At 64.8% G+C, this 114223-nt stretch carries 99 protein-coding genes and 1 pseudogene; 55 read left to right on the forward strand and 45 right to left on the reverse strand.

The features are described 5' to 3' along the window. Positions 1-3: 3 nt before the first annotated feature. From U5A52_RS04520 to U5A52_RS04535, 4 genes are all read right to left on the reverse strand, one after another. The gene (locus U5A52_RS04520; RefSeq protein WP_321934051.1) at positions 4-681 is read right to left on the reverse strand and encodes a GntR family transcriptional regulator; all 678 of its coding nucleotides are present in this window, start codon (positions 679-681) and stop codon (positions 4-6) included. Further along, on the reverse strand, positions 678-2051 hold the full coding sequence (locus tag U5A52_RS04525; RefSeq protein ID WP_321934052.1) for an aspartate aminotransferase family protein: 1374 nt from the start codon (positions 2049-2051) through the stop codon (positions 678-680). Before U5A52_RS04525 ends, U5A52_RS04520 begins: the two co-directional genes overlap by 4 nt. A 135-nt stretch (positions 2052-2186) precedes the next feature. Further along, positions 2187-2600, reverse strand: a complete 414-nt coding sequence (locus U5A52_RS04530; protein WP_233884136.1) for a DoxX family protein — start codon at positions 2598-2600, stop codon at positions 2187-2189. A gap of 138 nt (positions 2601-2738) precedes the next feature. Beyond that, positions 2739-3464 carry a pirin family protein gene (locus tag U5A52_RS04535; RefSeq protein ID WP_321911587.1) on the reverse strand — a complete coding sequence of 242 codons (726 nt, stop codon included), beginning with the start codon at positions 3462-3464 and terminating at the stop codon, positions 2739-2741. A gap of 126 nt (positions 3465-3590) precedes the next feature. On the opposite strand from U5A52_RS04535, the gene U5A52_RS04540 reads away from it, so the two are divergent. From U5A52_RS04540 to ahpF, 3 genes are all read left to right on the forward strand, one after another. After that, the gene (locus U5A52_RS04540) at positions 3591-4499 is read left to right on the forward strand and encodes a LysR family transcriptional regulator (RefSeq protein ID WP_321911585.1); all 909 of its coding nucleotides are present in this window, start codon (positions 3591-3593) and stop codon (positions 4497-4499) included. Positions 4500-4822: 323 nt separating this feature from the next. Then, positions 4823-5386, forward strand: a complete 564-nt coding sequence (gene ahpC, locus U5A52_RS04545; protein ID WP_321911584.1) for an alkyl hydroperoxide reductase subunit C — start codon at positions 4823-4825, stop codon at positions 5384-5386. Between the two features lie 189 nt (positions 5387-5575). Then, a complete protein-coding gene (gene ahpF / locus U5A52_RS04550) occupies positions 5576-7177 on the forward strand; it encodes an alkyl hydroperoxide reductase subunit F (RefSeq protein ID WP_321934053.1) in 1602 nt (533 codons plus the stop codon). Positions 7178-7266: 89 nt separating this feature from the next. On the opposite strand, the gene oxlT (U5A52_RS04555) is transcribed toward ahpF, so the two are convergent. Continuing rightward, the gene (oxlT, locus tag U5A52_RS04555) at positions 7267-8601 is read right to left on the reverse strand and encodes an oxalate/formate MFS antiporter (RefSeq protein WP_321911581.1); all 1335 of its coding nucleotides are present in this window, start codon (positions 8599-8601) and stop codon (positions 7267-7269) included. 479 nt (positions 8602-9080) lie between these two features. On the opposite strand from oxlT (U5A52_RS04555), the gene U5A52_RS04560 reads away from it, so the two are divergent. Further along, a complete protein-coding gene (locus tag U5A52_RS04560; RefSeq protein WP_321911579.1) occupies positions 9081-9344 on the forward strand; it encodes a cupin domain-containing protein in 264 nt (87 codons plus the stop codon). A 15-nt stretch (positions 9345-9359) separates the two neighbouring features. On the opposite strand, the gene U5A52_RS04565 is transcribed toward U5A52_RS04560, so the two are convergent. Together U5A52_RS04565 and mprF are read right to left on the reverse strand one after the other, a co-directional pair. Then, complete coding sequence (locus U5A52_RS04565) at positions 9360-10661, reverse strand: virulence factor family protein (protein ID WP_321911778.1); 1302 nt, start codon at positions 10659-10661, stop codon at positions 9360-9362. 92 nt (positions 10662-10753) lie between these two features. Continuing rightward, positions 10754-13363 carry a bifunctional lysylphosphatidylglycerol flippase/synthetase MprF gene (mprF, locus tag U5A52_RS04570; protein WP_321934054.1) on the reverse strand — a complete coding sequence of 870 codons (2610 nt, stop codon included), beginning with the start codon at positions 13361-13363 and terminating at the stop codon, positions 10754-10756. A gap of 628 nt (positions 13364-13991) precedes the next feature. On the opposite strand from mprF, the gene U5A52_RS04575 reads away from it, so the two are divergent. After that, positions 13992-15155 (forward strand): porin, encoded by a 1164-nt coding sequence (locus tag U5A52_RS04575; protein ID WP_321911576.1) that lies wholly within the window; start codon positions 13992-13994, stop codon positions 15153-15155. 106 nt (positions 15156-15261) lie between these two features. Here U5A52_RS04575 and U5A52_RS04580 read toward each other — a convergent pair whose 3' ends face one another. Then, on the reverse strand, positions 15262-15723 hold the full coding sequence (locus tag U5A52_RS04580; RefSeq protein ID WP_321934055.1) for a DUF2917 domain-containing protein: 462 nt from the start codon (positions 15721-15723) through the stop codon (positions 15262-15264). A 558-nt stretch (positions 15724-16281) separates the two neighbouring features. On the opposite strand from U5A52_RS04580, the gene U5A52_RS04585 reads away from it, so the two are divergent. The 5 genes from U5A52_RS04585 (at position 16282) to U5A52_RS04605 (ending at position 20785) form a co-directional block, all read left to right on the forward strand. Then, a complete protein-coding gene (locus U5A52_RS04585; RefSeq protein WP_321911574.1) occupies positions 16282-16518 on the forward strand; it encodes a hypothetical protein in 237 nt (78 codons plus the stop codon). Beyond that, on the forward strand, positions 16499-17227 hold the full coding sequence (locus U5A52_RS04590) for a GntR family transcriptional regulator (RefSeq protein ID WP_321911573.1): 729 nt from the start codon (positions 16499-16501) through the stop codon (positions 17225-17227). The genes U5A52_RS04585 and U5A52_RS04590 overlap by 20 nt, the downstream gene beginning before the upstream one ends. 456 nt (positions 17228-17683) lie before the next feature. After that, positions 17684-18931 carry a formyl-CoA transferase gene (gene frc, locus U5A52_RS04595; protein WP_321911572.1) on the forward strand — a complete coding sequence of 416 codons (1248 nt, stop codon included), beginning with the start codon at positions 17684-17686 and terminating at the stop codon, positions 18929-18931. Positions 18932-18948: 17 nt separating this feature from the next. Beyond that, complete coding sequence (locus U5A52_RS04600; RefSeq protein WP_321934056.1) at positions 18949-19761, forward strand: fumarylacetoacetate hydrolase family protein; 813 nt, start codon at positions 18949-18951, stop codon at positions 19759-19761. A 49-nt stretch (positions 19762-19810) separates the two neighbouring features. Then, positions 19811-20785 carry a hypothetical protein gene (locus U5A52_RS04605; protein WP_321934057.1) on the forward strand — a complete coding sequence of 325 codons (975 nt, stop codon included), beginning with the start codon at positions 19811-19813 and terminating at the stop codon, positions 20783-20785. 117 nt (positions 20786-20902) lie between these two features. Here the strand turns inward: U5A52_RS04605 and U5A52_RS04610 are convergent, their stop codons facing one another. Then, entirely contained in the window at positions 20903-21847 is a 945-nt protein-coding gene (locus tag U5A52_RS04610) for a LysR family transcriptional regulator (protein WP_321911566.1), read from the reverse strand. A 369-nt stretch (positions 21848-22216) separates the two neighbouring features. On the opposite strand from U5A52_RS04610, the gene oxlT (U5A52_RS04615) reads away from it, so the two are divergent. After that, complete coding sequence (oxlT, locus tag U5A52_RS04615) at positions 22217-23575, forward strand: oxalate/formate MFS antiporter (protein WP_321911564.1); 1359 nt, start codon at positions 22217-22219, stop codon at positions 23573-23575. A gap of 22 nt (positions 23576-23597) precedes the next feature. After that, positions 23598-24719, forward strand: coding sequence for a LysR family transcriptional regulator (locus tag U5A52_RS04620; protein WP_321911563.1), 1122 nt, complete (start codon positions 23598-23600; stop codon positions 24717-24719). A 118-nt stretch (positions 24720-24837) separates the two neighbouring features. Here U5A52_RS04620 and U5A52_RS04625 read toward each other — a convergent pair whose 3' ends face one another. The 3 genes from U5A52_RS04625 to gltS form a co-directional block, all read right to left on the reverse strand. Further along, a complete protein-coding gene (locus tag U5A52_RS04625) occupies positions 24838-25815 on the reverse strand; it encodes a 2-dehydropantoate 2-reductase (protein WP_321911562.1) in 978 nt (325 codons plus the stop codon). Between the two features lie 192 nt (positions 25816-26007). Beyond that, positions 26008-26628: a LysE family translocator gene (locus tag U5A52_RS04630; protein WP_321911561.1), complete on the reverse strand. Its 621-nt coding sequence runs from the start codon at positions 26626-26628 to the stop codon at positions 26008-26010. Between the two features lie 83 nt (positions 26629-26711). Beyond that, positions 26712-27926, reverse strand: coding sequence for a sodium/glutamate symporter (gene gltS / locus U5A52_RS04635; RefSeq protein ID WP_321911560.1), 1215 nt, complete (start codon positions 27924-27926; stop codon positions 26712-26714). A 292-nt stretch (positions 27927-28218) separates the two neighbouring features. On the opposite strand from gltS, the gene U5A52_RS04640 reads away from it, so the two are divergent. From U5A52_RS04640 to U5A52_RS04695, 12 genes are all read left to right on the forward strand, one after another. After that, positions 28219-29628, forward strand: coding sequence for a DUF2252 domain-containing protein (locus U5A52_RS04640; RefSeq protein ID WP_321934058.1), 1410 nt, complete (start codon positions 28219-28221; stop codon positions 29626-29628). 109 nt (positions 29629-29737) lie between these two features. Further along, the gene (locus U5A52_RS04645; protein WP_321934059.1) at positions 29738-30631 is read left to right on the forward strand and encodes a LysR family transcriptional regulator; all 894 of its coding nucleotides are present in this window, start codon (positions 29738-29740) and stop codon (positions 30629-30631) included. Between the two features lie 187 nt (positions 30632-30818). After that, positions 30819-31760 carry a transporter substrate-binding domain-containing protein gene (locus tag U5A52_RS04650; RefSeq protein ID WP_321934180.1) on the forward strand — a complete coding sequence of 314 codons (942 nt, stop codon included), beginning with the start codon at positions 30819-30821 and terminating at the stop codon, positions 31758-31760. Between the two features lie 27 nt (positions 31761-31787). Then, positions 31788-32552: an SDR family oxidoreductase gene (locus tag U5A52_RS04655; protein ID WP_321934060.1), complete on the forward strand. Its 765-nt coding sequence runs from the start codon at positions 31788-31790 to the stop codon at positions 32550-32552. Between the two features lie 108 nt (positions 32553-32660). Continuing rightward, positions 32661-32906, forward strand: coding sequence for an oxidoreductase-like domain-containing protein (locus U5A52_RS04660; protein WP_321934061.1), 246 nt, complete (start codon positions 32661-32663; stop codon positions 32904-32906). Between the two features lie 21 nt (positions 32907-32927). Next, positions 32928-33794 carry an NAD-dependent protein deacetylase gene (locus U5A52_RS04665; protein ID WP_321934062.1) on the forward strand — a complete coding sequence of 289 codons (867 nt, stop codon included), beginning with the start codon at positions 32928-32930 and terminating at the stop codon, positions 33792-33794. A 28-nt stretch (positions 33795-33822) separates the two neighbouring features. Continuing rightward, the gene (locus U5A52_RS04670; protein WP_321934063.1) at positions 33823-34440 is read left to right on the forward strand and encodes a pyridoxamine 5'-phosphate oxidase family protein; all 618 of its coding nucleotides are present in this window, start codon (positions 33823-33825) and stop codon (positions 34438-34440) included. Positions 34441-34499: 59 nt separating this feature from the next. Beyond that, the gene (locus tag U5A52_RS04675) at positions 34500-35114 is read left to right on the forward strand and encodes a DUF938 domain-containing protein (RefSeq protein WP_321934064.1); all 615 of its coding nucleotides are present in this window, start codon (positions 34500-34502) and stop codon (positions 35112-35114) included. A gap of 119 nt (positions 35115-35233) precedes the next feature. Further along, entirely contained in the window at positions 35234-36643 is a 1410-nt protein-coding gene (gndA, locus tag U5A52_RS04680) for an NADP-dependent phosphogluconate dehydrogenase (RefSeq protein WP_321911550.1), read from the forward strand. A 212-nt stretch (positions 36644-36855) separates the two neighbouring features. Beyond that, positions 36856-37182, forward strand: a complete 327-nt coding sequence (locus U5A52_RS04685) for a DUF4148 domain-containing protein (protein WP_158760898.1) — start codon at positions 36856-36858, stop codon at positions 37180-37182. Between the two features lie 527 nt (positions 37183-37709). Next, on the forward strand, positions 37710-39437 hold the full coding sequence (locus tag U5A52_RS04690) for an IlvD/Edd family dehydratase (protein ID WP_321934065.1): 1728 nt from the start codon (positions 37710-37712) through the stop codon (positions 39435-39437). A 17-nt stretch (positions 39438-39454) separates the two neighbouring features. After that, complete coding sequence (locus U5A52_RS04695) at positions 39455-40378, forward strand: dihydrodipicolinate synthase family protein (RefSeq protein WP_321934066.1); 924 nt, start codon at positions 39455-39457, stop codon at positions 40376-40378. On the opposite strand, the gene U5A52_RS04700 is transcribed toward U5A52_RS04695, so the two are convergent. Together U5A52_RS04700 and U5A52_RS04705 are read right to left on the reverse strand one after the other, a co-directional pair. Next, positions 40379-40951, reverse strand: coding sequence for a DUF2968 domain-containing protein (locus tag U5A52_RS04700; RefSeq protein WP_321934067.1), 573 nt, complete (start codon positions 40949-40951; stop codon positions 40379-40381). A 367-nt stretch (positions 40952-41318) separates the two neighbouring features. Continuing rightward, positions 41319-41639 (reverse strand): hypothetical protein, encoded by a 321-nt coding sequence (locus U5A52_RS04705; protein WP_254316654.1) that lies wholly within the window; start codon positions 41637-41639, stop codon positions 41319-41321. A gap of 291 nt (positions 41640-41930) precedes the next feature. On the opposite strand from U5A52_RS04705, the gene U5A52_RS04710 reads away from it, so the two are divergent. Both U5A52_RS04710 and ltaE read left to right on the forward strand, forming a co-directional pair. Further along, positions 41931-42659 (forward strand): peptidoglycan DD-metalloendopeptidase family protein, encoded by a 729-nt coding sequence (locus tag U5A52_RS04710; protein ID WP_321934068.1) that lies wholly within the window; start codon positions 41931-41933, stop codon positions 42657-42659. Between the two features lie 141 nt (positions 42660-42800). Next, on the forward strand, positions 42801-43805 hold the full coding sequence (ltaE, locus tag U5A52_RS04715) for a low-specificity L-threonine aldolase (protein ID WP_321934181.1): 1005 nt from the start codon (positions 42801-42803) through the stop codon (positions 43803-43805). Positions 43806-43900: 95 nt separating this feature from the next. On the opposite strand, the gene U5A52_RS04720 is transcribed toward ltaE, so the two are convergent. Further along, positions 43901-45253, reverse strand: a complete 1353-nt coding sequence (locus U5A52_RS04720) for an MFS transporter (protein WP_415773540.1) — start codon at positions 45251-45253, stop codon at positions 43901-43903. Between the two features lie 565 nt (positions 45254-45818). On the opposite strand from U5A52_RS04720, the gene U5A52_RS04725 reads away from it, so the two are divergent. Then, the gene (locus U5A52_RS04725) at positions 45819-48272 is read left to right on the forward strand and encodes a glycogen/starch/alpha-glucan phosphorylase (protein WP_321911535.1); all 2454 of its coding nucleotides are present in this window, start codon (positions 45819-45821) and stop codon (positions 48270-48272) included. 29 nt (positions 48273-48301) lie between these two features. On the opposite strand, the gene U5A52_RS04730 is transcribed toward U5A52_RS04725, so the two are convergent. Further along, a complete protein-coding gene (locus tag U5A52_RS04730; protein ID WP_321934070.1) occupies positions 48302-48718 on the reverse strand; it encodes a DUF6232 family protein in 417 nt (138 codons plus the stop codon). A 149-nt stretch (positions 48719-48867) separates the two neighbouring features. On the opposite strand from U5A52_RS04730, the gene U5A52_RS04735 reads away from it, so the two are divergent. Then, the gene (locus tag U5A52_RS04735; RefSeq protein WP_321934071.1) at positions 48868-49209 is read left to right on the forward strand and encodes a zinc ribbon domain-containing protein YjdM; all 342 of its coding nucleotides are present in this window, start codon (positions 48868-48870) and stop codon (positions 49207-49209) included. A 174-nt stretch (positions 49210-49383) separates the two neighbouring features. Here U5A52_RS04735 and U5A52_RS04740 read toward each other — a convergent pair whose 3' ends face one another. From U5A52_RS04740 to phnG, 10 genes are all read right to left on the reverse strand, one after another. Further along, positions 49384-50553, reverse strand: coding sequence for a porin (locus U5A52_RS04740; protein ID WP_321911528.1), 1170 nt, complete (start codon positions 50551-50553; stop codon positions 49384-49386). Positions 50554-51054: 501 nt separating this feature from the next. Then, positions 51055-52173, reverse strand: a complete 1119-nt coding sequence (locus U5A52_RS04745; protein WP_321911526.1) for a succinylglutamate desuccinylase/aspartoacylase family protein — start codon at positions 52171-52173, stop codon at positions 51055-51057. A 252-nt stretch (positions 52174-52425) separates the two neighbouring features. After that, positions 52426-53193, reverse strand: a complete 768-nt coding sequence (locus U5A52_RS04750; protein WP_321911524.1) for an ABC transporter substrate-binding protein — start codon at positions 53191-53193, stop codon at positions 52426-52428. Positions 53194-53670: 477 nt separating this feature from the next. Beyond that, positions 53671-54804 (reverse strand): alpha-D-ribose 1-methylphosphonate 5-triphosphate diphosphatase, encoded by a 1134-nt coding sequence (locus tag U5A52_RS04755; protein WP_321934072.1) that lies wholly within the window; start codon positions 54802-54804, stop codon positions 53671-53673. A gap of 46 nt (positions 54805-54850) precedes the next feature. Continuing rightward, positions 54851-55660 carry a phosphonate C-P lyase system protein PhnL gene (gene phnL, locus U5A52_RS04760; protein ID WP_321934073.1) on the reverse strand — a complete coding sequence of 270 codons (810 nt, stop codon included), beginning with the start codon at positions 55658-55660 and terminating at the stop codon, positions 54851-54853. A gap of 10 nt (positions 55661-55670) precedes the next feature. Then, positions 55671-56441 (reverse strand): phosphonate C-P lyase system protein PhnK, encoded by a 771-nt coding sequence (gene phnK / locus U5A52_RS04765; RefSeq protein ID WP_321934074.1) that lies wholly within the window; start codon positions 56439-56441, stop codon positions 55671-55673. After that, positions 56438-57367, reverse strand: coding sequence for an alpha-D-ribose 1-methylphosphonate 5-phosphate C-P-lyase PhnJ (locus U5A52_RS04770; RefSeq protein WP_321911518.1), 930 nt, complete (start codon positions 57365-57367; stop codon positions 56438-56440). The genes phnK and U5A52_RS04770 overlap by 4 nt, the downstream gene beginning before the upstream one ends. Then, the gene (locus U5A52_RS04775; protein WP_321911516.1) at positions 57364-58488 is read right to left on the reverse strand and encodes a carbon-phosphorus lyase complex subunit PhnI; all 1125 of its coding nucleotides are present in this window, start codon (positions 58486-58488) and stop codon (positions 57364-57366) included. Before U5A52_RS04775 ends, U5A52_RS04770 begins: the two co-directional genes overlap by 4 nt. Continuing rightward, positions 58488-59129 (reverse strand): phosphonate C-P lyase system protein PhnH, encoded by a 642-nt coding sequence (phnH, locus tag U5A52_RS04780; RefSeq protein WP_321934075.1) that lies wholly within the window; start codon positions 59127-59129, stop codon positions 58488-58490. The genes U5A52_RS04775 and phnH overlap by 1 nt, the downstream gene beginning before the upstream one ends. Further along, the gene (phnG, locus tag U5A52_RS04785) at positions 59126-59644 is read right to left on the reverse strand and encodes a phosphonate C-P lyase system protein PhnG (protein WP_321911514.1); all 519 of its coding nucleotides are present in this window, start codon (positions 59642-59644) and stop codon (positions 59126-59128) included. The genes phnH and phnG overlap by 4 nt, the downstream gene beginning before the upstream one ends. Before the next feature lie 221 nt (positions 59645-59865). Between phnG and phnF the strand changes: the two genes are divergently transcribed. The 4 genes from phnF (at position 59866) to U5A52_RS04805 (ending at position 62927) form a co-directional block, all read left to right on the forward strand. Beyond that, positions 59866-60621: a phosphonate metabolism transcriptional regulator PhnF gene (gene phnF, locus U5A52_RS04790; RefSeq protein ID WP_321911513.1), complete on the forward strand. Its 756-nt coding sequence runs from the start codon at positions 59866-59868 to the stop codon at positions 60619-60621. Further along, entirely contained in the window at positions 60618-61346 is a 729-nt protein-coding gene (locus U5A52_RS04795; RefSeq protein ID WP_321934076.1) for a DUF1045 domain-containing protein, read from the forward strand. The genes phnF and U5A52_RS04795 overlap by 4 nt, the downstream gene beginning before the upstream one ends. Further along, entirely contained in the window at positions 61343-61894 is a 552-nt protein-coding gene (gene phnN, locus U5A52_RS04800; RefSeq protein WP_321934077.1) for a phosphonate metabolism protein/1,5-bisphosphokinase (PRPP-forming) PhnN, read from the forward strand. Before U5A52_RS04795 ends, phnN begins: the two co-directional genes overlap by 4 nt. 112 nt (positions 61895-62006) lie before the next feature. Beyond that, entirely contained in the window at positions 62007-62927 is a 921-nt protein-coding gene (locus U5A52_RS04805) for a LysR family transcriptional regulator (RefSeq protein ID WP_321911508.1), read from the forward strand. A gap of 69 nt (positions 62928-62996) precedes the next feature. Here the strand turns inward: U5A52_RS04805 and U5A52_RS04810 are convergent, their stop codons facing one another. After that, complete coding sequence (locus U5A52_RS04810) at positions 62997-63821, reverse strand: IclR family transcriptional regulator (RefSeq protein WP_321911506.1); 825 nt, start codon at positions 63819-63821, stop codon at positions 62997-62999. A 646-nt stretch (positions 63822-64467) separates the two neighbouring features. Here U5A52_RS04810 and cyoA point away from each other — a divergent pair. From cyoA to pcaF, 5 genes are all read left to right on the forward strand, one after another. Then, a complete protein-coding gene (cyoA, locus tag U5A52_RS04815) occupies positions 64468-65361 on the forward strand; it encodes a ubiquinol oxidase subunit II (RefSeq protein ID WP_321911505.1) in 894 nt (297 codons plus the stop codon). Between the two features lie 5 nt (positions 65362-65366). Further along, the gene (gene cyoB, locus U5A52_RS04820; RefSeq protein ID WP_321911503.1) at positions 65367-67376 is read left to right on the forward strand and encodes a cytochrome o ubiquinol oxidase subunit I; all 2010 of its coding nucleotides are present in this window, start codon (positions 65367-65369) and stop codon (positions 67374-67376) included. Further along, positions 67376-67987, forward strand: a complete 612-nt coding sequence (cyoC, locus tag U5A52_RS04825; protein WP_321911501.1) for a cytochrome o ubiquinol oxidase subunit III — start codon at positions 67376-67378, stop codon at positions 67985-67987. The genes cyoB and cyoC overlap by 1 nt, the downstream gene beginning before the upstream one ends. After that, a complete protein-coding gene (gene cyoD / locus U5A52_RS04830) occupies positions 67988-68314 on the forward strand; it encodes a cytochrome o ubiquinol oxidase subunit IV (RefSeq protein WP_321934078.1) in 327 nt (108 codons plus the stop codon). A 296-nt stretch (positions 68315-68610) separates the two neighbouring features. Beyond that, positions 68611-69813: a 3-oxoadipyl-CoA thiolase gene (gene pcaF / locus U5A52_RS04835; protein WP_321911496.1), complete on the forward strand. Its 1203-nt coding sequence runs from the start codon at positions 68611-68613 to the stop codon at positions 69811-69813. A 97-nt stretch (positions 69814-69910) separates the two neighbouring features. Here pcaF and U5A52_RS04840 read toward each other — a convergent pair whose 3' ends face one another. Next, positions 69911-70354 (reverse strand): hypothetical protein, encoded by a 444-nt coding sequence (locus U5A52_RS04840; protein WP_321911495.1) that lies wholly within the window; start codon positions 70352-70354, stop codon positions 69911-69913. Positions 70355-71104: 750 nt separating this feature from the next. Between U5A52_RS04840 and U5A52_RS04845 the strand changes: the two genes are divergently transcribed. Beyond that, positions 71105-71722 carry a hypothetical protein gene (locus U5A52_RS04845; RefSeq protein ID WP_321934079.1) on the forward strand — a complete coding sequence of 206 codons (618 nt, stop codon included), beginning with the start codon at positions 71105-71107 and terminating at the stop codon, positions 71720-71722. An 82-nt stretch (positions 71723-71804) separates the two neighbouring features. Here U5A52_RS04845 and gabD read toward each other — a convergent pair whose 3' ends face one another. Beyond that, positions 71805-73256 (reverse strand): NADP-dependent succinate-semialdehyde dehydrogenase, encoded by a 1452-nt coding sequence (gene gabD, locus U5A52_RS04850; protein ID WP_321911492.1) that lies wholly within the window; start codon positions 73254-73256, stop codon positions 71805-71807. 132 nt (positions 73257-73388) lie between these two features. Next, complete coding sequence (gabT, locus tag U5A52_RS04855) at positions 73389-74681, reverse strand: 4-aminobutyrate--2-oxoglutarate transaminase (RefSeq protein WP_321911491.1); 1293 nt, start codon at positions 74679-74681, stop codon at positions 73389-73391. 127 nt (positions 74682-74808) lie between these two features. Here gabT and U5A52_RS04860 point away from each other — a divergent pair, with 127 nt between their 5' ends. Further along, positions 74809-76452 carry a PLP-dependent aminotransferase family protein gene (locus tag U5A52_RS04860; RefSeq protein WP_321934080.1) on the forward strand — a complete coding sequence of 548 codons (1644 nt, stop codon included), beginning with the start codon at positions 74809-74811 and terminating at the stop codon, positions 76450-76452. 15 nt (positions 76453-76467) lie between these two features. On the opposite strand, the gene U5A52_RS04865 is transcribed toward U5A52_RS04860, so the two are convergent. From U5A52_RS04865 to phnC, 4 genes are all read right to left on the reverse strand, one after another. Continuing rightward, positions 76468-77304 carry an EamA family transporter gene (locus tag U5A52_RS04865; RefSeq protein ID WP_321934081.1) on the reverse strand — a complete coding sequence of 279 codons (837 nt, stop codon included), beginning with the start codon at positions 77302-77304 and terminating at the stop codon, positions 76468-76470. A gap of 180 nt (positions 77305-77484) precedes the next feature. Next, complete coding sequence (gene phnE, locus U5A52_RS04870; protein WP_321934082.1) at positions 77485-78384, reverse strand: phosphonate ABC transporter, permease protein PhnE; 900 nt, start codon at positions 78382-78384, stop codon at positions 77485-77487. An 8-nt stretch (positions 78385-78392) separates the two neighbouring features. Then, positions 78393-79370: a phosphonate ABC transporter substrate-binding protein gene (phnD, locus tag U5A52_RS04875; RefSeq protein WP_321911483.1), complete on the reverse strand. Its 978-nt coding sequence runs from the start codon at positions 79368-79370 to the stop codon at positions 78393-78395. A 53-nt stretch (positions 79371-79423) separates the two neighbouring features. After that, complete coding sequence (gene phnC / locus U5A52_RS04880; RefSeq protein ID WP_321911482.1) at positions 79424-80251, reverse strand: phosphonate ABC transporter ATP-binding protein; 828 nt, start codon at positions 80249-80251, stop codon at positions 79424-79426. 346 nt (positions 80252-80597) lie between these two features. Between phnC and U5A52_RS04885 the strand changes: the two genes are divergently transcribed. From U5A52_RS04885 to U5A52_RS04905, 5 genes and pseudogenes are all read left to right on the forward strand, one after another. Then, entirely contained in the window at positions 80598-81632 is a 1035-nt protein-coding gene (locus U5A52_RS04885) for a M14 family zinc carboxypeptidase (protein WP_321911481.1), read from the forward strand. After that, a complete protein-coding gene (locus tag U5A52_RS04890; RefSeq protein ID WP_321934083.1) occupies positions 81629-82411 on the forward strand; it encodes an alpha/beta hydrolase in 783 nt (260 codons plus the stop codon). Before U5A52_RS04885 ends, U5A52_RS04890 begins: the two co-directional genes overlap by 4 nt. A 99-nt stretch (positions 82412-82510) precedes the next feature. Next, positions 82511-83578 (forward strand): selenide, water dikinase SelD, encoded by a 1068-nt coding sequence (gene selD / locus U5A52_RS04895; RefSeq protein WP_321934084.1) that lies wholly within the window; start codon positions 82511-82513, stop codon positions 83576-83578. Positions 83579-83585: 7 nt separating this feature from the next. After that, on the forward strand, positions 83586-84491 hold the full coding sequence (locus tag U5A52_RS04900; protein WP_321934085.1) for a cation diffusion facilitator family transporter: 906 nt from the start codon (positions 83586-83588) through the stop codon (positions 84489-84491). Positions 84492-84730: 239 nt separating this feature from the next. Next, positions 84731-86848: pseudogene (locus U5A52_RS04905) on the forward strand (ESPR-type extended signal peptide-containing protein); the annotation flags it as partial. A gap of 244 nt (positions 86849-87092) precedes the next feature. Here the strand turns inward: U5A52_RS04905 and U5A52_RS04910 are convergent. Both U5A52_RS04910 and U5A52_RS04915 read right to left on the reverse strand, forming a co-directional pair. Next, positions 87093-87365 carry a DUF4148 domain-containing protein gene (locus U5A52_RS04910; RefSeq protein ID WP_321911476.1) on the reverse strand — a complete coding sequence of 91 codons (273 nt, stop codon included), beginning with the start codon at positions 87363-87365 and terminating at the stop codon, positions 87093-87095. 184 nt (positions 87366-87549) lie between these two features. After that, the gene (locus U5A52_RS04915) at positions 87550-88554 is read right to left on the reverse strand and encodes a LysR family transcriptional regulator (protein ID WP_321911475.1); all 1005 of its coding nucleotides are present in this window, start codon (positions 88552-88554) and stop codon (positions 87550-87552) included. Between the two features lie 188 nt (positions 88555-88742). Here U5A52_RS04915 and U5A52_RS04920 point away from each other — a divergent pair, with 188 nt between their 5' ends. The 9 genes from U5A52_RS04920 to U5A52_RS04960 all read left to right on the forward strand — a co-directional run bounded on the left by U5A52_RS04920 (position 88743) and on the right by U5A52_RS04960 (position 101302). Then, a complete protein-coding gene (locus tag U5A52_RS04920) occupies positions 88743-89636 on the forward strand; it encodes an alpha/beta hydrolase (RefSeq protein ID WP_321934087.1) in 894 nt (297 codons plus the stop codon). A 68-nt stretch (positions 89637-89704) separates the two neighbouring features. Next, positions 89705-90922, forward strand: coding sequence for an efflux RND transporter periplasmic adaptor subunit (locus tag U5A52_RS04925; protein ID WP_321934088.1), 1218 nt, complete (start codon positions 89705-89707; stop codon positions 90920-90922). Positions 90923-91027: 105 nt separating this feature from the next. Beyond that, positions 91028-94213 carry an efflux RND transporter permease subunit gene (locus tag U5A52_RS04930; RefSeq protein WP_321934089.1) on the forward strand — a complete coding sequence of 1062 codons (3186 nt, stop codon included), beginning with the start codon at positions 91028-91030 and terminating at the stop codon, positions 94211-94213. Positions 94214-94236: 23 nt separating this feature from the next. Next, positions 94237-95799, forward strand: coding sequence for an efflux transporter outer membrane subunit (locus U5A52_RS04935; protein WP_321934090.1), 1563 nt, complete (start codon positions 94237-94239; stop codon positions 95797-95799). A gap of 204 nt (positions 95800-96003) precedes the next feature. Beyond that, the gene (locus U5A52_RS04940) at positions 96004-96852 is read left to right on the forward strand and encodes a MetQ/NlpA family ABC transporter substrate-binding protein (RefSeq protein ID WP_321934091.1); all 849 of its coding nucleotides are present in this window, start codon (positions 96004-96006) and stop codon (positions 96850-96852) included. Positions 96853-96883: 31 nt separating this feature from the next. Next, positions 96884-97999 carry a methionine ABC transporter ATP-binding protein gene (locus U5A52_RS04945; protein WP_321934092.1) on the forward strand — a complete coding sequence of 372 codons (1116 nt, stop codon included), beginning with the start codon at positions 96884-96886 and terminating at the stop codon, positions 97997-97999. Then, on the forward strand, positions 97992-98648 hold the full coding sequence (locus tag U5A52_RS04950; protein WP_321934093.1) for a methionine ABC transporter permease: 657 nt from the start codon (positions 97992-97994) through the stop codon (positions 98646-98648). Before U5A52_RS04945 ends, U5A52_RS04950 begins: the two co-directional genes overlap by 8 nt. 85 nt (positions 98649-98733) lie before the next feature. Further along, positions 98734-99924 carry an acyl-CoA dehydrogenase family protein gene (locus tag U5A52_RS04955; protein ID WP_321934094.1) on the forward strand — a complete coding sequence of 397 codons (1191 nt, stop codon included), beginning with the start codon at positions 98734-98736 and terminating at the stop codon, positions 99922-99924. Positions 99925-99976: 52 nt separating this feature from the next. Continuing rightward, complete coding sequence (locus U5A52_RS04960) at positions 99977-101302, forward strand: Nramp family divalent metal transporter (protein WP_321934095.1); 1326 nt, start codon at positions 99977-99979, stop codon at positions 101300-101302. A 180-nt stretch (positions 101303-101482) separates the two neighbouring features. On the opposite strand, the gene flhC is transcribed toward U5A52_RS04960, so the two are convergent. Further along, the gene (flhC, locus tag U5A52_RS04965) at positions 101483-102085 is read right to left on the reverse strand and encodes a flagellar transcriptional regulator FlhC (protein ID WP_158759205.1); all 603 of its coding nucleotides are present in this window, start codon (positions 102083-102085) and stop codon (positions 101483-101485) included. A gap of 10 nt (positions 102086-102095) precedes the next feature. Next, positions 102096-102416, reverse strand: coding sequence for a flagellar transcriptional regulator FlhD (gene flhD, locus U5A52_RS04970; RefSeq protein ID WP_042266670.1), 321 nt, complete (start codon positions 102414-102416; stop codon positions 102096-102098). Between the two features lie 732 nt (positions 102417-103148). Between flhD and U5A52_RS04975 the strand changes: the two genes are divergently transcribed. Continuing rightward, positions 103149-103610, forward strand: coding sequence for a universal stress protein (locus U5A52_RS04975; protein WP_321934096.1), 462 nt, complete (start codon positions 103149-103151; stop codon positions 103608-103610). Positions 103611-103645: 35 nt separating this feature from the next. Here U5A52_RS04975 and U5A52_RS04980 read toward each other — a convergent pair whose 3' ends face one another. The 7 genes from U5A52_RS04980 to U5A52_RS05010 all read right to left on the reverse strand — a co-directional run bounded on the left by U5A52_RS04980 (position 103646) and on the right by U5A52_RS05010 (position 113813). Continuing rightward, positions 103646-104932 carry a nitrate/nitrite transporter gene (locus U5A52_RS04980; RefSeq protein ID WP_321934097.1) on the reverse strand — a complete coding sequence of 429 codons (1287 nt, stop codon included), beginning with the start codon at positions 104930-104932 and terminating at the stop codon, positions 103646-103648. A gap of 33 nt (positions 104933-104965) precedes the next feature. Next, positions 104966-105754 (reverse strand): peptidylprolyl isomerase, encoded by a 789-nt coding sequence (locus tag U5A52_RS04985; RefSeq protein WP_321934182.1) that lies wholly within the window; start codon positions 105752-105754, stop codon positions 104966-104968. Between the two features lie 31 nt (positions 105755-105785). Further along, positions 105786-106469 (reverse strand): respiratory nitrate reductase subunit gamma, encoded by a 684-nt coding sequence (narI, locus tag U5A52_RS04990; RefSeq protein ID WP_321934098.1) that lies wholly within the window; start codon positions 106467-106469, stop codon positions 105786-105788. Between the two features lie 57 nt (positions 106470-106526). Next, positions 106527-107222: a nitrate reductase molybdenum cofactor assembly chaperone gene (narJ, locus tag U5A52_RS04995; protein ID WP_321934099.1), complete on the reverse strand. Its 696-nt coding sequence runs from the start codon at positions 107220-107222 to the stop codon at positions 106527-106529. 2 nt (positions 107223-107224) lie between these two features. After that, complete coding sequence (gene narH, locus U5A52_RS05000; protein ID WP_321934100.1) at positions 107225-108748, reverse strand: nitrate reductase subunit beta; 1524 nt, start codon at positions 108746-108748, stop codon at positions 107225-107227. Beyond that, entirely contained in the window at positions 108745-112536 is a 3792-nt protein-coding gene (locus U5A52_RS05005; RefSeq protein WP_321934101.1) for a nitrate reductase subunit alpha, read from the reverse strand. The genes narH and U5A52_RS05005 overlap by 4 nt, the downstream gene beginning before the upstream one ends. A 446-nt stretch (positions 112537-112982) precedes the next feature. Beyond that, the gene (locus tag U5A52_RS05010) at positions 112983-113813 is read right to left on the reverse strand and encodes a helix-turn-helix transcriptional regulator (protein WP_321911451.1); all 831 of its coding nucleotides are present in this window, start codon (positions 113811-113813) and stop codon (positions 112983-112985) included. A gap of 198 nt (positions 113814-114011) precedes the next feature. On the opposite strand from U5A52_RS05010, the gene U5A52_RS05015 reads away from it, so the two are divergent. Then, positions 114012-114173, forward strand: a complete 162-nt coding sequence (locus U5A52_RS05015; RefSeq protein ID WP_321934102.1) for a hypothetical protein — start codon at positions 114012-114014, stop codon at positions 114171-114173. Positions 114174-114223: the final 50 nt, after the last annotated feature.

Genomic DNA, 114223 nt, shown 5'->3' on the forward strand with positions numbered 1-114223 from the left:
ATATCAAGCCGTGTCTGTCGTGTGCGGATCGTCGGGCAGGCAATGCAGGCGCAGCGGCTTCGCCGCGTGGCGCAGGTCGCGCTCGACGGCGCGCCGCGCGCCTGGTGCGTCGCGGCGTTTGAGCCGCCGCATCAGGCCTTCGTGTGCTGCGTTGAGCGTGCGCGCAAAGCCGGGCTCGTCGAACAGCAGGTTCGAGATCGGCCCCACCTGGAGCCACACCGTTTCGATCAGATCCACGAGCAGCGGCGAGCCGCTCGCGCGATAGAGCATGAGGTGGAAGTCTTCGTTGGCGTCGAGATAGTGCGCGCGCTTGTTCTGCTTCAGCGCCTCGGCCATCTGTGCGCATAGGGCGTCGAGCTGCGCGATTTCGCTGGCGGTGAGGCGCGTGGCGGCGAGAAACGCCGCTTCGCCTTCGAGCATCACGCGCACGTTGAGCACGTCGTCGAACTGCGCGCGCGTGAGTTGCGGCACGACTACACCGCGGTTAGGCAGGTTCACGAGCGCAGACTCGCCTGCCAGACGCACGAGCGCCGCGCGCACCGGCATCTCGCCCACGCCCAGTTGCTCAGCGAGCGCGTGAATGCGCAAACGCTCGCCCGGCACGAAGCGCCCGAGGCTCAGCCAGCGGCGCAGCGTGGCGTAGGTCTCGTCCTGCAGCGATTGATGCGCGCGTGTTTTCATCGTCCGGTCAGTGCGCTTAGTTCGCTCAAGCAGGCTTCGAATGCGGCGAGCAGGCGGTCGACGTCGGCCTCGGTCGTTTCCGGGCACACGAGCATCATGTTGTGGAACGGCGTGATGAGCACGCCGCGATTGAGTAGATACAGATGCAGCAGGTGCTCGAGTTCGTCGTCCATGGCGGCGCGCGCCTCGCTGCCGTTGCGCGGCGGCACGGCGCAGAACTGGAACTCGGTGCGTGCGCCCACCCGCGTCACGCACCACGGCAGCGCATGGCGCGCGATCGTCGCTGCGAGCCCGTTGGCGAGCCGCTCGGCCAGCGCGAACATGTGCGTGTAGGCGGCGTCGGTCATGACTTCGCTGAGCGTTGCGCGCATTGCGCTCATCGAAAGCGCGTTCGCCGTGAGCGTCGTGCCGATGCCTGAATGGCCCGGCGGCGCATCGAATTTCGCCTGCTGTGCACGCGCGGCGAACTCGGCGGAAAAGCCGTAGACCGCGCACGGCACGCCGCCGCCTACCGGCTTGCCGAGCACGAAGAGGTCGGGCTCGATGCCATGCTCGCGCGCGTAGCCGCGCGGCCCGCTGCTGATCGTATGCGTTTCGTCGATCAACAGCAGCGTGCCGTGCCGCTTCATGAGCGCCTGCGCCTCGCGCCAGAAGCCGGGCTCGGGCAGCACCATGCCCACGTTCGTCATGGCGGGCTCGGCGAGCACGCAGGCGACGTCGTTGCCGGCGAGTGCGCGCGCGAGCGCTTCGAGATCGTTGAACTCGACTACGCGCGTAGTTGGCAGCAGGTCGTGAACCTGCCCGAGCAGGCTCGCGCGCTGCGTGGGCTGGCCATCGACGAGATCGACGAACACATCGTCGACGGTGCCGTGATAGCAGCCGTTGAACACGAGTATCGTGCGTCGCCCTGTGGCCGCGCGCGCCCAGCGGACGGCGAAGCGGTTGGCGTCGCTTGCGGTCATGGCGAACTGCCAGAAGGGCAGGCCGAAACGCTGCGCGAGCGCTTCGCCCACGGCCACGGCGTCTTCGCCCGGCAACATCGTCGTGAAGCCGCGCTGTGCCTGAGCCGCGAGCGCGCGCGCCACGGGCTGCGGCGCATGGCCGAACATCGCGCCCGTGTCGCCGAGGCAGAAGTCGGTGTAGCGGTGGCCGTCCACGTCGGTGAAGGCTGCGCCGCGCGCGGCATCCACGTACAGCGAGAAGGGCGTGGACCAATCGTTCATCCAGTGCAGCGGCACCCCGAACAGCAGATGGTGTGCGGCTTGCGCGGACAATGCCTGCGACTTCGGGCGCGCGGTGGCGAAGGCTTCGCGTTCCCGGGCGAGGACGTGCTGCGCACGGTCCCAGTTCACGCCTTGACGGGTTTGCATGCGTGTCTCCTTGTGATTTGATCAAATCTTCGCATGAGCAAACGGGGAAGTAAATTTGATCAAATTGCTGGCGACGCAAAAAAAGCGCGATGCCTTGCAGCATCGCGCCTTTCTACAGCCCGAGAAAACGGTGCGTTACTTCCTGTCGATCGAGATCCGCCCCGGACCCGTTACCGCGAGTGCGAGCAAGCCGCCGGCGATGCTGATGTTCTTGTAGAAGTTGATCATGTTCATCATCTGGTCTGCACCGGTCATGGTCCAGAAGTGATGGCCGATGAACGCCGTCGCGACCGTATAGATCGCGAGCAGCACGGCGAGTGGCCGCGTATAGAACCCCACGAGCAGCAAAATGCCAACCGCGAACTCCATGATCACGGCGATGACGGCCGAGAGCATCGGCACGGGCGCGCCCACGTGCGCCATGTAGTCGACGGTGCCCGAAAAGCCGGTGATCTTGGACCAACCGAACAGGATGAACAGGGAAGTCAGCAGAACGCGCGAGACCAGAAGCACGACGTCGTTGCCCGGCCCGAACAGGTTGTATCGCATGGTTTTCTCCGAAGAAGTTTTAAGCAGTTCACTACGTATCAGTTCGCGCTTCGCCGGACGGCGGCCCGCTTTCGCTTTCTGTAAGCGGGCCGCCGCGTGCCGGTGTGCGCCAGCATAACCTCAGACGCCGCGCCGAAGTTAAGACCAGAGCTCCGACACTTCGATATTACGCAGATCGAACACCAGGACCTCTGCATCGTGTCCGTCGCTGAAGGCAAGCTCGCGCTCGGAGCGGATGCGCGCGCCGTCGCCTTCGCCAAGTTCCACGCCGTTCAGCTTCACGCTGCCGCGCGCCACATGAACGTAGGCGTAGCGGTCGGCGCCGACTTCGACCTTCGCCGTTTCCGCGCCGTCGAGGCGTCCGGCATACACGCGTGCGTCCTGGCGCAGCAACAGCGAGTCTTCGGCGCCGTCCGGCGAGAGGATCAGGCGAAACTTGCCGCGCTTTTGCTCATCGGCGATGTTCTTCTGCTGGTAGCGCGGCTGCGCGCCCTTCACGTTCGGTGCAATCCAGATCTGCAGGAAGTGCACCCCTTCGTCGGCCGAGTGGTTGAACTCGCTGTGCGCGACGCCCGTACCGGCGCTCATCAGTTGCACGTCGCCGGGGACGATCACCGAGCCCGTGCCCATCGAGTCCTTGTGCTCGAGCGCGCCTTCCAGCACGTACGAGAAGATTTCCATGTCGCGGTGCGGGTGCTTGCCGAAGCCGCGCGCCGGGGCTACGCGGTCGTCGTTGATCACAAGCAGGTCCGAAAAGCCGACTTGCTTCGGATCGTAGTAATTGGCAAACGAAAACGTGTGACGCGAGCTGAGCCAGCCATGTTCACCGCGGCCGCGTTGGTCTGCCTTGCGAACTTCGATCATTTTCGTCTCTCCGTGTGAATCGTTTCGATTCAGTGTTGGTTGCGATGGAAAGAATTTTAGGTCAATTAAATCGACTGGAATCGCCGTAAAATACGACTCACTGTCACATTGAAGTGGACAATCGACATGCAACTCGACGACATGCGGATCTTCGTGAACACCGTGGATGCCGGCAATTTCACGGCGGCGGCGCACCGGCTGCGGCTTTCCAAGCAGTTCGTGAGCCGGCGCGTGGCGGCGCTGGAGGCCGATCTGGGCGCGCGCCTGCTCGTGCGCAACACGCGCAAGCTGGCGGTCACGGACCTCGGCCAGGACTTCTACGAGCGCGCCAAGCGCATCCTTGCGGACGTGTCCGAGGCCGAGCAGGCCATGTCGGACCGCCGCAGCGAACCACGCGGCCTCCTGAAAGTGAGCGCGCCGATGTCGTTCGGCATGGCGCACCTTTCGCCGCTCGTTGCCGAATTTCTGCGCGAGCACCCGGACGTCCGCTTCGACATGGACTTAAGCGACCGCAATGTCGATGTGATCGGCGAGGGTTTCGATATGGCGTTGCGCATTGGCCGGCTGGCGGATTCCACGCTGGTCGTGCAAAAGCTCATCGACGTGCGCATGATCGCCTGCTGCAGCCCCGGCTACCGACGCCGCCGCCGCGCGCCGCAAACGCCTGCCGATCTCGCGCAGCACGCCTGCCTGCCGTATGGGCAGCAGGGCCGCGCGCCGTGGGAGTTCATCGTCGATGGCGTGCGCACGCCTTTCGACGTGCACGGGCCGCTGCGCGCGAACAACGGCGAAGTGATCCGCGATGCAGCCATTGCCGGGCTCGGCATCTGCTATCTGCCGGACTTCATCGTGGCGGGATCGGTGGATGCGGGGCTGCTGGTCGAGGTGCTCGAGCCGTTCATGCCGCCGCCCAACGCGCTGCACGCGCTGTACCCGCAGCATCGTGAAGCTTCCGTGACGATCCGCGCGTTCACGCAATATTTGCGCGAGCGGCTGGCGGCGCGTGCAGCAACCGCGCGCGGCGGGGCGCTCTGACGCAGCATGCACGCAGCAAGCGCGCAGCCCTTGCAGAAAGGCCGTTGCGCCTGCATCTAAGGGGTAGCGCCTCGCAGATGCACCACGAAAGGGCGGGCATGTGAGGCGCATTGTCGCAGTTGTGTTGTATGCTCACCGCCCGGAAGGTTGCCCCGGCCGCGCGATGCGGGCGCGGAACCCCATGCAGACGGGCTTTGACGGCCGCTATGGGGTCCGATAGGCAGGGTTAATACCCGCGATCAAAGCAACCAATTTTTCAAACGGGCGCGGTTCCCGTAACCTTCGTCCATACCTTTTCCCAACCCAGAGCGAGGAAACAACGCATGTCTCTCATCAACACGCAAGTCAAGCCGTTCAACGCAACCGCATACCACAACGGTAAGTTCGTTCCGGTCTCTGAAGAAAACCTGAAGGGCAAGTGGTCGGTTGTCGTGTTCTACCCGGCCGACTTCACTTTCGTGTGCCCGACGGAACTCGGCGACCTGGCTGACCAGTACGCAGAATTCCAGAAGCTGGGCGTTGAAATCTACGGTGTGTCGACCGACACGCACTTCACGCACAAGGCATGGCACGACACGTCGGACACGATCGCCAAGATCAAGTACCCGCTGGTCGGCGACCCGACGGGCGCAATCACGCGCAACTTCGACGTCATGATCGAAGAAGAAGGCCTGGCACTGCGCGGCACGTTCGTGATCAACCCGGAAGGCGAGATCAAGCTGTGCGAAATCCACGACAACGGCATCGGCCGTGACGCCAAGGAACTGCTGCGCAAGGTGCAAGCTGCCCAGTACGTGGCATCGCACCCGGGTGAAGTTTGCCCCGCCAAGTGGACGCCGGGCGCTGAAACGCTCAAACCGTCGCTCGACCTCGTCGGCAAGATCTAAGCGTCGCTGTTCACATGCGATCGCCCTGATCGCATGACGCCCAAGTCTCATTAGCTGTATCCCCGGGCCGCGCCCACGCGGCTGCGGCCCGGGAACCCTGCTCGCCTCGTCACGCCATAAGCGGAACGGCGAAATTGCCAGGCATTACTTAGAATTCCCCCGCTTCTTCTCTAGCCGGAAAAATACGCTATGCTCGACGCCAACATCAAAGATCAACTCAAAAGCTACCTCGAAAAAGTCACGCAGTCGATCGAGATCGTTGCGTACCTGGACGACGGCGAGAAGTCGCAAGAACTGCAGCAACTGCTGCAGGATGTCGCATCGCTCTCGAATCGCATCTCCTACGAAGAACGCCGTGGCGCCGCTGCTGGCGACGCGCGTACCCCTTCGTTCGACATCAAGCGCGCGAACTCCGACGTGAAAGTCACGTTCGCGGGCATTCCGATGGGCCACGAATTCACGTCGCTCGTGCTTGCACTGCTCCAGGTGGGCGGCCACCCGGTCAAGCTCGAGAACGACACGATCGAACAGGTGAAGGCGCTCGACGGCGTGTTCTCGTTCGAAGTCTATATGTCGCTGTCGTGCCAGAACTGCCCGGAAGTCGTGCAGTCGATCAACGCGATGGCCACGCTCAACCCCAACGTGCAGATCGTCACCATCGACGGCGCGCTGTATCAGGACGAAGTCGAGAAGCGCCAGATCATGGCCGTGCCGACCATCTACCTGAACGGCGAAGTGTTCGGCCAGGGCCGCATGGGCGTGGAAGAGATTCTCGCGAAGCTCGACACCGGCGCATCGTCGCGCGCCGCCGAGAAGCTGAACCAGAAGGATATTTTCGACATGCTGATCGTCGGCGGCGGTCCCGCTGGCGCGGCGGCTGCGATCTACGCGGCGCGCAAGGGCATTCGCACCGGCGTGCTCGCCGAGCGCTTCGGCGGCCAGGTGCTCGACACGATGTCGATCGAGAACTTCGTCTCGGTCACGGAAACGGAAGGGCCGAAGTTCGCCACGGCGCTGGAGCAGCACGTGCGCGCCTACGAGGTCGACATCATGAATCTGCAGCGCGCCGAAGCGCTCGTGCCCACCGGCAACGGCTTCGAAGTGCGCACGCAAAGCGGCGCAACGCTGCGCGCGAAGAGCGTGGTGCTCGCAACCGGTGCGCGCTGGCGCAACGTGGATGTGCCGGGCGAGCAGCAGTACAAGAACAAGGGTGTGGCCTACTGCCCGCACTGCGACGGCCCGCTCTTCAAGGGCAAGCGCGTGGCGGTGATCGGCGGCGGCAACTCGGGTGTGGAAGCGGCGATCGACCTGGCCGGTATCGTGAGTCATGTCACGCTGCTCGAATTCGGCACGCAACTGCGCGCGGACGAAGTGTTGCAACGCAAACTGCGCAGCCTGCCGAACGTCACGGTGCACGTGAACGCGCAAACCACCGAGATTTCCGGCGACGGCCAGAAGGTCACGGGTCTCGCGTATCTCGAGCGCACGTCGGGCGAAAAGCGTCATGTCGAACTCGAAGGCGTGTTCGTGCAGATCGGCCTCGTGCCGAACACCGAGTTTCTCAAGGGCACGGTGGCGCTGTCGAAACACGGCGAGATCGAAGTGGACGCGAAGGGCCAAACGTCGGTGCCGGGCGTGTTCGCCGCGGGCGACGTGACGACCGTGCCGTTCAAGCAGATCGTGATTGCCGTGGGCGAAGGCGCGAAGGCATCGCTTGGCGCGTTCGATTACCTGATCCGCTCGTCGGTCGAGCAGGAAGAAGACGCGAAGGCGGCGCCCGTAGTGGCCTAAGTCGTCGCCTGATCGAAGATTGAAAGCAGTCTCTCTTTACGCCGGCTTACGCCGGCGTTTTTTTATGCCTTCGCGGGATCAGAGAGGGCTCAGTCCTGCACGAGCGGGCTGCCATACGCGAAGCTGGCCGCCGGTTCGGCATGCTTTTGGCGATGCGCGTTGCGCAATGGCTTGAGCACGAATACGGCGAGCAACGCGGAGACCGCCGCCATGCCCGCGGCGAGCATGAACACCGCGTGCCAGCTGCCGGTTGCCGCGGTGATCACGCTCGTGAACGGCACCAGCAGTGCGGCAGTGCCCTTCGCGGTGTAAAGCAGGCCCGCGTTGGTCGCGGCGAACTTCGGTCCGTAGGTGTCGCCGCAGGTGGCGGGAAAAAGGCTGTAGATCTCGCCCCACGCGAAGAACACGATGCCGGTAAGCACGACGAACGCCGTCGGCGTGTGGCCGTATTGCGAGAGCAGCACGATGCCGACCGCCTCGATGCCGAACGCGACGAACATCGTGTTCTCGCGGCCAATGCGGTCCGACACCCAGCCGAAGAAGGGCCGCGTGAGACCGTTGAGCACGCGGTCGATGGTCAGCGCGAACGTGAGCGCGGGCAACGTGAGGCCGAGCAGCGAAACGGGCGAGTCGTGCAGGCCGAAGTCCTTCGCGATCGGGCCGAGCTGCGCGGTTGCCATCAGGCCGCCGGCGGCCATCATCACGAACATGGCGTACATCACCCAGAAGATGGGCGACGCAATCACCTCGCGCGGACTCGCGTTATAGACGGCGCTCGCACTTTGCGCAACTTGCTTCGCCGCTTGTCCGATGGCGCGTTTCGCTGCGGCGACGCCGTGCGAGGCGGGCGCGCTAAGCGCGAAACCGAGCACGAGCACGACGATCCCTTGCCCCAGACCGAACCAGAGGAACGTGGACTCATATCCGCTGCTCTTGATCATGTTGGCGATAGGCACGACGGTCGCCGCCGAACCCGCACCGAAACCCGCCGCGGTAATGCCCGCCGCGAGCCCGCGCCGGGTCGGAAACCACTTGAGCGCGTTGCCGACGCAGGTGCCATAAACGGCGCCCGCACCGAGCCCGCCGATCGCCGCCGCGATATAGAGCACCGGCAGCGACGCGGCCACCGAGTTGAGCACCCAGGCAACGGCGCACAACAGCCCGCCGCCCACGACCACGGGACGCGGCCCGTACTTGTCGACGAGCCAGCCTTCCACGGGTACAAGCCAGGTTTCGGTGACGACGAAGATCGTGAACGCGACCTGAATCGCGGCGCGCCCCCAGTGGTACTTTTCGTTGATGGGATTGACGAACAGCGTCCAGCCGTACTGCATGTTGGCGATCATCGCCATGCAGATGACGCCGAGCACGAGTTGCGTCCACGGCGACGCGAATCGCGACGCCCCTCCTTGCCGATGCTCCATGTGTGTCTCCGGTTTCTTCGAATGAACGGCCTTGCGCGAAGAGCGCTTTCTGCCCGAATCGCGGTCAGCGAATCCTGTCGTTTGCCTGACAGTCGTTTACACAATATGTAATATATCAACGAAGTCAAGCGGAAGACATCTCAGGGCTTCCACTACCTCTGCGCATTGATGAGTATGGTTTTTGAAAGCTTCCGACCGATGCCGCGTACGCCGAAAAAAAGCCCGCCGGCTAGGCCAGGCGGGCTGAGGCATGTGCGAGATAGCGGAAATCGCGACATGTGATGTCGTTATAGGCGAAAGCTTTTAGTAATGTAAGGGGGAATTTTTCGAAAGCCTTTCACGTCGATTTGAGTGAAAGGTTGGCCGGGATGCCTGCAGGGGAGTGGGCGGTCCGGCGGGAGGCCAAGTCGTGCAGCGCGTTGGCGTGCGTGCCAAACTGGCCGATGGCGCGTCGACACCGTCGAGCGAGGAGACGAATCATGCAGCGCGAAACATTCATCCGCAGCCTGGCCGATGAAGGCTTTCCCGAACCCGTTGTCGTGACGCGCGAAGCCGGCGTCATGGAGGTCCATTCGCATCCGTTCGAAGCGAAGGCGCTCGTCATCGAAGGCGATCTGCACATTCGCGTGGGCGACGAAGAGCGGCACTACAAGGCCGGCGACGTGTTCCATCTCGCCGCCAACCTGCCGCACGCCGAGCGCTACGGGCCGCAGGGCGTGCAGTATCTCGTCGCGAGAAAGTAAGCGTGGGGCGCGACTTCACCCCCGCGCCGCAATTTCCTTCTTCCATCCCGCGATGATCTTCGCGGCAAGCGCGTTGTAGTCGCCGTCGAAGTGATGGTCGCCGCTCGTCTTGACGACGTCGATGCCGGTATTCACGAGCGCCGGGCACAGCGTGTCTTTCTCGCCCGCGCCATACACGCATTGCACGATCGAAGGCGGCACCTTCGCGAGTTCCGGGCGCACCTGCAGCGCCTTGTCGCTGGCGGGCATGCCGAGCCAGCCCGTCACGCGGATCTGGAAGTCGGCGTCCGGCGCGAAGCCGAGCAGCGACATGTACGACACCTTCGCGCGCAGCGCGTCGGGCAGACGGTTGTAGGCGAACGGCATGACGTCCGCGCCAAACGAGTAGCCCACGAGCGCAATGTGCTGCGCATGCCAGCGCGAGCCGTAAGTCTTCAGCACGCGTGCGAGATCGTGGCTCGTTTGTGCCGGCGTCTTTTCGCTCCAGAAGTAACGCAGCGCGTCCCAGCCGATCACCGAAATGCCCTGCTTTTGCAGCGCTTCCGCAATCGTCTTGTCGAGATCGCGCCAGCCGCCGTCACCCGAGATCACCACCGCGAGCATGTCGGTCGCGTGCGCCGCGGGCAGTTCGACGAGCGGCAGATCCGACACGTCCTCTTCGCTTTCCGTCGAGACGCGCAGATGGTTCGAGGTGAGCGCAACGATCTTGTCGGCGTCGGCTACACCGGGGGCAAAGGTGCGCGGCGCGCCAGCATTCGTTGCGTGCGCATCTTTCGTCGTCACGCCCTGCTCGAAGAAGCCGGGCAGGCCGGTGCCGCGCGAAAGCGTGGGGTCGGCCGGGCACGGTGAGAAGCGCGCGTCGAGCTGCGCGGCGGGATCGAGCGACACGGCGCCTGCCATCGTGTTCGCGGGCGCCTGCGAGAGCATGCGCTGAGCGATGAGCGCGCCTTCGCCGCTGCCGATGGCGATCGGCGCGTAGTACTCACTCGCGCCCAGCTGGCGTTCGAGCTGATGGCTCAGCGCTTCGGCGTCGCCGTAGAGCTTGTGGCAGGTTTCGTTCTTTACGGCCGCGAGGTTCTGCGCGTAGCGCTCCGTATCCACACCCACGACGAGCGCGCCATGCTGCGCGAGCGCGTCGGCGCGTTGCTGGTCGGCGGCGCTCCAGTGCTTGTCCGCGGAAAACAGCACGGTGAAGCCGCGGATCGTGCCGGTCGGTTTCGTCACTGCGACATCGCCGTAACGGCCGCCGGAAACGCGCATCGTCGCGGCGGAAGCCGGCGCCGAGGCGGACGGTGAAGCGGAAGTCGAAGCGGGCATCGAAGCCGCGTTTGCGTGAGCGGTGAAAAACGCGAGCACAACGGCGCCCGCTGCCGTGCCTGCGAGGCGCGGCAGCCTGGTGATACGGAATGTCATGAGCGCCAGCCTCCTGCCAGCAGCGATAGATCGGCGAGGGTGATGAACACGCTGATCGAGCCCGAAGCGGCCAGATAGCGCGGTTCCCAGCGCGGCGCGAACTTGTTCTTGAAGCCGCGCAGCCCCCGGAAGTTATAGAAGCGGCCGCCGAAGCGCCAGATGAAGCCCGCGAGCCGGTGCCACGACGAAGCAAGCGGCGTGGGACCCATGCCCGAGAGCGGCGCCATGCCGAGCGAGAGCGACTGGTAGCCGGCGGCCTTCAGATGCAGTGCGAGCTGCGTGAACAGATACTCCATCGCGTAGGGCGAGGCGCCGGGCAAATGGCGCATGACGCCCACCGTCGCGTCGGTATTCAGATCGGTCGTCATGAAGGTGACGAACGCGAGCGGCTCGCCGTTCTGGCGGATCAGCAGCACGGACTGCGCGGCGAGATAGTCGTCGTCGAACGCGGCCACCGAGAAGCTCTTTTCGCGCGCTTCGCGGTCCTGCAGCCAGGCGTCGGAGATCGCGCGCAGCACCGGCAGGCTCGCGCCCATCTGCGTGGGCTCGATGTGTTCGATCGAAAAGCCGTCGCGTTCGCCGCGCTTGAGCGCGTAGCGCAAATGCGCGCGCTGTGGACCCTTCAGGTCGAATTCCTGCAGCATCACGCGCGCTTCCTCGCCGAGCTTCATCAGCGTGAGGCCGGCGTCGAGATAGAGCGGCAGCGCGTCGGCGCGCACCTGGTAGAACGCCGCGCGGCCGTTGTGCGCGTGCGCGAGTGTGACGAATTCGCGGATCAGCGCCGGCCATTCTTCGCGCGGGCCGACCGGGTCGTGCAGCGCCGCCCACGTGCGGCCGCGCTTCGCGTACATCAGGAATGCCTTGCGCGAGGCGGAGAAGAGGAAGCTCTTGTCGCCCATCAGCGCGAGGCCCGCGTCGCTGCGCTCCTGCGCACGCACGATGCGCGCGGCCTCTTCGAGGTCTTCGCTCGGCGGCATCACGAAGCGGCCCGCGGCGGGGCGCAACAGTTGCCACAGCGCGAGCGCGGCGGCGAACACGCCTGCGCCGAGCGTGGCGCGCAGTGCGCGCGGGGCGCGGCTGTGGAAGGCGAATTGCCACCAGAGACTCTGCGAGTACTGCACGTCGCGGAACGCGAACAGCAGCACCCATACGGCAAGCGCGATCACGCAGCCGACCGAGGCGAGCCAGGCCGGCGTGAAGCGCTCGGAGAACATCGACGAATGGCGGTTAAAGCGCTTGCGCGTAGCGAGGAGCAGCACGATCAGCACGCACAGCACGCCCGCTTCGACGAAGGCGAGGCCCTTGGCAAGCGAGAGCGCGAGGTTGGCCACGGCGATCACGAGCGCGAGCCACCAGGCGGCGTCGAGGCGCCGCAGCAGGCCGCGCGCGACGAAGAGGAGCAGCACGCCGAAGAGGCTGCCCATCAATTGCGAGCTTTCGAGCACCCACAGCGGCACGATGGTTTGCAGCAGCGCGATGCGCTTGGAGAACGCGGGCGTGGCGCCCGAGATCACGAGCATGCTGCCGGTCACGAACGTGACGATGGCGAGAAAGAGCGGCGCGAGCTGCGAGACGCCGTCGGCGCCGCGCTTCGCAAAGCGGGCGCTGAGCGGAGTTTTGAGCGCGCGGCCTTCGAATACCGCGAGCACGCCCGCCGCGAGCGCGAGCGGCGCGCCGAAATAGATCGCGCGATAGGCGAGCAGCGCGGCTAGCACCTTGGAGGTCGGCACGCTCGGGCCGAGCGCGTAGACCATGGCGGCTTCGAACACGCCGATGCCGCCGGGCGTGTGGCCGATCAGGCCGAGCAGCATGGCGGCGCAATAGACGGTGAGGAAGTCGGTGAAGCCGAGGAGTGCGTGCGGCATGACCGACCAGAGCGCGAGCCCGGCGCCGACCACGTCGAGCGCGGCCAGCAGCAATTGCGCAACGAGGTCGCGCCGCGCCGGCACGGAAAAGCGCAGCCATGCGCGGCCAAACGGCTCGATCTCTTGTGCGTGGGCCGGGCAGAGGATCACGAGCACCGCGCCGCAGCCGAGCACCACGCCGCCGATCAGGCGCAATTCGTCGGGCGAGAGATGCAGCAGGCCGGAGAGCGTGCCGGCAGCGCCCACCATGCCGAGCGCGGTCATGAGCACGAGTGCGAGGGCGAGCGTGACGCTCGTGAACACCGTCATGCGGCCGATCTGCGCGGGCGTGACGCCGGCGCCACCATACACGCGGCAGCGCACGGCGCCGCCTGTGAGCGCGCCGAAGCCGGTGACGTTGCCAAGCGCCGAGCCGGCGATCGCGCCGGCCCACAGCGCGCCGCGCGAGACGCGCGCGCCGAGGTAGCGCAGGCCCACGGCGTCGCGTCCGACCAGCGCGACGAAGCTCACGGCCGTGGCGGCGAGCGCGCCGGCCCATTGCGCTGGCGTGAGCGTCCAGAGCTGGCGGATCACCGAGTGGTAGTCGACCGTGCGCGAGAGGTGCTGGAACACGACCAGCAGCAGCGCGCAGATGCCGAGCGCGAACACCGGCGCGACAAAGCGCTGCAGGCGCAGGGCTCCGGCACGGCGGCGCAGCGCCTCGAGGGCGCGCGCCGCGCGTGAAGAATGCGATTGAGACATGGATCGGTCTGGTGGCTCTCTGCGGTGTCGCCGTATCGACTGTTACAGCTTCCCCGGCGGTGACATCGCGTTTATTCGCGTTCTGCGTTTACGTTCTTGCGAGGCCGGTTCTCGCGCACCTCGCGCCGCGAACCGGAAATTCGAGTCGAATCGTAATCGTTCGGAAAGGACTAGTTAAGCTCAGCAAACGCATAGGACTACCCGCCGGTTGACGCCCCGGCACAAGGAACCGCTTTTGGGTACGGATCGATCGGACGCCATGCCGCATCCTAACTAGCGGATTTAATTGGGGAATTATCTCGTGTCGATTAATGTTTGCAAAGCCTAATTAACAGATAAGTTGAAGCGATAAGGTAATCGTTAAGTTATGAGTAATGCGGGCTTGTATATCACATATTGAAACGCTCGCCGGTTTGGTCGGTTCTCCGAAAGCCTTGACTGGCGGGCGTTGCAGGAGGGTGCTCAGTGCATTGTTTCGCAGCGGGAGATAATGTTTCGGCAGTTATCCAGGCGCTTCCTGAAACCGCTGTCACTAATTCGAGACAGCTTGTTTAATCCTTTTACATTGCTCGACGGGCGAGTTAGTCTGCTTTGGTCAAGAGTTGTTTTACTGCGCCGGGAGAAAGACGTGAACAGACTAGCCTTGACTTCCCTTTCGCTTGCCGCGCTCGGGGTTGCCGGCATGGCTCAGGCACAGACCAGCGTGACGCTGTACGGGACCATCGACACCTCGATCACGTACGTCAACCACGCCGAAGGCAGCAACAACCTCTGGGCGCTCGGCAACAGCAGCAATGGCAATCTCTCCGGCTCGCGATGGGGTTTGAAGGGCGCCGAAGATCTCGGCGGCGGCCTCAAGGCAATCTTTCAGTTGGAAAACGGCTTCAACCCGTCGACAGGCTCGCTCGCGCAAGGCGGCAGGCTGTTCGGGCGGCAGGCGTACGTGGGCTTGACGGCTGAGCAGTACGGTTCGCTAACGCTGGGGCGGCAGTACGACCCGCTCATCGATCTCGTGCAGGGGATCACGGCCGACAACTATTTCGGCTCCGTGTTCGCAACGGCGGGCGACGTCGACAACTACGACAACAGCTTCCGCGTGAACAATGCCGTCAAGTACACGACGCCCGTGTGGAGCGGCCTGCAGGTCGCGGCGATGTACTCGTTTGGCGGCGTGGCGGGCTCGACCGGCGCCGAGCAGTCGTACTCGGCGGCGGTCAACTACACCAACGGCCCGCTCGCGCTCGCCGGCGGTTACTTCTACGCGACGAACAGCCAGGCGGTGAACGGCATTCGCACCGACGGCTGGACGAGCACCTCGGACGGCACCTTCGACGGCCCGATCAACTCCGGCTACGCCACGGCGCACTCGCTCACCATTGCGCGCGCGGCGGCGCAGTACCAGCTCGGCCAGTTCACCTTCGGCCTCGGCTACAGCAATGCGCGCTACTCGCCGGACGGCAGCTCGGTGTTCCTCAACACCCAGAAGTACAACACCGGCCAGGGCTTCCTGAACTATCAGCTGACCCCCGCGCTGCTCCTGGGTCTTGGCTACAGCTATACGCATGCCAATGGCGATACGACGGCGAGCTACAACCAGGTCTCGCTCGGCGCGGACTACAGCCTCTCGAAGCGCACCGACCTGTACATGACGGCGGCGTGGCAGCACGCGAGCGGCGATACGGGCAACGGCTCGGGCGGCTCGATGCCGGCCGAGGCTTCGATCGGTTCGTATGGCTACGCGGGCACGTCGAACCAAACCATCGTGAACCTCGGGCTGCGGCACAAGTTCTGAGTCAGCGCCCGTCTTACGACGCCGGATGCGCCCATTGGGCGGCGCATCCGGCGTTTTGGCGTGTGCGGCCCTGGCTTCGGCTCAAAGCGCATCCGGCGCGCGGGCTTCACGCCTCGGGCGAGCGCCGTAGCGTGAGCAGCGCAAGCCAGGCGGCAAGGCGTTCCCTACAGCGCTGCACGCCCGCAAACGGCGGCTGCCATGCGCTCGTGATGCTCACGCGCGCCGGCAAAACAGCCTCGGTGCTGAGCCAGATGCGCTCGCCGCGTTCGAGGCGCAGCGTCTCGCCCGGCTGCAGCCAGTGGTCGTAGGGCGAGCGGGCGCGCGTGACCCACACCTGGGCTGATTGAACCCGCAGCGTGGCTGACGCATTCACGCGCCACGTGAGCGTGCGCATGGGCGGCACGGCGAAGTGGACCGACTGCGAGGGCAACGGGTCGTCGAAGCGGTCGGTTGCGTCTGCAACGGTCAGCGGAGCGGGTTGCGCGGTGGGCTGTGAAGTGGACTGTAAAGCGGCTTGTGAAGCGGGCTGTGAAGCGGGCTGTGAAGCTGCCTGAAATGCGTCATCCATCGTGTTCTCCATTTTTTGGAGCCGACGAACGGAGCGCTGCCACCCAGAAAAACAAAAAGCCCCGTCGATGCCGGCGGGGCTTGTGATTTGCGTGACGACAGACTGCTAGTACGCACACCATCCCCGTGGACGACCCATATGGGTTTTCCACGGATGATTCATCGTGTTTGCGATGACGAGGCGGGTGACGGAAGTGTGCATGGGTCGAGTGTGCGGGGTGGCTCGCCGCGCTGTCAACCTGAAATGCTTAAATAGCTTTGGCGGCCGTAGTGTGTGTTGCGCGCGAGTCTCGTTCACACGTTTGCCTGACGCGATCGTGCCCTTCGATGCCGTATCCTCTTGCGGGCCGTACCGGTTTCTCACTAGCATGGGTTGTTTTTCATAGATATACGGTCGACTGTACCCATAATGTGGGAGCGCACCCCCTGCTGAGCCCGGAAGCATCGAAGTGTTGTGCGGAAACGACTGCATCTGATATATCACATACAGAATATTGCTTTCTGCCGCAACGCAGCATATGATTGAGTTATTCGATTACTCAATCATGCGGAGCTTCAAATGGATTTCGTTTCTCTCGCACTTTTCGGTGCTGCGGTTGTGGGTCTGGGTGCGGCTGCTACGGTCATGATCGCCAGGTGGCTGCCGCAGTCTGCTATTGAGCAAGCTGCACAGCATGGCCGGTACGTCGGTTTGGGCGAAGCGCCGCGCGCGAAGGCGGTGCGTCGTGCACAATTCGGTCCGCGAATCCGTCCGCAGGTCGGAAAAGAGGTAATCAATGTCGTCAGAACAAACTGAAGTAGTAGCAAGCCGGGAAGCGGCGCCGCTCAAGCTGGCGCTGCAGCCCATCAACGCAACACTGAGCCTGCGCGATCAGGCTTACGCCATGCTGCGCCAGGCCATTGCCGACGCCGACATCTACCAGACACGCGAAGAAATCCGGCTCGACGAGCGCGTGCTGAGTGAGTCGCTCGGCGTGAGCCGCACGCCGGTGCGCGAGGCCATGACGCTGCTCGAGCAGGAAGGCTTCCTGCGCATGGTGCCCCGCCGCGGCATCTATATTGTGCGCAAGAGCAAGCGCGAGATCGTGGAGATGATCCAGATGTGGGCGGCGCTCGAAAGCATGGCCGCACGCCTCGCCACGGTTCACGCCACCGACGAGGAAATCGCGCGGCTGCGCCACATGTTCGACGACTTCCGCGACAGCACGCCGGCCGAGCATATCGCCGAGTACTCGGACGCCAACATCGCGTTCCACCAGGCGATTGTCGAGCTTTCCAAGTCGCAGATCATTCTCGACACCATCAAGAACATCTTCGTGCACGTGCGCGCCATTCGCCGCATGACGATCTCGCAGAGCGACCGGGCCTCGCGCTCGATCGTCGACCATCTGCGCATTATCGAGGCGCTCGAGAAGCGCGACACCGAGCTGGCGGAAAAGCTCGTGCGCCAGCATTCGCTCGATCTCGCGGTTTACGTCGAGAAGAACTGCGATTTCCTTGACTGAAGTGCGCAACTAGCGCCGCAGTTAGTGCAAAACGGGAGACCTTCGGGTCTCCCGTTTTGCATGCAGTTACGTCCCAGCGCGTCCCGGTGGCTCAAAGGCCTCCACCGGCCGACTTTATGCGCATCAACCCCTGGCATCCCTGACCAAATCGCGGGCCCTTACAGCCATCCTTCACACGGAATCTGGCATATCAGGCGCGATAGATTCTCGGGGTTTTCCCTCGTGTGCACCGCGTCAACGACGTCGAACTTGCGCGAAAGCCAGGCTGGGCAAGGCTTTGACGCGATTCTAATGGCATTCCCGATGAGCAATTCCCCTCTTGCCTCGTTCTGATATATCACATACCGTATTGCTCAAGGACGCAGATGTCGCGCCATGGCGCGAAACGCCTCTGCCCACGCAACCCCACCGATTTTCGAAAACTCGCCCGGCCACGATTAGATAAGGAGATATGACATGGGCAAGGCATTGAACGGCGTGCGCATCCTCGATTTCACGCATGTGCAGTCGGGACCCACCTGCACGCAACTGCTCGCCTGGTTCGGCGCGGACGTGATCAAGGTAGAGCGTGCAGGCGCTGGCGACATCACGCGGGAACAGCTGCGCGACCTGCCGGACGCAGACAGCCTCTACTTCACGATGCTCAACGGCAACAAGCGTTCGCTCACGCTCGACACGAAGAACCCGCAAGGCAAGCGGGTGCTCGAGCGGCTCATCCGCGACTGCGACGTGCTGGTCGAGAACTTCGCGCCGGGTGCGCTCGAGCGCATGGGCTTCAGCTGGGAACATATCCAGACGCTGAACCCGCGCATGATTGTCGCCTCGGTGAAGGGCTTCGGTCCTGGGCCCTATGAGGACTGCAAGGTCTACGAGAACGTTGCGCAGTGCGTGGGCGGTGCGGCTTCGACGACCGGCTTCGACGACGGTCCGCCGGTCGTTTCGGGCGCGCAGATCGGCGACAGCGGCACTGGCCTGCATCTCGCGCTCGGCATCGTCACGGCGCTCTATCAGCGCACGCATACGGGGCGCGGCCAAAAGGTGCTCGCAGCCATGCAGGACGGCGTGCTCAACCTGTGCCGCGTGAAGCTGCGCGACCAGCAGCGGCTCGAACGCACCGGCGTCATGAAGGAGTACCCGCAGTACCCCAACGACAGTTTCGGTGAAGCGGTGCCGCGCGCCGGCAATGCGTCGGGTGGCGGGCAGCCGGGCTGGATTCTCAAGTGCAAGGGGTGGGAGACCGACCCGAACGCTTATATCTACTTCATCGCGCAGGCACCGGTGTGGGACCGGATCTGCAAGCTGATCGGACGCGAGGAGTGGATCGACGACCCGGACTACGCCACGCCGAATGCGCGTCTGCCGCGCTTGAAGGCGATCTTCGACGAAATCGAGCACTGGACCATGCACCGCACGAAGTTCGACGCGATGGCCTTGCTCAACCGCTACGACATTCCATGCGGCCCGATTCTTTCGATGAAGGAGATCGCGGGCGACGAATCGCTGCGCGCGAGCGGAACGATCGTCGAGGTGGATCACCCGGTGCGGGGCAAGTACCTCACGGTGGGCAACCCGATCAAGCTCTCGGACAGCCCGACCGAAGTCACGCGTTCTCCGCTGCTCGGCGAACACACCGACGAGGTGCTCGCTGAATTCGGCTACACGAAGGACGAGATTCACTCGCTGCGCGTGTCTGGCGCCGTTTGAAACCAGGGAGCGAAAACATGGAAACGTGGATGCGTTTGATGGCGAGCGACGGGAGCATTGTGTTCGGCCGCGTCGAGAACGGTTACCTGCACGAATACGAAGGGCTCGATCAGCCGGTGCCCACCGGCGCAGTGCTGTCGCTGCGCGCGCTCACGCCGCTTGCGCCTTGCGCGCCCGGCAAGGTGGTCGCGCTCTGGAACAATTTTCACGCGCTCGCCGCGAAGCTGGAAAAGCCGGTGCCTTCGCACCCGCTTTTCCTCATCAAGCCGGCGGCTTCGGTGATCGGCTCTGCGGAATTGATTCGGCGTCCTGCCCACTATGCGGGAAAAATCGTGTTCGAAGGCGAACTCGGCATCGTGATCGGCAAGCGCTGCCGCGACGCGAGCGTCGAGGAAGCCGAGTCGGCGATCTTCGGCTACACGATCGTCAACGACGTTACGGCTGCGGGCCTCATTACCGAGAATCCGCACTTCCCGCAATGGTGCCGAGCCAAAGGTTTCGATACGTTCTGTTGTCTGGGCCCGGCGATCGTTTCCGGGTTCGACTGGCAGCGCGCACGCGTTGTCACGAAACTCGATGGTGTGGAGCGCCAGAATTATCCGCTCGACGACATGGTGTTTTCGCCGGCGCAGCAGGTGGGCCTCATTTCGCAGGATCTGACGCTCGAACCGGGTGACGTGATTGCGTGCGGGACTTCACTCGGCGTAGGCTCGATCGTTGATGGCGCAACTGTCGAGGTCACCATCGAAGGGATTGGCACGTTGAGCAATATGTTGGGCACCGCATGCGCGCAGAGCGAGTCGCTTGCTGCCGTAGAGAGCGGGGCCTGATGGCGTAAAACCAAAGACGCGCGGCAGACATGCCGCGCGAGGAGGAGAGATGCCGGAGCAACTGGCTGGCGACCTGGCGTGGCTGGGCGTGGGTGCGCTATTCGCATGGCTCGTCTGTGCATTTGCACAATTAGCGGCGCTCGCGCCGGTCCGTGCATGGTCTTCGTCACGTTCCCGTGCCGCGCTGCGCTGTGCAAAGCGTGCTGCTGCGCCGCACAAGCATCGGCTTGCCTTCGCCATTTCGTTCGCATTGCTGTTGACCGTGCCGCCCGGCTTGATCGCCGCGGGCTGGATGCAGTCGCCCGTTGCGACGGTCGCTGTCGAAGCGGGTGTGCTGGGCGGTCTGTGCCTCGCGGGCCGGCGCGACCTCACGCGACGTGCGCGGACGGCCGCGCTGCTCGGCGGTGTTTCGGGCGCGAGTGTGTTGATCGGCGCTTTCATTGGCTACGTGTTGCAGCCTGAGCGTAGTCCGATCGCGCGCGTGGCGCTGTTCGTCGCGGTGGCGACCGGCGCGTTGCTGGTCGGCGGCGCGCTGAGTCTGTTCAGCCGTGGCGCACGAGCGAGTGGCGCGGCTCGAAGGCGCGTGCCGTTCGGCCGTGGCGACCGCGTCGTTCATGTCATGGCGCTGCTGCTTGCAGCGGCGCTCGGCTATGGGTTCCTGAGCGTGCGTGCTTGCCCCGACGTCGAAATCTCCATACTGGTAGCGGCGAGCGTGCTGTGTGCGGCACTGGGCGCGCGGCTCATGAGCGGCGCGAGGCGGCCGCGGCTCGCGCGTACGGGCGCGGTCGAGGCGTCACTGTCAAGCGAGCCCTTCAGTGCAATATTCAACGCGAGCTTCGCGGGTGTGCCGGACGAACTGCTGGTCGCGGCCTGCGGCGGCGGCGCCTTCGAACCGGCGTGGCTGGCCGCGAACGACGCGCCGCATGGCGGCCCGGGGCGCGCGGGTCATCACGCGTCACAGGACTTGCCACGGCGGCGGCGCAGCCGGGGCGGCGCGTTGCGGCAGCGGCAAGGGCCGCACTGAGGCAGCCCGCCAAAGGCATCACAAGATCATCTACGGGAGCAGGGGAACACGACAGAACGCGCAACACGACGCGAATGATTAGCCATGCGTGATAGTTTTCGGCGTAGGTATAAAACCTTACTTATGCAAACTTGCTTCTGACACTTTTGTAATGTTCTCGATAAGCGCGGCGCCTTCCTCCATGAGGAAGCGCTTGAACGCGAGCGCGACGGGCGGCAGGCGCTTGTTTTTCCGGTGCACGACGTACCAGTTGAGCATGACCGGGAAGCCTTCGACGTCGAGCACCGTGAGGTGGCCGACCTGCAATTCGAGGCTGATGGTGTGCGCCGAGAGAAACGCGATGCCCATGCCCGCGATCACGGCCTGCTTGATCGTTTCGGTGCTTTGAATCTCCATGGCGATCTTGAGGTTCGTGATCTTCCCGGCGAAGCCTTCTTCCATCGAATTCCATGTGTCCGAGCCGCGCTCGCGCACGATGAACGCCTCGTTGGCGAGCGTGCTGAGCTTGATGGCGCGCTTGTGCGCAAGCGGATGCGAGGGCGCCGCGACGATCACGTACGGGTGCGGCGCAAACGGCTCGTTGATGGCGTCGGTTGCGTGGGGCGGCCGCACCATCACGGCGAGATCGGTCTGGTTGGTGGCGAGCTGCTGGAGCAGCTGCTCGCGGTTGTGCACGGAGAGATTGAGCGCGACGCCCTTGTAGCGGCGCGTGAACTCAGCCAGCAGGCGCGGAAAGAAGTAATCGCCCGCGCTAATGACGGCCACGTTGAGCTTGCCGCCCGAGACGCCCTTTAGCTGGCTCATCGCCTCGTCGACTTCGTGGAACTGCTGCATGATCGCGCGGCTGTAGTGGAGCATCTCCGTGCCCGCGGGCGTGAGATAGATCTTCTTGCCGAGCTGCTCGAAGAGCGGCAGGCCTGCGTGATCTTCGAGCTGCCGAACCTGCGTAGAAACGGCCGGCTGGGTGAGATGCAGCTCTTCCGCAGCACGCGAAAAACTGAGGTGGCGCGCCACGGTCTCGAAGACCTTGAGCTGGCGCAGCGTGGCGTTTCGCATCGTCATGGCCGAACCATAAAGGATACTGAATCCACATAATAACAAACTTTAATTGTGAGTAATTCAGCAATCACCCTAGCATAGTTGAAAGGCATCCGAATGCCGTGCGACGTGCTCGAATCTATGTTCGGGTTAACGCTCGGAAATACGATTTCATAAGGGACAACACGTAGAAAAGCCCTTGTTTAACGATGTTTTAAGGGGTTTGCTGTACGGTCAGGGTGAATGAGGATTGACGAATTTTAATTCGAATATCTGATTCATCTGGCCAATAAAAAACAGCATCTGGAAGTGAAAAAGATAAAACCATAAGCCTGAATTTATGCAGACCCGCAATTGCGCGGCTGCAATGAATAGATAGCGGAGACAAGCGATATGAATGCAATCGGTCAGAGGAGCGAGAGCGGTCCGTTCTGGACGAACCGCTGGTTTCAACTGGTGGTGGGCATGCTATGCATGGCGCTCGTTGCCAACCTGCAATACGCATGGACGCTGTTCGTCGCACCGATGAACTCGCGTCACCACTGGGGCCAGGCGGAGATTCAACTGGCGTTCTCGATCTTTATTCTGACCGAGACCTGGCTCGTGCCGGTGGAAGGCTGGCTCGTCGACAAGTTTGGCCCGCGTCCGGTCGTGGCAGGCGGCGCGGTTTGCGCAGGCCTCGCCTGGGTGATCAACTCCTACGTCACGACGCTGCCGATGCTCTACGTTTCTGCCGTGATCGCGGGTATCGGCGCGGGCGGCGTGTATGGCACCTGCGTGGGCAACGCGCTCAAGTGGTTCCCGGACCGCCGCGGTCTCGCCGCCGGTCTCACGGCCGCGGGCTTCGGCGCCGGCGCTGCCGTGACGGTAATTCCGATTGCGAACATGATCACGCGCTCAGGCTACGAGCACACGTTCTTCTTCTTCGGCGTGTTGCAGGGCGTGTCGATCCTCGTGCTCTCGTTCCTGCTCGTAAAGCCGGTGCCGCCGCGCTCCTTCGTCGTGGCTGGCCGCAGTCTCGTCTCGCGCGTCGATTACACGCCGGGGCAGATGGTCAAGCAGCCGGTGTTCTGGGTGATCTACATCTGCTTCGTCGCGGTGGCCGCTGGCGGCCTGATGGCAACGGCGCAGATCGGACCGATCGCCAAGGACTGGGGCCTCGCCCGCATTCCGATGACGGTATTCGGCATGACGCTGCCGCTGCTCACGCTCACGCTCTCGATCGACAACATCTGCAACGGCTTTACGCGTCCGCTGTGCGGTTTCATTTCCGACAAGATCGGCCGTGAGAACGCGATGTTCCTGATCTTCGTGGGCGAAGGGCTCGCGCTGCTCGGCATGATGCAGTTCGGCACGAACCCGTATGCATTCATGGTCTTCGCTGCGCTGATCTTCCTGTTCTGGGGTGAGATCTTCTCGATCTTTCCGGCCATCTGCGCGGACACGTTCGGCAGCAAGTACGCCGCCTCCAATGCCGGCACGCTGTACACCGCGAAGGGCACCGCCGCGCTGCTCGTGCCGGTAGCCTCGGTGCTGTCTGCCACGGGCGGCTGGAGCGCCGTGTTCATCGCGGCTGCGGTCATCACGATCGCGGCGGGCGTGAGCGCCAAGTTCTTCCTCGCACCGATGCGCAAGCGCCTGATCGAACAAAGCAGCGAAGCAAGCAACGAAGCAGGCAGCGAGCCCAACGTCACGCTGGCAACGAATACGGGCGCGGGATTGCCGCACTGGTCCAACCAAAGCGGCGAATGAAGCGCGCGGGCCCGCCATGTCGATGAACGTATCGCTCCAGCAACTCAAGGTGTTCGTCGCGGTGGCGCGGGCGCGCAGCTTCACACGCGCCGCGCGCGAGTTCGGGCTCACGCAGTCGGCGGTGAGCCGCTGCGTGCGCGAACTGGAAGAAGCGGTCGAACTCAAGCTCTTCGACCGCACCACGCGCCAGGTCGAGCTCACGCTCGCGGGCAGCGGCTTCGAGCGGCGCATCGGCCGCCTGCTCGACGAGATCGAGATGGCGCTCAGCGAGGGCCGCGACGCGCACCAGTCGCATAGCGGCGTGGTGCTCGTGGCGAGCAACCCGGTGCTCTCGTCGACCTGGGTGCCCGCCGCGCTCGCGCGCTGCGCCGCGGCCTTTCCTTCGCTCACGCTGCAATTGCAGGACTTGCCGCAGGCGGCTGTGCTGCAGGCGGTCGAGCAGGGCGAGGCCGATTTCGGCGTGATCGCCGAAAGCGTGCCGTTCGCGAGCGGCAATCTCGACGTGCAGCCGCTTTCCGCCACACCGCTATGCGCGCTCTTGCCCGCGCACCATCCGCTTGCGCTACAGGGGGCGCTGCGATGGGACGATCTCGCGCGCGAGCCGCTCGTCACGCTCAATCGCGACGCGGGTTGCCGCGGTGCGGTGATGCGCGCGCTGGACGGTCTGCGGCCCGAGGGGAGGCCGCTGCAGGAGTTCGCGCACGTGGCGGGCGTGGCGCGCATGGCGCAGCTCGGCATGGGCATCGGCGTGCTGCCGGTGTGCGTGGAGGGCGCGCGCGCAGGGCATGCGCATCGCTCAGGGGAAGTTGCGCACGCAACGTGTCACTGGCCTGCGCCTGCGGGGCCGCTCGTTACGCGTTTGCTGCATCCTGTCGTCAACGTGACGACGATGCTCGTGCGCCGCCGCCATCGTTCGCTGCGGCCTTGCGCTCAGGCGGCGTGGTCGCAGTTTATGGCGGACAGCGCGGCGCCAGACGGTTCGGACGCGGAGGCTTCGTCGCAGGACAACGAAGCGCTGCCGGAAACCTCCATCGACGGCTCGCCGATGCGCGGCTCGAACGGCGCGCCGATGCGCGTCGCGCTGCGCAGCGCCGATGCGCCGCCGCCGCTGCAAGTGACCCGCACACACGCGCGCATCGAATAGCGCGTGTTTCCTTCTGCTGCAAAGCAAAAACGGATCGCTCGATGCGATCCGTTTTGCTTTTCCAGGCTCCGCAATCCCGCAAAAAAAGGCGGCGCACGCGCCGCCCCTTCGCCGTGACTTAAGCCGCCTGCATGGCCATGCGCTCACGCTGCTTGATCAACGCGAGCACCGTGTCGATGGCCGGCGTCGGCTCGCCAACCAGCTTGCCCATTTCCTGCACGACGGTGATCAGCGGATCGATCTCCATCGGCCGGCCGGTTTCCAGGTCGACGAGCATCGAGGTCTTGTGCGCGCCCACCGCGCCCGCGCCGTCGATGCGCCGCTCCACGTCCACGCGGAAATTCACGCCGAACTGCTCGGCAATACGCTTGCCTTCGAGCATCATCGTGCGCGCCACGGCGCGCGTGGCCGGGTCGCTCGTGATGACGTCGAGTGTGGCGTGCGTGAGCGCGCTGATCGGGTTGAAGCAGAGATTGCCCCACAGCTTGAGCCAGATTTCGTCGCGAATGTTCTCGCGGATCGGCGCATCGAACCCGGCGGCCTGCATGGCTTCATGGAGCTGGACGATGCGCGGGGTGCGCTCGCCCGAAGGCTCGCCAATCGGAAACTTCTTGCCGTACACATGGCGGATCACGCCGGGCGCGTCGATTTCGGCGGCCGGGTAGAGGACGCAGCCAATCGCGCGCTCGGGCGTGAGGCGGTTCCATTGCGAGCCGTCCGGGTCGACGCTTTCGAGCCGCGTGCCCGCGAACTTGCCGCCGTGCTGGTAGAAGTACCAGTAGGGAATGCCGTTGGTGCCTGTGACGATGGCCGTATGCTTGCCGAGGAGCGGCTGCATCGAGTCGATCACGCCCGCCACGGAATGCGCCTTGAGCGTGATGATGACGACGTCCTGCACACCGAGTTCGCGCGGGTCGGACGTGCAGCGCACCTTCGCCACGTACTCCTCACCGTCCATCAGCAGGCGAGCGCCGTTTTCGCGCATGGCGGCCAGATGCGGGCCGCGGGCAACGAAGCTCACGTCGGCGCCTGCGCGTGCGAGTTGCACGCCCATCATGCCTCCAATGGCGCCCGCTCCAAAGATGCAGATCTTCATGTTGAAACCCCAATGACGTTGAAAACCGCTTGTCCGTGGGCGTTTCAGAGAGCGTTGGGGAAAAGCCAGGCGCTCGCCGCGACCCCGGACGATGGTTTGAGCATAGGGGCTGCTGTCGATTAACGACAGTTAAAGTTTCTCGCGAAAATCATCAAGAGAAACTTATGGATAAAGCGTTGCGCAACGAGGCCTTCAGGCGCGCCGCACAAGCAGAAAACTCACGCCGATCAGGCCGAGAAACGCGCCGCAGGTGCGATTGAACCAGCGGCGCACGGTGGTGCGCGTGAGCCAGCGGCCGAGGTACATGCCGGCAAGCGAATAGAGCGCGATGGCCACGCATTCGAGCACGAGAAAGCTCGCGCCGAGCACGCCGAACTGCGGCGCGATGGGCTTCGCGACATCGACGAATTGCGGCAGGAAGGCCGTGAAAACGAGAATCGCCTTGGGGTTGCCCGCCGCCACAAGACACTCGCGCCACGCAAGGCGCGCGAGCGAGGCGTCGCTGTCCGTGCTCTCGCCGATCGGGTTGGCGTCGCTGCGCCAAAGCTGCACGGCGAGCCACACGAGGTAAGCGGCGCCCGCCAGTTTGATGACGAAAAAGACCGCCTCGGAGGCGCGCAGCACGACGGCAAGCCCGGTGGCCGCGAGCGCGATCATGGCGGCGAACGACACGAGCCGCCCCGCGCCGCCAAGGAACGCGCGCAGGAAGCCGTGCCGCGCGGCGACGTTGATGGAGAGAAGATTGTTCGGCCCCGGCGCCATGTTCAGTGCGAAACAGGCGGGCAGAAAGAAGAGCCAGGCAGTGAGGGACATAGTGACGCTCGAACGTTGGCGCCGTGCGCGGCGCGCCGTGAATCGCACCATTCTAGCGCGGTTGGCGTGAGACGCCCTGCCGCTCAATGGAAAATCGGCAGCAGGAGAAAGAGCTTGATGGTGATCGCGTTGGCAATGTCGATAAAGAACGCGGCCACCATCGGCACCACGAGAAACGCGAGATGGGAATGGCCAAAGCGGGCCGTGACCGCCTGCATGTTCGCGATCGCCGTGGGCGTGGCGCCGAGGCCGAAACCGCAGTGGCCGGCCGCAAGCACGACAGCGTCGTAGTCTGCGCCCATCACGCGGAACGTCACGAAGATCGCGTAGATCACCATGAGCAGCGTTTGCGCGGCGAGGATCGTGAACACCGGCAGCGCGAGCGCGGCGAGGTCCCACAGGCGCAGTGTCATGAGCGCCATGGCGAGAAAGAGCGCGAGGCTCACGTTGCCGATCAGCGCGACGGCGTGCTCGGCCACGGGGCGCCCGAGGAGCGCGAGCCCATTGGCGAGCAGCACGCCTACGAACAGCACGCACACGAAGGTGGGCAATTCGAACGCGGTGCCCGCGATGAGCCCGGAGAGCGCGTCGCCCACAGCTAGGCTGATGGCGATGAGCGTGAGCGTGTTGATGAACGCGCCCGGCGTGGTGGGCTGCTCGGCTTTCGGTTCTTCGAATGCGTACGGGTCGGGCGTTGCCGCGCCGCTTGCGTCGGGCGCCGCGTCGCCAGCCGGCGTGCCGATGCGCTTCATCAGATGCTGCGCCACCGGGCCGCCCAGAATGCCGCCCATGATCAGCCCGAACGTGGCGCAGGCAATGGCCGCTTCGGTGGCGGACTGCAGCCCGTGATGCTCGGTGAACACCGCGCCCCACGCGGCGCCCGTGCCATGCCCGCCCGCGAGCGACACCGAGCCGCCCAGCAGCCCGTACAGCGGATCGACGCCGAACGCCATGGCGAGCGCAATGCCCAGCACGTTTTGCAGCACGAGAAGCGCGACCACCACGGCGAGAAAGCGCACGAGCACAGGGCCGCCGTGTTTCAGGTTGGCGAGGTTCGCATTGAGGCCGATGGTGGCGAAGAATGCTTGCATGAGCGGCGCTTGCAGCGAGGTGTCGAAGACCACGTCCATGTGCGCGAAGCTGTGCAGACCGAACACGATCAGCGCGGCGACGATGCCGCCCGCTACGGGTTCCGGTATCGTCCATTTGCGCAAGATTGGCACGGCGGCGACGAGCCACTGTCCGGCCAGCAGCACGAGCGATGCGACGACGAGCGTTCCGTAAACTGTGACGTTCATGGCGGGTGTCCGGCGGGGCGGTGAGGGCGCAAGGCGTGCGGCGCATCTTTCGCGCACGGTACACCACGCGCTCGCGCGTTGCGCGCATGGTGCGCAGAGGTGTACAACCGGGCGCCGGTTCCGGCCACGTTGCTTGCACGAAACGGGGCCCCACGCTTAAATATGCAAGCGGAACGCCAACGCTTCCGCCGCGGCCACCGCGCGCGAGGCCGCCGCTCATGCAGGACGAATATCCCCCGAGTCTGGCCGTCTGCGAGGACGGCGCGAGACCGTACAAGAACCGGAGAAGGTCATGAATGGGAGCACCGTTGCTGAACGCGAGGCGGCCGGGCGTGCCGTGCGCGAGCGCTCGAAACGTTCGAGCCACAAGGAAACCGGCACCTTCAAGCGCGATCCGCTAGCCCTCCTGCGCGCAAGCAGCGAAGGCCGCGTGTCGAACCTCGTGCAACTGCGCTACGGGCGCATGATCGTCTCGCCGTTCACGTTCTTTCGCGGCAGCGCGATTCTCCAGGCGCACGATCTCGCCGGCGTGCCCAGCACCGGCATGGCAATGGAAATTTGCGGCGACGCGCATCTGCTGAACTTCGGTGGCTTCGCCACGCCCGAGCGCCAGCTCGTGTTCGATCTCAACGACTTCGACGAGGTGGCGCCCGGCCCGTGGGAATGGGACGTGAAGCGCCTCGTGGCGAGCTTCGTCGTGGCGGCGCGGCACATGCGCTACTCGCGCGGCGTGGCCGAGGAACTGGTGATGGCGGCCGTGACCAGCTATCGCGACCGCCTGCGCCAATATGCCGAGTACGGCGCGCTCGATCTCTGGTACGACAAAATCACCTTCGATCGCATGGTCGAAACTGCGCTCACGCCCGAAGGCCGACGCCTGATCCGGCGCGGCATGGAGAAGGCCGCGAACCGCACGCACGAGAACCTGCTCGAAAAGCTAGCGGAGCGCGACGGTGATCACTGGACGATTCACGACGTGCCGCCCGCGCTCTTTCACGTGCACGGCGTGAACACGCTGTTCGACCCGGAAGACGACTGGTTCACGCTCGGCGACTGGCGCACGCTGATCGAGCCGATGTACGAGGAATACACGAAAACGCTCGCGCCCGACCGGCGCGAACTGCTCGATCACTTCGCGATTCAGGATCTGGTGTTCAAGGTCGTGGGCGTGGGCAGCGTGGGCACGCGCTGCCTCGTGATGCTGCTCGTCGATCATCACGAGAAGCCGCTCTTTCTGCAGGTGAAAGAGGCACGGCGCTCAGTTGTTTCGCAGTACTTCAAGTCGCCTTCGATCAAGCACGAAGGTGCGCGTGTCGTGCACGGCCAGCGTCTTCTGCAGGCGGCGAGCGACATCTTTCTTGGCTGGACCACGGGGCCCGCGGGGCGCCATTTTTACGTGCGCCAGTTGCGCGACATGAAGCTTTCGATCGATCTCCAGCTGCTCGACAGCACGCTGCTGTGCGGCTATGCGAGGCTGTGCGGCTGGGCGCTCGCTCGCGCGCATGCGAAGTCGGGCAGCTCGGCTATCGAAATCTCTTCGTACATTGGCCGCAGCGACCTGTTCGCGGAGGCGCTCACGACCTACGCGTTCAGCTATGCCGACCAGGTGGAGCGCGATTACGACGTGTTCGTCAAGGCCGCGCGCAGCGGCGAGATCGTCGCGCGCAGCGAAGAGGATATGGCGTCCGATTTCCGCGTTTGAACCACGTTTGAGCCGCATTTGATCCGCATTTGGCTTCAGGCCCGAACGCGCTATCCTTGCGGTTTTCTTTCGTCACGCCGCGCATGAACGCATGCGCGGCATGCGCCCCATGCGTCTACGTCATATCGAAGTCTTTCACGCGATCATGCGCACCGGCTCGCTCTCCAAAGCGGCAGAGCTGCTGTGCGTGTCCCAGCCCGCGGTCAGCAAGGTGCTCGCGCATGCGGAGCGCAGCGCGGGTCTGAAGCTCTTCAGCCGCGCGCACGGCCGCCTGCAGCCCACGCGCGAGGCGGAATTGCTGTTCGCCGAGACGCAGAAGCTGCAATCGAACCTCGACGGCATTCGCGATCTCGCGCGCAATCTCGCGCTGCGTCCGCAAGGGCTGTTGCGCATCGGCTGTCTGCCCAGCCTTGGCATGAGCCTGATTCCGGCTGCCGTGCAGTCGTTTCGCGCGGGCTATCCCGATGTGTCGCTCAAGATCCAGACGCGCCACACGGCCGAACTGCTCAACGCGCTGCTCACGCGCGAACTCGATCTGGGCGTCGCGCTCAATCCGCCCGCGCGGCCGGGCATTGCCGCCGTCGAACTCGCGCGCACGGCCGTGGTCTGCGTCGCGCCGCCCGACGACCCCACGCCGGAACATGCGCCGCTCGCGTTGCGCGATCTGGTCGACGGCGAGTGGATCAGCATCGGCAACGTCGACCCGCTCGGCGAGGCGATTGGCAACCTGCTCGAAGCCGAAGGCGTGGACGACCGGCTCGCGGCAGTCGAGGCGCAAACGTGGCACGTCGCGCGCGCACTTGCGGCACGCGGCGTCGGCCGCGTGCTGCTCGACGAACTCAGCGCGCGCGGGGCGGGCGAGCCCGTGGCGATCCGGCGCGTCGAACCGGCGCTCACGGTCGGCGTGTTCGCCATGTGGCGCGAAGGCGGCATGGACTCGCAGGCGGGCAACGCGTTCGTGGAAGTGCTGCGCGCAAGCCTCGCGCATTCTTGCGCGGTGTGAAGGCGCGAGCCGCCACGGGCCACCGGTACAATTGCGCGCAGGGGGAAGCGGCGCGGTGCGCGCTTCAAGCGAACGAATGAGCGATCCACAGGAGAGACGGTTGAAGCGCGAGTCAAAGCCGCTGGGCATCGCCGGAACACCGAGTGGCTCCATGCGGCGCGGCAGCATGGCGCGCGCGCTCCTGGCCATGCGCTGCGCGGCGCTCGCGTGCGCCTGCGCGTCTGCGGGCGCGGTGCATGCCGATGAACTGGAAAGCCCCACGCTGCGCAAGATTCGCGACACCGGCACGATCGCCATTGGCGTGCGCGATGCGACCGTGCCTTTCTCCTATATGGCCGGCGGCGGGCACGCAACGGGCTACTCGTACGAGATTACCGAGCGCATTGTGGAAAGCGTGCGCGAAACACTGAAGCTTCCGGCGCTGCGCGTGCGCGAAGTGATCGTCACGCCGCAAAATCGCATCACGCTCGTGCAGAACGGCACGGTCGATCTCGAGTGCAGCACCACGACCCATACACGCGAGCGCGAGAACGACGTCGCATTCTCGAACAGCTTTTTCGAGTACGGCGTGCGCATGCTCGTGAAGCGCGGCTCGCCAGTCAAGGACTTCGGCGATCTCGCGGGCCGCACCGTGGTCACGACCGCGGGCACTTCGGAAGAGCGCCTGTTGCGCCGCTGGAACCTGGAGCGCGCGATGAACATGCACATCGTCGTAGCGAAGACTCATGGCGATTCGGTCGAAGCCGTGCGCTCGGGACGCGCCGTTGCCTTCGTGATGGATGAGCCGCTGCTGCATGCCGCGCTCGCAACCGGCTACATGGCGAGCGAGACGCCGGGTGCGCCGGTGGCGCAAAGCGCGAATGCCATGAGCGACGCGCACGCTTACGCGATCGTTGGCACCCCGGCCAGGTCGGAGGTCTACGGCTGCATGTTCCGGCGCGGCGACACCGCGTTCAAGCGCATTGCCGACGACACCATCGCGAAGATGGAGCGCTCGGGCGAAGCGCTGGCGCTTTACCGGCGCTGGTTCGAGTCGCCCATTCCGCCTGCGGGCGTGAACCTCGACTATCCGATGTCGGAGCCGATGAAAGCGCTCTTCGCGAATCCCAACGACCAGCCGCTCGACTGAAGGCTCAACCGAAAGCAAGAGGCAACGATGAGTGATACGCAACAACGCAAAATCGCACTGGTGACGGGCGCGGGCAGCGGCATAGGCCGCGCGTGCGCGCGCCGGCTGCTGGCCAATGGCTTCGCCGTTGTGCTGGCGGGCAGGCGGGCCGAGCCGCTTGAAGCGCTCGCCAGCGAGGCACGCGCGCGTGGCGAAGAGGCGCTGACGGCGCCCTGCGATGTGACCGACGCGGCGGCCGTCGAGGCGCTCTTCGAGACGATCCGCGCGCGCTACGGCCGGCTCGATCTGCTCTTCAACAACGCGGGCCGCAACGCGCCGGCCGTGGACATCGACGAGCTTTCGGTGGACGACTGGCGCGCCGTGGTCGATACAAACCTCACCGGCGTGTTCCTGTGCACGCGCGCGGCGTTCGGGCTCATGAAGCGGCAGACGCCGCGCGGCGGGCGCATCATCAACAACGGCTCGATTTCCGCGCATGCGCCGCGGCCGTTCAGCATCGCCTATACGGCCACCAAGCACGCCATCACCGGCCTGACCAAAACCGTTTCGCTCGATGGCCGGCGCTACGACATCGCGTGCGGGCAAATCGATATCGGCAACGCGGCGACGGAGATGGCCGAGCGCATGGCGCGCGGCGTGCCGCAGGCGAACGGCGAGATTGCCGTCGAGCCGCTGATGGACGTGGAACGCGTGGCCGACGCGCTGCTGCACATGGCGCAACTGCCGCTCGAAGCGAATGTGCAGTTCATGACGATCATGGCGACGAAGATGCCGTTCGTGGGCCGAGGCTGAGCGCAACAGACGGGCGCAAACGGATGTAAGCGGACGCAGGCGCGTCCGCACGCGCTTGCGCGCAGTCCCGTATACTGGGCGCTGAACCACCACGCCGCCTGAGCGCCCATGTCTTTGCCCCCGCGTCCGGACGACGATCCGCGTCCCCAGCCGCCCGCATGTCCCGATAACGACGACTGCTGCCATAGCGGCTGCGACCCCTGCATCTTCGATCTATACGACGAGGAATTCGGCCGGTATCGCGCCGCGCTGGCTGCGTGGGAAGTGCGCGAAGCCGAGCGCGCGGCGCAGGCGAAAGCCTCGCGCAAGCCAGCCGCGAAATCCACCGAATCGCGCGGCAAGCCCTCGCACTGAACTGCATTGCTACCCGCCGCCATGACCGACCCCATCCTCGCTCCCAGCGCTCCCGTTCTCGATGCCGCCGCGCTCGACGCGCTGCAGGCGTTCGTCGAGCGTCATCCGCGCCTGTTCGTGCTGACCGGCGCGGGCATCAGCACGGATTCGGGCATTCCGGGCTACCGCGACGAGAACGGCGCCTGGAAGCGCTCGCCGCCCATCACGCTGCAGGAATTCCTCGGCTCCGAGAGCATGCGTCGGCGCTACTGGGCGCGCAGCCTGGTCGGCTGGCCCACGGTGGGTCTCGCGCAGCCCAACGGCGCACACCGCGCGCTCGCGCGCCTCGGTGCGGCGGGCTACGCGCGCACGCTCGTCACGCAGAACGTGGATGGGCTGCATCAGCGCGCGGGCAGCCGCGACGTGATCGAACTGCACGGCAGCATCGCGCACGTGCATTGCCTCGACTGCGGCGCGCAGTATTCGCGCGCCGCGATCCAGCCGGAACTCGTGGCGCGCAATCCGGACATTGCGGGCGCGATCGCGGAACCCGCCGCCGACGGCGACGCCCATCTCGACTTCGACGGCGCCAACGCTTTCCACGTGCCCGCATGCGCGGCGTGTGGCGGCCTGCTCAAGCCTTCGGTGGTGTTCTTCGGCGAGAACGTGCCGCGCGAGCGCGTGGCCAGCGCCTCGAACGCGCTCGACGAGGCCGACGCCGTGCTCGTGGTCGGCTCCTCGCTCATGGTGTATTCCGGCTATCGTTTCTGTGCCTGGGCGCAGCAGCGCGGCAAGCCCGTGGCCGCGATCAACATGGGCAAGACGCGCGCCGACCCGCTCCTCGCGCTGAAGCTCGAAGCACCCTGCGCCGCCGTGCTCGACGCACTGGGCGCGCGCCTCGTCCCCTGACACGCCACGATTCCACGGAACCGACGCCATGCTGACCACGCTAGCCGCCCTCGAAGCCCACTACGGCACACCGCACGAACGCGCGTTGCGCAAGGAAATCGATCACGTCAACGCGGACTACCGGCGCTTTATCGAAAGCTCGCCGTTCGTCGTGCTCGCCACGGGCGGCCCGGAAGGCCTCGACTGTTCGCCGCGCGGCGACGCCCCCGGTTTCGTGCACATTCTCGATGAGCGCACGCTCGCGTTGCCCGACCGCCCCGGCAACAACCGGGTGGACAGCCTGCGCAACGTGGTCGCTTCGTCGCAGGTGGGACTGCTTTTCATGGTGCCGGGCGTGGGCGAGATGCTGCGCGTGAACGGACGCGGCCGCGTGAGCACCGACCCCGAACTCGTCGCGAGCTTCGCCGTGGATGGCAAGCCGCCGCGCTCGGTGCTCGTGATCGACGTGGAAAGCGTGTACTTCCATTGCTCCAAGGCCATCGTGCGCTCGAAGCTGTGGGACCCGTCGCACCACGTCGAACGCTCGCATCTGCCGAGCGCCGGCGAGATGCTGCGCCGCGTGAACGAGGAGCAATATGGCGAGACGTTCGACGCCGAGACCTACGAAGCCGGTCTCGCCGAACGCATCAAGACCACGCTGTACTGAGTGAACGCCGGTTCAACGCCGGTTCAACGCCGATTCAACGCTGAAGAGAACGCAACACGATGAACGACCCGCAATCCGCGCAACGTCTTTCCGCCCCCGCCGCCGCGCGCAACGCCGCGCCGATCCTGGAGGTGCTGCGCGGCGCGCTGCCCGCGCGGGGCACGGTGCTCGAAATCGCGAGCGGCACCGGCCAGCATGCGGTCCATTTCGCCGCCGCGTTTGCCGACCTCGTGTGGCAGCCGAGCGATGCCGACGCGCGCGCCCGCGCTTCGATCGACGCCTGGCGCGAGCACACGGGTCTGGCTAACCTGCGCGCGCCGCTCGATCTCGACGTGCGACGCGAGCCTTGGCCGATCGACGTGGTGGACGCCGTCGTTTGCATCAACATGATTCACATCGCGCCATGGGAGGCCGCGCAAGCGCTGATGAAAGGCGCGGGCGCGCGCCTGGCTTCTGGGGGCGCGCTCGTGCTGTACGGGCCGTACCGGCGCGAAGGCGCGCACACGGCGCCGAGCAATGAGGCCTTCGACGCCGACTTGCGCGCGCGCGACCCGTCCTGGGGCGTGCGCGACATGGAGGCCGTGGAGGCGCTGGCGCTGGCGCAAGGCTTCGACTGCGAAGCGCGCGTGGCGATGCCGGCGAACAATTTCAGCCTGGTGTTCCGAAAACGCTAAGCAGGTAGGGAAACATGAGCCGCATTGCGCGCGTGCGCGCGGCTCCAGGGCGTTTCCCTTATGCTTGCACGGTTGGCGCCCCGTTGCGGCGCCGTCTATGAATGAAGTGGAGAAACAACATGAGCAAACAGCCAATCGGCGTTGTGGGTCTGGCCGTGATGGGTAGCAATCTGGCGCTCAACATCGAAAGCCGCGGCCATGCGGTCTCGGTGTTCAACCGCAGCCGCGCCCGAACCGACGAGCTGATCGCTGAGTATCCGGATCGCAAGCTCGTGCCGGCGTACACGCTCGAAGAGTTCGTGGATTCGCTCGAAAAACCGCGCCGCATTCTGATGATGGTGAAGGCCGGCGCGCCCACCGACGACACCATTGCCGCGCTCAAGCCGCTGCTCGAGAAGGGCGACATCCTGATCGACGGCGGCAATACGCACTTCACCGATACCATCCGCCGCAATCAGGAACTCGCCAAGTCGGGCCTGCATTTCATCGGCACGGGCGTGTCGGGCGGCGAGGAAGGCGCGCTTAAAGGCCCGTCGATCATGCCGGGCGGCCAGCGCGATGCTTACGATCTCGTTGCGCCGATCCTGACTGAAATCTCCGCGAAGGCGCCGGACGGCGAGCCGTGCGTGGCCTACATGGGTCCGGACGGCGCAGGCCATTTCGTGAAGATGGTGCACAACGGCATCGAGTACGGCGACATGCAGCTGATCGCCGAAAGCTACGCGGTGCTCAAGCAGGTGGTCGGCCTCTCGAATGAGGAACTGGCCAAGGTTTACACCGAATGGAACGAGGGCGAACTCGACAGCTACCTGATCGAAATCACCTCGAAGATCTTCACCAAGAAGGACGAGGAAACGGGCAAGGATCTCGTCGACGTGATTCTCGACCGCGCTGCGCAAAAGGGCACCGGCAAGTGGACCAGCCAGAACGCGCTCGATCTCGGCGCGCCGCTGCCGCTCATCACCGAGGCCGTGTTCGCGCGCGTGCTCTCGTCGCTCAAGACGCAGCGCGTGGCGGCGAGCAAGGTGCTCTCGGGCCCGGACACGAAGCCGTTCTCGGGCGACCGCAAGGCGTTCATCGAGTCGGTGCGCCGCGCGCTGTACTTCTCGAAGGTCATTTCGTACGCGCAAGGCTTCGCGCAACTGCGCGCCGCCTCCGACGAGTACAAGTGGGACCTGCAGTACGGCACGATCGCCAAGATTTTCCGCGCCGGCTGCATCATCCGCGCGCGCTTCCTGCAGAAGATCATGGACGCCTACGCGAAGAACCCGCAGCTCGATAACCTGCTGCTCGATCCCTATTTCCGTGACATCGCGGCCAACTATCAGTCGGCGCTGCGCGACGTGGTGATCCAGGCGGTGAGCGCGGGCGTGCCGGTGCCGGCGTTCTCGTCGGCGGTGGCCTACTTCGACGGCTACCGCTCGGAGCGCGTGCCCGCCAACCTCGTGCAGGCGCAGCGCGACTTCTTCGGCGCGCACACGTTCGAGCGCATCGACAAGCCCGGCAGCTTCCACGCCGACTGGTCGTAAGGAAATTGCAAGACAAAAGACCGCAATGTCGTTGCGGTCTTTGTTGGAATCGAAAGGTGAGTCCTTGGGACTCACCTTTTTTTATTGCGAGAATTGCAACGGTGTTTTGACGAATAAGGGTTTTCCCTATATGAGCCGGAGGCCTACACTGTATTCAACGGCTGACGAACACGGTGTTCCGAAGCCGACATAAAACAGATGGAGGTCCGATCATGAACAAGCTTATTTCCGCAGCCGTTGTTGCCGCCGCTCTTGCTGTTCCGGCAATCTCGTTCGCCCAGTCGAGCGAGCAAGGCCTGACCCGCGCTCAAGTGCGCGCAGAACTGGTTCAACTCGAGAAGGCTGGCTACAACCCGTCGGCTGACCATGTGAACTACCCGGAAAACCTGCAGGCCGCTCAAGCCCGCGTGACCGAGGAAAAGCTCGCCGCCGGCGACACCAGCGGCTACGGCGCACCGGCAGTCGGCACGTCGCAGTCGGGCGCAGCGGTGCAACCGGCGCAAGTCGCACCGAACCAACGCATTTACTTCGGCCACTAAGCCCTGACCGAACGGAACCGCTCCCGGCGGTTCCGGCAAGCTACCCCCTGTAGTGAGTTGTCGCTGTACGTAGTTGGTAGTTGCAGCAGAAGTTGTAGTTTGAGTCGTTGCAGTACGCAGTGAGTTGTTGCGGTAGAAGTTGCAGTCGCAGTACGTAGAGAGCGGTTGCAGTAGAAGTGGCAGTTCGCGGTGTGCAGTTGCAATACGCAGTAGGCAGTACGCAGGTCAGTTGTTGCAGTGAAGCAGTTGCAGTACGCAGAGAGAGCAGAAGGTAGTTGAAGTTGGCTGGCGCAGTGAGAGGTGCAGCCGTGCAGTAGCAGTACGCATGATGTGTAGCAGGCAGTACGCAGTACGTTGTTGCAAAAGGCAGTCCAGCGCGGGCCGGTTCTCCACCGGCCCGTACTTTTTTGTGGCGCGTTTTCCGCTGTCTAAGGACGCCGTAGCAAACATTGACGGGTCCGGACGCCACTCCTATGATCGGTCGGCAGTTTCCATAACAGTTGCCCAGCGACAGGAGACGCCCCGCCATGACCCACCCCACCCGCAAGCCCTTGCGCAGCCAGGCCTGGTTCGGCAAAGCCGACAAGGACGGCTTCATCCACCGCTCGTGGATGAAAAATCAGGGCATCCCTCACGACGCATTCGACGGCCGCCCCGTCATCGGCATCTGCAATACGTGGTCGGAACTCACGCCGTGCAACGCGCATTTTCGCGAGCTCGCGCAGTACGTGAAGAAGGGCGTGTACGAAGCCGGTGGCCTGCCGCTCGAATTTCCCGTGATGTCGCTTGGCGAGTCGAACCTGCGGCCCACCGCGATGCTGTTTCGCAACCTCGCTTCAATGGACGTCGAAGAGTCGATTCGCGGCAATCCGATCGACGGCACGATTTTGCTCGTCGGCTGCGACAAGACCACGCCGGCCTTGCTGATGGGCGCAGCGTCGTGCGACTTGCCCGCGCTCGCGGTGTCGGGCGGCCCGATGCTCAACGGACGTTTTCGCGGCCACGAAATCGGCTCGGGCACGGGCGTGTGGCAAATGTCCGAGGAAGTGCGCGCGGGGACGATGTCGCAGGCCGAATTCGTCGAGGCGGAGTCGTGCATGAACCGCTCGCGCGGCCACTGCATGACCATGGGCACCGCGTCCACGATGGCCTCGATGGTCGAATCGCTCGGCATGGGGCTGCCGCACAATGCGGCCATCCCCGCTGTCGATGCGCGCCGCCAGGTGCTCGCGCAACTCGCCGGCCGGCGCATCGTCGAGATGGTGCGCGAAGACCTCACGATGTCGAAGATCCTCACGCGCGCGGCATTCGAAAATGCGATCCGCACCAACGCGGCCATCGGCGGCTCGACCAATGCCGTCGTGCATCTGCTCGCGCTCGCGCGGCGCATTGGCGTGCCGCTTTCGCTCGACGACTGGGAACTCGGCTCGGACATACCGTGCCTCGTAAATCTGCAGCCTTCAGGCCACTTCCTGATGGAGGACTTCTATTACGCGGGCGGCTTGCCCGCGGTGCTGCGCCAACTCGGCGAACAAGGGCTGCTGCATCGGGACGCGTTGACCGTCAACGGTAAAACCATCTGGGAAAACGTGGCCGAGGCGCCGAACTACAACGCCGAAGTCATTACCTCGTTTGCGCAGCCGTTCAAGCCCAAAGCGGGAATCGCCGTGCTCAAGGGCAACCTCGCGCCCGACGGCGCGGTCATCAAGCCTTCTGCCGCCACGCCCGCGCTGCTGCGTCATCGCGGCCGCGCGGTGGTGTTCGAGAACGTCGAGGAACTGCACGCAAAGGTCGACGACGCTTCGCTCGATATCGACGAGCATTGCGTCATGGTCCTCAAGGGCGCCGGGCCCAAGGGCTACCCCGGTTTCGCCGAGGTCGGCAACATGCCGCTGCCGAAGAAGGTGCTGCAAAAGGGCATTACCGACATGGTGCGCATCTCGGATGGCCGCATGAGCGGCACGGCGTATGGCGCGGTCGTGCTGCACGTGTCGCCCGAAGCGGCGGCGGGCGGTCCGCTCGCGCTCGTGCGCACGGGCGACATGATCGAGCTGGACGTCGCGGCGCGGCGCCTGCATCTGGAGGTCTCCGACGAGGAACTCGCGCGCCGCAAGGCTGAGTGGAAGGCGCCCGAGCTGCCCGAGCGCGGCTATTACCGGCTTTACGTCGAACACGTGCTGCAGGCCGACAAGGGCGCCGACCTGGACTTTCTCGTTGGCGCGAGCGGTGCGGCCGTGCCGCGCGACTCGCACTGATCGTGCCGGAGGCAGCGATGGCAGCGCCTGCCACATCCGTCGGCGACATTGCCGGCATCTATCCGATCCTCTACGCGTTCTTCGATCGCGAAAACCGCCTCGACCGCGCGGCCATGCGCCGCCAGGTCGAAGCGGCCGTGCGCGGCGGGGCGCCGGGCATGGCGGTGCTCGGGCTCGCGACCGAGGTCAACAAGCTTTCGCGCGCTGAACGCGAGCAGGTGATCGACTGGGCGCAGGAGGACAGCGGCGGCGCGCTGCCGCTTGCCGTCACGGTGAGCGGTCCCACGGTGGCGGCGCAGCGCGAATTCGCGCAATTCGCCATCGAGCGCGGCGCGGCGTGGCTGATCCTCCAGCCGCCGGCGCGCGCGCAGGGCGAAAGCGCACAGCCCGAATCGTTCTATTTCGACTTCTTCGCTGGCGTGATGACGGGGCTGGATGTGACGGTCGGCATTCAGAACGCGCCGGAGTATCTGGGCGTCGGGCTTTCGCCGGGCAGTTTGCGCGCGCTTGCGGCGCAATGTCCGAACTTCCGTGTGCTCAAAGGTGAAGGCCCCGCGGTGACGATTGCCGAAACGATCGCGCAGATCGGCGACCTGATGCCCGTGCTCAACGGGCGCGGCGGCATGGAATTGCTCGATAACCTGCGCGCCGGCTGCGCGGGCATGATCGTCGCGCCCGACTGCTTCGACTGGCAGCAGCAGATTTACACGGCGTTCCGTTCAGGCGATATCGAGCGCGCGCAGACCCTTTACCAGCAGGTGCTGCCTGCCATCGTCTTCGTCATGCAGTCGCTCGATACGCTGATTTGCTACGGCAAGCGCATCGCGGCGTGGCGCATGGGCATCGACGTCGAGTACGAGCGCGACGTCAAGCTGGCGCCGAGCCGCTTCGGCCTGGAAGCCGCCCGGCGATTCGCGCGGCAACTGGGCCCGCTTGCGTGATCACCGCGCATGCAGATGCGGCACGCCCTCGCTCGTCGCGACCTTGAGCTGATGCAGCGCCCGGTGTGCCTTGTTCAACTGCGCCTGCGCGGCGATGCGCTGCGCCTCCAGCTGCGCGACTTCCTTGCGCACCTGACTCTGGCGGCCCGTCACCGTTACCTCCTGTTCCGCGTGGCGCTGCAGGTCCACGCGCAGGCGTTCGGCCTGGGCTTCCGACTCCTCGATTTGCCGCGAGAGTTCCGCGTTTTGCGCAACGAGCTGCACGCGGCGCGTTTCGCCGTCGGCGAGGCGCGTGGCTTGCTCCTGCATCAAGTGAAACGCCGAGCCGGCCGCGTCGAGATCGTTGGCTTTCAGCGCGCGCCACAGTACGCTTTCCTGATGTAGCGCGACGAAGTAGCCGAGCGTGGGTGCATGGAAGAAGAGGCTGACCGTATAGGCGAAGCAGCGGTACACGCGGAACGTCATCAACTCGTCGGCGGCGTGGAGCGCTTCGAACGCGGCGCCGTCGGCGATCTGCACCGGGCGGCCGTTCAGGTGCGCGGGCATGACCGGCACCGGATGGAGTGTGGACACCGTTCGCGTTCCGCCGGCGCCCTCGGATCCCACGGTCGCCTCCGCGCGCGACTCGATCTCGACGGTGGTCTCGGTTGGCGTCACTGCGGAATCGGCGGGATTGGCCGCGGATCGCGGCGCGCGGCTGGCAGCTTCACTTGCGACGGCGCGTTGCGTGGCGGCATCATGGGCCACGGCAAGGATGCGCGATGGTGCGCCAGAGAGCGCGGTGTTACGGCGGTTCAAAATGGATTTCACGGCGGTTCCCCCAGTTTGGCGCGCCAAAAACGAGGCGCTCCGCGCGCGGCAGCATGGCACACAGGCGCCAGCGCGCAGGCAAATGGGGCGGGCGATGCGGGTAGGGCGCCGTCCGCTCCGGGTTCGTGTACTAGTGAAGCAGGCGCGGCCGGCGTGCAATGTCGTCGAAGAGCGCACGGCCGGGTTCGAGTGCGAAAAGCCACGTTTCGTCATAGCCGCTCAGGGTGTCGAGCGCATCGCGCAGGCGCTCGATGACTACGGCGGGAATTTCCACGCACGCCTGGGTGGCGCCGGAAAGCCGCGCGATGCTGGCGTGCTGCACCAGTTCGTCGGCGGCCTCGGCCACGTCGGCTGCGAAGATGAGATGGTTGTTCAACAATTCGACGAGGCCCGGCGACGACGTGACATCTTCGACGTTGAGCTGCAGCGAAAGAAAGGTGGCTTTGTTCATTCTCGGATCCCTCAGGGCCATTGGGACTGCAGCGAGAGGCCTTTCATCTGATTATCGGGTGACGCGTGAACCAGTATAGGCGTTGACCCGCGCAAACGCAGGCGGGGCGCGCATGCCGGCTAAAAAAGGCGGTTCGGGCATGAACGATATAATGGGGGACGTTCGCCATTTCCGGCCTGGCATCGATGCAATTCGCGCGGAATGTGGCGCGCAAGCGAACGCCTGCGGCCCGCCGCGCATCCCCTACGCGTATTTTTCTTCATACGCGAGGACCAAGCGAGGAACAGCAAGATGAATCGACAACGGCGAAACCCGGGCGCGTATGCGGCGCTGGCCGCCCTTACGCTCGTCTGCAGCGCCTGTAGCAGCACCTTCACGCCGTGGGCGGAGTCCCCGAGCGCGCCTCCAGTGTCCACGAGCGGCGTGCCGGCGGGCTACTACCGCGTCAATCCGGGCGACACACTCGCGCGCGTCGCCGGGGCCTTCGGCCAGCGTCCGCAGGACATCGCGATCTGGAACCAGCTGCCTTCGGCCAACGTGCAGATCCTGCCCGGCCAGGTGTTGCGCGTCGCTCCGCCACCCAACTACGCAGCCGCCACACCACCGGGGCAGGTGCAGGTGCCCAGCGCCCCCGCCGCAGCCGGCGTAGCCATGCCCGCGCCCGTCGCGCCCGCCATCGCGCTCGCGTGGCCCGCACGCGGCCCGATCCTGCAGCGCTTCGTGCCGGGCAAGTCCACCGGCATCGTGATCGGCGGCACGCCCGGCGAGGAGGTCAAGGCCGCTGCCGCTGGCCGGGTGGTCTACGCGGGCACGGGTATCGAGGCCTACGGACCGCTCGTGATCATCAAGCACAACGACCAGGTCGTCACGGCCTATGGCCGCAACGGCAGGCTGCTCGTGAAGGAAGACGACGCCGTCTCGCAAGGCCAGCCGATCGCGGAAATGGGCTCCGGCGGCGTTCAGTTCGAAGTCCGCAGCGACGGCAAGCCCGTCGATCCGCTGCCGCTGCTCGCGCACTAGCCGCGGCGCGAGCGCCCCGGCATTGCGCTGGGCCGCCGTTTGAAAATACACTCGATGGTTCTCACGCCGCGAGAGCGCGCGCCCGACAAGGCGCGCGCACGTTTGCCGCGCGCGTGCTTCAACCACGAGGATTTCATCGCAATGATCGACCTGCGCAGCGACACCGTCACCCGTCCGAGCGAAGCCATGCTCGCCGCCATGACCCGCGCCGAAACCGGCGACGACGTGTGGGGCGACGACCCGACCGTGCTGCGCCTGCAGGCGCGCATGGCGCAGGAGGCGGGCAAGGAGGCGGGGCTATTTTTCCCGAGCGGCACGCAAAGCAACCTCGCCGCGCTGATGGCGCATTGCGCGCGCGGCGACGAGTACATCGTCGGCCAGGCGGCGCACACCTATAAGTACGAGGGCGGTGGCGCGGCCGTGCTGGGCAGCATCCAGCCGCAGCCGCTCGACAACGCCGAAGACGGTTCGATCCCGCTCGAACGCATCGCCGCCGCGATCAAGCCGCTCGACGACCACTTCGCGCGTACGCGCCTGCTCGCGCTCGAAAACACCATCGGCGGCAAGGTGCTGCCGGCGGATTACGTCGCGAAGGCCACCCAGCTCGCGCATGACCGCGGGCTCGCGACGCACCTCGACGGCGCGCGCGTGTACAACGCGGCGGTCGCTTCCGGCCAGCCGCTCGAGGCGCTCACGGCGGGCTTCGACTCGGTGTCGATCTGCTTTTCGAAGGGCCTGGGCACGCCGGTGGGGTCGGTGCTGGTGGGCAGCCGCGCGCTCATCGACGCCGCGCATCGCTGGCGCAAGGTGCTGGGCGGCGGGATGCGCCAGGCGGGCGTGCTAGCGGCCGCGTGCCTTTACGCGCTCGATCACAACGTTGCGCGTCTGGCCGACGACCACGCGAACGCCGCGCGTCTTGCCGCCGGTCTCGCGCAGATCGATCAGGTCAAGGTCATGTCGCAAGCCACGAACATGGTGTTCGTGCAGTTCCCGCAGGAGCACTGCGCGCCCCTGGAGGCGTATCTGAAGGAGCGCGGCATCCTCACGCAGATGCTGTACGCGTCGCGCTTCGTGACGCACCTCGACGTCACGGCCGCCGATATCGATACGTTCGTGGCGGCGGTGAAGGGTTACTTCGCACGCTGAGCCGATAGATCGGCTCGCAAAGGCGCGCTTCACCAGCGCGTCTTTGCCTCAGGCCTCAGCGGGCTGCATCGCACGCACTACCTGCACTACCTGAATTACCCGCCCTGCACCGCCCGGTGCGAGGGCGCGAAGAGCCTCAGCCCGCTCGCAATGGCCGCCGCGCCCGCAAAGGCGCAACCAAGGCCCAACGCGAGCGTCGGGCCGTGCCGGCCCACGATCCCGAAGCACAGCGCGACCAACGCCGCGCCGGTGGTCTGCCCGAGCAGACGCGAGACGGCGATGGTGCCGCTCGCGCCGCCGCTGCGCTCGGGCGGCGCGCTTGCCATGATCGCCCGCAGGTTGGGCGACTGGAAAAAGCCGAAGCCCGCGCCGCAGATCGCCATGCGCACGACGATATCCGTCACCGAGGGGTGCGCAGGCAGCAAAGCGAGCGACGCCATGCCGGCCGAGAGGATCGCGAGACCGATCGCGCCGAGGAGGCCCGGCGGATAGCGGTCGGAGAGGCGTCCCGCAATGGGCGCCGCGGCGGCCACGACCACGGGCCAGGGTGTCATCAGGAAGCCGGTCTCCACCTGGCTGCGCATCAGCACGGTTTCGAAATAGAACGGCAGCGAAACGAACGCGAGGCCCTGGGCCGCGAACGAGCAGATCGCGGTGACCGACGAAAGCGCGAATACCGGCCGGCGGAACAGATCCACGGGCAGCATCGGCGCGGGATGTCCGGCTTCACGTCGGATCAGCAGCGCGCCGAATACCAGCGCCACGACGGCGGCAATGGCCACTTCGACGCCGGGCGCGCGCTGCGCGGCTTCGCCGAGCGCGAAGATCAGCGCCGCGAAGGTAATGACGTTGAGCACCGCCGCGACGGGATCGAACGCGTGCTTGCCGCGCGCCGTTTGCGGCAGCGCCGGCAGCGCGAACACGAGCGCGATCACGCCGAGCGGCACGTTGATCGCGAAGAGCCACGGCCAGGTGCCCGCGGAGAGGATTAGCGATGCCATGGTCGGGCCCACGGCGAACGAAACGCCCACGACCAGCGCGTTCATGCCGAGCCCGCGCCCCAGCCGGTGCGGCGGGTAAAGAAACCGGATCAGCGCCGTGTTTACGCTCATGATGGCGCTCGCACCGAGCCCCTGCAGCACGCGCGCGCCGGCGAGCGCGGTGAGCGTGGGCGCGAGCGCGCAGGCGAGCGAAGCGACCGTGAAGATCGCGAGGCCGCTGATATAGATGCGCCGGTGGCCGATGATGTCGCCGAGCGCCGCGAGCGGCAGCAACGTGGCGACCATCGCGAGCTGGTACGCGTTGATGATCCACACCGAGGCGGCGGGGGCCGCGTGCAGATCGGTGGCGATGGCGGGCAGCGCCGTGTTGGCGATGGCGGTGTCGAGCGTGGCGAGCGCGACGGCGAGCATCACCGCGCCCATGGCGCGGCGGGTCTTCGCGGACATGGGCGCGTCGGGGGGCTCGGTATGGCCGGTATTGCGGGATTCGCGCGCCGCGGAAAGGGTTTCGGACAAGACAGTCTCGGGCGGGTGGGACGATGAAGGCTGCGGCGCGGGCCGCACGGACGAACTTTGCGATTGTTACAGAGCCCGGCTGGTTTTGCAGGAGACGCTTCAGAGCGTGGGGTGACTGTAAGGCTTTGGGCCGCGCGCAATCGTCGTCGAATGCCATCGAACGCCGTCATATCGCAACTAACTGCCAGTCCCGTCGCGCGCACGCGTGCCGCCGCGCTGCGCGCGCGGAGCCGTCCGCATGGCAAGGGATCGAGGCGGTCGGCGGGTTCCGCCTGTCGGGCGGCTAGCGTCCGCGCGCGATTTGCGCGCCGCCGCACACGATTTGAAAATGCACTACTCTGCAAATTGATCTGCGCTCGCTGGCGAGCGGTGCCGGCCTTTTGCGCCGCGACGCCGATGCGTCATCGTCCCGTTCCGCCCCGCGCGGCGCAGGCCCGGAACAACCGCGCGTCCTGCACCATTTTGGGACGCTCTGCTTCTTCGACAGGAGTCGTCGATGACAGCCATCGGTCTCGAGTTCGATCAGTTGCAAAGCAGCGTCGAAGCGCTGCGCCGTTCCCTCTCCAATCGCCTGATGTACGGTGTCGGCAAGGACGCCGTCACGGCGCGTCCGCAAGACTGGCTGCACGCCGCGGCGCTCGCCGTGCGCGACCGCCTCGTCGAGCGCTGGATGATCACCACGCGCCGCCAGTACGATCAGGACGTCAAACGCGTCTATTACCTGTCGATGGAGTTTCTCATCGGCCGCACGTTCTCGAACGCGCTGATCGCACTCGGCATTCACGAGCAGATGAAAGAGGCGCTCGCGAGTGTGGGCGTCGACATGGAGACCGTGCTCGATTACGAGCCCGACGCCGCGCTCGGCAACGGTGGCCTCGGCCGGCTGGCGGCGTGCTTTCTCGATTCGATGGCGACGCTCGGCATTCCGGGCTTTGGCTATGGCATTCGCTACGACTACGGCATGTTCCGCCAGCAGATCGTGAACGGCGAGCAGGTCGAAGCGCCTGACTACTGGCTGCGCTACGGCAACCCCTGGGAGTTTCCGCGGCCCGAGGTCCAGTACCCCGTGCATTTTGGCGGCCGCACCTTGCAGCGCAACGGGCATGTGGAGTGGGTCGACACGCAGCATGTGAACGCCATGGCCTACGACACGGTGATTCCCGGCTACGCCACGAGCGCGACCAACACGCTGCGGCTGTGGTCCGCGCGCGCGGATGAAGAACTCGATCTTTCGGCGTTCAACCAGGGCGACTATCAGCGCGCCGTGGAAGCGCGCAACATCTCCGAGAACGTCTCGCGCCTGCTCTATCCCGACGACTCGACGATGGCCGGGCGCGAGTTGCGCCTGCGCCAGGAGTATTTCTTCGTCTCGGCGACGATGCAGGACCTGATTCGCCGCTACCTGCGCACGCACAGCACCTTCGGGCGTTTCTCCGAAAAGGTCGCGGTGCACCTGAACGACACGCACCCGGTGCTGGCGATTCCTGAATTGATCCGCCTGCTCGTGGATGTGCATCATCTGCCGTGGGACGACGCGATGGCCCACGTGCGCCGCGTGTTCTCGTACACCAACCATACGTTGATGCCCGAAGCGCTGGAAACCTGGGACGTCGAACTATTGGCGCGTTTGCTGCCGCGCCACCTCGAAATCATCTTCGACATCAACGCGGCGTTCCTGCGCGAAGCGAGCGACCGCGGCGCGCACGATCTCGACCAGATCCGCCGCATCTCGCTCGTGGACGAATACGGCCAGCGCCGCGTGCGCATGGCCTATCTCGCGATCGTGGCGAGCCAAAAGGTGAATGGCGTCTCGAAGTTGCACTCGCAACTGATGACGCGCGATATCTTCGCCGACTTCGCGCGCCTTTTTCCCGACCGCTTCACGAATGTGACCAACGGCATCACGCCGCGCCGCTGGCTCGCGCAGGCGAACCCGCCACTCGCGCACCTCGTGGACGAAGCGATCGGGCCGCGTTGGCGCAGCGATCTCTTCGAATTGGGCGCGCTGCGCAAGCTGCGTGGCGATGCCGCGTTCGAAGCCGCGTTCCGCGCGGCCAAGCGCAGCAACAAGGTGCGCCTCGCACACCGCGCGTTGCAGCGCACGGGCATTGTCTTCAATCCCGACGCGCTGTTCGACATGCAGGTCAAGCGCATTCACGAGTACAAGCGTCAGTTGCTCAACGTGCTGCACGTGATCACACGCTACAACCGCATTCTGGAAGCGCCGGAGCGCGACTGGGTGCCGCGCGTCGTGCTGTTCGCGGGCAAGGCCGCCTCGGCCTACCGCATGGCGAAGATGATCATTCACCTGATCAACGACGTGGCCGCGAAGATCAACAACGATCCCGTGGTGGGCGATCGCCTCAAGGTGGTGTTCGTGCCGAACTACGGTGTGAGCGTGGCCGAAATGCTGATTCCGGCGGCGGACCTTTCCGAGCAGATCTCGACGGCGGGCACCGAAGCGTCGGGCACCGGCAACATGAAGCTCGCGCTCAACGGCGCGCTCACGATGGGCACGCTGGACGGTGCGAACATCGAGATCGGCGAGGCCGTGGGGCAGGACAACATCTTCATCTTCGGGCACACGTCCGATCAGGTGGACCAGTTGCGTTGCGCGGGCTACCGGCCGCGCCAGGTCTACGAGGAAAACGCCGAGTTGCGCCGCGCGCTCGACCAGATCCGCACGGGCTTCTTTTCGCCGCAAGATACGGCGCGCTACACGGATATCTTCCACACACTCGTGGACTGGGGCGACCACTACCTCGTGCTGGCCGACTACTCGGCGTTCATCGAGGCCCAGGAAGCCGCCGACCAGCGCTTCATGGACGTGCCGGCGTGGACCGCGAGCGCGATCGAAAACGTGGCGGGAATGGGAAAATTCTCATCGGACCGTGCGATCGCGGAGTACGCCCGCGATATCTGGCACGTGAAATCGATCGAGATGGAGTGAGGGGCAGGTCTGCCGTGCCACCGGCAGAATCAGGGCGCCGTTGGCCGCGTCGTGCCGCCTTCGGCCTGGGCCGCTTGCGCGGCCTTGGCGATGCGTACTGCCTCGACCACGCGTTCGAGGAATGCCGGGTCGAGGCTCGTGACTGCCTCGCGCGATTCTCCGCCCGTCACGACATAGAGCCGATGGATGGCCTCTTGCCAGAGCCACGCGAGCCAGCCCACCACGATCACCATCACGCCGCACGCGAGACCGGCCGCCGAGCCGAGCACGCCGCCCACGACAGCGCCGGCGGCACCGACGAGGCTGATCGCGATGGGCACGGCGCGGCTGCGCCGCCCGATGACGATGCGCACGTCTTCGATGTCGCGCATGGGGAAGACCTGGCCGGCTGCGGAGAGCGCGTTGCGCGTGACCGAGACGGCGGCTTCGTTGAAAGGGAGTTCCATCGGTTCGATAGCTGCGAGGTGAGAGAGCGCAGCGTACCAGAAGCGGGGCCAGGGTGGGGCCGTGGCGGGCATAACGTCGCAGGCCGCACGCATGGCCAGCCGCTATACTTGCGCGCTTTTATTGCCCAAGTCGGCACCAGGGATTCACCATGAGCGCATTGCCACGCTGTCCGAAATGCAATTCCGAGTTCACCTACGAAGATGGCGACGTCTACATCTGCCCGGAGTGTGCGCACGAATGGTCGCGGCAAGCCGCCGCGCCGGCCGAAACGGCGGGCAGGGTGTATCGCGATTCGGCGGGCAATGTCCTTCAGGACGGCGATACCGTCACGGTCATCAAGGACCTGAAACTCAAGGGTTCCGGTGGCGTGATCAAGATGGGCACCAAAGTGAAGAATATCCGCCTGGTGGACAGCGACCACGATATCGATTGCAAGATAGAAGGCTTTGGCGCGATGAGCCTCAAGTCGGAGTTCGTCAAGAAGGCGTGACGAAGGGCGTCCAGCGCCCGCCGGTTTTGCCCTTGCGCCGCGGCAGAACTGCGATGAACCAAAAAAAAGCGGGGCATCCCAAGGGATGCCCCGTCCGGTAAGGCGCGGCGTGCAGCGTGCGCTGCGGCGCGCCGAGCAGAGCCGGCGGGATGAGCCGCCGGCTGCCGCTGTTGCTTAGAACTTGTGGCGGATACCGACGCGAACCGCGACTTGATCCTGCGAACCCGTGCCCGACGGCTGGAAAATGTTCGAGCCCGAGTCGCCGATCTGCGCCTGAACCTTCTGGCCGTTCGCGAGCGTGCCCGACGCGTCCTGGTACGACACGAGGCCGTACACGTCGGTGCGCTTGCTGAGCGCGTAGTCAAGCGATGCGTTGACCTGGTTCCAGTGAGCCGTCTGGCTGCCCGAGGTGCGCGAGTACGTGTAGCCAAGGCCTGCCGACAGAGCCGGCGTGAAGGCGTACTTGCCGCCTGCTTCGTACGCGTTGTAGAGCGTCGACGAACCGGCGATCGGCGAGAGCAGCGTGTTGGTCCACAGGGCCCACAGCGTTGCCGGGCCGACGATGTAGCGGCCACCCACGCCGAACGAGCGCAGGTCGCGCAGCGTGCCCTGCGGCACGTTGGCGATCGTCGTCGTCGTCGACGGCGTGGTCTGGCCCGGGTACGTGATGTTCGTGTACGCAGCGCCGAGGCTGAACGGGCCGTAGCCGTAGTTCGCGCCGAAGCTGTATGCGCGCGACGAGCCGGCGACCGGGTTGGCCGTCGTGCCCGTTGCCGGTGCGCCGGCGAACGAGGTCGAGTTCGAGAAGCCATACAGACCGCCGAACGTGAAGCCCGAGAAGTTCACGCTCTGGAACTTGACCGCATTGTTGATGCGGCTCGAGGTCAGCTGGTCGATATCGTTGAAGTGGTAGGCCCAGTTACCCGAAACCGTGTTGCCACCCGTCGAGTACTGCGAGCCGAGAATGTCCGTGTTGAACGAGTATTGACGGCCGAACGTCAGCGAACCGATGTTCGATTGCGTCAGACCGACGAACGCTTGACGGCCGAACATCGCGCCGCCCTGGCCAGCCGTGCCGTTACCGCTGTTGAAGCCGTTTTCGAGCACGAAGATCGCCTTCAGGCCGCCGCCCAGGTCTTCCGTGCCGCGCAGGCCCCAACGGCTGCCTTGAGCTACGCCGTCACCATACGAGAACTGATGCGAGCTGCCGTTCGTCGCATTCTTCACGTTGCTGATGTAGTTCACACCCGCGTCGATCACGCCGTACAGCGTCACGCTGCTTTGTGCGTGGGCAACGCCTGCAATCGAGGCAAGAATAGCGGTGGTCAGAATTTTCTTTTTCAACTGTTTCTCCGGGTAAAGGAAAGATGACTACTCCAGCCTCTTATGGGCCGGTCAATGCGACGGGCTGCAATTTAAGGGTCGACAACGAAAGGAATGTGACAGTAAGGCTTTGTAGGGAAATTGTCGTCGTTCTGTTGTGTGGATGCGACACACGGCTTGCGCGCGGGGAGAACGGCGCATGAGGCCCGCCAATACTGGGTTCGCGGCCGATTTTCCTGTCAATTTGAAAGGCCGGATTGCGGCATTCGGCCATATAAAATTTTTTTCTAAGCTTTCTTCTATTTGCCGGGTTAATCGATCTTTTGAATCTGGCTTCAAGTTGGAATTGATTAATCTCAAGAACGCATTAACGGCCGATCAATGCGCGCTTTACATGGCTGATTGCCATCGATTCATGGAAGTTTAAAATTAGCTATCCGAAATAATTGAAATAACGGGGAAAGCTCATGAAAAAAGGGCTCGCACCGGTGGTGCGAGCCCTTTTACGGTAAGGCGTTGCCGTTACAGCGAGAGGAGCGAGCCGCTGCGAATGGGCTTTTCACCGGCAATGCGTGCGACCTCCATGCCGGCCGTTGCGAAGCGCGCGCTGTGGCGTGCGTACATCACGCCGCTCACGCCGGCATGGAGCGTTGTCACGGTGTCGGCGAGCGGGTCGATGACATCGGCAATTGCCGCGCCCCGCTCCACCCACGTGCCGCAATCCACACGGAACACGAGCACGCCGCTGGCCGGCGCGACGATCGGCTCCGTGCCCGCGAGCGGCGTGGCCGCATGGGCGAGCGGCGGCAGCGGCGCCGCCGTGCCTTCGATCACGCCGCGCCCGATCAGATAGTCGACGATGGCCTGGGCGTCGTGTTCGGCGAGCTCGTGCGAAACGTCGCGCTGGCCGCGCAGCTCTACCGTGACCGAAATCGAGCCGTACGGAATGGGATAGCGCTTGCCGAAATGTTCGCGCAGCTCCGACCAGCAGAAGCTGTGAATCTCGTCGAACGGATTGCCGATCGAGTTGAGCGCGAGGAGCGACGCCTTCGCGTCGAGATAGCGCGCGAGCGGTTCGACATCGGGCCACAGCTCGGGGTTCGTGTAGATGTGCATGGCGGCTTCCCAGTCGCAATGTAGGTCCAGCACGATGTCGGCGTCGTACGAAAGGCGTTGGAGCGCGAGCCGCATCGAATCGAGTTCGGTCTTCGGCTGCTGCGTGGCCAGGGCTTCACCCATGGCCGCGCGGATGGCCGTACGGTTCGCGGCTTCGTCGGAGCCGAGACGCGCCTCGATATTGGGCATCACGAGCGCGGTGAGCTCATGGAAATTGCGGTTGAAGTTCTGCGCCGTGTTCGATTCGAAGCGGCCGATCATGTGCCCGAGCCAGTGCTGATTCAGGCCCACGGGGTTGGGCACCGGCACGATCACGATTTCGCCGCGCAGGCGGCCCGCGGCTTCCAGCTCCGCGAGCTTGCGGCGCAGCGCCCACGAGACGAGCATGCCCGGCAGCTCGTCGGCGTGCAGCGAGGACTGGATGTAGACCTTCTGGTTAGCGCCGGCTTTGCCGTAGTGGAAACTGACAAGTTCCCGCGCGGTACCGAGGGCGGGCGCGATCAACGGGTGGTTTCGGGTTTGCATGATGAATGCGCGAGGCGCGTCGGCCCGCAAAAGGTGTTGGAGTGAATGTGGCCCCGCAGGAACACGCAGGGGCCGTAGACCGATCTTAGCCGATTCAGCGCGGCGCCGGAACCAGCCCGCCTGAGCGCATGTCCGGCATCGCCCATAAAATACGGAATCCGAAATAAAAATCCGCAAAAGAAAAAACCCGGACGCTAGTCCGGGCTTCGTGCGCCGTGATGCAGCGCCGGCGCGATGCGGTGCTTAGGGTGCTTAGCCGCCGTACACGTCGAAGTCGAAGTACTTGGCTTCGATCTTCTTGTACGTGCCGTCCTTGATCATGTCGGCGATCGCCTTGTCGATCTTCGTCTTCAGGTCGGCGTCTTCCTTGCGCAGGCCGATAGCGGCGGCGCCCGTCGGGATTTCCTTGCCGGCGAACTGGAAGCCAGCGCCGCGCGGGGTCTTCAGGAAGCCCAGATCCGCTTGCACTTCATCCTGCAGCGCTGCGTCCAGACGGCCCGAGATCAGGTCGGCATAGACCTGGTCCTGGTTCTGGTAAGGAACGACGTTCACGCCCTTCGGTGCCCAGTTTTCCTTGGCATAGGTTTCCTGGATCGTGCCTTGTTCGACGCCAACCGACTTGCCCTTGAGCGAGTCAGCGCTCGGCGCGAGGCTCGAGCCCTTCTTGGCGACGAGGCGCGTCGGCGTGTTGAACAGCTTCGCCGAGAAGGCGATCTGCTGCTCGCGCTGCGGGGTGATCGTCATCGACGAGAGCACGCCGTCGAACTTCTTGGCCTTCAGGCCCGGGATCATGCCGTCGAAGTCTTGCTCGACCCACACGCACTTGGCGTTCAGGCGCTTGCAGATTTCGTTGCCGAGGTCGATGTCGAAGCCGACCAGCTTGCCATCGGGTGCTTTGGATTCGAACGGTGCGTAGCTGGCGTCGACGCCGAAACGCACGGTGGACCAGTCCTTCGCGTGGGCGACGCCGGCCGAGACGGCGAGCAGGGCAACCGAGAGGGTGGCAAGCAGTTTCTTCACTATGGGTACTCCTCGAGATGGTTCAGGGCGCGCCGCGTGCGGTCGTGCCGCCAAGGCGCATTTTCCGGCGCGGCTCGCGCTGGATTATTGTTGGACCCGCCAGCCTGCAGCCAGCAAAGCGCGGCAAGCTTACCAGGTCAGAATTGCTGCGTCGCTAGTGTAATACCGGATAGCGGGAAAGTGACCCGCTAAGTGTACGCCCGTGCGCTTGTACGATTTAACGCAAAGCCTTGTGGGATAAGGCGTACGAGCCAGTACGGGCGGGCCGTTGCGAGGCGCTTTAGAGGGGTTGCACGATGCTCGGCCGCAACAGTCGGAGGAATGCGAGGCGGCGTGAGCGCGGCGTCGTCAACGATATGAAGGGAGATTGAAATCGAATCGATGGCGCGCCGTCGGCTTTCGGTCTGGATGAAGCCAACCGGCGCGCCGTTTTTGTCGCGGTGCAGCAGATCGAGCGGCTGCACCGCGTCAACTCCGTCAGACCACGCGCACACCTGCGCGCCACGTCGCGCGCGGCACGGGCAGCGTGTCGAGCATGGTCACGCGCACGAAGTCCGCGCGCAGGCCCGGCTCGATCGCGCCGCGGTCGTGCAGGCCCGACTTGCTGGCGGGTTCCCACGAGACCGTGGCGAGCGCGCGCGGCAGCGTCCAGTCTGCCTTGGTCACGAGGTCGAACGCGGCGGTCAGGAGGCTCGACGGCACGTAGTCGGAAGAGAGGATATCGAGCAGGTCGGCCTGCGCCAGTTCCAGCGCCGAGACGTTGCCCGAGTGTGAGCCGCCGCGCACCACGTTCGGCGCGCCCATGATCGTCGCGATGCCCCGTTTTTTCGCTTCCTCGGCGGCGACGCGCGTGGTCGGGAATTCGGCGAGCACGATGCCTTCGGCGGCGGCCTGCTCGACGTGTTCGACGAGCGTGTCGTCGTGGCTCGCAAGCGGGATGCCGCGCACGCGGCAGCGCTGCACGATTTCAAGGCGGTGCGCGTCGGCGTAGCGCTCCTGCTCAGTGGCCATTTCGGCGAGCATGGTGTTCGTCTGCTCGTCGGTCCACTTGCCGTGGCGCTCCTGAAATTTGCGCCACTGCTCGCGGTCGTGCCACTGGCGCTGGCCCGGCGTGTGGTCCATCACCGAGGCGAGGCGCAGCAGCGGGTGGTCGCTCAGTGTGTCGAACAGCTCGATCACGTCTTCGGTGGCGATTTCGCAGCGCAGATGCAGGAAGTGCTCCGCGCGCAGCAGGTTGCGCTCGGAAAAGCGCTTGAGGGCGTTGGCGCTCGCAAGCTGCACGTCGCGGCCGCGCACGCCCACGGCGAGGCGCGTGCCGATGGCGAGCGCGTCGAAGACCGTGGTGATGCCGGCGGCCGCGATCTGCGCGTCGTGAATGACGAATGCGGCGTCGGTGTTCCAGTGCACGCCGGGGCGCGGCGCGAGGTGCTTTTCCAGGTTGTCGGTGTGCAGTTCGACGAGGCCGGGCAGCAGGAAGTCGCCTTCCCAGTCTTCGGCTTCGCTCGCGGCGGTCGAGCCGCGCGAGATGTCGCGGATCTTGCCGTCTTCCACGCTTAGCGTGCCGGTGAAAACTTCGTCTCGCGTCACGATGCGAGCGTTTTTGATCAACATCGTCAGGCTCCGTATCAGATATCGGTTGGTGCCGTTCAGGCGGTATTCAGGCTGCAGCGGTGAGCGGCGCATCGTTTGCGCTCGCGCGCGGCGCGGTGAGTTCGAGCACGCGTGTGGCGACGCGCGCGCGCGTGTCCTCGTCGTGGAACACGCCGACGATCGCCGCGCCGCGCTCGCGCGCCTCGCCAATCAGGCTCGCGACGACTTCGCGATTTTCCGCGTCGAGCGAGGCCGTGGGTTCGTCGAGCAGCAGCACGCGGTGCTGCGCGATCAGGCCCCGCGCGATGTTCACGCGCTGCTGCTCGCCGCCCGAGAACGTGGCGGGCGCGAGCGGCCAGAGGCGCTGCGGCACGTTCAGGCGTGCAAGCAGAGTTTGCGCGCGCTCGCGCGCTTCGTCTTCCTCCACACCGCGCGAAACGAGCGGCGCGGCCACGATGTCGAGCGCGCTCACGCGCGGAATCACGCGCAAAAACTGGCTCACGTAGCCCACCACGTTGCGGCGCAGGCGCAGGATGTCGTGAGGCGCCGCCCCCGTGATTTCCAGATGCTCGAGCGGCGCGCCCTCGTCGCGGATTGCGATCGAGCCGCCGCTTGCGAGATAGTTGCCGTACAGGCAGCGCAAAAACGTGCTCTTGCCCGCGCCCGACGGTCCGACCAGAACGATGCATTCGCCGCGCTCCACGTCGAGCGAAACGCCTGCGAGCGCTTCGATGCCGATGCCGCCCTGGCCGTGCAGCGTGAAGGTCTTGCGCACGTCTTCGGCGCGCAGCATGAGCGCGGGGCGTTCGATGAACGCGCGCGTGCCGCGGCCTTCGCGCGCCGCCGACGATTCAGCCGATGATGAAGTGAAAGTCATGTCGATCATCCTAGACCGGCAGCACGGAGGCCACCAGCGTCTGCGTATAGGGATGTTGCGGGTCGTCCAGCACCTGGTCGGTCAGGCCCGATTCGACCACCGTGCCGCCTTGCATCACCATCAAGCGATGCGCGAGCAGGCGCGCCACGCCAATGTCGTGCGTGACGATCAGCACCGAAAGATGCAGCGTGCCCGTGAGCGTGCGCAGCAGGTCGAGCAGGCGCGCCTGCACGGACACGTCGAGACCGGCCGTGGGTTCGTCCATGAAGACGAGGCGCGGCCCCGTGACGAGGTTGCGCGCGATTTGCAGGCGCTGCTGCATGCCGCCCGAAAACGCCGAGGGCAATTCGTCGATGCGCTGGGCGTCCAGCTCCACGCGCTGCATCCATTGCTGCGCCGTGTGGCGGATCTGCCCGTAGTGGCGCGCGCCCACGGCCATCAACGGCTCGCCGATATTGGCGCCCGCGGAAACGCCGGCACGCAGGCCGTCGCGCGGATTCTGCTGCACGAAGCCCCATTCGGTGCGCGCTAGCAGGCGCCGGCGCGGCTCGGAAAGCGTGCGCAGGTCGAGCGTTTCGCCATTCGAGTTCGTGTAGTGCAGCGTGCCGGAGTCGGACTCCGTGCGCAGCGCGAGCGCGTTGAGCAGCGTGGTCTTGCCCGAGCCCGATTCGCCGACGATGCACAGCACCTCGCCGGGATACAGGTCGAAGCTCACGTCGCGGCAGCCGTTTCGGCCGCCGTACTGCTTCGTGAGCGATCTTGCGCTTAGCAGCGGCGTCATGCGTTTTCTCCTGCTTCGTTCGTTGCGTGCGCATCGAGATCTTCGCGGCGGTCGTGGCAGTAGTCGCTGTCCGAGCACACGAACATGCGCTTGCCCGCGTCGTCGACGATCATCTCGTCGAGGAAGCTTTCGCGCGAGCCGCACAGCGCGCATGCATGCTCCCAGCGCTGCACTTCGAATGGATGGTCGTCGAAGTCGAGGCTCTTTACCGGCGTGTACGGCGGAATCGCGTAGATGCGGCGCTCGCGGCCCGCGCCGAACAACTGCAGCGCGGCGTTCATATGGAGCTTGGGGTTGTCGAACTTCGGAATCGGCGAGGGCGACGTGAGATAGCGGCCATTCACCGTGACCGGGTAGTCGTACGTGGTGGCGATACTGCCGTGCTGCACGATGTCCTCGTAAAGCTTCACGCTGATGAGGCCATAGTCGGCGAGCGCATGCAGTTTCTTGCATTCGGCCACGCGCGGCTCCAGGCGGAACAGCGGCTCGGGCATCGGCACCTGGTACACGAGGATTTGCTTGTCGGTGAGCGGCGTTTCGGGAATGCGGTGCCGCGTCTGGACGATCGACGCCTCGCTCGTGCGGCGCGTAGTGGCCACGCCCGTGGTGCGCGCGAAAAAGCGGCGGATGTTCACGGCGTTCGTGGTGTCGTCCGAGCCCTGGTCGATGACCTTAAGCGTGTCCTTCGCGCCGATGATCGCCGCCGTCACCTGAATGCCGCCCGTGCCCCAGCCATACGGCAGCGGCATTTCACGCGAGGCGAACGGCACCTGGTAGCCCGGCACGGCCACGGCCTTGAGCAGCGCGCGGCGCAGCATGCGCTTGGTCTGCTCGTCGAGGTACGCGAAGTTATAGCCCGAGACGGCCTGTGTTTCGTGCGACGCGAGTTCGGCTGCGGGAGATTGCAAGGTATCGGGCGCGTTCATGCGGCCTCCTTGTTTTGCGCTTCGGCGTCGACATCGGCGCCGCTTTCGTGCTGCGCGCGCAGCTTGCGCACGAGTTCCAGCTCCGCCTGGAAGTCCACGTAGTGCGGCAGCTTCAGGTGTTGAACGAAGCCCGAGGCTTCCACGTTGTCGCTGTGCGAGAGCATGAATTCGATGTCCTGAGTCGGCGAGGCGATCGTCTCGCCCAGCTCCTCGGCGCGCAGCGCGCGGTCGACGAGCGCCATCGCCATGGCTTTGCGCTCCGCGTGCCCGAACGCGAGGCCATAGCCTTGCGTGAATTGCGGCGGCACGTCTTTCGCGCCCGCGAACTGGTTGATCATCTGGCACTCGGTCAGATCGATCTCGCCCATTTCGACGGGCTCATCGAGTTCGTCCAGCATCATTTCTACGCAGACCGAACCAAAACGGATCTCGCCCGCGAACGGGTGCGAATGCGCGTAGCCGCGCTGCGTGGCATAGCCCATCGCGAGCAGGAAACCCTCGTCGCCGCGGGCGAGATTCTGCAGGCGCACGGTGCGGTCGGCAGGAAACGCCAGCGGCTCGCGCGAGAGGTCGCCGGGTTCGCGCGCTTGCGGCGAGCGCGTTTCCTGTTCGATCAGGCCTTCCTTGTCGAGCAGCGAGACCACGCGCGGCATGGCCTCTGCGGGCGGCGTTGCGCGCGGCGCCTCGGGCGTGGCGGTCTCCGCGCTGTCGCCTTCGGCCAGCAGCGCGAAGTCGAGCAGGCGCTGCGTGTAGTCGTAGGTCGCGCCGAGCACCTGGCCGCCGGGCACATCCTTGAAGGTCGCGGAAATGCGGCGCTCCACCACCATGTTTTCCGTTTCGACCGGTTGCGTATAGCCAAAGCGCGGCAGCGTGGTGCGATAGGCGCGCAGCAAGAAGATCGCTTCGACGAGATCGCCTGCTGCCTGCTTGATCGCGAGCGCGGCGAGTTCTTCGTCGTAGACCGAACCTTCGGCCATCACGCGCGCCACGGCGAGGCGCATCTGTTCGCGGATCTGCGCAACGCTCAGCTCGGGCACGCGCGTGTCGCCGCGGCGTGCTTCGTCGAGCAGACGCCACGACGCTTCGATCGCGCGTTCCCCTCCTTTGACGGCGACGTACATCAGTGCATCTCCACGAGAGTGGTGCGCGGCAGGCCCATCAGACGGTCGCCACACACGAGATAGAAGTCGATGCCGCACGGGAAGTGCGGCGCGAGGGCGGCGCGTTCGCGCCAGAAGCGCTCGGGCAGGCCGTCGGGCGCGATGCTGCAGGTCGTTTCGATGCCAGGGCCGCGCAGCGTGAGCGGCGCGCCGCCCGTGAGCGAATCGACGCGCACGAACACGGTGGCCGACTGCTCCGGCGATTCGGGCGTGCCGCACGCGAAGGCTTCGAGCGGCGGCAGCGCGGCCGCGTTATGAACGTAGGCGAACGCGGCTTCGCGCGCTTCCTGCGCAAACGGCGCGCCTGCGTGAAAGCGCAGCGCGGCCGCGAGCGCGGCGTCGGGCTGGGCGAGCCAGACCGGCGTCGCGTAGTCCGCGAGTGCGAGCAGCGAGGCGAAGGCGGCGAGGCCGGCGCGCGCGGGCGAGGCATTCGCCGCCGTGGCCGCGGGCAGCGGCGTTTCGATGACGCCGATCGTGCCGGGGCGCGCGAGCGCGTCGAGCAGTGTGCGGAACACGGTCTGCGTGTCGTGAACGGGATCGCCGAAGCCGGGCGCGAGCGCCGCGAGCAAATCGGGCGTCATGGCATTGCGTTCGTTGCTCATGCATCACCTCGAACCATCGTGAAGAACTCGACCCGCGTGCTGGCGGCGTCGGCGCGGCGTGCGTCGCGTCGTGCGGCGAGGCGCGCCGCGAGCGGTTCGATCAGCTGCACGCGCAACTGGTCGTGGCGTGCGGGCAGCTGCAGCAGCGCGTCGGCGAGCGCGGCCAGCTCGGCGCGGCGTTTATCGCGGCCCAGATGGCAGGCCACGCCGACCGGGCCGGGCGCATTGGCATCGGCGCCTTCAATGCCATTGGCGTTTGAGGCGCGCAGGCGCAGCGTGGCGCGCGTGACGGTGGCTTCGCCCAGATTGAAGGCGTCGCCGGTGCCGCCAATGCGCCCGCGGACCATGGCGAGTCCGGTTTGTGGCGGACGCAGCCAGTCGAAAGCGGGCTCGGGTGCACCGGCGAGCGCGTCGCTGAGCGCCGCTTCAAGCTCGGCGCGCGGGGTGTGCGCGAGAACGGCCATCCATGCGCGCCGGGTGGCCGTCGCGGAGGATGGGGTGGAGGAAGCGTTCATCGGAGTTCCTGTGTCGTGAACGGGTGAGAACGGACATGGCAACTGCGCCTGGCGAACAGCCCGGGTCTGCACATCGATTGAACCATCTATTCATCTAAACGTCTAGACGTTTAGTGGTACAGTCGTCCAACGCGAGCGCAACGGAGGTTTTCATATTTCCATCACGCCCTGCGCACTACAATGCACAAAACGCTATTGGAACCGAGAGGAATGACAGCACCATGACATCGAACGACGAGGCGCCGTCCAGCCTGCTTGAGCGCGGCGCGGGGGTGGCGGTGTGGCGGCAGATCGAACAGATCCTCGCGGCGGAGATCGCTGCGAAGGGCTTCGGCGAAGACGGCCGGCTGCCTAGCGAGGGCGAGCTTGCGCGCCGCTTCGACGTGAACCGCCACACGGTGCGGCGCGCGATGCTGGGCCTCGCGGCGCTGGGCCTCGTGAGCGTGGAGCAGGGGCGCGGCACCTTCGTGCAGCCCGGCGCAATCGATTACACCATCGGCAAGCGCACGCGCTTTACGGAGAATCTGAAGCGTCATCAGCATGCGGCGGCGGGCAAGCTTCTCGCGTCGTCGCGCGGCAAGGCGGACCCCACGGTCGCCAAGGCGCTCGGGCTGCGCGCGGGCGCGCTCGTGTACCGGCTCGAAACGCTGCACGAGTCGGACGGCGTGCCGCTCACGTATGCGCGCAGCTGGTATCCCGCCGCGCGCTTCGCCGATCTGCCCGTCGTCATGGAACGTGTCGACAGTACCTCGAAGGCGCTCGCCGAATACGGCGTGACGGACTATCTGCGCAAGTGGAGCCGTATCGGCAGCGTGCTGCCCGATGCCGAAGTGGCGCGCCGCCTGAACATCAACCGGCAGCAGCCGGTGCTGTGGGTCGAGAACGTCGACGTCGACCTCGATGGCGTGCCGATCAAGTACGGCGTCACGCACTTCGCCGCCGACCGCGTGCAGCTGATGGTGGAGCACGACCTATGAGCGTGCTGCACGAAGCCTGGAGCGAAGCCGCGCGCTTCGCGCTTTACTATGCGCCGCCGCGCGAGTCGGCGTGGTGGCAGGCGGGCTGCGCGTGGCTTGGCCGCGATCCGGAAACGGGCGACACCCTCGCGCCGCCGCCGTGGCTCGCCGGCTTGTCGCAGCCGCTGGAAACGCTCTCGGTCGCGCCACGCCGCTATGGCTGGCACGGCACCCTTGTGCCGCCATTCCGTCTGTCGCGAGGCGTGACGCCCACGGCGCTCCTTGCCGCCGCGCAGCAGTGGGCGCAGGAGCAGGCGCGCTTCGAAGCCCACGTCGAAGCGGCGTTGCTCGGCCGCTTCGTGGCGCTGCGCCCCGCCGACGACGCCGGCGAAACCGCACTGCGCGAACTGGCAGCCAACGCACTGCGCGCGCTCGGTTCGCTGCGCGCTCCACAAACGCCCGCCGAACTTGCGAAGCGCCTGGACGCGCCGCTCACGTCGCGCCAGCGCGCGTACGTCGAAGCGTGGGGCTACCCGTACGTGTTCGAAGAATTCCGCTTTCACATGACGCTATCCGATTCGCTGAACGACGCGCAAACGTGCGCACAACTCGTCGATGCCTGGAACGCGCGGATGCGCGATGCCGGCCCGCTGCCGGTGCAGGGCGCGGCGCTCTTCGTCGAACCCGAGCCGGGCGCGCCGTTCGTGCTGTGGCGCCGCCTGCCGTTCGCGGGGGAGCGCGCATGAAGGGCGGTCTGATCTACGTCATGGGGCCTTCGGGCGCGGGTAAGGACACGCTGCTGCGGTACGCGCGCGAGCGCCTGTCCGGTCAGGACGTCGTGTTTGCGCATCGCTACATCACGCGCGAGGACAGCGGCGGCGAGAACCACGTCGCGCTCACCGAAACCGAGTTCGAGGCGCGCTCGCAGCGCGGCCTCTTCGCGCTGCAATGGCGCAGCCATGCATTGCACTACGGCGTGGGCGTCGAGATCGACCAGTGGATGACGCTTGGCTGCACCGTCGTGGTGAACGGCTCGCGTGCCTACGCTGGCGAGGCGTTCGAGCGCTACCCGCGCATGACGCTCGTGCATATCGAAGCCGCGCAGCACGTGCTGGCCGCGCGCCTCGCTTCCCGCGCGCGCGAAACGCCCGAGCAGGTTGCGGCGCGCCTCGCGCGGCGCGCGCCGTTCGAGGTGCCGGCGGGCGCGGCGTTCGCGCGTATCGACAACTCCGGGCATCTGGAGGAAGCGGGCGAGGCGTTCGTCGAACTCGTGCGGCAGGCGGCGGCGGGGTAGCCAGCGCCGCGCTTAACAGCCGCTTAAGCGCTCGACCGGGCTGGGGGATTTTTGGTTGGGTGCGGTTGCCGTGAGAAGATTCAGGCGACCCGAGAACTCAACGAGAATGCCCTTGGACCGTTTCCAGGAGATGCAGATTTTCACGCGCATCGTCGACCGCCGCAGCTTCACGCAGGCGGCCGAGGATCTGAACCTGCCGCGCGCGACGGTCACCAATTCGATCAAGCGTCTCGAAGCGCGCCTGGGCGTGCGCCTGCTCGAGCGCACCACGCGCCAGGTGAAGCCGACGCTCGACGGCGACGCCTATTACCAGCGCTGCATGCGCCTGCTGGCCGACCTCGAGGAAACCGAGGAGGCGTTTCGCGACACCGATCCGCAGGGGCGATTGCGCGTGAACATGCAGGGCACGCTCACGCAGTATTTCGTGATGCCGCGCCTGCCCGACTTTCTCGCGCGCTACCCGCGCATCGAGCTTTTTATCGGCTCGGGCGACCACTTCGTCGATCTCGTGCGCGAGGGCGTGGACTGCGTGCTGCGTGCGGGCGAGCTGGCCGACTCGTCGATGATCGCGCGGCGCGTGGCGCTGCTCGAGCAGGTGACCTGTGCGAGCCCCGCGTACCTTGAACGGCACGGCGACCCGGAGTCGATCGAGGCGCTCGCGGGCACACGCACGGAACATCCTGGCCGCGCAGGTCATCGGGCCGTGAACTATGTTTCGCCGGCTACGGGCCGTGCACTTCCGCTCGAATTCACGACACCCGAAGGTGTTGTCAACGTGACGCTGCCGGGTCCGGTCGCCGTGAATGGCGCGGAACTCTACACGTCGGGCGCGCTGGCGGGGCTCGGTATCGTGCAGGTGCCGCGCTATCGCGTGCGCGAACTGCTCGCCAACGGCGAGCTTTGCGTGGTGCTGCCTGACCACCCGCCGCCGCCGTTGCCAGTTTCGGTGCTGTATCCGCAGAACCGCCAGCTGTCGCTGCGCGTGCGCGCTTTCGCGGACTGGCTCGTGCAGGTGTTTGCCGAGGTCGCCTGAACTGGCTTCGAGCGCGCCGGGCGGCGCGCTCAGTTGCGAGAAGTGGCGGGAAGCGGCGAACAGTCGCCTTCAGGTGCGCCGCGCGACCATGCCGGACACGCGCGCCGCGGCTTGCTGGAGCGGATCGAGGAAGGTCTTCACCATCTGCTTGGCGGAAGTGCGCTGCGCGTTGCCGCTGATGTTCATCGCGGCGATCACGCGGCCTTGCCGGTTGCGAATGGGCGCGGAGATCGAGATGAGCCCGCCTTCCAGTTCCTGATCGACGATCGCCCAGCCCTGCTGGCGCACCTGCGCGATGATCTTCTTGAGTTCGCCGACGTCGGTGACCGTGCGCGCCGTATGCGCGTAGAGCGGCGAGGAGCCGAGCGTTTCGTCGAGCGCGGCGTCGTCGAGCGAGGCGAGCAGCACACGCCCCATCGAGGTGCAATACGCAGGCAGGCGGCTGCCGATCGAGAGGTTGATCGTCATGATCTTGTGCGTGGGCACGCGCAGCACGTAGACGATCTCGGTGCGGTCGAGCACGGCCGCCGAGCAGCTCTCGTGCACCTCCTGCGAAAGCGCCTCCATCACCGGCTCGGCGAGATTCCAGAACGGCATCGACGTGAGGTACGCGAAGCCGAGGTCGAGAATGCGCGGAGTGAGGCGAAAGAGCCGCCCCTCCGCTTCGACGTAGCCGAGCGTCTGCAGCGTGAGCAGAATTCGGCGCGCCCCGGCGCGCGTGAGGCCCGTGGCGGCGGCGACGTCGGTCAAGGTCTGCTCGGGATGCTCGGCGTTGAACGCGCGGATGACCGAAAGCCCGCGCGCGAACGACTGCACATAGGAGTCGCCCGGCTTTTCGGGGATCTCCTGCTGGTCGGCGGAGCGGTTTGGCGAGGCACTGGAAGCGGAATTCATGGGCGTGGCGGTCGATCTTGCTGCGGCGCTTGGATAGGCTATCAAGATAGCGCAAGCGATCGGTTTCGCCAACAAGCGGCGGGGTCGAAGGGGGCACAAACCTTCGGGGCGGGGCGCCCGAGCAAACGTCGATCGCGCGGTGCGCCATGACATGCGTCAAATGCGCACATTGGATCAATTGACATTCAATTATTTGATTTCAGTCAATTAGCTGTGGTCGAAAAATATTGACGTATGAGCCGATTATTTAAGTCTGAATATTGGCATGTCATGACATTAAAATCAGGATAAAAGCGACGTCGAAATTCGAATGAATTGGCATATTTTCTGACAATTCATCGATCGCACCGCGCATCGCTTCGATCCCCTCCTTTGCCTGCGCGCGCGCTGGGTGTCGCGCTGAAACCGCCGCACCGTGGTCGTTTGCGAAATGAAAGCTATTAGAAAGATAATTGCGGCTTTCCGTCGCGCTTGCCTGGGCGAGCTTTGTCCCGCTCGCGAATCCTTAGCAAAGATCAAATTTTGAGATTGGTGCTTTCCGTAGAATCGCGCTGAATACGATACGGGTGCATTTTGCGTGGCGAATTTGCGATGCAAATGTGTTGGGTGTTTCGCGTTTTGGTGGACAACGGAAGAACAGGCAAACATGAAAGACAGAAAAGCCTTTAAAAGGTGGTTAATCCCCCTCGGCAGCGGGCTGCTCGTTTCTCTTGCGGGGTGCAGCGGCAATTTCGCCGTGCTGGACCCGAAGGGCAGCGTGGGCGCGGCCGAGAAGTCGCTCATCCTCACGGCCACGTGGGCCATGCTGCTGGTCGTGGTGCCCGTCATCATCCTGACGCTCGTGTTCGCGTGGCGCTACCGCGCTTCGAACCGCAACGCGACCTACGCGCCGAAGTGGGCCCACTCCACGGTGATCGAAGTGGTGGTCTGGGCCATTCCGGCCGCGATCATCCTGTTCCTCGCCATCCTCACGTGGCGCACCTCGCACGAGCTCGATCCGTACAAGCCGCTGGAGTCGAGTGTGAAGCCCATCAACGTCGAAGTCGTCGCGCTCGACTGGAAGTGGCTCTTCATCTACCCGGACCTCGGCATTGCCACGGTGAACCAGCTTGCCGTGCCGGTGGGAACCCCGGTCAACTTCCGCATCACGTCGGACGCGGTGATGAACTCGTTCTTCATCCCGCAGCTGGGCACCCAGGTCTACGCCATGGCGGGCATGCAAACGCGTCTGCACCTGATCGCCGACGAAGCCGGCGATTTCGACGGTCTCTCGTCCAACTACAGCGGCAAGGGTTTCTCGGACATGAAGTTCCGCACGCTCGCCACGAGCCAGCAGGACTTCGACGCGTGGGTGCAGAAGGTGAAGGCGTCGTCCACCCAGCTTTCGATGGACGAGTACGCAACGGTTTCGCAGCCGCAGGAGAAAGCGCCGGTGCAGTACTTCTCGACCGTCGACCCGAAGCTCTTCAATAACATCATCGCGAAGTACAACAACGGGCACGTCACGAATTTCGACCCGTCTTGCGTGACCAAGGGGTAAGCAGCATGTTCGGAAAACTCACATTAGAGGCGATCCCGTTCGATCAGCCCATCATTGTGATCGCGGCGGCGTTCATGGCGCTGATCGTGATCAGCGCGCTCGGTCTCGTTACGGTGACTGGCAAGTGGAAGTACATCTGGACCGAGTGGCTCACCAGCGTGGACCACAAACGCATTGGCGTGATGTACATGATCGTGGCGGTGCTCATGCTCGTGCGCGGCTTCACCGACGCGGTCATGATGCGCGTGCAGCAGGCCCTGGCGTTCAATTCGCCCGGCTACCTGCCGCCACACCACTTCGACCAGATCTTCACGGCGCACGGCGTCATCATGATCTTCTTCATGGCGATGGCGCTCATGGTCGGTTTCTTCAACCTTATCGTGCCCCAGCAGATCGGCGCGCGCGACGTGGCGTTCCCGTTCCTGAACTCGCTCTCGTTCTGGATGACGGTGTTCAGCGCAATCCTCATTAACCTCTCGCTCGTGATCGGTGAGTTCGCGAAGGTGGGCTGGCTTGCGTATCCGCCGCTTTCTGAGCTGCAGTTCAGTCCGGACGTGGGGGTGGATTACTACATCTGGGCGGTCCAGCTCTCTGGCGTCGGCACCTTGATCACGGGCGTGAACTTCTTCGTCACGATCATCAAGATGCGCGCGCCGGGCATGACGCTCATGAAGATGCCGGTGTTCACGTGGACGGCGCTGTGCTCGAACGTGCTCATCATGGCCACGTTCCCGATCCTCACGATCGCCGTGGCGCTGCTCGGCCTCGACCGCTACGTCGGCACGCACTTCTTCACGAACGACGGCGGCGGCAACGCCATGCTGTATCTGAACCTGATCTGGGCGTGGGGCCACCCCGAGGTGTACATCCTCGTGCTGCCTGCGTTCGGCATCTATTCGGAAGTGATGGCCACGTTCTGCAAGAAGCCGCTGTTTGGCTACAAGACGATGGTCTACGCCTCGTGCGCGATCATGGTGCTGGCGTTCCTCGTGTGGGCGCACCACTTCTTCACGATGGGCTCGGGCGCCGACGTCAACGCGTTCTTCGGCATCGCGACGATGATTATCGCCATTCCAACCGGCGTGAAGATCTTCAACTGGCTGTTCACGATGTACCGCGGCCGCGTCCACTTCACCGCGCCGGTGCTCTGGACCATCGGCTTCATGGTGACGTTCTCGATCGGCGGCATGACCGGCGTGATGATGGCGATCCCGGGTGCGGACTTCGTGCTGCACAACTCGCTGTTCCTCGTCGCGCACTTCCATAACGCCATTATCGGCGGCGTGGTGTTTGGCTACCTCGCAGGCCTGCAGTACTGGTTCCCGAAGGTGTTTGGCCTGAAGCCCAGCGAAAAGCTCGGCAAGGCGTCGTTCTGGTGCTGGTTCATCGGCTTCTACGTGGCTTTCGTGCCTATCTATGTGCTCGGCTTCATGGGCGCCACGCGCCGCACGAATCACTACGACGTGCCGGAATGGCATCCGTACTTCGTCGTTGCCGCCATTGGTGCAGCGATCATCGGGCTCGGTATCGTGTTGCAGGTCCTGCTGTGGGTGATGGCTTTCGTGAACCGCAACAAGGCTGAGTGCCAGGACGTGAATGGCGATCCGTGGGACGGCCGCACGCTCGAATGGGCAACGTCCTCGCCGCCGGCGGTCTACAACTTCGCGGTCATTCCGCAGGTTGAAGAGATCGACGCCTTCGCGCATATGAAGGAAACGGGCCGCGGGTACGGGCTCGCCGCGAAATACACGGACATCCATATGCCGTCCAACACGGCGGCGGGCCTCATCATCGGCATTCTTAGCCTCGTGCTGGGCTTTGCCGCCGTGTGGCACATCACGTGGCTTGCGGTGCTCGCCTTCGTCGGCATTGTGCTGACGATCATCATCAAGAGCTTTGGCAAGAACGACGGTTACTACATTCCGGCCGCGAAGGTCCGCGAGATCGAGGAACGGCGCTTCGGCACCGGCGTCGCCGTGGCCAAGCGTGATCTGGTCGCCGAGGAGGCAATCTGATGTTGCAGAAAACCAATGCGGCAACCCTTGCCGAACTCGATCACCACGATCATCCTGAGTCGCACTCGGTATTCGGCTTCTGGGTCTACCTGATGACCGACTGCGTGCTGTTCGCGGCGCTGTTCGCCACGTTCGGCGTGCTGGGTCACCAGTTCGCGGGCGGCCCGACGGGCAAGGACCTGTTCGATATTCCGGGTGTTGCGCTCGAAACGGCCGTGCTGCTGCTTTCGAGCATCACATACGGCTTCGCGATGCTCGGCGCGCAGCAGCGCAAGAACGGCATGGTACTCGGCTGGCTCGCTGTCACCTTCGTGCTGGGTGCGTCGTTCCTCGTGCTCGAACTGCGCGAGTTCTCGCACCTGATCGCAGAAGGGGCCGGCCCGCAGCGCAGCGCGTTCCTTTCGTCGTTCTTCACGCTTGTCGCCACGCACGGCCTGCACGTGTTCTTTGGCCTCGTGTGGATGCTCGTGATGATGATCCAGGTGGTTCGCGCGCGGCAGCTTGGCGAGCAGGAAATCCGCCGCCTCACGTGCCTGAGCCTCTTCTGGCACTTTCTCGACGTGGTGTGGATCTGCGTGTTTTCTTTTGTCTATCTGGGGAGCGTGCTCTAAATGGCTCAATCTCATGCTCATGCAGAGTCGCACGGCAGCCTCGGCAGCTATGTGGCGGGTTTCATTCTTTCGGTGCTGCTGACTGCCGGTGCATTCGGCGTTGTCCTGCACGGCTCGCTCGACGCCACCACGGCCATGATCGCGATCGCCGTGCTCGCCTTTGTGCAGGTGGTCGTACACCTCGTGTTCTTCCTGCATCTGAACACGTCGCCGGGGCAGGGCTGGAACGTGCTGTCGCTCGCGTACACGGTGCTGGCCGCCGCGTTCCTGATCTTCGGCACGATCTGGGTCATGCACAACGTCGGCATGCACATGATGTCGCGTTAAGCCTTTGTCCCACTGGCCGGCGCTTCGCGCCCGCCTGAACTCGCGAAGCCGCACGGGCACCCTCCCTGTGCGGCTTTTTCGCTTTTGGCGCCACTTGTCCGCGTGCTTGACACCCGTCCCGGGACGCGCCTATTATGGCCGTCAAATTGTTCGATTAACGATCATTGGTTCGACAGTCGAACAAATCGCACGAGGACGTGCGCGTTCGATCTCCCATTTTCGCCCGCGCAGTCCGTCAATCTCAATCATCTTGGCATGGGATCGCATCAAGAGCTTGCGATCGAAAGGAGACTCACATGACGGAAGCATTCATCTGCGACGCGATTCGCACGCCTATTGGCCGCTACGCGGGCGCGCTTGCCCAGGTTCGCGCCGACGACCTCGGCGCCGTGCCGCTCAAGGCGCTCATGGAGCGCAACAAGGACGTGGACTGGACGGCGGTCGACGACGTCATCTACGGTTGTGCGAACCAGGCGGGCGAAGACAACCGTAACGTCGCGCGCATGTCGTCGCTGCTGGCTGGCTTGCCGCAAGCCGTGCCGGGCTCGACGGTGAACCGCCTGTGCGGTTCCGGCATGGACGCTGTGGGCATCGCCGCGCGTGCGCTCAAGTCCGGCGAAACGGGGCTGATGATTGCGGGCGGCGTGGAAAGCATGAGCCGCGCGCCGTTCGTCATGGGCAAGGCGGCGAGCGCCTTCGCTCGCGACGCCGCGATCTACGATACGACGATTGGCTGGCGCTTCGTCAATCCGCTGATGAAGCAGCAATACGGCGTGGACTCGATGCCGGAAACGGGCGAGAACGTCGCGGTCGACTACAACGTGAGCCGTGCCGATCAAGACGCGTTTGCGGTTCGCAGCCAGCAAAAGGCGGCGCGCGCGCAGGCCGACGGCACGCTGGCGCAGGAGATCGTCGCGGTGACGATTGCGCAGAAGAAGGGCGATCCGATTGTTTTCTCGCGTGACGAGCATCCGCGTGAGACGAGCCTCGAAGCGCTGGCCAAGCTCAAGGGCGTCGTGCGCCCGGACGGTTCGGTCACGGCTGGCAATGCTTCGGGTGTGAACGACGGCGCTTGTGCGCTGCTGCTCGCCAATGAGCAAAACGCCAAGCGCTTCGGGCTCGTGCCGCGTGCGCGCGTGCTGGGCATCGCAACGGCCGGCGTCGCGCCGCGTGTGATGGGCATCGGCCCCGCGCCCGCTACGCAGAAGCTCCTCGCACGTCTGAACATGACCATCGATCAGTTCGATGTCATCGAGTTGAATGAAGCTTTTGCTTCGCAAGGGCTCGCTGTGCTGCGCATGCTCGGCGTTGCCGATGACGATCCTCGTGTCAATCCTAATGGCGGCGCGATTGCGCTTGGGCATCCGCTTGGGATGAGCGGCGCACGGCTCGTGACGACCGCCACGTATCAGCTCCATCGCACGCAAGGGCGCTTCGCGCTTTGCACGATGTGTATCGGCGTGGGACAGGGGATTGCGATTGCTATCGAGCGTGTCTGATTTTCGGTCGCTCTGAAACGCGAAAGCCGCGGATCGATTGGATCCGCGGCTTTTTTGTTGTGCTGTGCGCCCTGGTTTTTCCTTGGGGCGGTGTTGCTCAGGTTGGGTCGGCCAGGTGCGGCAGCGACGGCAACGCCGAACGGTCTGCCGCTCTGGCGACGCCCTTGTCACGGTCCGCCGAGATGTGGCTGTTGGTTTCGCTCAAGCCCCGCTCGCTCATATGGCTTGCCGATCTTCCGTCCGCATGGAGACTGTGGCCGCGCGCGTGATGTCCCGCCCGGTCGCCCGCTCGCGCGAGTCCCTTGTCACGGTCCGCCGAAACGTGGCTGTTCGTGTTGCTGAACCCCGTGTGGCTCATATGGCCAAATGACATCCCATCCGCATGGCCAACACCCGCGCCCAACGCGGCGCCATGGCCGTTTCCACCACCGTTCCCGCCACCGCTGCCACCGCCGTTCCCGCCTCCGTGCGCATAAGCCGTAGCCGAAGCGCAAGCCAGCAAGCAGGCCACCGTTGCAATGATCGTTCGTGCTTTTCTCACGTTTGTCTCCCTAACGCTTTCGACGCGTCGATTGTATGAGCAGCACCGGTCGCAAGGTGTGCCCCATGTGTAATCGTCTGTAAGTGCTGTATCGAGTCTGTTGGTGTTGTCTCTCGTTGCGGTTGCACGACAGTGCTGGACGTTTGGTATGCCAACTTACAAAAGCCCGCGACATGGCTCTCCTGCATCCTGGCTGGGCAATCTCGTGTGCGGCGTAAGGGATTCCACTCATATCGGTCCGCCATCCGCTGGTGCACTGCGTCGATGCGCATCTCTTTTCGTGAAGATAGTCGTGCAATCAATCAAAATTATCTCGGTCAGCGGCAAGTATTCTGACTAAATGACAGAAATAGTGCTGAAAAACAGGTGTAAAAAATATGGATACCTAAATAATGGAGAGATTTCGGGATCGCTATGAAAACGCTTCCGTCTAGTGTGGAAACGTTTCCGGCTGCTTCCCGCATTGCTATACGTTAAGCACATGTCAATGCACACTGCAAAGCCGTGCGAAAAAAGTATTTCGCGCTACGCAATAAATACGCGCTTCGTTTCAACGCGCAATCTCGGAGGAATTTGAGCACCCGCAAACCCTTGGGAAATCATCCGTATTCATTGCCGATCGCTTGATCCGCTTCCGGCCACGTAGCGTCCCCGTTTTAGGCGCCGCGCGTAGAATCGGTCGCACTTCGGCGCCACACGCCGATGCAAATATGGCAGTCAATTCAAACCGGTTTGATGAGGAGAATGCGAATGACGAAGGCAGCGATTCTAGCGGCGGCATGGGTAGTGGGCGTAGGCATTTCGCAGGCGGCGTTCGCGCAAAACGACGCGCCCGCGTCGGCGCCGCAAGGGCAAAGTGCGCTTGCCAGCGCAGCGCAGGAAGTGATCGCCAACGCAGAGCCGGTGCATATTCACGCGAAGATCGTCGGCATCGATCGCGCTGCGCGCGTCGTCACGCTGCGCGGCCCGCAAGGCAATGAAGTCGATATCGCACTCAGTCAGCAGGTGAGCAACTTCGATCAACTGAACGTGGGCGACACGGTCGACGTGCTCTACAAGAACGCACTGCTCGTGACCGCCGAAAAGATCACGGGCAAGGACAAGGGCATTCGCAAGCGCGTGGATACCAATGTCTATTTGCCCGCGTCGTCGGGTTACGACGCCGCGCGTCAGGTCGAAGTTCAGGCCACGGTACAGCATATCAACGCGAAGAAACGTGAAGTGACGCTGCGCGGCGCGTATCAGACCGTCACGCTCCAGGCCACGCCCGATATCGATCTCAAGACCTTGAAGGTCGGCGACACGATCCACGCCGTGTTCGTTTCCGCTTACGCGACGCAGGTGACGCCGGCCGGCGCCGCGCAGTAAGCGTAAAAAAGCCGGCGCATAGTGGCGCCGGCTTGTGCGATCCGAACGGGCGCCTGCGAAGGCGCCCGTTTTTTTCGTGGGCTTACATGCCCGCCATGCACATGTACTTGATGACCACGTAGTCATCCACGCCGTAGTGCGAGCCTTCGCGGCCCAGGCCCGACTGCTTCACGCCGCCAAACGGCGCGACTTCGTTCGAGATCAGACCGGTGTTGATGCCCACCATGCCGTATTCGAGCGCTTCAGCTACGCGCCACACGCGGCCGATGTCACGGCTGTAGAAGTAAGCGGCGAGACCGAACTCGGTATCGTTCGCCATCCTGATCACCTCTTCATCCGACGAGAAGCGGAACAGCGGCGCGAGCGGGCCGAAGGTTTCGTCGCGTGCAACCTTCATCGCAGGCGTGACGCCGGTGAGGATGGTCGGCTCGAAAAAGCCGTGGCCGAGCGCATGGCGCTTGCCGCCTGCGATCACCTGGGCGCCTTTCGCGAGCGCGTCCTCGATATGCGATTCCACCTTCAGCACGGCCGCTTCGTTGATGAGCGGGCCTTGCGTCACGCCTGCTTCGGTGCCGAGGCCGACCTTGAGCTTTTCAACGGCGTCGCGCAGTTTGGCCGCGAACGCGTCGTACACGGCGTCGTGCACATAGAAGCGGTTCGTGCACACGCAAGTCTGGCCGCTGTTGCGATACTTCGATGCGATGGCGCCGGCTACAGCGGCATCGAGATCGGCGTCTTCGAACACGATGAACGGTGCGTTGCCGCCCAGCTCCAGCGAGACCTTCTTGACGGTCGAGGCGCACTGGCTCATGAGCAGGCGGCCCACCGGCGTCGAGCCCGTGAACGAGAGCTTGCGCACGGTCGGGTTGCTCGTGAGTTCGCCGCCAATCGCCTTCGGGTCGCCCGTCACCACGCTGAAGATACCGCGCGGCACGCCAGCGCGTTCGGCCAGCACGGCCAGTGCGAGCGCCGAGAACGGCGTGGCTTCGGCGGGCTTGAGCACGATCGGGCAGCCTGCCGCGAGCGCGGGGCCGACCTTGCGGGTGATCATCGCGGCGGGGAAGTTCCACGGCGTGATCGCGGCGCACACGCCCACCGGTTCCTTCGTCACGACAATGCGCTTGTCGTTGGCGGGCGTGGGGATCGTGTCGCCGTAAATGCGCTTGCCTTCTTCCGCGAACCACTCGAGGAACGACGCGGCATAGCCGATTTCGCCCTTCGCTTCGGCGAGCGGCTTGCCTTGTTCCGTGGTGAGGATCAGCGCGAGGTCATCGGCGTTTTCCATCATCAGGTCGTGCCATTTGCGCAGGATGCTGCTGCGCTCCTTCGCGGTCTTCGCGCGCCATGCGGGCCATGCGGCATTGGCGGCGGCGATCGCGCGGCGCGTTTCGGCCGCGCCCATGCGCGGCACCGTGCCGATCAGCGCGCCAGTGGCGGGATTCTTCACTTCGAACGTTGCGCCGTCTTCGGCGCCTTGCCATTCGCCGTTGATATAGGCGTTGGTTTGCAGCAGCGATGCGTCTTTCAGATTCATGCCCGAGCTCCCGGTAGGCGTAGATTCGATTCGTTTAGAACGACGAACGGCACAGCGGCAATCGCCGGTGTGCCGTTTCGTGGATGGCCCGCGTCATAGTCCACTGCACGCGGGCCTCAAAGTTGTGAAGGCTTACGCCGGCACGCCCACGGCTTCCTTGATCGACTCTTCGAGGATCGCGAGCGCTTCGTCGAACACGGCGTCCTGGATCGTCAGCGGGAACAGGAAGCGCACGACGTTCGAGTACACGCCGCACACGAGCAGCAGCAGGCCGCGGTTCAGCGCTGCGGTTTGCACGCGCTTGGTGAAGTCGGCGTCGGCTTCGTTCGTGCCGGGCTTGCAGAACTCCACGGCGTTCATTGCGCCCGGGCCGCGCACGTCGACGATTTGCGGCACGTCGGCCTTCATCGCGTTGAGCTTGGCCTTGAGCTTGTCGCCGAGCTTCGTGGCGCGCTCGCAGAGCTTTTCCTCTTCGATGATCTCGATCACGGCGTGCGCCGACGCCACGGCCAGCGGGTTACCCGCGTACGTGCCGCCGAGACCGCCAGGCGCTGCGGCGTCCATCACTTCCGCGCGGCCCACCACGCCCGACAGCGGCATGCCGCCGGCCAGGCTCTTGGCGATCGTCATGAGGTCAGGCGTGACGTCGTAGTGCTCCATCGCGAACAGCTTGCCGGTGCGCGCGAAGCCCGTTTGCACTTCGTCGGCGATCAGCAGGATGCCGTGCGTGTCGCAGATCTTGCGCAGGCCGCGCACGAAGTCTGCCGGCGCCTGGTAGAAGCCGCCTTCGCCTTGAACCGGTTCGAAGATGATCGCGGCCACGCGCTTCGGATCGATGTCGGCCTTGAACAGCATTTCGATGTGCTTGAGCGAGTCAGCCGTGCTGATGCCGTGCACCGAATTCGGGTACGGCGCGTGGTACACGTCGGCCGGGAACGGGCCGAACGCGAGCTTGTACGGAGCGACCTTGCCCGTGAGCGCCATGCCCATCAGCGTGCGGCCGTGGAAGCCGCCTGCGAACGCGATCACGCCCGGACGGCCCGTGTGGGCACGTGCGATTTTCACGGCGTTTTCAACGGCTTCGGCGCCGGTCGTGAAGAACGCGGCTTTCTTGGCGAAGCTGCCCGGTGCGCGCTGGGCGATCTTCTCGGCCAGCGAGACATACGACTCGTACGGCACGATCTGGTAGGCCGTGTGCGTGAAGTGGTCGAGCTGCGCCTTGATGGCGGCGACGATCTTCGGATGGCGGTGGCCCGTGTTGCACACGGCGATGCCGGCGGCGAAGTCGATGAAGCGGCGGCCTTCCACGTCCCACAGCTCGGCGTTTTCAGCGCGCTCGGCGTAGAAGTCGCACATCACGCCCACGCCGCGCGGGGTAATGGCGTTCTTGCGGCTTTGCAGATCGGCGTTCTTGCTCACGTTCATCTCCTGTGGAATCGGTGTCAGTTCTAGGGTTGGTTGGCGGACCGGCAAACAGTCCATGTCGCGACTATACTCACGTTTGGCTCTAAATTTCAGAGCCAATCAGTGCAATATTTAGGAGCCAATTTCGATGCGTGCGAGTGTTCTCTCCGATTGGCTGGCCCAACGGCTCGACCGCGGCAGCGCCCAGCCGGTGTACCGGCAGCTGCACAAGCTGCTGCAGCAGGCGATCCTTTCGCGCGAGCTGCCAGCCGGCGCGCGGGTGCCGTCATCGCGGCTGCTGGCGGCGGAGTTGGGGATTGCGCGCAATACCGTGACGCAGGTCTACGAACAATTGGTGCTCGAAGGCTATGTCACGTCGGCCACGGGGCGTGGCACCTTCGTGGCCGATACGTCGCCCGACGAGATCGTCGGGGCGACGGAAATTGGCTCTGTTCAGACGCGGAAAAATAGCGATATTTCAGGAGCCGTGCCGCATGGCGGGGTCGTTGCAACTAACAGCCAGATCGCGCACGGCACGGAATCAGTCGCTGCGGTGGCGTCTGGCGTTGCAGCGGCAAGCGGCCCGGAAACCGTCGCCGCCGGGCATTCGCAGCGCCCCGCGGCGCGCTCGCTCTCGGTTCGCGGCGCGCGCCTGATCGGAAGCGCGGGCGTGTCGAAGCGCCAGGGCGGCGCGTTCATGCCGGGCGTGCCCGATGTCTCCCGCTTTCCCTCGCGTGTCTGGACGCGTCTGCACAACAAGTACTGGCGCAGCCTGCGGCCGGACCTGCTGACCTACGCGCCCGGCGGCGGCCTCGCGCTGCTGCGCCACGTGCTCGCCGACTATCTGCGCACCTCGCGCTCGGTGCGTTGCTCGCCGGAGCAGATCATCATCACGACGGGCATTCATCAGTCGGTGGACCTGGCCGTGCGCCTGCTCTCCGACCCCGGCGACACCATCTGGACCGAAGACCCGTGTTACTGGGGCGTGCGCAGCGTGTTGCACGTCTCGGGCCTCAATACGCGGCCGATCGCCGTGGACAGCGAGGGCCTCAACCCGTCGCCTGACGACTTCGCTGCGCCGCCGCCGCGGCTCATGCTCGTCACGCCTTCGCACCAGTATCCGCTCGGCATGGTGATGAGCCTCGCGCGCCGCCGCATGCTGCTCGAGTACGCGCGCCAGCACCAGTGCTGGATCATCGAGGACGACTACGACAGCGAGTTCCGCTACGGCAGCCGCCCGCTCGCCTCTTTGCAGGGGCTCGATACGGCCGGGCAGGTGATCTATGTGGGGAGCTTCGGCAAGACGCTCTTTCCGGGCTTGCGCGTGGGCTATCTCGTTGCGCCGGAAGCGCTCGCGGAAAGCTTCGCGACAGCGAGCGCGGAGTTGTATCGCGAGGGGCAATTGCTGCAGCAGGCCGTGCTTGCGGAGTTCATCGCCGAGGGGCATTTCACTTCGCATATCCGCAAGATGCGCGCGCTCTACGGCCAGCGCCGCCAGGTGCTGCTCGACGCCGTTTCGCGCCGCTACGGCGACGCGCTGCCCGCCATGGGCGGCGACGCTGGCCTGCACGTCGTGATGCAACTGCCCGAGGGCAGCGACGACCGCGCCGTGGCTGAAGCCGCGCTCGCGCGCAATATCGTCGTGCGGCCGCTTTCGGGGTATTACTCGTCGCGCGAGCGCGCGAACCCGGGCTTGTTGATCGGCTATGCGTGCGTGCCCGACGAGGAAATCGCGCCGGCGTTCGAAACGCTGGCCGAGGCGATCGATACGACGCTACCCGCGTTCGTGTGAGCGACTACGGGCCGGTCACAGCCGGATCAGCACCGCGCCGCAAGTGACCAGCGCGCAAGCGACCATGCGGCGCGCCGTGAGCTTCTCGTTCATGAACAGCCAGCCGATCAGCACGGCGAAGATCGACGAAAGCTCACGCAGCGCGGAAACCATCGCGATAGGCAAGAAGCGGAACGCTTCGATCACGAGGCAATACGCCGTGAGGGCGAGTACGCCCGCGAGCATGCCGCGCGCGACCGCGGACTTCGAGGTGAACATCTGCGCCGCGCCGCCGCGCAGCTTGCAGACCACGAGAAACTGCGGGACGTTCCAGAGCAGATACACCCACATGATGTAGCTCATGCCGTTGCCGGCGAGGCGCGCGCCGATGCCGTCGATGACCGAATACATCGCGATGAAAAGGCCCGTGAGCAGCGCGTAAGGCACGCTCTCGCCCGAAAAACGCATGCCGCGCCGGAAGGCGAGTGACATGATGCCGAGCGAAACGAGTGCAACGCCCGTGGCCGCGAGCGCATGCAGTTCTTCGTGCGCGAACACGAGCGCGCCCCCGAATACGAGCATCGGCGAGAGCCCGCGCGCAATGGGGTAGATCTGCCCGAAATCGCCGCTGCGATAAGCGCGGATCAGCGTGAAACAGTACACGAACTCCAGCACAACGGAAGCGGCGATATACGGCCAGCTCGCCTGCGCGGGCAGCGGCAGCACGCACACGCCGATCGCGCTCACGACAATGTACGGCACCGAGAACATGCCGAGCAGCCAGAGGCGGTCGCCCGAAAGATGGAGGAAGGCGTTCCAGCTCGCGTGCATGAGCGCCGAGAGCAGGACCAGCAGGACGACGAAACTGGCCATTGGGCAGCAGATTGGTTCGGTAGGTTAGGGCGGATGCGGGCCGTTGCGGCCGCAAGGAAGCGATTATTCCACCGATTGCCCGCGATTGCCACAAATTGCCACAAATCGCCAGAAAAGAGGATGCGCGAGCCGTGTTCTGGCTCGCGCGGGGTGAGGTGAGCGTTGGGTCGAACTGCGGTGTCAGATCACGCGCGCACGCAGTCTTGCGGAGATGAGATCGATGGCCGTGACGACGACGATCACCATGATGAGCACGGCACTGGTCTGCTGATAATCGAACGAGCGGATTTCCTCGTACAGCACGACGCCGATGCCGCCCGCGCCCACCATGCCCACCACCATCGCCGAGCGCACGTTCGACTCGAACCGGTAGAGCGCGTAAGAGATCCACAGCGGCATGACCTGGGGCAGCACGCCGTAGATGATCTCGTCGAGCGGCGAGGCGCCCGTGGCGCGCACGCCTTCCACGGGGCGCGGGTCGATGGCTTCCACGGCCTCGGCAAAGAGCTTCGCGAGCACGCCCGTGGTATGCACCCACAAGGCGAGCACGCCTGCGAACGGCCCGAGGCCCACGGCCACGATGAAGAGCATCGCGAACACCATCTCGTTGATGGCGCGGCACGCGTCCATCAAACGCCGCACGGGATGCAGCACCCACGCGGGCGCGAGATTGTGCGCCGACATCAACCCGAACGGCACCGCGCAGACAATGGCGAGCGCCGTGCCCCACAGCGCCACCGCGACCGTGACCCACATTTCGTGGGCGTACGTGCGCCATTCCGTGAAGTCCGGCGGGAAGAAGCCGCGTGCGAACGTGCCCATGTTCGCGGAGTCGGAGAAGAGGTCGAGCGGGCGCATGTCGGCGCCGTGCCACGCCACGCCGAGCAGCACGAACACGATGGCCCAGAGCACGAGCGAGGACCAGCTGCGCTTGCCTGCCTGCTTGCTCGCCGCAAGGACGGCCGCCGCTTGGGTCGCATGGGCCGCTTGTGGCGCGGCGGCGGCCGGCGTCGCCGCCGGTCCGGCAACGGGCTCGGTAACGTCTGCCTGCCGCACGGCGCGTGAGCGGTCGAAATCCATTGCGCCCATTACTGCTTCGCGAGTGCGCCGATCTTGGCGTCAATGGCCGCGATCTGGCTCTTGCGGTCGTCGTCGGAGAGATTCGTGTTGGCGGCGATCTTCTCCTTCTGCTGGAACAGCGCGACCTGGCGGATCGGCAGGAGCTGCGCGTCGGTGGCGGGCGCGAAACCTGCATAGCCGGTGATGTCGGCCATGATCTTCTTCTCGCGCGGATCGGTCTTCGCGTAGTGGTAGAAGAAGTCGCGCAGCTTTTGCTTCGTGGCTTCAGGCAGATCCTTGCGATACACGAGCGGATCGGACGGAATGAGCGGCGAGGTCCACAGCACGCGCACCTGCGCAAAGCGGTCCGGGTGCTTCTGCTGCAGCGTGGAAAGCTCGATGCTGTTGTTGGTGGCGATATCGACCTTGTTGTTCACCACGGCGAGCAGGTTCGCTTCATGGCTCGACGGCAGCACGGTCTTGAAGTTCGTCGCGTTCACCGAAATGCCATGCTGCGCGAAGAGGTAGTAGCCCGGAATCAGCGTGCCCGAAGTCGAATTGGGGTCGCCCCAGCCGAGCGTGAGATCCTTAGTATTCTTGAACACATCGTCGATCGTCTTCACGCGGCTGTTCACGTTGGTGATGAGCACCGACTTGTAGCCCGTGTCGCCGTTCGCGTAGAGCACTTTCGCGAAGATCTCGCCATTCGAGCGGTCCACGGCTTCCATGGCCGAAGCATTGCCGAAGTAGCCGATCTGCACCTTGTTGAAGCGCATGGCTTCGATGATGCCCGAGTAGTCGGTGGCGAAGAACGCCTTCACGTTCAGGCCGGTCTGCTTGTTCAGGTCGTCGATGAACGGTTGCCAGCGTTGCTTGAGCACCGCCGACGAATCGGTCGAGATGATGCCGAAGCTGAGGTCTTCCGCGTGAGCGGCCGCGCTGCCGAGCGAGGCAAACGCGACGGCGCCGGCGGCGCACCAGGAGAGCATGGAGCGGAGCAGTTTCATTGGGGCGGTCCGTGGTGAGGGGAAACGTTGCGGGTTGAAAATGGGTTGAGTGATTACGCCGCGCGAGGCTGCGCGCCGAAGCGCGTTGCAACTGAAGGCGCGGCATCGGGCTCGAGCAGTTCGCGCGCGGCGCTGCCATAAAGTTGTTGCAGCAGGGCAGGCGTGAGCGCCGCAGAAGCGCCGTCGTACACCACGCGCCCGTCGCGCAGCGCGATGGTGCGCGGGCAATACTCCATGGCGATATCCACCTGATGCAGCGAGACGACCACGGTCAAGCCGTGATCGCGGTTGAGCATGCGCATCATGTCCATGACGCGCCGCGACGATGCGGGGTCGAGCGAGGCGATCGGTTCGTCGGCGAGAATGAGGCGCGCGCGCTGCACGAGTGCGCGGGCGAGCGCCGCGCGCTGCTGCTGGCCGCCCGATAGATTCGCGGCGCGCTCAGGGGCCTTGTGCGCAATGCCCACTTCACCGAGCGCGGCGAGCATCAGCTCGCGCTCGGCGCGCGGAAAGCGGCCCGTGAGACGTCGCCACAACGGCAAGCGCGACAGCGCGCCGATCAGCACATTCGTTTCGACCGTGAGGCGATTGACGAGATTGAACTGCTGAAACACGAAGCCGATGTCGCGGCGAATGCGGCGCACTTCGCGCACGATGCGCCCGTCCTGTTGAATAGGACGACCAAGGATATCGATGCGCGAAGGCTGCGGGTCGGATGCGGTAAAGCCCGCAATATGACGCAGCAAAGTCGATTTGCCCGAGCCCGATGCGCCGATTAGCGCGACCATCTCGCCAACGCCTACGCGCAGGTTGATTTCGTCGAGTGCCTTGCGGCCGCTGTCGAAGCTTTTCGAGAGGCGTTCGATGCGAATGGCGTCCATAACAATCCGTCGCTGTGTAGTCGAGGGCTCATTCTAGGAAGGGACTGTGACGGTTGAGTGAAGGTGTCGCGACGTCTAGACGACTACATGTTTTGCGGCTCCGCGTGCAGAGAAAACATCCCGAGAGATGTGACAGAGGCATGACGCCAAACATCTGTCACGCTCAATATCGGAGGAAGCGGCTATATTGATGGGCAGCGCACATGCTGTCCCTGGTTTTCCTGACTTATTGCTGACTCATTGTCGACGGGGGCGGCAGGCGCAAGGCAGTTGTAGACAATGCGGCCGCCCAGCGCGACCTGGTCTGGGCGGCCTCATCCAAACAAGCGACGAAACCCGGCGCCATATGCAGGCACTGAGCTTCTTACCCGACAGCTTCGCGGAATACGAGGACCTCAAGGCGATCCTCGATGCCGGCGCGCGCTGGTTCGACATTCGCAGCGCGGGCGAGGTCGAAGTGCGGGGCCGCACCTTTGCGCTGCATGTCGCGGCGATCGGCTCGCGCGATCCGGCCGCGCCCGCCATTGGTTTTTTCGGCGGCATACACGGGCTCGAGCGCATCGGCTCGCAACTGGTGCTCGACTACATGCGCGCGTTGGTGGGGCGTCTCGCGTGGGACGAACTGCTCATGCATCAGCTCGAATCCGTGCGTATCGTGCTCGCGCCGATCGTCAATCCGGGCGGCATGTGGCTCGCCACGCGCGCGAACCCGAACGGCGTGGATCTCATGCGCAACGCGCCGCAGGACGCCGACGAACGTGTGCCTTTTCTCGCGGGCGGACAGCGTGTGGGCTCGTGGCTGCCGTGGTATCGCGGCAGGCGCGGCGCGGCCATGGAAACCGAGGCGAGCGCGCTCCTGAAGATCGTCGATGAAGAACTCACGCAGCGCCCGCTTTCTTTCGCGCTCGACTGCCATTCGGGATACGGCTGGAGTGACAGCATCTGGTTCCCGTACGCGCGCACGCGCCGGCTCATGAGACATCTGCCTGAAATGTACGTGCTCAAGACGATGTTCGAGCGTGCGCATCCGCATCACGGTTACACGTTCGAGCCGCAGAGCCACCAATATTTGCTGCACGGCGACCTGTGGGACTGTGCGTACGATCGCGCGCCCGCCGGCAACATCTTCCTGCCGCTCACGCTCGAACTGGGCTCGTGGCTATGGATCAAGAAGAATCCGCGCCAGATTTTCTCGCGCCAGGGCATGTTCAATCCGGTGATGCAGCATCGCACGGCGCGCGTGCTTCGGCGTCACGCAAACCTGTTCGAATTCCTCACGCGCGCCGCGTATTCGTCGCAACGCTGGTTGCCCGAGGGCGTGACGCGCGAACAGGTGCTGCAAAGCGCGATCGCACATTGGTATCACAGGCCGGGCGCATGAGCGGACCGTGGATTCTTTTGCGCGGCCTCACGCGCGAATCGCGCCATTGGGGTGCGTTTGCCACGCTGCTCGCCGCGCGCGATGGCGTGTTGCCCATCGACCTGGCGGGCAACGGCACCGAAGCGCACGCGTGCTCGCCGCTAGCAGTCGGCGCCTATGTGGACGCGCTGCGCGAGCAGGCGCAACGGCGCGGCGCGAGCGCGCCTTACCGCGTGCTGGCGATGTCGCTGGGCGGCATGGTGGCGACGGCGTGGGCGCTGCGTTACCCCGGAGAGATCGAGCGCCTCGTGCTCGTGAACACGAGCATGCGGCCGCATAGCCGCGTGCACGAGCGCTTGCGGCCCTCGGCGTGGCCCGCGCTCGCGCGCGTGGCGCGGTATTGGGAGGGCAACGACAGCAACGGTATTGCCGAGACGCTGATCCACGGCCTTACCTGTGTGCGGCGCGACACGCTGGCCGCCGACCTCGAAGCGTGGCGCGAGATCCGCGCGGGCGCCCACGTGAGCCGCGCGAACGCGCTACGCCAGCTAGCTGCCGCGGCGCGCTTCAAGGCGCGCGGCGCGCCGCGCGGTGCGGTGCTCGTGGTGTCGTCGCGCGGCGACCGGCTCGTGAATCCCGTTTGCTCGACCAGGCTCGCGCGGGCCTGGGGCGCGCCGCATGTGGAACATCCGTGGGCGGGGCACGATCTGCCACACGACGATCCGCAATGGCTCGTCGATGCGCTTCACGCGGGCGATACGGCCGCGAACGCCGCGGGCCAGGCCGCCGGGCGCGTCTGAGTGGCTGCGCAGCGGCGCCGCCCGCATCGCCCGCTCGCCCGTTTGGCGATTGCCCCATAATAGGAAAACTCATCCGGCACTTTCAAGGCGATTCCAGACATGAACGACAAACCCGCCATCGGCGCTGCGGTGCCGCGCCTCACGAGCCTTTCCCACGGCGGCGGCTGCGGCTGCAAGATCGCGCCGGGCGTGCTTTCCGCGCTGCTCGCGCGCAGCACGCCGCTCACCACCGCGTTTCCGAACCTGCTGGTCGGCACCGAGACCGCCGACGACGCCGCCGTCTACAAGCTCAACGACGAACAGGCGATCGTCGCGACCACGGACTTCTTCATGCCGATCGTGGACGACCCGTACGACTTCGGCCGCATTGCCGCGACCAACGCGCTTTCGGACGTCTACGCCATGGGCGGCAAGCCGATTCTCGCGCTCGCGCTGGTCGGCATGCCCATCAACGTGCTGCCGCACGACGTGATCGCGCAGGTGCTGCGCGGCGGCGAGGACGTGTGCGCGGCGGCGGGCATCCCCGTGGCGGGCGGCCATTCGATCGACTCCGTGGAGCCTATTTACGGGCTCGCGGCGCTCGGTGTGGTGCATCCCGAGCGCGTGAAGCGCAACGCGTCGGCCCAAGCCGGCGACGTGCTCGTGCTCGGCAAACCGCTGGGTGTGGGCGTGCTATCCGCCGCGCTCAAGAAGGAGATTCTCGACGACGCTGGTTACCAGGCCATGGTGACCGCCGCAACGATGCTCAACAAGCCCGGCGCGACGCTCGCGGAACTGCCGGGCGTGCACGCCATGACGGACGTGACCGGCTTCGGTCTGCTCGGCCACACGCTCGAGATCGCGCGCGGCGCGAATCTCACGGCGCGCGTGCGCTACGCCGACCTGCCGTGGCTACCGGGCGTGCAGAAGTTCGTCGATGACGGCGTATTCACGGGCGCCTCGGGCCGCAACTGGGCTTCATACGGCGATGCTGTCACGCTCGCGGCCGGCCTGCCCGAAAGCGCGCGCACGCTGCTCACCGACCCGCAAACCTCGGGCGGCCTGCTCGTGGCCTGCGCGCCGCAAAGCGTGGACGAAGTGCTGGCGATTTTCCGTGCTGACGGCTTTGGCGACGCCCGCGTGATCGGCGAACTGAGCGAAGGCCCGGCGCGCGTGGAAGCGCTGTGAGGACCGTATGAGCGGAGACTCGCCGAAAGCCATTTTTTATGCGCTCGCAGCGAACCTGGGCATTGCGATCTGCAAGTACGCTGCCGCGGCGTTCACGGGTTCGGGCTCGATGTTCGCGGAGGCGATTCACTCCACGGCCGACTGCGGCAATCAACTGCTGCTGCTCTTCGGCCTGCGCCAGTCGCGCGAGCCGCCCACGCCGCTGCACCCCATGGGCACGGGCCGCGCGATCAACTTCTATTCGCTGCTCGTGGCGCTGCTGCTGTTTTTCGTGGGCGGCGCGTTCTCGGTATACGAGGGCGTGCATCGTCTGATCCTGCGCGAGCCGCTCCGATTCGTGTACGTGGCGCTCGTCGTGCTCGGCATTTCCGTCGTGCTCGAGGCGTTTTCGCTCTATGGCGCGCTGCGCGAGATCCGCAAAGGCTCTCCTACGAAATCGCTATGGCGCTGGGCGCGCGAAACGCGTGACTCAGACCTGCTCGTCGTGGCCGGCGAGGACATCGCTGCGCTCGCGGGTCTCGCCATTGCGTTTGCCGCGGTGCTGCTCACGGTCATCACGGGCAATCCGGTGTGGGACGCATGCGGCTCGATCGGCGTGGGCGTGCTGCTCATGCTGATTTCGTGGTTCATCGCGCGCGAAGTGAAGTCGATGATCGTGGGCGAATCGGCGAGCCCGGAAATGCGGCGCGATATCGAATTGTTCCTGCGCGCGCGGCCCGAGATTCGCAGCATCATCAGCCTCATTACCCTGCAATGGGGCAAGGAGGTGATGGTGGCCGTGCAGTGCGAAATGCTCGACTACGACCACAGCCGCACGATGGTTGAAGCGATCAACGAGATCGAAGCCGATCTGCAGGCGCGCTTTCCTGCGGTGCGCTGGGTGTTTTTCGAGCCGGATTTCGTGCAGCGTTGAATCTGAAGTTGTGGCGCACAGCGCCACAACGATTCCAGCACGACATTTAAAAATTGTTGATATCGCGTCTCGTCGCGACGACACTTGCTGTCTCTAAATCCGCTTTCGAAGTATTCCGATTTTTCCCGATAGTCCGTTTTGCTGAAATGCACGGCTCCGACGACGAGTCCTAAACAGGCTCGTCATTTTTGTGCCGATGCAGATCAGGACGACTGCTTGGATTTCCTCTAGGGAAAATTGTGAATAAGATTTATCGATTGATCTGGAATGCCGTGACGCGAACGTGGGTCGCCGCGGATGAGCGCGCGAAGGCCCGCACGAAAGCCGCTTCTGGTGTTGTGTTTGCAGCAGCGCTCATTGCCGCAGCATTCTCAGGTGCGGCATTCGCGGGCAGCCTCGATGGAGGCGTGACGTCTGGCATTACCACCAGCACGGCTTATGGTCCGGGCGCGTTTGCGTGGGCCGACGACACGAACCAGGCGTCCACGGCGATCGGAAGCAATGCGACTGCTGGGTCCAACGGTTCAATCGCAATCGGTCAAAGTGCGAGTATCGTTCAGGGTGGTTCGGCAGGCGCTTATTCCAGCGCGCAGCCGGGCGGCGTGGCAATTGGTGAGTACTCCGCAGGCAACGGGTTGGGCGTCGTTGCGCTCGGTGCCCACGCCTCCGCCCAACACGACTACGCGACTGCGTTGGGCGACGCTGCAGCCGCAACGCAAACGGGCGCTGTTGCTCTCGGTGGGAACAGTGCTGCATCTGGCCTGAACGCATTGGCGCTGGGATACGGTGCGAATGCGTCAACCGACAATTCGGTTGCGCTCGGTGCCAACTCGTCGACGGGTACGGCCGTTGCCACGACCGGCACGACGATCGGCGGGACTGCCTATACGTTCGCGGGTACGGCGCCTGTGGGTGTGGTGAGCGTGGGTTCGGCAGGCGCCGAACGTCAGATCACGAACGTCGCGGCAGGCCAGCTCAACGCAGGCAGCACCGACGCCGTGAATGGTTCGCAGCTCTACGCAACGAACCAGCAGGTCACGCAAAACACGGCGGACATCAGCAACCTCAATGGCCAGATGGCCGATGCGGTGATGTACGACTCGTCGGCGCATGATTCGGTCACGCTCGGCGGCGTGGGCGCTACGACCCCGGTCGCCCTGCACAACGTGGCTACGGGTGCGGTGAGCGCTTCGAGCTTCGATGCAATCAACGGGTCGCAGCTCTTTGGCCTCGCCAGCTCGACCGCAAGCGCAATGGGCGGCGGCTCGACAGTGAACCCGGACGGCTCGATTTCAGCGCCGCAATTCACGGTTGGCGGGCAGACGTTCAGCAACACGGGCGATGCGCTCTCGAACCTCGATTCGCGCACGACGGCCAATACCGACGCTATCAGCAATCTGCAAGCAGCGACCGCCGATGCCGTGATGTACGACTCGTCGGCTCACGATTCGGTGACCTTTGGCGGCGTGGGTGCGACGACTCCGGTTGCCCTGCACAACGTGGCGGCGGGCGCGCTGAGCGCCGCGAGCACCGACGCCGTGAATGGTTCGCAGCTCTACGCAACGAACCAGCAGGTCGCGCAGAACACCTCCGACATCAGCAATCTGCAAGGCAATGTGTCGAATCTGCAAGGCCAGATGGCGAACGGCGTGTCGTACGATTCGTCGGCGCACGACTCGGTCACGCTGGGCGGCGCAGGCGCCACCACGCCGGTCGCACTCCATAACGTCGCGGCCGGTACGGCGGACACCGACGCCGTGAACGTTGGCCAGATGAACAGCGCCCTTGCGGCCGTTTCGCAGGAAGCGGCGAATGCGTCGAACCCGTTCGTTGCCGCGAATGGCGACCGCGCCACCGAAGGCGCAGTCGCGAGCGGCGCTCACGCTACGGCGGTGGGTCCGAATGCTGTCGCCAGCGGCGCGAACTCGGTCGCGCTGGGCGCGGGCTCCGTGGCAGACCGCGACAACACGGTCTCCGTGGGCTCGGCAGGCAACGAGCGTCAGATTACCAACGTTGCGGCCGGTACGGCTGGCACCGACGCCGTGAACGTCAACCAGCTCAACGCCGCAACGGCGCAATCGCAGGGCTATGTCGACTCGCGCGTTGCGGGCATGCAAAGTCAGATCGACGATGCGAAGAAGAGCGCGTTCGGCGCGGCCGCGGCAGCCATGGCTATAGCGGGCCTGCCGCAGCCGACGCAGGCGGGCAAGACGATGGTTGCCGCAGGCGCTTCGCGTATTGGTGGCCAGACCGGCATGGCGCTTGGCATTTCCTACGTCACGGAGAACAACAAGTGGGTCGGCAAGCTCGCCGCGAGCTCCAGCTCGCAGGGCAACACGGGCGTGACCGTGGGCGCGGGCTATCAGTGGTAATGCTACGGAGGTAGCGGCATGGCGTGGTGTTGCCACGCCATGCACAAAAAGCCCGGCGGTCGCAAGACTGTCGGGCTTTTTTGCGTCTTCACGCCGGCTTCAATGCCGGAACGGTGTCCACACGGGCGTGGTGTTGTCCCACTGTTCGAGTTCGGAAGGTACGGTCGAGTTCATGTTGGACTCCTACGTGTTTCGCCTTGCAATCGAAATGCCGATGCGTCTTGCGGGTTTATTCGCCAGCCTGCGCAACGCGCTGGGCGTTATTCGCGTGGCTTTCCTGCAGCGCAATGCGTTGCGCTTGCGTGCGGCCAATCAGGCTTTGCTCGGGGTAGCTCGTCTTGTTCAGCGAGGGCAGCGTGCCGTCACGATACGCGGCGGCGATTTCGGCTTTGACTTCGGCGCGGGTTTTCGGGGCGCTATTGTCCTGTGCGAAAGCCGAAGCACTGGCGGCGAGCGAGAGAACGAGCGTGGCGCCAATGGCGGTTGCGAGAGTGCGTTTCATGATCTGCTCCTTTTCTACTGGTGCCACGTGAGTCGCGGCGACAGGAGCAAATGTAGTTGCGCAGCCGTTTGCGATAAACGGCCGCAACGCGAAAGGAATTGTCGAAAATCCGGAACAATCGCTGCGCCGCACCCGCGAAAGCCTTTGCGGGCGCGGCTTTGAGGGCGGGCGCAGTGCTACGGCGTTATGCGGCCCACTCCGAGATAACCGGCGTTTCGAGCGCCGGCGCATTTTCGCGCTCTTCGAGTGTGCGCATTGTGCAGGCCTTGTCGAGCGAGGCGCGGCCGGAGAGGAGCGGGCAGCGGTCGAACACCTCGGCGATCCAGTCCACGAATACGCGCACTTTGGGTGACAGATGGCGGCTGTGCGGGTACACGGCCGAAATCGGCATGGGCAGCGGTTTGAAATCGGGCAGCACTTCGACGAGCGCACCCGACTTCAGATGCGGCAGCACCATGTAGCGCGGCCCCTGGATCAAGCCGAAGCCTTCGATGCCGCACGTGATATAGGCATCCGCGTCGTTCACCGAGACCATGCTCTTGAGTTTGATCTCCACTTCCTTGCCGTCGACGAGAAACGCCCAGTCGATCACGCGCCCCGTGCGCGACGAGAAATAATTCACGGCGCGATGTTCGGCCAGTTCTTCGAGCGTTTGCGGCGTGCCGTGGCGCTCCAGATACGAGGGCGCCGCACACGATACACCTTCGAAAATGCCGATGCGCCGCGCGACCAGCGACGAATCCTGCAGCGCGCCCACGCGCACCACGCAATCCACGCCTTCCTGCAGCAAGTCGACGGGGCGGTCGGAGAGGCCCAGTTGCAGGTCGATGTCCGGGTAGCGGCCGTGGAACTCGCACAGCGACGGAATCACGATGAGCCGCCCGATCGAGCCCGGCATGTCGATGCGCAGCTTGCCGTGCGGCTTGCGGTTGCGATCCTGGAATGTGGTTTCCGTTTCCTCGACGTCCGCGAGAATGCGCACGCAGCGCTCGTAGTACGCGGCGCCGTCGGGTGTGAGCGAAAGGCGGCGCGTGGTGCGGTGCATGAGGCGCACGCCGAGAAATGCTTCGAGATTCTGAATGATCGTCGTGACCGAAGCGCGCGGCATGTCGAGCGTTTCGGCAGCGCGTGTGAAGCTGTTGGTATCGACGACGCGGGTGAACACCTGCATGGCCTGAAGGCGGTCCATTGCCACTCTCCAAAAAGCTTCGGTCGCACGGCGCGCAGCGTTTAAAGGAAACGCCCGCGCAGAAAGGGGAGACAGATTGTTCAGGTGCGCCGAATTGTGTTGCCGGATTATAGGCATTTATTTGGAAGTCTGCCGAACCCACAATTCGCTCCATTCGAATCTACTCTCGCGCATTGCGCCGATTTGACATGGATGTCTTTAAACGCCCAACGTCCTGGATCTCCGCGGATGAAGCGCCGCTGGCCGAAGTTCCGGCGGCTGTCCCTGTTACCGCGTCCCCCAGGCCCAACAAGGCGCGCGCGCTGCTCACGACCGACGTGGTGATCGAAGGCTACGCGCAGCAGATTCCGCTGCGTCTGTACCGCCCCGAAGCTGCGAACGGCCTGCCGGTGTTGCTGTATTTCCACGGCGGCGGTTTCGTGCGCGGGTCGATCGAAGAGGCGGACGCCGTTGGGCGTTTTCTCGCAGAACGCTTACCGGCGCTGGTCGTGAGCGTGGGGTATTCGCTTGCGCCGAAGCACCCGTTTCCCGCCGCGCCCGAAGACGCGCATCGCGCCGCGCTGTGGGCGCTCACGCGGGCGCGCGCCTTCGGCGGCAACCCGAAACGCGTGATCGCGGCGGGCCACGACGCAGGCGGCCAGATCGCCAACGTGCTCGCATTCATGGGACGCGATCGCGGCGACGTGAAGCTCGCGGCGCAGGCGCTGTTCGCGCCGATGCTGGACCCGAGCCTCACGCGGCTTGGCGACGAGGCGCGCCTGAGCTCCGATATCACCGCAAGCGAATGCGCGGCGTGTTATCGCGCGTATCTGCCCGACGCGGCGCAGCGCATGCATCCGTACGCGGCGCCGCTCGAATCGCTGCGCCTTGGCGGCCTGCCGCCCACGCTCATCGTGACCGCACAGAACGACGTGCTGCACATCGAAGCGGAGAAGTACGCAAGCCGACTGATCGACGCGGGTGTGCGCACCCAGGTGGTGCGCTACCCGAGCGTGTCGCACGCGAACCTCGCCGCGCATCCGTCCGCGCTCAACGAAGCCGTGCGGTTTTTTCAGTGTTGCTTCGACGCGGGCGCGTCATAAGCGAAGCGCCATAGCGGCGGTGCTGCCGAGCCAGTGAAGAACATCAACCATTATTTCTGGAGTCCGACATGTCACTCTTTTCGCAATCCCGAACCCGTATCGCGCTGGCAGTCTTTGGCGTGATCGTGGTCGCGGGCCTGGGCACTTTCGGCGCAATCCGCCTCGACTCGCATCCCGCCGTTGCCGCGGAAGCGCCGCCCGCGCCCGAGGTCGATGTCGCAGCAGTGCTCAATCGCACCATCACCGACTGGCAGACCTACTCGGGCCGCATGGCCGCCGTCGAAAAAGTGGAGATACGTCCGCAGGTTTCGGGCACGATCGTCTCGGTGAACTTCCGTGATGGCGCGCTCGTGAAGCAGGGCGATACGCTGTTCGTGATCGACCCGCGCCCGTACCAGGCGGCCGTCGACCAGGCCGCCGCGCAGCTTGCCGCCGCGCAGGCGCGCACGGGCTACGCGCAAAGCGACTGGGAGCGCGCGCAGCGCCTGATTGGCGACAACGCCATCGCGAAGCGCGATTACGACGAGAAGCAGAACGCTTCGCGCGAAGCGAACGCGAATCTCAAGGCCGCGCAGGCCGCGCTCGAAGCCGCGCAGATCAACCTCGGCTACACGCGCATCGTCGCGCCGGTTGCGGGGCGTGTCTCGCGCGCGGAGATCACGGTGGGCAACGTCGTTTCGGCGGGAGCCGCCGCCGCGCCGCTCACGACGCTCGTTTCCGTTTCGCCCATCTACGCCGAATTCGACGCCGACGAGCAGACCTATCTCGACTACATCAGCCGCATGAAGGATGGCTCGAAGGTGCCGGTCGAGCTGGGTCTCGCGAACGAATCGGGCTATTCGCGCACCGGCACGATCGAGTCGGTGGACAACCGTCTGGACACCACGTCGGGCACGATCCGCGTACGCGCGCGCTTCGACAACGCCGACGGCGCGCTGGTGCCGGGGCTTTACGCACGCATCAAGGTAGGCGGCAGCGCCCCGCACCCGGCGTTGCTCGTGGACGATGCCGCGATCGGCACCGACCAGGACAAGAAGTTTGTATACGTCGTGGATAACAGCGGCAAGATCGCGTACCGCACCGTGCAAACGGGCGGCCAGCAGGGCAACCTGCGCGTGATTCTGGACGGCCTGAAGGCGGGCGACCACGTGGTGGTGAACGGCACACAGCGCGTGCGCCCTGGCATTGTCGTGCGCTCGCATATGGTGCCAATGAACGGCGACCCGGACGCCGATTCGGCCAGCACGGCAGCGAACCCCGGCGCCAAGGCAGCGAAGACGTCCTGACGAGCGGCGGGCGTGGGCGTTTGCAGCATACGCCTCCCCGTCAGTCAGGATGCCTAAGCGTAAGATGAATTGCGCAAAATTGAGCGTCATGAACAAGAGCAACCCATGAACATATCGAAATTCTTCATCGACCGGCCGATCTTCGCGGGCGTGCTGTCCGTGCTGATCCTGCTGGCCGGCGTGATCGCGCTGTTCCAGTTGCCGATCTCCGAGTACCCCGAGGTCGTGCCGCCTTCGGTGGTGGTCCACGCGCAGTATCCGGGCGCGAACCCGAAAGTGATCGCCGAAGCCGTGGCCGCGCCACTGGAAGAGCAGATCAACGGCGTCGAGAACATGCTGTACATGCAGTCGCAGGCCAATAGCGACGGCAACCTCACGCTCACGGTCACGTTTCGCCTCGGCACCGACCCGGACAAGGCCACGCAGCTCGTGCAGAACCGCGTGAACCAGGCGCTGCCGCGCCTGCCGGAAGACGTGCAGCGTCTCGGCATCACGACCATCAAGAGCTCCCCCACGCTCACGATGGTGGTGCACCTGATTTCGCCGGACAACCGCTACGACATGACGTACCTGCGCAACTACGCGCTGCTCAACGTGAAGGACCGCCTCTCGAACATCCAGGGCGTGGGCGAGGTGCAGTTGTGGGGCTCGGGCGATTACGCCATGCGTATCTGGCTCGACCCGCAGAAGGTGGCGCAACGCAATCTCACCGCCAACGATGTGGTCAACGCGATTCGCGAGCAGAACGTGCAGGTGGCGGCGGGTGTGATTGGCGCTTCGCCTAGCGTGCCCGGCACGCCGTACCAGTTGAACGTCAACGCGCGTGGCCGTCTGCGCACGGAGAGCGAGTTCGGCGACATCATCGTCAAGACGAATCCCGACGGCGGCGTGACGTACCTGCGCGATATCGCGCGTATCGAACTGGCCGCGTCGGAATACGGTTTGCGCTCGCTGCTCGACAACAAGCCGGCCGTTGCGCTCGCGATCAACCAGGCGCCGGGCGCGAATTCGCTCGCGATTTCGGACCAGGTGCGCGCGGCGATGAAGGAACTCAAGCAGGACATGCCCGCAGGCGTGGATTACAAGATTGTCTACGACCCCACGCAGTTCGTGCGCTCCAGTATCGAAGCGGTCGTGCATACGCTGCTCGAAGCCATCGCGCTCGTGGTGATCGTGGTGATCGTGTTCCTGCAAACGTGGCGTGCCTCGATCATTCCGTTGATCGCGGTGCCGGTGTCGATCGTCGGCACATTCTCGCTTTTGCTTGCGTTCGGCTTCTCGATCAACGCGCTCTCGCTGTTCGGCATGGTGCTCGCCATCGGTATTGTGGTGGACGATGCGATCGTGGTGGTGGAAAACGTGGAGCGCAACATCGCGAGCGGGTTATCTGCGCGCGATGCGACCTACAAGGCCATGCAGGAGGTGAGCGGGCCGATCATCGCCATTGCGCTCACGCTCGTGGCCGTGTTCGTGCCGCTCGCATTCATGAGCGGCCTCACGGGCCAGTTCTACAAGCAGTTCGCGATGACCATCGCCATTTCCACGGTGATCTCGGCGTTCAACTCGCTCACGCTTTCGCCCGCGCTTTCGGCGCTGCTGCTGCGCGGCCACGGCGAGAAGGAAGACTGGCTCACGCGCGGCATGAACCTCGTGCTGGGCGGCTTTTTCCGCCGCTTCAACCGCGTGTTCCATCGCGGCTCGGAAAGCTATGGGCGTGGCGTGAACGGCGTGCTGCGCCACAAGGGCGCGATGCTCATGGTGTATGTGGTGCTGATCGCCGCAACGGTGCTGATGGCGCGTGTGGTGCCGGGCGGCTTCGTGCCCGCGCAGGACAAGGAGTATCTGATCGCATTCGCGCAACTGCCCAATGGCGCCGCGCTCGATCGCACCGAGAACGTGATTCGCGACATGAGCGCCATTGCGCTCAAGCAGCCCGGCGTGGAAAGCGCCGTGGCGTTCCCGGGTCTTTCGGTGAACGGCTTCACCAATAGCTCGAGCGCGGGCATCGTGTTCGTCACGCTCAAGCCGTTCAAGGAGCGCAAGGGCAAGGCGCTTTCGGCAGGGGCGATTGCGGGTGCGCTGAACCAGCAGTACGCGAGTATCAAGGACTCGTTCATCGCCGTGTTCCCGCCGCCGCCGGTGCTCGGCCTCGGCACGCTCGGCGGCTTCAAGATGCAGCTGGAGGATCATGGTGCGCTCGGCTATGAAGCGCTCAACCGCGCGACGCAGGACTTCGTCAAGCGCGCGGCGCAAACGCCGGAGCTGGGCCCGACGTTCACGAACTATCAGATCAACGTGCCGCAGCTGAACGTCGATCTCGACCGCACGAAGGCGAAGCAGCTTGGCGTGCCGGTCACGGACGTGTTCGACACGATGCAGATCTATCTCGGCTCGCTCTACGTGAACGACTTCAACCGCTTCGGACGCGTGTATCAGGTGCGCGTGCAGGCCGATGCGCCGTTCCGCCAGCGGGCCGACGACATCTTGCAGCTGAAGACGCGCAACGCCGCGGGCGAGATGGTGCCGCTCTCGTCGCTCGTCACGGTCACGCCCACGTACGGCCCCGAAATGGTGGTGCGCTACAACGGCTACACCGCTGCCGACATCAACGGCGGGCCCGCGCCCGGTTACTCGTCGGGGCAGGCGCAGGCGGCGGCGGAGCGCATCGCGGCCGAAGTTCTGCCGCACGGCGTGAAGTTCGAATGGACCGACCTCACATACCAGCAGGTGCTGGCGGGCAATGCGGGCATCTGGGTGTTCCCGATCAGCGTGCTGCTCGTGTTCCTCGTGCTGGCCGCGCTCTACGAGAGCCTGACGCTGCCGCTCGCGGTGATCCTGATCGTGCCGATGAGCGTGCTGTGTGCGCTAACGGGCGTATGGCTCACGCAGGGCGACAACAACATCTTCACGCAGATCGGCTTGATGGTGCTGGTGGGGCTGGCTTCGAAAAACGCCATTCTGATCGTCGAATTTGCGCGTGAGCTGGAGCACGACGGACACACGCCGCTCTCCGCTGCCATCGAAGCGAGCCGCCTGCGTCTGCGCCCGATCCTGATGACGTCCATCGCGTTCATCATGGGTGTGGTGCCGCTCGTGCTCTCGAGCGGCGCGGGTTCGGAGATGCGTCATGCGATGGGCGTGGCCGTGTTCTTCGGCATGCTGGGTGTGACCGCGTTCGGCCTGCTCCTCACGCCGGTGTTCTACGTGGTGCTGCGCACGCTCGCGGGCGGCAAGATTCACGTCGCGCAAAAGGACAATGCGCGCAAGCCGCAGTCGATGGTCGACGCGTGAGGCGACAAGGGAGAATGATTAACATGACTAACGAATCCAGCTTGCGCTATAGCCGAAATGCCTCGCCGGGAGGCGGGCAGTTTGCGCGTATCACACGAATCGCGGCGAGCGTCGCGCTGTTTGCCTGGCTCGCGGCGTGCTCCGTCGAGCCCACCTACAAGGTGCCCGACGCCGCCGTGCCCGCCGCCTACAAGGAAGCGCCGCAGCAAACGCAAAGCGCGAATCCGCATGACGTGGGCACATGGAAGCCCGCGCAGCCCGCCGACGACGCCCACCGCGGCGAATGGTGGACGGTGTTCGGCGACCCGACGCTCGACAAGCTCGAACAGCAGGCGCTCGAAGCGAACCAGGACCTCAAGGCGGCAGCCGCGCGTGTGCAGCAGGCGCGCGCCGTGACACAGGCCGCGCGCGCCTCGTGGTTCCCGTCGATCGATGCGGGCTTCGGCCCAACCTACGAGCGTGCTTCACCGGCTTCGCTGTATGAGTCGCAGAACACCAACGTGCCCGCGCAAACGCTGTGGCGCGCGCAGGCCACCGCGAGCTACGAGGTCGATCTGTTCGGCCGCGTGAGTTCGAACGTACACGCTGCACAGGCGGACGCGCAGCAAAGCGAAGCCTTGTTCCTCTCGGTGCAGCTCGCCTTGCAGGCCGACGTCGCGCAGAACTACTTCCAGCTGCGCCAGTTCGACTCGGACGTCGATCTGTACCGCCGCACGGTGGCGCTGCGTGAAGATGCGCTCAAGCTGGTCGAGCGCCGCTTCAAGGAAGGCGACATCAGCGCGCTGGACGTGGCGCAGGCGCGCAACGAGCTGGCGAGCGCGCGTGCCGACGCGGTGGGCGTCGCACGTCAGCGCGCGGCCTCGGAGCATAGCCTCGCGATCCTGCTCGGCAAGGCGCCGGCGGACTTCACGTTCCCGGAAACGCCGCTTGCGCCGGTGGTCGTGCAGGTGCCGCCGGGCCTGCCTTCCGCTCTGCTGGAGCGTCGCCCGGATGTGGCGGCGGCCGAGCGCGCCATGGCGGCCGCGAACGCACGCGTGGGTCTCGCGAAGTCGGCGTTCTTCCCGCAGCTCAATATCACGGGCGCAGCCGGCTTCGAGTCGGCCACGCTCGCCGACCTGTTCATGTGGTCGAGCCGCGCGTTCCTGCTCGGGCCGCTTGCCGGCACGGCGCTCACGCTGCCGCTTTTCGACGGCGGCCGGCGCAAGGCGAATCTGGCGCAGTCGCGTGCGAAATACGATGAAGACGTTGCGCAATATCGCCAGCAGGTGCTCGTGGCCTTCCGCGACGTGGAGGACAATCTCTCGGACCTGCGCCTGCTCGACGACCAGATCCGCGAGCAGAACGACGCGGTGAGCGCTTCGCAGCAATCGGCGCACCTTTCGCGCACACAGTACGAGGAAGGCGAGGTGAGCTATCTGAACGTGATCGACAGCGAACGGACGGTGCTCGTGTCGCAATTGCAGGCCAGCCATCTGCAAGGCTCGCAGGCCGTGGCGACCGTGAACCTGATCCGCGCGCTGGGCGGCGGCTGGGGCGATGCGAAGCCCGGCGACGCTACGGCGCCGCCGCCGCTCGCGGCGCGTTAAACCCACACGTAAGACCCCACGGAAGCAGCCTGACCGCTCGCCGCCTGCGCATATCGCAGGCGGCGATTTCCTTTGCGTAATCGCTTCGTAGACCCGGCCCCGCCGCGCCCCTATCATCGTCTGGACCCATCTGGAGCCAACGCGATGGGCCCTCATCGCGTCGCTCCTCACTGAACGAAGTCCAACTTCCATTCGAGGAACGCGATGATCCGTGCCGTGCGCGCCGTGGGGCGCCCTTTTTCTTTTCAACGCGTTTTTGCGTCGTTCGGCTTGCTGACGGCAATCGCCGTGTCGCTCGCGGCCACCACGGCGGGCGCGCACGCGGATACCCCGACGCTCAAGATCGGCATTGCCACCACGCCGCAAACGCCTGCACTCCAGGAAGCCGCGCGCGAGGCGAAGGCGCAGGGCGTGGACGTGACGATCATCGAATTCACCGACTGGAACACGCCCAATGCCGCCTTGGCGAACAAGGACATCGACGTCAACTACTTCCAGCACACGCCGTTTCTGGAAAACGCCGAGAAGCAGGGCGGTTACAAGTTCGTCGCCATTGCGCCGGGCACGATCATGAAGATCGGCCTGTATTCGAAGAAGGTAAAACGTTTCGAAGACCTGAAGGATGGTGCGACGGTCGCCATCGCGAACGATCCCGTGAACGGCGGACGCGGCCTGTTGCTGCTGCAGCGCGCGGGCCTCATCAAGCTCAAGCCGGGCGTGGATTACCGCGCCACGACACTCGATATCGTTTCCAACCCCAAGCATTTGAAGATCGTTCAGCTCGAAGCGTCGCAGCTCGCACGCTCGCTCGACGACGTGGATCTCGCGCAGGGTTACCCGAGCTTCATCAAGCTTGCGGGCACGACCGATCCGAATAGCGCGCTGCTCTTCGACGGCGTCGAAAACAAGTCGTTCGCGATCCAGTTCGTCGTGCGGCCCGAGAGCGTGAACGATCCGCGCATTCGCAAGTTCATCGACATCTACCAGCATTCGCCGGCTGTGCGCAAGGAACTCGACAAGGCCTTCGGCAACCTCTACGCAGTCGCCTGGTAAAGCACGCGTCAATCACGTACGAGGAGCAGCGATGATGAAATGGTTCGGAGCGGCGCGCTTCATCGAAGCGGGGCCGGCGGCGGGCGAGGCGGCGCGCGATGCCGACGTGTCGCAGCCCGCGGTCGTGTTCGAAAACGTCGGCAAGACCTATGCGGGTGGCGCGCACGTGGCGCTCGCGGGCGTCGGCCTGCAGGTGGCGCGCGGCGAGGTGTTCGGCATCATCGGGCGCAGCGGCGCGGGCAAGTCCACGCTGCTGCGGCTCGTGAACGGCCTCGAAAAGCCCACGAGCGGCAGTGTGCGTGTGAACGGTGTGGACGTGGGCGCGCTCGACGAGCGGGCGCTCGTTGCGCTGCGACGGCGCATCGGCATGGTGTTTCAGCACTTCAACCTGCTTTCCGCCAAGACCGTGTACGACAACATCGCGCTGCCGCTGAAAATCGCGGGCGTGCCGAAAGCGTCCATCGAGGCGCGCGTGAACGCGCTGCTCGCACTCGTGGGGTTGAGCGAGCGCCGCGATGCGTGGCCCGCGCGACTTTCCGGCGGACAGAAGCAGCGTGTGGGCATTGCACGCGCGCTCGTGCACGAGCCCGATATCCTGCTGTGCGACGAGGCGACTTCGGCGCTCGACCCGGAAACCACGCGCGCCATTCTCGCGCTGCTGCGCGACATCAACCGGCGGCTGGGCGTCACCATCGTGCTCATCACGCATGAGATGGAGGTGATACGCGACGTGTGCGATACGGTCGCGGTGATCGAGCGCGGCGAGGTGGTCGAGCAGGGGCCGGTATGGCGCGTGTTCGGCAATCCGCAGCACGAAGCGACGCGTGCGCTGCTGCACACGCCCGGCCACGAGTTGCCCGACGACCTGGCGGCGCGCGTTCACGCTTCGCCGCAAGCGGGCGCGCATGCGCTGTTCGACGTGCGCTTCACGGGCGAGGCGGCGCAGGAGCCCGACCTCGCCACGCTCGCGCAGGCGTTCGGCGCGCACAGTGTGCGGTTCGTGCACGGCGGTATCGAGCGGATTCAGGGGCGCGCGCAAGGGCGCTTGATCGTTTCCGCGCCGGTGCGAAGCGCCACCGAGGCCGCGTCGCTCGCCGGGCGCGCGCGTGGCCATGCAAGCCGTGTGGAGGTGCTGGGCTATGTCTGACGTATGGATCACCGAACTTCTCGAAGGCATACGCGACACGTTGCTGATGGTCGGCGTATCGGCGATATTCGCACTGCTGATTGGTATTCCCATCGCGCTGCTGCTGGTCGCGACCGCGCGCGGCGGCATTCTGGAGCGGCCCGCGCTCAATTCCGCGCTGGGCGCGCTCGTCAACGCGTTTCGCTCCACGCCCTTCATCATCTTGCTGGTCGCGTTGCTGCCGCTTACGCGCTTTCTCGTAGGCACGACCATCGGCGTATGGGCCGCCGTGGTGCCGCTTTCCATCGCGGCCATTCCGTTCTTCGCGCGCGTGGCCGAAGTGAGCCTGCGTGAAGTCGATCGCGGCTTGATCGAGGCGGCCCAGGCCATGGGCGCGCAGCGCCGCCATATCGTGTGGCATGTGCTGCTGCCCGAGGCGCTGCCCGGCATGGTCGGCGGCTTCACGATCACCGTGGTGGCGATGATCGGCTCGTCGGCGATGGCGGGCGCGGTCGGCGCGGGGGGCCTCGGCGATCTCGCGATACGCTACGGCTATCAACGCTTCGACACGACGGTCATGGTCACCGTCATCGTGCTGCTGATCGCGATCGTTGCGGCCGTGCAGTTCACGGGCGACGTGCTGGTGCGGCGCCTTTTGCGGCGAACCTGAAAGGCGCAGCCTTTTTGACCTCACGCGCGCAGCCACTTTGCTGCGCGCTTCGCTTTTATTGGCATCTCATTCGGGAACTACGGGTATGAACGAAGCACAGCGCCCACGCGGGCAGAAACAGGACGCGCGTTTCGCCGCGCTGCTCGAAGCGCTGCGTGCGAACGCCGCACAGCGCGATCTTGCGGGTGGGCACGCGGCGGCCGAAAAGCAGCGCATTGCCGACGCCGGTCTGCTCACGCTCGCCGTGCCGCGCGAATTCGGCGGCCAGTTCGGCAAGGACGGCGTGCGCTGGAGCGATATCTACGCGACGATCCGCGCGCTTGCGCGCGTGGACAGTGCGCTTGCGCATCTGCTCGGCTTCCAGTGCCTGCAGGTGGCGAGCGTCGAATTGTGGGGCAGCGCCGCGCAGCGCGCGAACTGGCTACAAGGCACTGTCGAGCATCGCTGGTGGTGGGGCAACGCGGTGAACCCCATCGACACGCGGCTCGTCGCGCAGCCGGACAAGGAAGGCGGCTGGCGTCTGCATGGCAAGAAGGGATTTTGTTCGGGCACCTACGGTTCGCAGATGATGACCGTGAGCGCACACGATCCCGCCACGGGTGGCCCGGTGTTCGCGGTCGTGCCCACCACGCGCGCCGGGATCACGGTGCACGACGACTGGGACCCGATAGGCCAGCGCCAAACCGATAGCGGCACCGTATCGTTCGAGAACGTGGCAGTGCGCGCCGACGAAGTGCTGCAACGCCCCGACACGCCGCGCGCCACGCTGCGCACGCTGGTTTCGCAAGGCGTGCTGACGAATCTCTTCGTTGGCCTTGCCGAAGGTGCGCTGGAAGAAGCGCGCACGTATGTGCTCGCGAACGGCCGCCCGTGGGTCAATTCGGGCGTGCAGCACGTGGCGGACGACCCGTTCCTGCAGCAGCGCTTTGGCGAGATGCGCGTGCAGTCGCTTGCGGCGGCGGTGCTGGCGGATCGCGCGGGCGCGCTGCTCGACGCCGCATGGGACGAAGGCGACGCGTTGAACACAGCCACGCGTGCCGAAGTCTCGCTTGCGATTTCAGAGGCGAAGATCGTTGCGCACCGTGCCGCGCTCCAGGGCGGCGAGCAGCTTTTCGAGGCTTGCGGGGCGCGCGCGACCGGCGCGGCGCTCGCGCTCGACCGCTTCTGGCGCAATGCGCGTGTGCACACGCTGCACGATCCGCTCGACTACCGCCTGCGCGACGTGGGACGCTTCACGCTCTTGAGAGAAGTGCCGCAGCCGACGCTGTACACTTGAGGGCCCGATCGCGGCATGTGCCGCGACGCGTCAACCCTTGAGGATCGAACCGTTGGAGTTCCGACTACCGACCACGGCAACGGCGCCTTTTTGCCCTTCAGAAGTGCAGGGCAGTATCGAGGTTTCGCCGCGCGCGCCGTTCTGGAAGAAGTTCTGGCAATTCGCGGGTCCGGGCCTGCTGGTGTCGATCGGCTACATGGACCCGGGCAATTGGGCCACCGACATCGAGGCGGGCTCGCGCTACGGTTACAGCCTCCTGTTCGTCGTCGTGCTGTCGAGCCTCGCGGCCATCGCGCTGCAGTGCCTGTCCATGCGCCTTGGCATCGTCACGCAACGCGATCTCGCGGAGCTGTCGCGCGAGCGCTATTCGAGGCCGGTCGCGTTCGGCCAGTGGCTGCTCGCCGAACTTTCGATCATCGCGTGCGATCTTGCGGAGGTGCTGGGCGGCGCGCTCGCGTTCCACCTGCTGCTCGGCTGCTCGTTGATGGTGGGCGTGGTGTTGACCGCGTTCGACACGCTCATCGTGCTCGGCCTGAAGGGCAAGAACTTCCGCTCGCTCGAGGCGATCATGGCCGGGCTGATCGCCACGATAGGCTTGGGTTATGTGATCCAGCTCGCGCTCGTGAAGCCGCACTGGCCTTCGGTCTTCGCGGGCGCGGTGCCGTCGTGGCACGCCATCTCCTCGGTGGAGCCGCTGTATCTGGCGATCGGCATTCTCGGCGCGACCGTCATGCCGCACAACCTCTACCTGCATTCGTCGATCGTGCAAACGCGCGCCGTCAAGCGCGACCCTGCAAGCCTCAAGCAGGCCATCGGCCTTTCGCGGCTCGACACGATCGCTTCGCTTCTGATCGCGCTCCTGATCAATGCGGCCATCCTGATTCTGGCCGCGGCGGCTTTTCACGCCAACGGGCACACCGAGGTCACCGACATCGAGCAGGCTTACAAACTGCTCGCGCCGATTGTCGGCACGGGCGCGGCGGCAGTGCTGTTCGCGATTACGCTGCTCGCCTCCGGGCAAAGCTCGACGTTCACGGGCACCGTGGCGGGCCAGGTCATCATGGAAGGCTTCCTGCAAATGAAGATTCCGTGTTACCAGCGGCGCTTGATCACGCGCGTGCTCGCGCTGATTCCCGCCTTCGCGGGCGTGGCGCTGCTCGGCAACGGTGCAGTGGGCAAGCTGCTGGTGGCAAGCCAGGTGGTGTTGAGCCTGCAACTGCCGTTCGCGCTCTGGCCGCTCATTCGCATGACGAACGATCGTGCGCTCATGGGCGAGTTCGTGAACCGGCTCCCCACGCGGGTGATAGCGTGGTTCCTGTTCGTCGTGATAACGGCTGCGAACCTGTGGCTCGTCTGGCAGACGTTCGGCGGAAATTAAACGCGGAAGAGGTGTAACAGGCGCGCGCCACAGGGGCGGCAAGTTGAGGCAGCAAGCAAAAGCCGCAAGCAAAGGCGGCAACCGGAAAGCGCTTCGCCGTCCGGCGCCCCCGGGCACCGGACGGTTTCACGTCTTGGTCTTGGTCTCATGTCCGGTTGACCCGGATCTGCTCTCCTACGCTTACGCAGCCTCGGCAATGCCATCCGACGTTACCACTGCCGGAAGGTCGCTCTCGGTCTGCTCGGCGCCCCGTCGCGCTGCAGCCGCCTTTTTCGTCTTGCCGGCTCGCGATGGAGGCTGGCATGCGCCGCACACGACGTTGTGCTGAAGGTCGTGGCGATGCGCGACGAACTTGCCGTTACAACGGCAGCAAGGCGTCAACTGCAGAATATCGGCATCGAAAAATCGCACCAGGGTCCACGCACGCGTGAGGTCGAGCGCCGGCTCGGCCCCGCTGTGGCGGCAGTGTTCCAGATACAGCCGGAACCCCTTGGTGAGCGCGTCGAGATGCGAGCAACGCGCTTCGTTCTTCAGGAACAGGTACGTGTTATAGAACAGCGAGGCGTGGATGTTGGCCAGCCACGTCATGTACCAGTCCGCCGAGAACGGCAGCATACCTTTGGGCGGCGACACGCCACGGATCTCGCGATACAGGCGGATCATGCGGTCGCGCGAGAGCGTGAGTTCGCTTTCGAGCACCTGCATACGCGCGCCCAGCTCGATCAGTGCGATCGCGCGGAATACTTCCTGAGCGTCTTCGGTGAGGCTGCGCCGCGTAGTCATGACGTCACCCTCAGGCGAATTGCCCAGCCGGCTGTCCTGCTAGCAGGATGGCCGCATGGGTTGCCGCCACGTCGGCATGCCTGGAAGTCTGCGTAAGCGCCGACAACATCGCATGATCGTCGAAGCGGAAAAAACAGAGAAGTTGGTCGGAAGAGGCCAACCTGACGATCTGCGCGAGCGACAGAGCGCCAAGCAGATCGGCCAGTTCCGACGACAGTCCCAGTCGGAACATACCAACTGGCTTGTCCTCGCGCAGCATGCGCTGTGCGAGCATCAGATACGACAAATTAATTTCGCGGATAGATTCCAGCGTCTCGCTGCTACGGTCCATTTCTCTAGTTTCCGAAGCCCCGAATTTAACCCCCCGGCTTTTTCGCCGTTGTATCTTTTCTGGTCTTGTGGTCGATCTTCGCTCGTTGGCTCGATCTGACTCTTTGATACAGGTTGTTACATCTCGTAACAACCTTGGACTGAATTGTATGAGGGCTTATCTCAGAAAGCAATCCCTCAGAAAAAAAATAATCGGACTGTTGTAAATAATTTTCGGTAAGTTTTGCCGTGGTTTGAAACCTGGCTTACAGCCAGCCGTCGAGGCTTTGATCTGATTGATGAATTTGGCCGCCAAGCCTTGGTTTATCGGGGTTTTCGCCAACTTCTCGGTGCCTGCGCAACGAATCGCCGAGAGCCAGAAAGCGCCGGTTGGATGGAATAAACGTTTAGAAAGGAGTGACGTTGACAGGTAAAAAATGCGCGTCTGCGGATTAATACCTATGACGATTAAGATGTAACAGGTGTTTCGACCCTGACGACCTGTAACAGGGCAATGTGTAACTGAGATGTTACGAGTGCAGAAGACAGGTAACACCGTTGTTTCCGGGAATATATGCAGAGCGGATATTGCGCGGAGATCGCGTCTTTGTAACGTTTGCGAGGGAGCGGAGTGCGGCGGCGCAGGCCAGCGTCCCAGTCATATCATGATGTGATACAGCTGGCATAATGAAAGCGGCACTTCGGGTACGGCGCGCTCGCCTGCCTCGCGCCGGGAATCGTGGGGGGAGAAATCATGGCCTCGTTCAACAGGATTCTGCTGTGTTACGACGCAACGCGCGAAGGCCGCCGGGCTTTGCGCGAGGGCGCCGACCTTGCGCGCGAATGCCACGCGCAAACGCATTTGCTGGCCGTGCTCGATCAGGCGCCGCTGCAATGGGGGACGGACATCGCGTCTGCCGTGCCGTTCGAAGCCGCGGAAGAGGCGGCGCGCGAGATTCTGCGTGAGGGGGTGGCCTGCCTGCAGGAGAAGGGCCTCGCGGCAACGGGCCACTTCGTGGTGGGCCGGCCGATCGACGTGATCGCGAGCTACTGCGCGGAGCTTCTGCCCGATCTCATCGTGCTGGCTCACCACCGGCGCGGTCCGTTCAAGCGTTGGTGGGCCGGGCGCGATGACCGCTTGCTGCTCGACCGCGTGTCGTGCAGCGTGCTGGTTGTGACCGCACCGGACCCGGAGCCGGTGAAAGCGGCGGCCTGAGCCGCAGCGGCGCAGAGGTTTGACCGGTGCGCGGTTCAGGCGCTGGGTTCGCCGAGAATCGGCGTGCGCTTGACCTCGGAAATGTAGAGCAGGATCAGCGAGACCCATACGACGCCGTAAAGCAGCATGAAGCAGCTCGACCTGATCTTGAGCCAGTCGAGCAGGATGCCGAACAGGATCGGCAGCAAAAAGCCGCCCAGCCCGCCCGCCAGACCGACAATACCGGTCACGATGCCCATGTTGGTGGGGAAGTCGTCGGCCACATACTTGAATGTCGAGGCCATGCCAAACGCGAACACCGCGCCCAGCACGAAGGCGATCGCGACGAAGCCGAACACCGGCATGCTGATGTGCAGCGCCGCCTGGCCGTCGATCGTGTGAATCACGAAGTCGGTGGGCGGGTACGAGAGAATGAAGAGGCAAATCCACGCCACCCACAGACCCCACCACGTGACGGTATGCGCGCCGAGCTTGTCGGCGAGCACGCCGCCCACAGCGCGCAGGATAGAGCCTGGCAGCGAAAAGCCCGCGGCGAAGGCCGAAGCCATGACGAGCGACATGCCGTACTCCGCCTTCAGATATTGCGGAATCCACAGCGAAAGCGCCGTGAAGCCGCCGAAGGTGATCGAGTAGTACTGGCATAGCCGCCACACGCGCGGGTCGGCCAGCACCTTGAACGAGTCGAGCAGCGAGCCGCCCGACTTGCCGGCGCCCGGGTCGCGCGCCGAGCCGAGCCAGAAAATCACGGCGGTCACGAGCAGCGCGACGGCATAGACGCGCGGCACGAAGCGCCATCCATAGAGATTCTCCAGTTGCGGCGTGACGAACAGGTTGACGGCGGCGCCCACGGTGCCCGCACCGAAAAAACCCATGGCGAAGCCGCGCTGGCTCGGCGGGAAAAAGCGCGCCACGTACGGCGTGCCCACTGCGAACGAGGCGCCCACGCAGCCGAGGAAGAGACCGATGAGCAGGAATTGCCACAGCTCGCTTGCGTAGCTGACGATATACACCGGCACGGCGCAGACCACGAGCAGCGTGGTCATGACGATGCGCCCGCCGAAGCGGTCGGTCCACGCGCCGAGCGGCAGCCGCATGAGCGCGCCGGTCAGCACGGGGGTGGCGGTTAGCAGGCCGAACTCGGTGCTGTTGAGCTGGAGTTCCTCGCGCAGCTGCACGCCGAGCACGCCGAACATCATCCACACCACGAAACAGACAAGAAACGCGAGCGTGCTGACGAGCAGGACGGACCATGCCTTCGCGCCGACTTTCTCGGGCTGCGCCGCGCTCGTCACGGGGCGCGCCGGTTCGCTACGCAGATTCATGTTGCCTCCATCGAGTCGGAATGCACATCGACATCACTGGACGAGCGGGCTCGTCGCCGCTTCCAGGGCCGCGTTTTCGAGCGTCGCTTCCGATGCCAGGATCGATACGTACTGTTGAATGGCCTTGTGGCGCACGCGTTCGCTGAGAAAGCGCGCGATGTCGCCGGAGACTTCCTCGTAGCGCACCGGATTGCCGGGCACGCGCTGATCCACGCGCACGAGATGAAAACCGAAGCGTGTGCGTACGAGGCGCGGCAGAACGCCCATGTCGGCGCAGTCGAACAGCGCCGCTTCGAACTCGGGCACCGTGTCGCCGCGCGTGAGCTGGCCAAGACTCCCGCCCACGCCCGCTGAAGGGCAGTTCGAGAACTGGCGCGCCAGCGCCTCGAACGTGTCGGGCGCCTGCTGCAACTCGCGCAGCGTTGCTTCGGCTTTCTGGCGCAGCATCGCGAGCGGCACGCGGTCAGTAATGGCGAAGAGAATGTGGCTCGCGTACACGAGTTCGTTGCGCACGAAGCGCTTTGTGTGCTGCGTGTAGTAGCGCTCGCAGTCTTCGGGCGTGGGCTCGGGCACGCGCAGTTCGCGCTCCAGCAGCTTGTCTGTCGTGCTGTCGTCGAGTTCGGCGCCGGGCGCCAGCAGGTTCAGCGCCACGGCGCGCTGGCGCAGCAGTTCGTGCACGACGAGCGTGCGCCGCGCGGCGAGCGCGGGGTCCGGGTCACCGGCGTGGTTGCCGCGCTCGGCCTCGATTGCGGCGAGGCCGATCTCAACGTCGTTCACGCGGGCGGGCTGGGCTGGCTGTTCTTCGTGGGGGGCCGCATTCATCATCGATCGCGCTCCTGGTTCCGGTTGGCGATTAGCGCTTGCGCACGAGCTGGTACGGCCGGATCAGATAGAACACCGAAGCGATGCCGCTCCAGATATGCACCATGCGCGTGAAGGGCGAAACGAGGAAGATCGTGAAGCCGAGCGCGATATGGGTTTGATACACGAGCGGCACGCCGTCGAGCAGCGCGGCAATATTGGGGCGGAACGTCACCACGCCCTTCACGTAGTCGGTGAGCTGTTCGAACATCAGGCCATCCATGTGGCGCGCCGAGAGCACCACGGTCGCGAGGCCGAGCGCGAGTTGCGCCCACAGCATGAACACGATGAGGATGTCCGACGGCTTGCTGTTCACGCGAATGCGCGTATCGCCAAGCCGCCGCACGATCAGGATCGTGAGGCCGACAATGGCGAAGCTGCCGGCCACGCCGCCCGCGACCATCGCGAGCAACTGGTGCACGGTGGCCGAGATGAACGGCGCGACGAGCCAGTGCGGCGCGAGAAAGCCGACGAAGTGACCCATCACCACGACGAGAATGCCCCAGTGGAACAGGTTGCTGCCAAGCCGCAGCGCGCCGCGCCGCAGCAGTTGCGACGAGTCGCTCTTCCACGTGTACTGCTCGCGGTCGAAGCGCACGAGCGAGCCGAACAGCAGCACCGCAAGGCAGATGTACGGATAGATGCCGAACAGAAACTGATGAAAGTAATCGCCCATGACGGCTCCTTGCTTGCGGTGTTCGAACGGCGTGCCCGGGTAGCGTGTGTTGCCTTTCTAGCGCGGCGCGCGGCGCGGGTGAAACTCGACCGGTGCGACGGCAGGGCGCTCCGCCCCCATGAATTGCACGGGCTCATCGGCCCAGGCTGCGTCGAGCGCTCGCAGATGCTCTTTGTCGTGCGGCTTGCCCGCGTCGTCGTCGTGTGCCGCTTCGGGCAGATCCGCGCCGCCCGCGCCCGCGAGCGGCAGCAGCGCGCCGATCACATATGCGTAGTGGCTGTTGCGCCGGCTCAGTTCCTGCGTAATCGATTGCAGGATCGCGACGGTCTCGCCCAGCAGTGCGCGCGCCTCGTTCGTCTCCAGAATCGAGAGATATTCGAGGAACACGGGGAGGTAGTCGGGCAACTGGCCGGGCTGCAGCAACATGCCGTGCTTCTCGTAGGTCTGAACGAGGTCGATCATCGCCTGGCCTCGATCGCGCGATTCGCCGTGTACGTGCTCGAACAAATGCAGCGATGTTGCGCGGCCGCGGTCGAACAACGCGACGTAGTTTTCCTGCAGCGCAAGCAGATCGCGCGAGCCGAGATAGTCGAGGAAGCGCTCCAGCTTCTCGCGCGCCTCGGCGCCGAATGCGCGCTCGCTGCGTACGATCGCGCGTAATTCATGCACGGCCTCGATGAGCGACGCATCGGGGTATTCGAGCAGCGACGCAATGAGCCGGTACGTCATGGGCTGGGGACGAGCCGCGAACATGGTCAGATCTCCTGAATGGGAATCTTGCGATGCCCACTCTTCGGTGCGAACAGGCTCGCCTCCGATTTGCCGTCCGAGCAGCCGTTGCCGAACGTGAAGCCGCACGACGAACGCAGGTCGAAGGCGTTTTCCGCGTATTCACGGTGCGTGGTGGGAATCACGAAACGATCCTCGTAATTTGCAATCGCGAGATAGCGATACATCTCCTCGACCTGTGCGAGCGACAGTCCCACTTGCGAGAGGACCTGCGGGGCATCCATCCGGTCCACATGGCGCGCACGCATGAACGCGCGCATGGCGAGCAGGCGTTCCAGCGCGACCTGCACCGGCTTTTCGTCTCCGGCGGTGAGGAGGTTCGCGAGATAGCGCAACGGAATGCGCAGCGAATGCACGTCGGGCAGCCAGCCATTCATGCCGAGTTCGCCGCTGTTGGCCGCCGCGTTGATCGGCGAAAGCGGCGGCACGTACCAGACCATCGGCAGCGTGCGGTACTCCGGGTGCAGCGGGAAGGCAATGCGCCAGTCGATCGCCATCTTGTAGACGGGCGAGCGCTGCGCACCGTCGATCCACGCCTGCGGCACGCCGTCGCGCGCGGCCTGCTCGATCACGGCCGGATCGAACGGGTCGAGGAATACGTCGAGTTGCGCCTGGTAGAGATCCTTCTCGTCCGCTACGCTCGCGGCCTCGCGAATGCGATCGGCGTCGTAGAGCAGCACGCCGAGGTAGCGAATGCGTCCCACGCAGGTTTCCGAGCACACCGTGGGTTGCCCCGCCTCGATGCGCGGATAGCAGAAGATGCACTTCTCGGCCTTGCCGCTTTGCCAGTTGAAGTAGATCTTCTTGTACGGGCAGCCTGAAACGCACATGCGCCAGCCGCGGCACTTGTCCTGATCGATCAGCACGATGCCGTCTTCCTCGCGCTTGTAGATCGAGCCGGAAGGGCACGCGGCCACGCATGCGGGGTTCAGGCAGTGCTCGCACAGGCGCGGCAGATACATCATGAAGGTGTTCTCGAACTGACCGTAGATATCCTTCTGCACGTTTTCGAAGTTATAGTCCTTCGAACGCTTCTCGAACTCGCCGCCCAGAATCTCTTCCCAGTTCGGACCCCACTCGATCTTCTCCATGCGCTCGCCGCTCACGAGCGAGCGCGGCCGCGCAACCGGCGTGGCCTTCGTGTTGCCCGCTTCCTGCAAGTGCGCGTAGTCGAACGTGAAGGGCTCGTAGTAGTCGTCGATTTCCGGCAGATGCGGATTCGCGAAGATCTGCGCGAGCAACCGCCACTTGCCGCCGAGGCGCGGCTCGATCTGGCCATCGGCCTTGCGCACCCAGCCGCCGCGCCAGCGCTCCTGGTTCTCCCACTCCTTCGGGTAGCCAATGCCGGGCTTCGTCTCGACGTTGTTGAACCACGCGTATTCCATGCCCTCGCGGCTCGTCCAGACGTTCTTGCAGGTGACCGAGCACGTGTGACAGCCAATGCACTTGTCGAGGTTCAGCACCATCGCGATTTGCGCGCGCACTTTCATGAGCCTTCTCCTTCGCGAACGGGCGCATTCACAGCGGCAGGCAAGGGACCAACGGGCGTTTCCTCAGTGTCGAGCCAGTCGACGTTCTTCATCTTGCGCACTATGAGGAATTCATCGCGGTTCGAGCCGACTGTGCCGTAGTAGTTGAAGCCGTAAGCGAGCTGCGCATAGCCGCCGATCATGTGCGTAGGCTTGAGCGAAATGCGCGTGACCGAATTGTGAATGCCGCCGCGCGTGCCTGTTATTTCGGAGCCCGGCGTGTTCACGATTTTTTCCTGTGCGTGGTACATCATCACCATGCCGCGCGGAATGCGCTGGCTCACCACGGCGCGCGCGCAGAGCGCACCGTTCGCGTTGAAGCATTCGATCCAGTCGTTGTCGACCACGCCGATCTGCGCGGCGTCCTGCTCCGAAATCCACACGATCGGGCCGCCGCGCGAGAGCGTGAGCATCAGCAAATTGTCGGTGTAGGTGCTGTGAATGCCCCACTTCTGGTGCGGCGTGATGAAGTTGAGCGCCAGCTCCGGATTGCCGTTCGAGCGCGTGCCCGCCATTTTTTCGTAACTGCCCGTGTCGATAGGCGGCTTGTAGACGCACAGCGCCTCGCCGAAATCGCGCATCCACGTATGGTCCTGATAGAGCTGCTGGCGGCCGCTCAGCGTGCGCCAGGGGATCAGCTCGTGCACGTTCGTGTAACCCGCGTTGTACGACACGTGTTCCGACTCGATGCCGCTCCACGTTGGCGACGAGATGATTTTGCGCGGCTGCGCCTGGATATCGCGAAAGCGGATCTTTTCGTCGGCGCGGGCATCGGCGAGATGCGCGTGCTCGATGCCCGTGAACTTCGAGAGCGCTTCCCACGCTTTCTTCGCCACCGCGCCGTTCGTTTCGGGTGCGAGCGAAAGAATCGTCTCCGCGGCGTCGAGCGCGGTTTCGATGCGCGGTCGGCCCTTCGCGTCGCCGGCGTCTTCGGATTGATCGCGATAGTTCAGCGCGCCGAGTTCGTGCACTTCCTCCTCGGTATTCCAGCTAATGCCCTTGCCGCCGTTGCCGAGCTTGTCCATGAGCGGCCCGAGCGACGTGAAGCGGTGATACGTCTCGGGGTAGTTGCGCTCGAGCGTGACCACGCCCGGCATGGTCTTGCCAGGAACCGGCTCGCATTCGCCGCGTTTCCAGTCGGCCACGCCGAAGGGCTGCGCCAGTTCGCCCGCGGCGTCGTGCGCGATGGGCGCGAGCACCACGTCGCGTTCCACGCCGAGATGGCCGACGCTCAGTTCGGAAAAGCGCTTCGCGATGGCCTTGAAAATGTCCCAGTCGCTGCGCGCCTGCCACGCCGGATCGACAGCGGCGGAGAGCGGGTGAATGAACGGGTGCATGTCGGACGTATTCATGTCGTCCTTCTCGTACCACGTGGCGGTGGGCAACACGATGTCCGAGTACATGCAGGTGGTGGACATGCGGAAGTCGAGCGTGCAGAGCAGGTCGAGCTTGCCTTTGGGTGCGTCCTCATGCCAGACGACCTCTTCGGGACGCGGCACGCCGTCCTTGACCACCTCCTCGCCCTGTACACCATTCGTTGTGCCAAGCAGATGCTTGAGGAAGTACTCGTGGCCCTTGCCCGACGAGCCGAGCAGGTTCGAGCGCCACACGAAGAGGTTGCGCGGAAATACGGCCGGATTGTCGGGATCTTCGCAGGCGAGCTTGAGGCTGCCGTCTTTCAGTCGGCGCGCGACTTCGGCGCCGGCTTTCGAAGGGTCTTCGAGCGAGCGGCCCAACTCCAGCGGATTGCTCGCGAGTTGCGGCGCGGAAGGCAGCCAGCCCATGCGCTCGGCGCGCACGTTGTAGTCGATCGGCGCGCCGTGGTAGCCGGCCTTGTTCGCGAGCGGCGAAAGCAGGTCCGTGGGGTTCATCGGGTCGTAGCGCCACTGGTCGGTATGCGCATAGAAGAACGACGTGGAGTTCATCTGGCGCGGCGGCCGGTTCCAGTCGAGTGCGAACGCGAGCGCGGTCCAGCCTGTTTGCGGGCGCAACTTTTCCTGGCCCACGTAATGCGACCAGCCGCCACCGGACTTGCCGACGCAGCCGCACATCACGAGCATGTTGATGATGGCGCGATACGCCATGTCCATGTGGAACCAGTGATTGATGCCCGCGCCGATGATGACCATCGAGCGGCCTTCGGTCTTGTCGGCGTTCTCGGCGAACTGGCGCGCGACGTTGATGACGTCCGCGCGCTTCACGCCGGTAATCGCTTCCTGCCAGGCAGGCGTGTAGGGCATGTCGTCGTCGTAGCTATGCGCGAGGTCCTTGCCGCCCAGGCCCTGATCGAGCCCGTAGTTCGCCACGAAGAGATCGTAGACCGTAGCCACGAGCCGCTCGCCGGCGGGCGTCGCCACACGCCGCACGCCAATGCGGCGGCTCAGCACCGGTCCGTGCGAGGTGTGCGGGAAATGCGGATGCGCGACGTTGCCGAAGTAGGGGAACAGCACGTCCACCACGGCGTCGTGCTTTTCGACGAGCGAGAGCGCGGGCTTGAGCGGCGCGCCGTCAACACCTTCCTCGCGCAGGTTCCACTTGCCGCGATCGGCGCCTTCCTGCTGGCCCCAGCGAAAGCCCACCGAGCCGAGCGGCACCGCGAACTCGTTCGTCGCGCTGTCGATCACCACGGTCTTCCATTCGGCGTTGTTCTCCTGCGCGAGTGCGCCTTCGAAGTCGGACGCGCGCAGATAGCGGTCGGGCACGTACTGACCGTCGCGCTCGACGAGCGCGACGAGACAGGACATGTCGGTGAAGCGGCTGCAATAGTCGGCGAAATAGGCGCTTTTGCCGGCGAGGTGATACTCCTTGAGGATCACGTGGCCCATGGCGAGCGCGAGTGCCGCGTCGGTGCCTTGCTTGGGATGCAGCCAGATGTCGCCGAACTTCGCGCCTTCGGCGTAGTCGGGGAAGATCGAAACGATCTTCGCGCCGCGATAGCGCGCTTCCACCATGAAGTGCGCGTCGGGCGTGCGCGTTTGCGGCACATTCGACCCCCACATCACGATGAACGACGAGTTGTACCAGTCTGCGGATTCGGGCACGTCGGTCTGCTCGCCCCATGTTTGCGGCGAGGCGGGCGGCAGGTCGCAGTACCAGTCGTAGAACGAGAGGCACACGCCGCCGATGAGCGAGAGATAGCGCGAGCCGGCCGCGTACGACACCATCGACATGGCGGGAATGGGCGAGAAGCCGATCACGCGGTCGGGGCCGTGGCGCTTGATGGTGTGCACGTTCGCGGCGGCCGCGATTTCGAGCGCTTCGCTCCAGTCTGCCCGCACGAAGCCGCCAAGACCGCGCCGCGTTTGATAACTTTTTCGCGCGGCGTCGTCATCGACAATGGCGGCCCACGCGGCAACGGGCTCGAGCGTGCGGCGCTTTTCGCGCCACAGCTTCACGAGTGCGCTGCGTACGAGCGGATACTTGAGGCGATTGGCGCTATAGAGATACCACGAATACGACGCGCCGCGCGAGCAGCCGCGCGGTTCGTGGTTGGGCATGTCGGGGCGCGTGCGCGGATAGTCGGTTTGCTGCGTTTCCCACGCGACAATGCCGCCCTTCACATAGATTTTCCACGAGCATGAGCCCGTGCAATTCACGCCGTGTGTCGAGCGCACGATCTTGTCGTGCTGCCAGCGTGTACGGTAAGCCTCCTCCCATTTTCGGTCTTCGTCTGTGACGGCGCCGTGACCGTCCGCGAATTGTGTTCGTGCCGCAGTGAAGTAACGCAGACGATCCAGAAAATGGCTCATGGCATCTCCAGCGTGTGTGCGCGTCCGGGACACCGGTATTTAAGAGGAGGAATTAGAAGATGTAAAGGAGATGAATGTAATCTATTTCGACGTATTCACGTGAACATATCGATTTTTTGCAATATTTGTCGGAAAAATTGCGAAACGTCGATTGTGCAAAACACGCGTTTGCATAGGGAGATGTTTGAGAACGATACAAGTTTCAAAGCTTTCTTTCGGTGAAGGAAATTGCCTTGATTTCGTGAATGAATCGATCAATTGAGCGTCGCGCAGATTTTTCTCGATTGCATTATCAAGGTGAAAATGATTCGTAAATAAAGGCGCAAAACGGCGCTTTTTTTTGTAGTCGATTGAGATTGACTCTGCCGTGCGTGGAGTTGCTGGATCGTTGCGTGCGCATGAATCCGCAATGATTGTTCGCGCTCGTTTCACGAGCCAGACCGACTTCAACGCGCGTGATCGCGTAATGCCTGCGCCGTTTGCGGATTGGCGGGAAAGAACGCTTCGATTGCCAGTTCGGAAAGCGTGATGTCGACCGGTGTGCCGAACACGGTGGTCGTGCTGTAGAACGCCAGTTCGCCAAGCACCGTGCGCACGCGCAGCGGCACGGCAATGTGGTGGGCGATGGGCTCGGCGCTCGTGTTCGCCACGCCCGGCGGGGTGGGATACGACGCGAGCTCCTCGTGCAGCGCGGCGAGCGCGGGGTCGGCGCTTGCATCGATCTGACGCTGCAGGCGCGTCAGCAGATGCGCACGCCACGCGTGCCAGTTGACGATCCGCGGCGCCATGCCTTCCGGATGCAGCGAAAGCCGCAGCGCATTGATGGGCGCGGCGAGCAGCGCGGGTGAAGCGTCGCCGATGAGCGGTGCGAGCGAGCCGTTCGCGGCGACGATATTCCAGTGGCGGTCCACTGCTACGGCAGGATAGGGCTCGTGCCCACGCAGCACGAGATCGACCGCCTCGCGCGCGGCGGCGAGCTGCGGGTCGTCGAGCGCCCGCTCGCGATAGAGCGGCGCGTAGCCTGCCGCCATTAGCAGCGCGTTGCGCTCGCGCAGCGGCACGTCGAGTTGCTCCGCGAGATGCATGACCATCTCGCGGCTCGGCAGCGCGCGGCCCGACTCGACGAAGCTCAAATGGCGCGTGGAAATCTCGGCTTCGGTGGCGAGCAGCAGCTGGCTCATGCGCCGGCGCACGCGCCAGTCGCGCAGCATCTCGCCGACGCTGCGGCGCACAGTGCCGGACGGCGTTGCAGGGAGAATGGAAGCGAGCGTGGTCATGGCGCCGATTCTAGCGAAACGCGTGGCCGAAGCGATTACGTATGAGGTAAAGAAACTGTCTGGCGCTGCCGACATCGGATATATGAAAACCTTGGGTTTATGTCCCTGCTGCATGCGTGGACGACGTTTACCGTGTGCCGCGCTATCGCCTAGAATGAAAAATCTCACGTACTGTGGCGTCGCGCTGAGGAGACAGCCATGAGGGAAACGGTTGCTGCTTATCTGCTCGGACCAGGCGTCATGTTGCTGGTGTGCGCGGTCATGTGGGCCGTGTCGCGCCGCAGCAGAGGCGCGCTCGAGGCGCGCCTGACTCGCTGGCTCGACGCGCATCGGCCGCACGGCATGCGCCACAAGCATTGAGCGTGCCAGCGCCGCGGTGTTTTGCGCGGGTTTGTGCGTTCGTGTCGTGG

This window comes from Paraburkholderia sp. J8-2, from assembly GCF_905220195.1.
Lineage (GTDB): Bacteria > Pseudomonadota > Gammaproteobacteria > Burkholderiales > Burkholderiaceae > Paraburkholderia.

Bases quoted from the DNA above. Each gene is read 5' to 3' on its own strand.
- phnG (WP_321911514.1), bottom strand. From the start codon at position 59,644: ATGAACGCTTCCTCCACCCCATCCTCCGCGACGGCCACCCGGCGCGCA.
- phnN (WP_321934077.1), top strand. From the start codon at position 61,343: ATGAAGGGCGGTCTGATCTACGTCATGGGGCCTTCGGGCGCGGGTAAG.
- U5A52_RS04565 (WP_321911778.1), bottom strand. From the start codon at position 10,661: ATGCCCGCTTCGACTTCCGCTTCACCGTCCGCCTCGGCGCCGGCTTCC.
- U5A52_RS04645 (WP_321934059.1), top strand. From the start codon at position 29,738: ATGCGTCTACGTCATATCGAAGTCTTTCACGCGATCATGCGCACCGGC.
- cyoB (WP_321911503.1), top strand. From the start codon at position 65,367: ATGTTCGGAAAACTCACATTAGAGGCGATCCCGTTCGATCAGCCCATC.
- U5A52_RS04915 (WP_321911475.1), bottom strand. From the start codon at position 88,554: ATGGACCGCCTTCAGGCCATGCAGGTGTTCACCCGCGTCGTCGATACC.
- U5A52_RS04955 (WP_321934094.1), top strand. From the start codon at position 98,734: ATGAACGAAGCACAGCGCCCACGCGGGCAGAAACAGGACGCGCGTTTC.
- U5A52_RS04610 (WP_321911566.1), bottom strand. From the start codon at position 21,847: ATGACGATGCGAAACGCCACGCTGCGCCAGCTCAAGGTCTTCGAGACC.
- flhC (WP_158759205.1), bottom strand. From the start codon at position 102,085: ATGACTACGCGGCGCAGCCTCACCGAAGACGCTCAGGAAGTATTCCGC.
- U5A52_RS04705 (WP_254316654.1), bottom strand. From the start codon at position 41,639: ATGAACAAAGCCACCTTTCTTTCGCTGCAGCTCAACGTCGAAGATGTC.
- oxlT (WP_321911564.1), top strand. From the start codon at position 22,217: ATGAATGCAATCGGTCAGAGGAGCGAGAGCGGTCCGTTCTGGACGAAC.
- gndA (WP_321911550.1), top strand. From the start codon at position 35,234: ATGAGCAAACAGCCAATCGGCGTTGTGGGTCTGGCCGTGATGGGTAGC.
- gabT (WP_321911491.1), bottom strand. From the start codon at position 74,681: ATGAACGTGAGCAAGAACGCCGATCTGCAAAGCCGCAAGAACGCCATT.
- U5A52_RS04980 (WP_321934097.1), bottom strand. From the start codon at position 104,932: ATGAATCTGCGTAGCGAACCGGCGCGCCCCGTGACGAGCGCGGCGCAG.
- gabD (WP_321911492.1), bottom strand. From the start codon at position 73,256: ATGAATCTGAAAGACGCATCGCTGCTGCAAACCAACGCCTATATCAAC.
- U5A52_RS04845 (WP_321934079.1), top strand. From the start codon at position 71,105: ATGACGAAGGCAGCGATTCTAGCGGCGGCATGGGTAGTGGGCGTAGGC.
- U5A52_RS04730 (WP_321934070.1), bottom strand. From the start codon at position 48,718: ATGGAACTCCCTTTCAACGAAGCCGCCGTCTCGGTCACGCGCAACGCG.
- narI (WP_321934098.1), bottom strand. From the start codon at position 106,469: ATGGGCGATTACTTTCATCAGTTTCTGTTCGGCATCTATCCGTACATC.
- U5A52_RS04735 (WP_321934071.1), top strand. From the start codon at position 48,868: ATGAGCGCATTGCCACGCTGTCCGAAATGCAATTCCGAGTTCACCTAC.
- U5A52_RS04640 (WP_321934058.1), top strand. From the start codon at position 28,219: ATGAATGGGAGCACCGTTGCTGAACGCGAGGCGGCCGGGCGTGCCGTG.
- U5A52_RS04770 (WP_321911518.1), bottom strand. From the start codon at position 57,367: ATGAACGCGCCCGATACCTTGCAATCTCCCGCAGCCGAACTCGCGTCG.
- U5A52_RS04520 (WP_321934051.1), bottom strand. From the start codon at position 681: ATGAAAACACGCGCGCATCAATCGCTGCAGGACGAGACCTACGCCACG.
- U5A52_RS04690 (WP_321934065.1), top strand. From the start codon at position 37,710: ATGACCCACCCCACCCGCAAGCCCTTGCGCAGCCAGGCCTGGTTCGGC.
- U5A52_RS05010 (WP_321911451.1), bottom strand. From the start codon at position 113,813: ATGACCACGCTCGCTTCCATTCTCCCTGCAACGCCGTCCGGCACTGTG.
- U5A52_RS04725 (WP_321911535.1), top strand. From the start codon at position 45,819: ATGACAGCCATCGGTCTCGAGTTCGATCAGTTGCAAAGCAGCGTCGAA.
- U5A52_RS04665 (WP_321934062.1), top strand. From the start codon at position 32,928: ATGACCGACCCCATCCTCGCTCCCAGCGCTCCCGTTCTCGATGCCGCC.
- U5A52_RS04590 (WP_321911573.1), top strand. From the start codon at position 16,499: ATGTCGTCAGAACAAACTGAAGTAGTAGCAAGCCGGGAAGCGGCGCCG.
- narJ (WP_321934099.1), bottom strand. From the start codon at position 107,222: ATGTTCGCGGCTCGTCCCCAGCCCATGACGTACCGGCTCATTGCGTCG.
- U5A52_RS04535 (WP_321911587.1), bottom strand. From the start codon at position 3,464: ATGATCGAAGTTCGCAAGGCAGACCAACGCGGCCGCGGTGAACATGGC.
- U5A52_RS04605 (WP_321934057.1), top strand. From the start codon at position 19,811: ATGCCGGAGCAACTGGCTGGCGACCTGGCGTGGCTGGGCGTGGGTGCG.
- selD (WP_321934084.1), top strand. From the start codon at position 82,511: ATGAACGACAAACCCGCCATCGGCGCTGCGGTGCCGCGCCTCACGAGC.
- cyoD (WP_321934078.1), top strand. From the start codon at position 67,988: ATGGCTCAATCTCATGCTCATGCAGAGTCGCACGGCAGCCTCGGCAGC.
- frc (WP_321911572.1), top strand. From the start codon at position 17,684: ATGGGCAAGGCATTGAACGGCGTGCGCATCCTCGATTTCACGCATGTG.
- phnE (WP_321934082.1), bottom strand. From the start codon at position 78,384: ATGGATTTCGACCGCTCACGCGCCGTGCGGCAGGCAGACGTTACCGAG.
- U5A52_RS04865 (WP_321934081.1), bottom strand. From the start codon at position 77,304: ATGGCCAGTTTCGTCGTCCTGCTGGTCCTGCTCTCGGCGCTCATGCAC.
- U5A52_RS04950 (WP_321934093.1), top strand. From the start codon at position 97,992: ATGTCTGACGTATGGATCACCGAACTTCTCGAAGGCATACGCGACACG.
- gltS (WP_321911560.1), bottom strand. From the start codon at position 27,926: ATGAACGTCACAGTTTACGGAACGCTCGTCGTCGCATCGCTCGTGCTG.
- U5A52_RS04660 (WP_321934061.1), top strand. From the start codon at position 32,661: ATGTCTTTGCCCCCGCGTCCGGACGACGATCCGCGTCCCCAGCCGCCC.
- U5A52_RS04720 (WP_415773540.1), bottom strand. From the start codon at position 45,253: ATGTCCGCGAAGACCCGCCGCGCCATGGGCGCGGTGATGCTCGCCGTC.
- U5A52_RS04525 (WP_321934052.1), bottom strand. From the start codon at position 2,051: ATGCAAACCCGTCAAGGCGTGAACTGGGACCGTGCGCAGCACGTCCTC.
- U5A52_RS04540 (WP_321911585.1), top strand. From the start codon at position 3,591: ATGCAACTCGACGACATGCGGATCTTCGTGAACACCGTGGATGCCGGC.
- pcaF (WP_321911496.1), top strand. From the start codon at position 68,611: ATGACGGAAGCATTCATCTGCGACGCGATTCGCACGCCTATTGGCCGC.
- U5A52_RS04755 (WP_321934072.1), bottom strand. From the start codon at position 54,804: ATGTTGATCAAAAACGCTCGCATCGTGACGCGAGACGAAGTTTTCACC.
- U5A52_RS04675 (WP_321934064.1), top strand. From the start codon at position 34,500: ATGAACGACCCGCAATCCGCGCAACGTCTTTCCGCCCCCGCCGCCGCG.
- U5A52_RS04900 (WP_321934085.1), top strand. From the start codon at position 83,586: ATGAGCGGAGACTCGCCGAAAGCCATTTTTTATGCGCTCGCAGCGAAC.
- U5A52_RS04985 (WP_321934182.1), bottom strand. From the start codon at position 105,754: ATGAATGCGGCCCCCCACGAAGAACAGCCAGCCCAGCCCGCCCGCGTG.
- U5A52_RS04620 (WP_321911563.1), top strand. From the start codon at position 23,598: ATGAACGTATCGCTCCAGCAACTCAAGGTGTTCGTCGCGGTGGCGCGG.
- U5A52_RS04695 (WP_321934066.1), top strand. From the start codon at position 39,455: ATGGCAGCGCCTGCCACATCCGTCGGCGACATTGCCGGCATCTATCCG.
- U5A52_RS05015 (WP_321934102.1), top strand. From the start codon at position 114,012: ATGAGGGAAACGGTTGCTGCTTATCTGCTCGGACCAGGCGTCATGTTG.
- U5A52_RS04560 (WP_321911579.1), top strand. From the start codon at position 9,081: ATGCAGCGCGAAACATTCATCCGCAGCCTGGCCGATGAAGGCTTTCCC.
- phnD (WP_321911483.1), bottom strand. From the start codon at position 79,370: ATGAAACTGCTCCGCTCCATGCTCTCCTGGTGCGCCGCCGGCGCCGTC.
- phnK (WP_321934074.1), bottom strand. From the start codon at position 56,441: ATGACGCCGCTGCTAAGCGCAAGATCGCTCACGAAGCAGTACGGCGGC.
- phnL (WP_321934073.1), bottom strand. From the start codon at position 55,660: ATGACTTTCACTTCATCATCGGCTGAATCGTCGGCGGCGCGCGAAGGC.
- U5A52_RS04890 (WP_321934083.1), top strand. From the start codon at position 81,629: ATGAGCGGACCGTGGATTCTTTTGCGCGGCCTCACGCGCGAATCGCGC.
- cyoA (WP_321911505.1), top strand. From the start codon at position 64,468: ATGAAAGACAGAAAAGCCTTTAAAAGGTGGTTAATCCCCCTCGGCAGC.
- ahpC (WP_321911584.1), top strand. From the start codon at position 4,823: ATGTCTCTCATCAACACGCAAGTCAAGCCGTTCAACGCAACCGCATAC.
- phnF (WP_321911513.1), top strand. From the start codon at position 59,866: ATGACATCGAACGACGAGGCGCCGTCCAGCCTGCTTGAGCGCGGCGCG.
- U5A52_RS04580 (WP_321934055.1), bottom strand. From the start codon at position 15,723: ATGGATGACGCATTTCAGGCAGCTTCACAGCCCGCTTCACAGCCCGCT.
- ahpF (WP_321934053.1), top strand. From the start codon at position 5,576: ATGCTCGACGCCAACATCAAAGATCAACTCAAAAGCTACCTCGAAAAA.
- U5A52_RS04935 (WP_321934090.1), top strand. From the start codon at position 94,237: ATGACTAACGAATCCAGCTTGCGCTATAGCCGAAATGCCTCGCCGGGA.
- U5A52_RS04745 (WP_321911526.1), bottom strand. From the start codon at position 52,173: ATGCAAACCCGAAACCACCCGTTGATCGCGCCCGCCCTCGGTACCGCG.
- U5A52_RS04920 (WP_321934087.1), top strand. From the start codon at position 88,743: ATGGATGTCTTTAAACGCCCAACGTCCTGGATCTCCGCGGATGAAGCG.
- U5A52_RS04975 (WP_321934096.1), top strand. From the start codon at position 103,149: ATGGCCTCGTTCAACAGGATTCTGCTGTGTTACGACGCAACGCGCGAA.
- U5A52_RS04630 (WP_321911561.1), bottom strand. From the start codon at position 26,628: ATGTCCCTCACTGCCTGGCTCTTCTTTCTGCCCGCCTGTTTCGCACTG.
- U5A52_RS04940 (WP_321934091.1), top strand. From the start codon at position 96,004: ATGATCCGTGCCGTGCGCGCCGTGGGGCGCCCTTTTTCTTTTCAACGC.
- oxlT (WP_321911581.1), bottom strand. From the start codon at position 8,601: ATGGAGCATCGGCAAGGAGGGGCGTCGCGATTCGCGTCGCCGTGGACG.
- U5A52_RS04650 (WP_321934180.1), top strand. From the start codon at position 30,819: ATGCGCTGCGCGGCGCTCGCGTGCGCCTGCGCGTCTGCGGGCGCGGTG.
- U5A52_RS04655 (WP_321934060.1), top strand. From the start codon at position 31,788: ATGAGTGATACGCAACAACGCAAAATCGCACTGGTGACGGGCGCGGGC.
- U5A52_RS04585 (WP_321911574.1), top strand. From the start codon at position 16,282: ATGGATTTCGTTTCTCTCGCACTTTTCGGTGCTGCGGTTGTGGGTCTG.
- flhD (WP_042266670.1), bottom strand. From the start codon at position 102,416: ATGGACCGTAGCAGCGAGACGCTGGAATCTATCCGCGAAATTAATTTG.
- U5A52_RS04885 (WP_321911481.1), top strand. From the start codon at position 80,598: ATGCAGGCACTGAGCTTCTTACCCGACAGCTTCGCGGAATACGAGGAC.
- U5A52_RS04625 (WP_321911562.1), bottom strand. From the start codon at position 25,815: ATGAAGATCTGCATCTTTGGAGCGGGCGCCATTGGAGGCATGATGGGC.
- narH (WP_321934100.1), bottom strand. From the start codon at position 108,748: ATGAAAGTGCGCGCGCAAATCGCGATGGTGCTGAACCTCGACAAGTGC.
- U5A52_RS04925 (WP_321934088.1), top strand. From the start codon at position 89,705: ATGTCACTCTTTTCGCAATCCCGAACCCGTATCGCGCTGGCAGTCTTT.
- U5A52_RS04685 (WP_158760898.1), top strand. From the start codon at position 36,856: ATGAACAAGCTTATTTCCGCAGCCGTTGTTGCCGCCGCTCTTGCTGTT.
- U5A52_RS04910 (WP_321911476.1), bottom strand. From the start codon at position 87,365: ATGAAACGCACTCTCGCAACCGCCATTGGCGCCACGCTCGTTCTCTCG.
- phnC (WP_321911482.1), bottom strand. From the start codon at position 80,251: ATGGACGCCATTCGCATCGAACGCCTCTCGAAAAGCTTCGACAGCGGC.
- U5A52_RS04775 (WP_321911516.1), bottom strand. From the start codon at position 58,488: ATGTACGTCGCCGTCAAAGGAGGGGAACGCGCGATCGAAGCGTCGTGG.
- U5A52_RS04600 (WP_321934056.1), top strand. From the start codon at position 18,949: ATGGAAACGTGGATGCGTTTGATGGCGAGCGACGGGAGCATTGTGTTC.
- U5A52_RS04710 (WP_321934068.1), top strand. From the start codon at position 41,931: ATGAATCGACAACGGCGAAACCCGGGCGCGTATGCGGCGCTGGCCGCC.
- U5A52_RS04930 (WP_321934089.1), top strand. From the start codon at position 91,028: ATGAACATATCGAAATTCTTCATCGACCGGCCGATCTTCGCGGGCGTG.
- ltaE (WP_321934181.1), top strand. From the start codon at position 42,801: ATGATCGACCTGCGCAGCGACACCGTCACCCGTCCGAGCGAAGCCATG.
- U5A52_RS04530 (WP_233884136.1), bottom strand. From the start codon at position 2,600: ATGCGATACAACCTGTTCGGGCCGGGCAACGACGTCGTGCTTCTGGTC.
- U5A52_RS04795 (WP_321934076.1), top strand. From the start codon at position 60,618: ATGAGCGTGCTGCACGAAGCCTGGAGCGAAGCCGCGCGCTTCGCGCTT.
- U5A52_RS04860 (WP_321934080.1), top strand. From the start codon at position 74,809: ATGCGTGCGAGTGTTCTCTCCGATTGGCTGGCCCAACGGCTCGACCGC.
- U5A52_RS04810 (WP_321911506.1), bottom strand. From the start codon at position 63,821: ATGAATTCCGCTTCCAGTGCCTCGCCAAACCGCTCCGCCGACCAGCAG.
- U5A52_RS05005 (WP_321934101.1), bottom strand. From the start codon at position 112,536: ATGAGCCATTTTCTGGATCGTCTGCGTTACTTCACTGCGGCACGAACA.
- phnH (WP_321934075.1), bottom strand. From the start codon at position 59,129: ATGAGCAACGAACGCAATGCCATGACGCCCGATTTGCTCGCGGCGCTC.
- cyoC (WP_321911501.1), top strand. From the start codon at position 67,376: ATGTTGCAGAAAACCAATGCGGCAACCCTTGCCGAACTCGATCACCAC.
- U5A52_RS04670 (WP_321934063.1), top strand. From the start codon at position 33,823: ATGCTGACCACGCTAGCCGCCCTCGAAGCCCACTACGGCACACCGCAC.
- mprF (WP_321934054.1), bottom strand. From the start codon at position 13,363: ATGTCTCAATCGCATTCTTCACGCGCGGCGCGCGCCCTCGAGGCGCTG.
- U5A52_RS04945 (WP_321934092.1), top strand. From the start codon at position 96,884: ATGATGAAATGGTTCGGAGCGGCGCGCTTCATCGAAGCGGGGCCGGCG.